The sequence below is a fragment of the Pseudohongiella sp. O18 genome (assembly GCF_021729085.1).
GTDB lineage: Bacteria > Pseudomonadota > Gammaproteobacteria > Pseudomonadales > Pseudohongiellaceae > Pseudohongiella.
The window spans coordinates 744,387-859,729 of record NZ_JAJSAR010000002.1 but is presented as its reverse complement, the minus strand read 5'-3'; the positions used below and the strand labels follow the sequence as shown (position 1 = coordinate 859,729).

Genomic DNA, 115,343 nt, shown 5'->3' with positions numbered 1-115,343 from the left:
GTCGACAAGTTCCTGGTGGAGCTGCAGGTACAGCTGGACAGCAAGAAGGTCACGCTGAGTGTTGATGACAGCGCCCGCGACTGGTTTGCAGTCCATGGCTACAGCCCGCAGATGGGGGCACGTCCAATGGCTCGCTTGATCCAGGAGAAGCTGAAGAAAGCGCTGGCCGAAGAGATCCTGTTTGGCAAGCTGGCCGAGGGCGGCGAAGTCACCGTGTCCATCGTTAATGATGAGGTGGAGCTGGATATCAATCGGCGCGGCAAGAAGTCGGAAAGCCGGGCATTAAGCTCGGCAGACAGTTAGCCGCATGCAGGCCTGAGCGCTCGTTAATTAACGAGCGCGGTAGGTGATGCGACCCTTGGTCAGGTCGTAGGGTGTCAACTCTACCTTGACCATGTCGCCGGTCAGGATGCGAATGTAATTTTTGCGCATTTTGCCCGAAATATGGGCGGTCACGATGTGGCCGTTTTCGAGTTTGACGCGGAACATGGTGTTCGGAAGGGTGTCTACCACTTCGCCTTCCATTTCAATCTGGTCTTCTTTAGCCATCTAAAAGAAATTCTCACTGCTTGAAGTAAGCGCGCATTTTGCCTGAATTTTTTGTCGTTGGCAAAGCCTCGTCCGGGTTCGACTCAAAGTTAAGTCAAGCGACAAGGCAATTGTCATCAAATAGCCAGTGCTTATACTGATTGTCTTCAACGCGATTTTCGGCCAACAGCGCAAGAAACCTCTGCCTGCTCATGGGGGCGGCCCCGAGGCTGGCCAGGTGATCGGTGGGCAGCTGGCAGTCAATCAGTGTGAATGACCATTGTTGCAGCTGCCGACACAGCGCCACAAACGCCAGCTTGGATGTATTGGGCTGCCGGCTGAACATGGATTCTCCAAAAAACATCCGTCCCAGGCTGATGCCATAAAGCCCGCCAACCAGGGTTTGTTCTTGCCAGACCTCAACCGAATGGGCATAGCCCAGGTGGTACAGCTTGATATACGCCTGTTGCATGTCTTCGGTGATCCAGGTGCCGGGCTGACCATCCCGGTGCGCCGCGCACTGTTGTATGACCTGATCAAACGCACTGTCCATGGTGACACGGTAAAGTCCGCGTCGTATCAGTTTACCGAGGCTGCGAGAGCAGTGGACATCGGCTGGGTTGAGCACCATTCGGGGGTCGGGCGACCACCACAGGATAGGGCTGCTGTCATCAAACCACGGGAATATGCCCTGTCGATAGGCCGCCAGCAGCCGCTCGGGCCGCAGATCTCCACCCACTGCCAGCAGGCCTGGCGGATCCTCCAGCGCGTTGTCGGCTGGAGGAAAGTGGAGGTTGTCGGCGTGCAGCCGTGTCAGCTGCCCCATGAATCACTGATCCAGGAACTTTTCGGCGTCCAGCGCCGCCATGCAGCCAAAACCGGCAGATGTGATCGCCTGACGGTAAACGTGGTCAGCGATGTCGCCGGCAGCAAAAACACCCGGAATACTGGTTTGGGTGGCATTGCCCTCGGTGCCGCTGTGAATGGTGAGATAACCGTCTTTCATGTCCAGTTGATCAACAAAAATGTCCGAGTTTGGCTTGTGGCCAATCGCGATGAAAACGCCATCAACCGTCAGCTCCTGGCTAGCTTCGCCCTTGGTGCTGTTTACCCGGATTCCGGTCACACCCATCTCATCCCCGAGAACTTCATCAAGCACATGATCCCAGAGCAGGGTGACTTTGCCTTCTTTGGCCTTGGCAAACAGTTTGTCCTGCAGGATCTTTTCTGCTCTCAGGCTGTCACGGCGGTGGACCAGTGTCACGTGAGAGGCGATATTGGACAGGTAAAGCGCCTCCTCAACGGCCGTGTTACCGCCGCCAATAACCGCGACAGGCTTGTTGCGATAAAAGAAGCCATCACAGGTGGCGCAGGCGCTGACACCCTTGCCCATAAACGCGGTCTCTGATTCAAGGCCCAGATACTGGGCAGATGCACCCGTTGCGATGATCAGTGCGTCACAGGTGTAGATGCCATTGTCACCATGCAGGGTAAACGGGCGCTGCTTCAGGTCAGCCTTGTTGATGTGATCAAACACGATCTGTGTGTTGAAGCGCTCAGCATGGCGCTGCATACGTTCCATCAGAGCAGGTCCCTGCAGGCCTTCCACATCCCCAGGCCAGTTGTCGACATCCGTGGTAGTGGTCAATTGACCACCCTGAACCATGCCAGTGATCACCAGGGGAGAGAGGTTGGCGCGTGCGGCGTAAACGGCTGCGGTATATCCAGCGGGTCCGGAGCCCAGGATGATCAGGCGATGATGCTGCTTGTCGGTCATAATGTGGAGTTCCTGCATGGTTTTTGGAAAAGCTTGCGATTATACATCTATGGAGACTGGCATAGCGATTATCAAGGGTTTGAGTGTGCTATGCTGCGCCCAATATGGCAGTGGGTTTTTCTCGAACTGGAATAATGCTTGTCTTGCTCCGTATAATTCTGGAAAATGAATTAAATTGATTCTGCAGGTTTCTGAAAAGTTTTAAAAATATGTCCAAACAAAAGACCGCCAAGGACGACGGGATGGCCAGCCTGTCACAACGTATAGCCCGCGAGGGGACCCTCATTGCGGCTTTTCTGCTGGGCCTGTTTTTGTTGATTGCGCTGCTCAGTTACTCTCCGGATGATCCCGGATTTACCACCACGGGCACCGGTGAGCCGGTACAGAATGCGGTCGGCAATATGGGCGCCTGGCTGGCCGACATTTTGCTGCACATGCTGGGTTACTTCGCATATGTCCTGCCATTTGCCCTGGGCTTCAAGGTTTACAGGCTGTTCCGAAAGTCCGATGCGGACCAGGCGTTCTCATGGGGCGTTGTATCCATAAAGGTAGCCGGTATTGTGCTGCTGATCATTGGCGCCTGCACTCTGGCTACGCTGCACTTCAGTATTCCTACTGGCAGCACCTGGCCTGCAGGCGGTCTGATTGGCGCAGCAATGGCGGATGCCAGCATTCCAGTGCTGGCCATGCTTGGCAGTACTCTGGTGTACCTGGCAATCTTCCTGTTTGGTCTGACGGTGACCTTTGAGATTTCCTGGCTTTCAGTTGTGGATGCTATTGGTTACTGGACGATTCATGGGGTTGCCCGGGCACGAGAGCAGTTTGCTGACTGGCAGGAAAAGCGCGCAGAAGCTGGTAAAGTAAAACAGGCAGTAGAACGGCGCCGCAAGGCTCTGGATGTGCGTATCGAGAAAGAGAAAGTGCGCACGCCGCCCAAGATTGAACCGGTGATCAGTGCACAGCCGCCACGCAGCAAGCGGGTCGAGAAGGAACGCCAGGGCACGCTGTTTACCGGCAGCAACCCGGGTGAGCTGCCGGCAATCGGTCTGCTTGACGAAAACCGCAATGCCGGCAAAAAGGGTTATTCCACCGAATCGCTCGAAGCGATGTCAAAACTGCTGGAGTTGAAATTGCAGGACTTTGGCATTGATATCGAAGTTACGTCGGTGCATCCGGGACCGGTGATTACCCGTTTCGAAGTGCAGCCAGCCCCTGGTGTTAAGGCCAGTCGCATCACCAGCCTGGGCAAGGATCTGGCGCGGTCCCTGGCCGTCATTAGCGTGCGTGTGGTCGAGGTTATTCCAGGCAAGACTGTCATCGGGATAGAGATCCCCAATGAACAGCGCGAAATGATCCTGCTGAGCCAGGTGCTGGCGTCGCCGGAGTTCGACAAGGCGCAGTCCGCGCTGAGTATGGCGCTGGGGCACGATATTGTTGGCAAACCGGTCATCGTAGACCTTGCCAAGATGCCGCACCTGCTGGTGGCAGGTACCACAGGCTCAGGCAAGTCGGTGGGCATCAACGCCATGATCCTCAGCCTGCTTTACAAGTCGACACCGGAACATGTCCGGATGATCATGATCGACCCCAAGATGCTTGAACTGTCCGTGTATGACGGGATTCCTCACCTGCTGACACCAGTTGTAACCGACATGAAGGATGCCGCGAATGCGCTGCGCTGGTCGGTAGCCGAAATGGAGCGACGCTACAAATTGATGTCTGCACTGGGCGTGCGGAATCTGGCGGGCTACAACAAAAAAGTCCAGGATGCGATTAAAGCGGGTGAGCCTATCATAGACCCTATCTGGAAACCCGATCCAATGGCGCTGCAGGATGACCAGGAAGCACCACCCCTTGAACCGTTGCCTAATATAGTGGTGATTGTCGACGAACTTGCTGACATGATGATGGTAGTTGGCAAGAAAGTTGAAGAGTTGATCGCACGCATCGCGCAGAAGGCAAGGGCAGCCGGTATTCACCTCATCCTTGCCACACAGCGGCCCTCCGTGGACGTGTTAACTGGTCTGATCAAGGCCAATATCCCGACCCGACTGTCATTTATGGTGCAGTCCAAAGTGGACTCCCGCACGATTCTGGGTGAAGGCGGCGCTGAACAGTTGCTGGGCAACGGCGACATGCTGTTTCTGCCTCCCGGTGGTGGCCTGGCCAAACGCGTGCACGGCGCCTTTGTCAGTGATGAAGAAGTACACCGTGTAGTGGCTGACTGGAAACAGCGTGGCGAGCCGGTCTATATCGAAGAGATCACCCAGGGTGTCGAAGACCGTGAAATGAATATGGGTATGGGTGGCGGCAGCGGCGAAGGCGGCGAAGAAGATGATGCGCTGTATGATGAAGCCGTAGCGTTTGTGACCGAGTCCCGCAAAGCGTCTATATCGGCAGTGCAGCGTAAGTTGCGAATTGGTTACAACCGCGCCGCCCGGATGATCGAGGCGATGGAAGCAGCCGGTGTAGTGTCGGAAATGGGCGCCAATGGTAGTCGTGAAGTACTTGCTCCGCCGCCACCCCGATAAACAGGATTACCGGCCAGGCTGATAGCCCTGGCCCTGTGAGCGATTCAATGATGAAGTTCTCTAAATTTGTTCCTGTCCTGCTGGTCAGCTGCCTGATCGCACTGCCTGCCGCGAGCTCGCAGTCTGCAGATGAGTCTAGCTCATCAATGGCCGCGGCTGACGATACCGCCTTGCTGCAGACCATGCTGTCTGATCTGAGCACGTTTCGTGCTGACGTCCGGCAACTGGTGATGGAGTCCAGTGGCAGTGTGCTGGAAGAAAGTCAGATTCTGTTTATGCTCAAGCGGCCAGACGGATTTTACTGGGAGACGCTGGAGCCGTTTCCGGAGTTGATTGTCACCGACGGTGAATCTCTCTGGAATTACCAGCCCGATCTGCTGCAGTTGACCATTGATGACTGGCAGACCGATCAGTCAGAGCTCGCTGCCCAGCTGCTGGGCGGTCAGATAAATGCCGTTGCTGAATCCTACGCAATCGAAGCTGTGGCTATCGAGGGACAGCCCGGGAGCGCAGAGTTTTATCTGACACCGCTTGATCCGTCCAGCCTCTACGAACGCGTCACCCTGTATTTCGAAAACCGCGAACCCGCCTCGATTCTCCTTGTCAGTACCAATGGACAGCGCACCTTGTGGGAGTTCTACAATCGCCAGGTCAACCTGTCTCTGGCGTCCGATCAGTTTGTTTTTCCGGTGCCAGACGATGAATTTCTTGACGTCATCGACAATCGCAGTCAAACCGCCCCGGCCCCCTGAAGTGAACTCAGATGCAAGCTGATCTTGACGAGCTTGAAGACACATCACTTGCCTCGCAGCCCCTGGCAGCTCGCATGCGGCCGCGCACACTGGAAGAATACATAGGCCAGAGTCACATCATGGGGGCAGGCAAGCCGCTGCGGCAGGCGCTAGAACGCGGTGCTCTGCACTCCATGATTTTCTGGGGCCCTCCCGGAACCGGCAAGACCACGCTGGCCCGTCTGATTGCACAGCGTGCGGATGCTGCTTTCGAAAGTCTGTCGGCCGTGCTGTCTGGAGTAAAGGACATCCGCGCCGCCGTCGACAGGGCACGTGTCAGACGGCAGCAACATGGCCGCGCAACCCTGCTGTTCGTTGATGAGGTGCACAGATTCAACAAGAGCCAGCAGGATGCGTTTTTGCCGCACATCGAAGATGGCACACTGATATTTGTTGGTGCTACCACTGAAAACCCGTCGTTTGAGCTGAACAACGCCCTGTTGTCCAGAGCCCGCACCTATGTGCTGAAAAGCCTGAGTGATGAAGAGTTGCTGCAGGTGCTGGCTGCGGCACTCGCCGACGCTGACAGGGGGCTGGGCCGGCGCGCGCTGCAACTGGATGAAGCAGCGATGTCCCGACTGGCCGCAACAGCCGACGGCGATGCGCGGCGAGCCCTGAATCTGCTGGAGATTGCTTCTGATCTGGTTGAGGATGGTGGCACTGTAGATGATTCCATTCTGGACCAGGTGCTGCAGGGATTCAGCCGCCGCTTTGACAAGGGTGGTGATGTGTTCTACGAGCAGATTTCAGCCCTTCACAAAGCCGTGCGAGGTTCATCACCGGATGCGGCACTCTACTGGATGGTGCGGATGCTCGACGGCGGCTGTGATCCGGTCTATGTGGCCCGCCGGCTGGTTCGCATGGCCAGTGAGGACATAGGCAATGCCGACCCCAGGGCGCTGCAACTGGCCATGAATGCCTGGGATGCGCAAACCCGGCTGGGCAGCCCGGAGGGAGAACTGGTGCTGGCTCAGGCAGTTATCTACCTGGCAGCGGCACCCAAGAGTAACGCGGTTTACATGGCGTTTAATGACGTTCAGGCCGATATAGCCGCACAACCGTCCTATGAGGTGCCTGAGCACCTGCGTAACGCACCAACTCGTCTGATGAAGGATATGCAGTATGGTGCTGAGTATCGCTATGCTCACGATGAGCCTGGCAGTTATGCCGCGGGCGAGAACTATTTTCCAGAGCCACTGAAGGACAGACAGTACTACCAGCCGGGCAGCAACGGCCTGGAGCTTAAAATTGCGGAGAAACTGGCACATCTGCGCACCCTTGATGCAGCCAGCCCAACGCAGCGTTATGCAAAGCAGGGACGTGCTTCCTCAGGAGGGCGTAAATGAACCTGTGGCTGGTAATCGCTCTTGGCGGTGCTTTTGGTGCCGTTGGTCGCTACGCACTTATGCAGTGGGTCACGCGGGCCACGGCTTCTCTGGGACCGATTGGCCACAGCCTGCCGTGGGGCACACTGGCCGTGAATGTACTAGGGTCGGCATTGATTGGCGTGCTGTACGTATTGTTCGCTGAGAAGCTCGCCGTATCCGAGACAGTCAGGGGGCTCTGGGTAGTTGGTTTGCTGGGAGCCTTCACGACCTTTTCAACATTTTCGCTGGATACAGTATTGTTGATAGAGCAGGGCCAACTGGCCCAGGCAGTGGCCTACACGTTCATGAGCGTGGTGCTGTGTGTATTGATGGCATGGCTCGGCATAGCCTTGATGCGCCTGCTGACGTAAAATCACGCCCCTGACGCGGTACGCCTGTACTCGAACGCTAATTTATCAAGGACAATTGTTTCATGTTAGACCCTAGATTACTGCGCAATAACCCGGAACAACTGAAGGCCGGTCTGGCCAAGCGCGGCGTGACGGTTGACCTGCCAGCATTGCTGGAGATGGACAACCAGCGCAAGGCGCTGCAACTGGAAACCGAGCAGCTGCAGAACGAGCGCAACCAGAGTGCCAAGCTGATTGGCAAGGCCAAGGCGGCAGGCGAGGATGTTGCGCCGCTGCTGGCTCAGGTCAGTGATCTTGGGGATAAGCTGGATCAGGCCAAAAAAGCGCTGGCAGAGGTACAGGAGGCGTTCAATGCAGCCTGGATTGCGCTGCCAAACCTGCCGCAGGACGACGTGCCGGCCGGTCGTGATGAACAGGATAACGTCGAGATTCGACGCTGGGGCACGCCACGCGCATTCGACTTCAAACCCAGGGATCATGTTGACCTGGGCGAACATGACGCCAGGCACGGCCTGGCCATGGATTTTGCTGCAGCGACCAAGCTGACCGGCTCTCGTTTTGTTGTAATGCGCGGCAACATGGCGCGCCTGCATCGGGCGCTGATCCAGTTCATGCTCGACCAGCACACACTGCAGCACGGTTACGAGGAAGTGTACGTTCCCTACATCGTCAACACGGACTCGTTGACCGGCACTGGCCAGCTGCCCAAATTTGCCGAAGATCTGTTCCATCTGGATGGCGAGCAGAACTATTACCTGATCCCGACTGCTGAAGTGCCTGTTACCAATCTGGTGCGCGGCGAGATTGTAGCTGCCGAACAGCTGCCGGTTCGTTATGTCTGTCACACGCCCTGTTTCCGCAGTGAAGCCGGCAGTTATGGTCGGGATACACGGGGCATGATCCGCCAGCACCAGTTCGAAAAAGTGGAGCTGGTACAGATGGTGCGGCCGGATCAGTCTGATCGCGCGCTTGAAGAACTTACAGGGCATGCAGAGCGCATTCTGCAGCTGCTCGAACTGCCTTACCGGGCCATGCAGCTGTGTGGTGGTGACATGGGCGCCAGCGCTGCACGTACCATAGACCTTGAAGTATGGCTGCCTTCGCAGGATTGTTATCGGGAGATATCTTCCTGCAGTAACTTCGAGGACTATCAGGCACGTCGCATGCAGGCGCGCTGGCGCAATCCGGAAACCGGCAAGCCAGAGCTGCTGCACACACTGAATGGATCCGGCCTGGCGATCGGACGGACTCTGGTAGCCATCCTGGAGAATTATCAGCAGGCGGACGGCAGCATCAAACTGCCATCGGTGCTGGTGCCCTATATGGGAGGCGTTGAGACGCTTTAAGTAATGGATTACCTGCCGCTGTTCATGAACGTCACTCACCGTCGCTGCCTGCTGGTTGGCGCCGGTGAGGTGGCCAGCCGCAAAGCGGCATTATTGAGTCGCTGTGGCGCGCATCTTGTCGTCGTCGCCCCCTGGATAAGTGATGACGTGCGCGCACTCGCTGCGCAAACGGAGCTTGAGCTGCATGAGCGGCCATTTCAGGATGGGGATCTTGAAGAGGTCGATCTGGTCATAGCCGCCACCGATGATCCGGCGGTCAACATCAGAGTTTCGGAACTTGCCAGGCAGCGTCGTCTTCCTGTGAATGTTGTCGATCAGCCGGAGCTTTGCAGTTTTATTGTGCCCGCCATCGTGGACCGCTCACCGGTGGTCATTGCGATTTCTACAGGTGGCAGTTCACCCGTGCTAACCCGACGCATCAAGGAACAGATAGAGATTCTGTTGCCTGCCGCCTACGGTAGACTGGCTGCCATGCTTGGTGGCTGGCGTTCTAGCGTAAAAGAGCGATTCGAAAGCTTCTCTGACCGCACGCGCTTCTGGGAATCACTGCTGAGTGGTATTTTGCCCGACAAAGTACTGCAGGGCCGGGACGACGAGGCTATTGAGCTGTTTGAGTACGCTCTGAAGCAGGGATTCGACGAGGCTCAGACCGGCGAAGTGTATCTGGTTGGTGCAGGTCCGGGTGATCCGGATCTGCTTACACTGAAGGCTCTGCGCTTGATGTATGCGGCAGATGTGGTGCTGTTTGACCGGCTGGTGTCACCCGAGATCATGAAGCGCGTCCGACCCGATGCCGAACGCGTATTTGTTGGCAAGGAGGCCAAGCATCACCCCGTTCCGCAGGAAGAGATCAATGATCTGCTGGTGCGTCTGGCGAGTGAGGGCAAGAAGGTACTGCGCCTGAAAGGCGGTGATCCCTTCATTTTCGGGCGAGGTGGTGAGGAAATTGACAGACTGACTGAAGCGGGCATTCCATTCCAGGTGGTGCCGGGTATCACCGCTGCTTCAGGTTGCTCCGCCTACGCGGGTATTCCGCTGACACATCGTGATTTTTCCCAGTCGGTGCGGTTTGTCACAGGGCACCTGAAAAACGATAAACCGGATCTCGACTGGCAGGCGCTGGCGGCAGAGCAGCAGACGCTTGTGATCTACATGGGCCTGCTGACACTGCCGCTAATCTGTGAACAGTTGCTGAGTCATGGCATGAGCACTGATATGCCAGTAGCTGTGGTAGAGCAGGGCACGTTGCCTCAGCAGCGTGTGGTCAAGGGGACACTGACCAGTATCGCAGACAAGGTGGCGGCAGCCGAGGTCAGGGCGCCTGCCATCATCATCATTGGCCAGGTGGTTCGCCTGCAGAATCAACTGGCGTGGTTTGGCTCTGACTGAGCTTGAGCCGCAGCGCCGGCAGGTATGCAGCCAGTGTCACAGCGCGGGCAAAGACGTATATCACAAACGCTGCCCACAGGCCGGTCACCTGGTAGGCCTGCGTCAACACCAGACTGGCGCCTAGAAACACCGCTACGGACATGATCGAGGCATTGCGCATCTGACGCGTCTGGGTTGTGCCGATGAATATGCCGTCCAGCTGGAACGCCGCAAACGCCAGCGCGACATAAAGCGCGGCCAGCGGTAGCCCCTCACTGGCTGCCAGCCTTACAGCGTCATGCTGGTTCAACAGCGCCACAAAAAAATCTCCGGCAAACCAGATGATGGCGGCAAGAAGCACGCTGCTGCCAGCTGCCAGTTCGGTACTGCGCCACATTGCCTGATCAAAGTTCTGCAGATCGCCAGCTCCCATTGCTTCACCGACCAGGGCTTCTGCAATATAGGCATAGGCATCGAGGAAAAACGCTGAAAAAGAGATTAGTTGCAACAGAATATGGTTTGCCGCCAATACATCATCACCAAACTGTGCACTTTGTCTGACGAACCAGGCAAAGCTGGCCACCATCAGAATCGTCCTGATCATGATGTCACGATTGACACTTAAAGTTTGTCGAAGGGATTTTAAATCCTTCAGTTTTTCCCAGGGCAGCAGGGGAAATTTATTGCGATCCGGCAGTGCTCTGATCACTACGATCAGCGCAACACTCAGGGTAATCCACTCGGCGATCAATGTGCCCAGTGCAATGCCAACAACGCCCATTTGCAAAACCCCGGCGAACAGGATGTCCAGTATCACATTTAATCCGTTCATCAAGATCTGCACAAACAGCAGCGTTTTGCTTTTTCCGAGTCCAATCAGGCACCCCATCAGGGCAAACAGTGCCAGTGCGGCCGGAGCGCCCCAGATTCGCATGTGGATGTAGTCATGTGTCAGTGTCTCTACAGCGACACTTCCCTGGAGAAGAGAGATCGAAATGCTACTTAGAGGGTATTGCAGGATAATTAACAGACAGCCAATTATTGTTCCGAGAAAGACGGCTCGCCACAGAGCTGCACGTATTTCCAATGCGTTTCTGGCACCAAGGGCCTGCGCCACGAAGCCGGTTGTGCCCATCCGCAGAAAACCGAAGCTCCAATAGGCAAAACTGAAAACGATTGCGCCAAATGCAATGGCGCCAAGTGCCTCAAGTGAACCAAAGTTTCCGATGACTGCGGTGTCAGATAGTCCCAGTAGCGGAACTGACGCGTTGGCCAGCATGACTGGCCAGGCGCGCCGAAGAATTGTGCGACGTGTAACCGGAACGCTCATTCAGTCTATGAGGTGGTAGTGATCGCGAAGAATGTTGATGATTTCCGCTTTTGGATTGTCCGGGACGTAAACGTGTTGGCCGGTGATTTTTTCTGCCATTTTGATGTACGTGCGTGACACGTCCAGCAGAGCCTGTTGTGGCAGGGCGTTGTCGCGTGCCAGAGCAAGGCGCTCATCCATGCGGTTCTTGTTAAGCAGGATATCGGGGTCTGGAAAGTGATTCAGCAGGAACTGACGGAATGCTTCCTTGGATTGCTCGACAATCTGTCCCTGCCGAAAGTCCTCACCATTCCATATCCGTGAGGAGTCGGGTGTGCCTACTTCGTCCATGTAAATAAGCCGCTGCTGGCCATGGCGATCCGTGACGTAACCGAATTCAAATTTGGTATCGACAAATATCTGGTCGATAGAGGAGAGTTCTTCGCTTATTGCAGCAAAGCCCTCGGCCAACAGCTTTTCGTAAAGCGCAATGTCGTCTTGCGTCTTAAAGCCGAAGGCAGCGTAGTTGTCCTGAATATCCTGACGTGAAATGTTTACATCGTCGGCTTCCGGGACCCCAGGAATGCCCTTCAATATGCCTTTGGTGGAAGGCGTAATCAGCAGCTCTGGCAGACGCTGGTTCTTTTGCAGTCCTTCTGGCAGCTGATTGCCACAGAAATCGCGCTCACCGTTGGCGTAGGCCCGCCACATTGAGCCGGTGATGTATTGTCGGCAGATGGCTTCGATCCTGACCGGTTGTGCCTGCTGTACGATCCATACAAAGGGGTGGGGAATATCCACAATATGCGAGTCTGCCAGCCCTTCATTACGAAACAGGCTGAACCAGTGACTGGCGATGGCATTTAACGCTGCACCCTTGCCCGGTACGCCATTCAGTCCATCTTCCGCGTGCCAGATGCAATCGAATGCAGACAGCCGATCACTGATCACCATCACGGCCAGCGGCGCATCAGCCCGAACCGGGTAGTCGCGCTCGCGGATCAGTCTTGCGCTGTCCTCGGCGGTAAGCCAGTACACAGAGCGTACCTTGCCACTGTGGACCGGGCGGTTTGTTCGGATGGGGAGGTCGTCATTGACGGCCAGAACGCTGTTGGCATAGGTCATGGTTGTTATTCAACTCGCAGTTTGGAGGTCGGTCAGGCGCCGAGATTTTTCATTCAGTCTCGCCTGAAGCCAAATCATAGCAGAAAGCCAAAGTCGAATGCTGTCTAGAAACAATTTGCAGGGCGGGGCAGTCCAGCCAGTTTGCTGACAGTCAATGCCGGCTTGCCTCCAAACAGCTTCATCAAATAGATACTGCGCCCTTTGTCAGGGCCAGCGCGTTGTGCCACCAGGCGGACCAGCGCGCGAGTGGCAGGGGCCAGGCCGGTTTCTTCGTAGAACTGCTGGACCAGGTGGATGATTTCCCAGTGTGCGTCTGTCAGCGAGATGTTTTCGTTGTTTGCCAGCGTGCCGGCTACCTCGATGCTCCAGTCATCCAGAGAGCGCAGGTAGCCGTCCTTGTCCAGCGGTATACGGCGGCCATCAGGCAGGGATAGTGCCTTCATGTCAGGACCAGGTGACCGAATTCTGGTGGCTGCAGACCAGTGTCACGAAGTCGTCGTAGCCTGCGGCCTTTGCGCCAGACGTTGACAGGGCCTGCTCCAGGCCACGAGCCTTCGCGTCTTCTGCCAGCACGTAATACGCCACTTTCAGCACGGCCAGAGCCTGCTGATTCTGAAGCACTAAAACGCCGTCCTGAGTAAAAAGGATGCTGTCGCCATCGCGACAGACAGACAGGCATTGTTCCAGTGATTTACCGGAGAAAGGCGACTGGTTGATGATATGCAGGGTGCTCATAATGCGACCAGGACATCCGATTCGTGAATCAGCGTGGCCAGCTGCTCAGTCGAAACAGATTCGGCATCTATAGCCAGGCCTTCGAGAGACAGATTACGATGTTGCAGGGATGCCGCATCAACATAGACTGATTCGATGCCATAAAGCGGCAGCGCAGTTAGTGCGGCAGAGGTGTTTTTGGCCAGAATGTCAGCGGGTTGCTGGTCCGGAAGCAGCTGAAATATGCCATCTGACATGAAAATCAGTTGCACATTTTGCTCGAAAACTGCGGCGGACAAGGCCATGTCCAGAGCAGCTTTGGGTTTGCTGCTACCGTATGGTGCTTGCTGGATCAGCAGGGTTATAGTGCGTGTTTTGCTCATGGCTGGTTTGATCCCTGACCTTTAAAAGCTGACCAGCCGATCGGAGTTTATACAGGCATCCACCCATTGCCCCAGGCCGGAAATGTTGAAACCTTTTGCCAGATTGGCGGCAGGCCTTTCGTAGCGTTCAGCTTCCTCTTCGTTGAGTAGCCCGCGTTTCAGCGCTGATGCCACACAGACCACAGCGTCCAGATCGTGCTGCTGGATCAGTTCCTGCCATGCTGCTCTGAGATCGTATTCATCCTGCGGGACAACGGCGAGATTTGTGCCAGTACCGACACCCTGTTCGTAGAAAAACAGCCGGTAAATTTCGTGTCCTGCATCAAGAGCTGCACGTGCGAAGCTCAAGGCGGACTGGTTGGATTGATTCTCGCCCGGTGCGGACATGATAAGCAGACTGATTTTCACAGCGGTTTCTCAGTTGTGTGCTGGCTGGCTGTAATTGATAGCTGCGTATTATGCACGATTACCACCCAGTAACAAAAAGCCCCGGGGAAACCGGGGCTATTGAGTTAGCAAAAGACTATTGAGGTTGAGCTTGCAGGCTGCCGATGGGTGTAAGCACTGGCAGCCGTATGTCAAGAGTGCCTTACTCTTCGCCGCCGAATGCTGTCAGCAGATTCAGCAGACTGATGAAGATGTTGTACAGCGAAACGTAAAGGGTAACGGTAGCCAGAATGTAATTGCGCTCACCGCCATTTATGATCGCGCCAGTCTGCATCAGGATAGCGGCGCTGGAGAACAGCATGAAGGCGCCTGACAGGACCAGTTGCAGGGCCGGAATCTGCAGGAACAGATTGGCTACGAACATGGCCAGAATTACAAAGAAACCTGCCATCATGAAACCGTTCAGGAAGCTGAAGTCCTTACGAGAGATTAACGCGTAGGCTGACAGACCCAGGAAGATGAACGCGGTGCCACCCATGGCCGTCATGACCAGCTGGCTGCCATTGGCGGTTGCAGTGTAGTAACCGAGGATAGGGCCCAGTGTATACCCCATAAAACCGGTCAGTGCGAAAACGGACAACAGGCCCCAGGCGCTGTCAGAAAGCTTGTGCGTGAGGAACAGCAATCCGTAGAAGCCGATCAGCATGACCCAGATGTTGACGGGCGCAGCGTTGCTCGCCATTGCGAATCCGGCAGTCAGCGCGCTGAATGCCAGCGTCAGGGCAAGCAGCATGTAGGTGTTTTTAAGAACCTTGTTGACAACAACCGCTGACTCGCGGCTCTGTGTGGTACCAATCTGGTACTGGCTCATACAGGTAAACCTCCAAAAAATACTATGGTTAACGTCCTTCAGTCGCTAATCATACCGACTGCCTACCCGAAATCAATGCATTTCGGTTTGACTTCGACCTGTTAAAAGACCGGGCAACAGGTGATTTTTATTCTGGCTGTTGACTGACGGCAAAATTGTAGTAACATGCCGCTTCTCGCGCTGCGGAGGGGTGGCAGAGCGGTTGAATGCACCGGTCTTGAAAACCGGCGAGGGTGAAAGCCCTCCGAGAGTTCGAATCTCTCCCCCTCCGCCATTTATAGTATCCTCGCAGTCCATTGCCATCCTCAAACGTTGAAAATTTCTCCATGGCCAAGGAGCAGGGAGAGATTTGAACGTTAGAGTTCGACACCTTGCACAGCAAGGTGCGACGAGCGCGCCAGCGCGAAGCCCCGGCTTCTGCGAAGCAGGGGTTGTAAACAGCCTACAGGCTGTTTGCAATCAATCCTCCCCCTCCGCCATTTAAAGTTTCCTCGCGCCACAATGCTATCCTCCGACGTCATTAGTTTCGCCACTGCCCAGCAGCGGGGAGAGATTTGAACGTAAGAGTTCGACACCTTGCGTCATGCACGGTCAGAGTTCGGTCATCACCGTACCCGCACGGACCTGCTCGAGCCAATCCATATCCTCAAGCTGGTTGCCAGGTGTGCTGATCGCTGCCGCTGCTGCGGCCACACCATAAGCAAACGCCTCACGCACGGGCTGGCCCTGATAGAGCTTGCAGGTCATGACCGACACGAAAGCATCACCAGCTCCTGCATGGCTGACTACCTCGACACTGGGTGGCCTTGCATGCAGGTGCAGCCCGTCACGGCTGCCCAGCATCGCGCCATTGGGGCCAAGTGTCAGCACCATGTGGTCTGCCATTCCTTCAGCCAGCATTGTCTTGAGCGCTGGCAGTCTCTCGGCGGGTGACTCGCCTCCATCGTATCCAAGCGCGGAGAAATCTTCGCGGTTCAGTTTTACCAGATGGACACCTTTGGCGAGAGCCAGGCGCAAGGGATTACCTGAGGTGTCGAGCACGACCCGAAGGTTGCGCTCATGGCATTGCTCAACAAGCTCGGCAAAAAATGAATCAGGTACAGAAGGAGGCAGGGACCCACTGATGACCAGCAGTTGTGGCTGGGGGCTGAAGTCACGAATGGCTTTCTGGCAGGCCAGCCATTCATCCTTTTCCAGACGGGCACCCGGAAACACCAGATGCAATGCAAGGCCGGTGGCTTTTTCATCGAGCACGATGTTCTGAGTCGTCTCATGCGTTACTGAGACGCGCAGACAGCTTTGGCCATCCTCCTCCAGCAGTTTTGAAAGCAACTCACCGTGGAAGCCTCCGGCCGGGAAAACAGCCGTTGTGCTGATGCCCATGCGCCGAAGATTGCGAGCGACGTTGATGCCGCCACCTCCAGGTAGGTGCCGGGTGATCTGGCAACGTGTTTTACTGTCATGAAAAAACTGCTCAGTGACGGCAAACATGTCCACGGCAGGGCTCATGGTGAGAGTCAGTATCACTTGCGACTCCATTGTTCAGTGAACTGATAGCTCAATGCCTCATGCTTCACCAGATCCTGAAGAAGGGCCAGAGTGATGGCCATGCCTCCCTCAACAACGCTGTTGTGTTGTCCTGGCTGCGTAGCTGTCGTTTCAGTGCCTCTGCTGCCCAAAAGCGGGGGGCGATGAACCGGCTGGCTGGCAAGGAACAGGTTGTCACGAATCTCCTGCAGCTCCCGAACACAGTCTGCGCCTTCCGGAATGGATCCCAGTATCGTGCGCAGGCGCGCACCGAGCCGACTCTGAAGACCTGATGGCCGGCAGGCCAGCAAGGTTTCCAGCAAATAGGCGACCAGCATGACCGTGCGGGCGCTGTATTCCTGGCGCTGCTGTGCCACCTTCAGGAAGGTGAACAGGGCTTTGTTGATATCCTTTAGGGCGGTGTGTGTGCTGCTCGACTCGGTTTTTTCGAGCCAGCCCCACACGTGACTGAAGGGCAGCGTTTCCAGTTTCGGCCATTCATTCAGAGCCGCCGCCTGATGCGCGCCATGCAGCAGGTGCGAATCGTATGTCTGCGCTTCGTAGTGTGCGGCGCCATCACCGTTGAACCACGTTCCAAGCAGTTGGATGGCACCAGGCACACAGATGTTGGCGGCCAGTACCAGTTGCTGCAGAAAGACAGTGGCTACGCCGTATCCGTCCCTTTCTGTAATGGTGTCCCGGGCGCTTAATGTGACACTGACATCGACACCAAAAGGCGGAGTAACTTCGTGGCCCATGGCCTCGCGATAACGATCAAAGCTGCCGCTGTGGCGCAGTGCCTGATCCATCAGATCAACCACTGCGCCAGCGTCAAATGTCACCTGATAGTCCTGTTCGTTATCTGCGGTGTCACCACTGGCGCGAAAGGGGCGCTCGCGAAAGAAGGCCGCGACGTCCTGCCACAGGGACAGGATATCCTGGCTATGTGCCTGATTGCCGTGAGGTAATGCATTGGAGATATGGAGATTTATGGTTACAGATGTCATGATCGGAATCACCTTGAATACACGAAACAAATGAAACGCAGAGTTGTTCTCTGGACTCTCTCACTCTATCACGCTGACAAGCGGAGGCCATGATGAAGATCAAGTGGGTTAAACATAGCCTGGCACTGGCAGGTGCATTATTGTTAAGTGGCACGGTCAGCGCGCAAAATGCGCTTGAATCGCAGGCTGTGCAATGGTTGCAGGAATTTGTAAGGATCGACACGATAAACCCGCCAGGCAATGAATACCGTGCGGTAGATTTTTACGCGCAGATATTTGAAGCCGAGGGCATTGAGTATGAGACCGCCGAAAGCGCCCCCGGCCGAGGCAATATCTGGGCCCGTATACCCGGTGGAGACGAACCCGGCCTGATTCTCCTGCAGCATACCGATGTTGTGCCGGCAGACCGTGAATTCTGGTCATTTGATCCGCTATCTGGCGATATCAGCGATGGCTACATTTACGGCCGCGGGACGCGCGACATGAAAGGTCTGGGCATTGCACACCTGGTCGCATTCCTGGAGCTTCACCGGTCCGGCCTGCCGCTGAATCGGGATGTCATTTTCCTGGCGACTGCCGATGAAGAGGCCGGTGGAGAATTTGGTGTCGGCTGGCTGATAGACAATCACCCTGAGATTTTTGAAGGAGTTGGCATCCTGCTCAATGAGGGAGGCGGTGGATCACGCATCGAAGACGATGTCACCTTCGGCGTGGAAGTTACGCAAAAGGTACCCGTGTGGTTACGCCTTAAGGCTATCGATGAGCCCGGGCACGGCTCGTCACCCAGAGTTACCAGTTCGGTCACCCGAATTGTTCAGGCGCTGAATACGCTGATGGAAAATCCCTTCCCACCGCGGGTGATTCCGCCAGTACAGGAATATTTTGCCGGCCTGTCAGTGAACATGACATCCGAGTGGCGCGCGGCCTACGCGAATCTCGCATCGGCAATTAATGATCCCGACTTCATGCAGCGCCTGCATGCTGAGCGTCCCGGCCATCATGCGCTGACACGGGACACGTGCTCCATGACCCGTTTCGAAGGTTCGAACAAGATCAATGTGGTACCGCCAACGGCCTGGGCTGAGCTGGATTGCCGTATCCTGCCAGACAAACCTGCGGCACAGTTTGTCAGCGAACTGGAGACACTGGTGTCAGAAAGTGGCGTGGAAGTTGAGGTCATCATGGCGTTCACGCCCGCCATCTCCACAACAAATTCGCGGCTGTATCGTGCTATTGAAAGTGTCACAGGAGAGTTGCACCCTGGCTCGCGTGTGCTGCCTTCTGTCAGCACCGGATTTACCGACAGTCACTTCACTCGCGACCTGGGAATCATCAGTTACGGATTTAATCCCATGATTACTGACCAGGGCGAACATACCGGCGTGCATGGCAATGATGAACGCGTACCGGAAGCGGTCTTCCGGCGCGGTGTGAGTGATTTTTACGCGGTGATCCGCAACGTGGTGTACGACTGATTAGATAAGGCGGCTGTGTAACTGACTGGCTGAAGACTGGTCAGTCAGTTACTCAGAACGCGCCAGCGGGACCCGGGAATACAACGGGACTCTGCACGCCAGTCTCCGACACACTGGAGACGCCGAAGAAGTAGTTATCGATGACAATATTCTCCAGCGTAAACTCTGAGACATCTCCAACCAGACGCGAATAGGTCCATTGCGGTTCGGTGGTCAGTCGCCAGTGTACGCGATATTGAGCGGCTCCTGGCACTTTGCTCCAGCTGAGTGTGGTATCCGGACTCACCTGACCACTGATGCTTACATCTGCAGGAGGTGCCGGTGCCCAGGCCATGGCAGCCAGGGTCACAGCATTAAGCGCGGTCAGTTTGGCTGCGTAGTCGAAGTCCACATGCTCCAGAACATCGCCATAGGCAATGCCATTTTCAACACGAATATCCTGATGCTGCCAATGGTAATGTTCATTGGTTTCCATGATGCGGACGGCCGGGAAGCCGACTTCATTAAACGGGCGGTGATGGCCGCCACGACCGAATCTGTCCAGTCGGTAAATCATCATGACATCGAGATTGGGTATGTACAGGTCAGCCATCAGGTCGATGTAGCGGGCCAGATTGCGCGACGCAGAGTCGACCTCACCTCCCTGGAAGCGACGTTGACGGGCTTCATCTTCGGTCTCAACGTAGCGGGTGCCTTCTGAAAACACGCGCGCTGTCGTGTTATTGACAACACCATTGATGCCCTGGCTGTTGCCTATCATGTCGTTGTTGATGACAGCCTGGATGTCCCAGCCTTGCTCAAGGGCATATTCAGCAAGAATGGCGCCGCCATTAAGTCCCTGTTCTTCACCCGATAGTCCGGTGTAGATGATCGATCCGGGGAACTCATACTGCGTCAGCACCCGAGCTGCTTCGAGCGTTCCAGCCAGCCCCGATGCGTTGTCGTTTGCCCCGGGGGCATCGTCCGTGTAATTCATGATGTCGGAGACCCGACTGTCGATATCACCACTCATCATGACAAAACGGTTGGTATCACGAGTACCGCGCTGAATCGCCACAACATTGACGACCTCTACGGGATCCGGTACCCGTGCAGTGCCAGATACCACATCACTCACATAAAACACCTCAAGGCAACCGCCACAGGCTTCTGAAATACTGTCGAACTCTGCTTTCAGCCAACGGCGGGCGGCGCCAATTCCGCGCGTGTCTGAGTCAGTTTCCGATAATGTATGACGTGTACCGAAGCCGGCCAGTGTGGTGATGTCACGTTCAATTCTCTCTGCTGAGGGACTGACTGCGATTTGATGCAGGGCCGCATCATCGGCAGATGCCAGGGAAGGCAATACTGCGAGTGGTGCTGCCAGCATTAGATATGCAGAGCCATGCAGGGTGGGGCGTGATGCTGAAAAACGAGAGATCGCCAGACGGATACAGTTTGTTTTCATTGAATCACCTTAGGGTCATTTACTCTTGCCGGTTTCAGGCGGCGGCCATCTGCTCGGATTCGGGTTCGGTTTTTACGATACGAATCCTGAACCAGGCAAACGCCAGCGTCATTAATGGGCTGATCAGACAGAACAGAGCCCAGGGAGCATAGGACAGGGTTGCAACGCCGAGTACGCCAGCATGATAGGCGCCACATGTATTCCAGGGAACCAGAACCGATGTCACGGTACCGGTATCTTCAAGTGTTCTGCTGAGGTTCTGCGGCGCCAGATTGGCTTGCTGGTAGGCCTGCGTGAACATTCGGCCTGGCACGACGATGGAAAGGTACTGATCCGATGCCGACACGTTGGTGACCATACAGGTTGCGCCTGTCGCCGTGACAAGTCCTGCTGCCGACTTTACGCGACTGATAAGCGCGTTCGTGATTCTGGCCAGGAAACCGGAGGCTTCCATAGCGCCACCAAAAATCATCGCGGAGAGAATCAGCCAGATGGTGTAAAGCATGCCCGCCATACCACCGGTACTGAGTAGATCATCCAGAATGGCATTGCCAGTGGGTATCGCTGTATCGCCGTAAATAGCCTGCATCAGCGTCTGGTAAGTGCCGCCTGTGGCGGCAGACAGTTCAGCAAGTAAGGGCTGTTGAAACACGAAGGCACAGATCAGACCTGCCAGGACACCCATAAACAGTGCGGGCAGGGCAGCAACTTTTTTGATGATCAGAAATATGACACCTGCCGGAACCAGCAGTAGAAGTGGGTTCAGTGTAAATTTCTCGCTGATTAATTGCTGGTAAATGGCTGTGTTGCTGGTATCGGCTGCTTCGCCGCCGGCAAACCAGCCCACCACAAGGTATATCAGCAAGGTAAGCAGTATCGAAGGAAATGCCGTCAGCGCCAGGTAGCGTATGTGAGTAAACAAGTCGACGCCGGCAACCCCGGACGCCAGGTTGGTCGTGTCTGACAGTGGCGACATTTTGTCGCCGAAATACGCACCAGAAATCAGTGCACCGGCTACCAGGCCCGGATTGATACCCATGGCGTGCCCGATGCTCATCAACGCCACACCCAGCGTGGCTGATGTAGACCAGGAACTGCCAATCACAACCGCGGCCAGTGCAGTCAACAGGCAGGCACTGGCGATAAAAAATGAGGGATTGAATATCTCCAGGCCATAATAAATCATCGCTGGTACGATGCCACTGACAAGCCAGCTGCCGGTCAGCGCACCCACCATCAACAGAATCAGGATGGCCAGCGTGGCGGCCTTGATATTGTCAATAATGAAGTCCTGGATTCGCTGCCAGGACGTGCCCTGTAAAAGGCCGAGGGCGGCGGCCAGGGCGGCAGCGGCAATCAGCGCCGCCTGGTTGGCTCCGCTCAGTGAATCGTCGCCATAAACAGCCACGTTATATCCGAGCAGGGCGAACAGTAACAGTAATGGGAGTACGCAAACCATCAGGGAGGGGGGCGTTTGCTGGGAAGTCATCCGGAAAGTTACCGCCTGTTATTCGTTTTGTCGTAAACAAACACTCTAACACCAGTTTCGCCTTGTGACGAGATGAACGAATCATCTATGCTGACTCCGGTTTGCCAATCTGGAAAACACAATTGGGGGAAACAAAATGATTTTGAGAAAACACGTCGCCGGGCACCTGTGGCTGGCAGGCGCGGCGCTGGGCGGTGTACTGGGAGTCTCTGCTGCGCACGCTCAGTCAGGCGCCGAGGCCATTGATTATTCAAATTCGTCCAACTGGCTCTGCCGACCGGACAACCCACGCGCCTGTGCGGTCGACATGAGTACAACTATCGTGGAAGCAGATGGCAATATTCATCTGGAGCCGTGGACATCTGATCCACTGGCACCGATTGACTGTTTTTATGTCTACCCGACTGTATCCCAGGATGCCGGTGCCAACAGTGATATGGTCGCCGGGCCGGAGGAATACAACGTGGTGCGGAGTCAGTTCGCACGCCTTGGCTCGCAGTGCCGCACCTTCGCGCCGCTGTACCGTCAGGTGACTCTGACAGCCTTACGAGCTGGCATGTCTGGCAATACCGACATGCGCCCGGACCGCAATCTCGGTTACAACGATGTGCTCAATGCATGGAATTACTACCTTGAAAATCACAATGAAGGCCGAGGCGTTGTATTGATAGGTCATTCTCAGGGGGCTGGTGTGCTCAGTCGTCTGATCGCGAATGAAATTGAAGGAACGTCAGTTCAGGATCAGATCGTATCGGCGATGATTCTGGGCAGCAATGTGCAGGTGCCCGAGGGTGAACTGGTAGGTGGAACTTTCAAGCAACTGCCGCTGTGTGAAGCCGGAGATCAGATCGGTTGTGTGATTACCTATGCGTCGTTCCGTGAAGAAGTTCCGCCACCGGCAACAGCTCTGTTTGGCCGGGGTGGTCAGGGCACAGAGGCTGCCTGCACCAACCCGGCGCAATTGGCCAAGGGCAGCAACGAGTTGCATGCTTACCTGAGCAACAATGCTGCCGAGGGATTCTCGTCAACGGGTCCGTCCCCATGGACAGATAATGGCGTTGTAATTCATACGCCATTTGTCAGTGTTCCCGGGTTGCTGACTGGAAAATGCGTCAGTAACAACGGCTTTAACTACCTGCAGGTGACCGTTAATGCCGATCCAGATGATGCCAGAACCGACGAAATATCCGGTGACGTAATGAATCCCGATGGCAGTGTGAACGCTGGTTGGGGACTTCACCTGATTGATGCCAACGTGGCCATGGGTGATCTTGAAACGATTGTGCACAAGCAGTCCCAGGCCTACCGACGGCCCTGATGCGTCCCTGATCGAGACATAATAACTTCCCTGAAATGCAATCGGCCCGGGTCAGAATCTGACCCGGGCCGATTGCATTATACAAATTGAATTTCTTTACAGAGTGCCGGGAAGTGAATCCATCTGCTCTGAATCGACACGTGCCGCCGAGCGGGTAGCGTCGGCTGGGAATGCAGCAGCCATCGGGTTGCCCAGCAGCTCTGCCATGTCGACCAGGATGCGGCCGCTTTCCATCAGCAGTGGATCATCTTCTTCGCGCTCTTCTTCAGACTCTTCCTCTTCAACAGCAGCGATTTCGTCTTCAGCTTCTGAATCTGACTCGAGGTCGCGCCATTCTTCCAGAGGCAGTCCTTTGGCCTGCAGGCGCTGATTGTTCGCTTCAAATTCTGCTCGGCGATCAGCCTCGCGCTGAGACTTCAGTTCTTCACGCTGCAGCGGGATGGTTTTGCGCTGACGCACCTCGATCATGCGCTGAACGGCGTCCTCCAGATAAACGAAGTCAGGATCTTCGGCTGCACGGGCTTCGTGTCTGGCTTGCAGTTCTGGCATGATGGCGCGCAGGTCATTGTAAGATCGATACTCTACAGGGCGAACGGTGTCCCAGGGCAGAGCGCCGTCCAGATTGCTTTCACCCATGGTTTCGATGGCCTGATAACGGTCCGGGAACTCGATATCCGGCAGTACACCCCGGTGCTGCGTGCTGGCACCGGAAATACGATAGAACTTGGATCTGGTGAGTTTCACCTGACCATAGTTCATCGGAATGATTTCCTGCACGGTGCCTTTACCGAAGGTCTGGCCGCCAAGTACAACGCCACGCTGGTAGTCCTGAATGGCGCCCGCAAAAATTTCTGATGCAGATGCGCTGGCACGGTTCACGAGCACAGCCAGCGGACCGTCGTATACGATCTCCTGGTCCGCATCGCCATAAGAGCGAACAAAACCGTTGCGCTGACCGGAGTATCGAATCTGCACAGTCGGACCCGAATCAATGAACAGGCCCACCAGTTCATTGGCTTCATTCAACGAACCACCGCCATTGTAGCGCAGGTCAACAACCACGGCTTCGACGTCGTCCTCTTTCAGCTCTTCGAGCAGAGCGCGTACATCGCGGGCAGAACTTCTGTAGTTTGGCAGACCGGCTGCAGCCGCTTCGAAGTCAAAGTAGAACGAGGGCAGGGTAATCACGCCAACGCGGTAAATGTCGTCCTGAACCTCGACCTCAATGACCTCGCTTTTCGCGAATTGCTCTGAAAGCTCTACGGTATCGCGTACGATCACGATCTCGCGGGCTGCCGCTTCACTGGTTGCCGCTGCCGGAATGACATTCAGACGGATGGTTGTACCTTCTTCACCGCGAATCTGGTCAACTACATCATCCAGGCGCAGACCAATGACGTCCTGCATTTCACCTTCTTCACCCTGCGCGATACCGATGATGCGATCGCCAGCCTTCAGCTCTCCGCCACGCTCAGCCGGGCCACCCTTGATCAGCTCGGCGACTTTGGTGTACTCATCTTCTGACGTTAGCTGCGCGCCGATACCCTGCAGTGATCCACGCAGGCCCATGTTGAAAGTTTCTGAGTCTCGCGGAGAGAAGTAGCTGGTATGAGGGTCCACGGTGCGTGCCACAGTTGCCAGATAGGCCTGAAACACATCACGATCGTTGGTTTTGGCGACCTGATTCAGCTGGTTTCTATAACGTTTGCTGAGACGTTCCTCAATCAGATCGGGTTCCATGCCGGTCAGTGACAGGCTGAGTGCGCTGCTCTTGATACGCTGTCGCCACAGATCATCGAGCGATGCTGTGTCTGAGGCCCAGGCAGCGTCCTCACGATCTATTTCAAGATACTCCTCAACGCTGTAATCCAGTGAACTCAGCTCGTTCTCTACAAAATTGACGGTCCACACCAGACGTTCGAGGACGCGTCGATGGTAAAGGTTATAGATTTCGTAGGCTGGCTGCAGATCACCGTTCTTGAGGGAATCATCAAGCGTGTCACGGTACGCGCTGAGCTGCTGGATGTCGCTGGCATTAAAGTACAGCTTCTGGCCGTCCAGGGCTTCAATGTAGTGATCATAAAGTTCAACGCTGAAGCCGTCGTCAAATACGACCGGCGAGTAATGCTTGGTTTCCAGTTCGCGCAGCAGTTCAATGGCGGTGCGGCCATAAATGACAGCAGGCGCCATTTCCTGGTACAGCACGTCTACATCAAGCGGAATGTTGTCCAGCGCTGACGGTTCGGGCGTCGCTACTTCCAACGGCGCCTCAACAGCAGCAGGCTGGGGCTCTGCCGTTGGCTGTGCCTCTTCCTGCGCCCAGGCGCCAGTGGCCATCAGGCCAATCAAAGCGCTGCTGAACACAAGGCGGACAGCCCGTGCGAGGTTAATGCGCTCAGAGCCGAACCAGCCGACACCTCCGGTGTCAGCACTGCGAACGGGTGTGTAGTCTCGATTCACTTGGCTCACTATGGTGTTAGTAGTACTCAACGTCATACCTCGCAATACTGGAGCGGTTTGTTCATCCTTGATATTACGTTTAGCCGGGCGCTGTCAAGGTCGCCGCTGTGACTAAAAGTCACGGCTTCACCCGTTTGTGACGGGCTGATGCATGGCGCTCTGCGCGTTCGACATCAATGTAGCGATCAGTAATCGCACTGGAACCGTGGCCGGCGTCATCCCGGACGTGTTCCCGGGGGCGGTATTTAACATCCTCTGAAATGCCGGTATGACGTAACCAGTGCACGGTTGCCTCGGCCAGTCGTTCTGCTTCTTCTACAGACCCTTCTTCGCGGAGCTTTGCTTCAGCGCGGTCAAAACATTTTTGCACAATGCCGCGTATCTGGCGCGTACTGGTGATGCCACCCTTGCCACGGGTCTTGTGAATAAGTGGCGTAGACTCGCCGGGCAGCGGCAGGGAGGACAGCCCGCGTGATTCGCGATATCGACGCAGTGCGCGCAACATATCATCACTGACAGAAACTTCTCTTTCCTTGTTGCCCTTGCCAACCGTCAGGAACCACCAGTTGCCCTCCAGATCGCGTTGAAAGTGTCCCATCTGTGGTATCCAGCGTTCGGTCTCGACCAGTTCCGAGACCCTGAGATACATGGCAAACAGGGCGCTCATCACGAATAAGGTGCGTTCATGAACTTCCGGCTCCTGCTGTGCCATCTCTTCGGCACATTCGATGACTACATCCCACTGTATCTGGGATAAGCGACGAATCTTGTCCTGTCCCTGACGTTTGCGCAGAAATTTGCCTTTCTGGCGTATACGGGCGACCGGATTGGCCTTGAGGCGGCTTTCCTGCACCAGATAATTAAAAAAGCTGCTCAGTACCGAGAACTTGGCCTGCAGCGCTGATTGAGAAAGGGAGTAAGGCTGGTCTGCTGCAGTCTGATAGGGGCGCCAGTCAGGATTGGCCACTCTTTGTCCCTGCCTGTCTAAAAAGCGCGGCACCTGCTTCTGGCCTATCCAGTTATCCGGGGGCTGACGAGAGAACTCGACATAAGACTCCAGGTGTTCGCGCTGGATCTCAGGCAGAGACAGGCCGGCAACCAGCCACATCCATTGCAGAAAATGCTCCAGCTCGCGGCGATAAGCGGTGAAGGTGTCGGGACTGCCACGATAGCTGTATAGAAACTCGCTGGCGAAACGGAAGTCATCGGCGGCACTTTCGGGTAATGGTTTTTTGCAGGATGCCAGGAGTTCCGGGCTGAGCACTGGCGGTTCACGCCAGGGGTTGGGCATGCTCTCCAGCGTGTCAAACAAGGGATGTGGTGATTTCATGGTCCGCTATTTTCGTTGTATTTGCCGGGCGATGATAGTTATGCTTGTGAACGATACCTATTAATTACCTAAAAACAGGCCACTGTCCATGCTGCAGCTGCTACAGGATCGTTTCCAGCAGATTATCGTGATTCTGCAGAATCCAGAATACTGGTGGCAGTTTTTGATCCTGGCTATCGCGGCCTGCCTTTCCGCTCTGATAAATGTCCGGCTTCAACAGCGGCTGGAACAGAACAACACTCAAAGCAGTGGTCTGCGGCATATTGCAGTCCGTGCCGCACAGCGCATTGTCTGGCCATTGACCGCACTTGGCCTGATTCTGGTGGGCACCGGCATCCTTAGAAACTATCAGCTGCCAACCACAATCCTGGATGTTGTTGTACCCATCCTGGCTGCCCTGGCTCTGATCCGCCTGTGTGTCTACATTCTGCGCAAGTCCTTCTCGCAAAATCCACTGCTGCATTCATCGGAGAATCTGCTGGTATTGCTGGTCTGGTCAGTTGTGATCATGCACCTGATGGGCTGGTTGCCAACGGTATTGTCAATGCTCGACAGCATGGCATTCACGATGGGAGAAACCCGCATTACGCTGCTGTCAACGCTACAGCTTCTGCTCATTGTGGTTTTGGCCTTCATTCTCGCCATATGGCTTTCGGAGCTTATCAACCACCAGGTGGCGCGGATGCCGGGGATGTCTCTCAGCATGCAGGTGGGCATCAATAAGTTCAGCCGTTTCCTGTTGCTGACCCTTGCCTTTCTGCTGGCCTTGAACGCGGTTGGTATCAACCTGAGTTCCCTGGCCATTTTTGGCGGAGCACTCGGTGTGGGTCTGGGCTTTGGCCTGCAGCAGATTGCCTCAAACTTTATCAGTGGATTCATACTGGTCCTGGATCGCTCAATCAAGCCCGGCGACGTCATCACGGTGGGTGAAAAGTTTGGCTGGGTGCAGGAATTAAAAGCCCGCTATATCGTGGTTCGCAACCGTGAAGGCGTGGATACCCTGATTCCCAATGAGAATCTGATTACCTCGGAAGTGATCAACTGGAGTTATGCGGATCCCAATGTGCGGGTGTCTGTGCCGGTACAGATCAGTTACGAGGACGATCCGGAGGAGGCCATGCAGCTGATGCTGGAATGTGCAACAGCCTCTGAACGTGTACTTGAAAACCCGCCGCCCACGGTCAGGCTGACAGAGTTTGGAGACAACGGAATCTGTCTGGAAGTCAGAGTCTGGATCGCTGATCCGGTCAATGGCTTCATGCCGGTAAGATCGGATATCAATGTGGCCATCTGGCGCGCATTCAAGAAAGCCGGTATCACCATCCCCTATCCACAGCGGGACCTGCACATCAAATCCATGCCGTCAGAAAGGAATTTGACCATCGCGACGCGGGCGGACGCTGCGCCCGGGAACCAGCCTGCGCAAGATGGTTCGTCTGAATAATACCTTCCTTCGATCCTGGTTACCTATCAGGTAGCGTGTTGCTTTAGGTAACACATTTCTGTTAAGCTCGTCTCATCTACTGTACCATCCAGACGGTAAAGAAATGAGTGAGTCAAAAGCAAATCCACGTGACAATATATTGGACGCCGCGCAGCGTGTTGCCGGCAAAGAAGGGGCGGGCAATCTGACCCTGGACAAGGTGGCCTGCGAGTGTGGCATGAGCAAGGGCGGCCTGCTTTATAACTTTCCCAATAAGGATGCCTTGCTGGCTGGCATGCTTGATCGTCTGTTGGAACAGCACAAGGCCATGATGGATTCTGAGGAAAAAAGTCTGGCCGGTGAACCCAATGCCTGTCTGAAAGCCATGCTTGGCGCAAACGCCTGTCACGAGGTGGCAGACCCGGGAGTCTATCTTTCGCTGTTGGCAGCCTCTGCGCACAAGCCAGAGTTGATGACACCCGTTAAGGAAACGCTCGCTGAATACTATCAGCGGCTGCAAAACGAGAGCAGTGATCCCGATATGGCGACGATTCTCTGGCTGGCCGCCGAGGGTTTGATCTTTCACGCCATTCTCGGTCTTGCGCCCTACAGTCAGAGCGAAAAAAACAGATTATTTCAGAAACTTATGCAGATATCCGAGGAAGCATTATGAGAAGTCCGGCTGCACGTGGATTGATGACAATCGTGGGCGCAGTAGCGCTTATGGCGACCTTACAGGCATGTCAGGAATCGACAGCCGAGCAGGCGCCCGGTGATACCCTGCGCACTGCCCGGGTAGAAACAATCACAGCAGGGCCGGCATACGCGGAGCGCCGCTTTGTTGGTCGTGTGGCGGCGTCGAGCACCGTCGATCTGTCGTTCCAGGTGGGAGGCCGCATCGTCAACATGCCTGTGCAGGAAGGCAGCATCGTGCCCGCTGGTAATCTGATTGCCGAACTGGACAAGACGGACTACGAGCGGGCCGTACGCGAAGCGCAGGTAGCACTTGAGCTGTCCGAGCTGGACCATCAGCGAAATCAGCAGATGCTGAATAATGGCGCTATCCCGCAGGCAACTTACGACCGGGCCCTGGCGGATCTGGAGATGCGACGGCTGGCTCTCGCAGCCGCAGAGCGAAACCTGGGCTATGCCAGCATCGAGGTGCCATTTGACGCGCTGGTAACGCGCCGCCTGGTCGACTCGTTCACTCAAGTTCAGGCGGGCACCGAGGTTGTCAGAGTGCAGGATGTCACCGAGCTCCGTGTCAACATCTCGGTTCCGGAGAGTCTCATGAGTGTGCTGCAGACGCCTGAGCGTTTCAGCGTTGTAGCCCAGCTTTCTGCCTATCCGGGGCAGTCATTTGAGCTGGAATACCGTGAACACGCTACAGAAGCGGATCCTGTGACTCAGACTTATCCCATCAGTTTTGCACTGGATCGCAGTGAGGCGCCCGGGGCATTGCCCGGCATGACCGCCACTGTGATTGTCACATCCCGTCAGGGTGCTATGCCGGACCTGATCACTGTGCCCGTCGCAGCACTGGATACTGCGGCAGATGGATCATTCCGTCTGTGGGTTTACGATCAGCAGACAGCACAGGTCTCACCGCGAACTGTGACGGTAGGCACACTGGGTTCAGAGCGCGTAGAGATTGAGTCGGGCGTACAGATCGGTGAACAGATTGTGACCGCGGGTGCGCATCTGTTACGTGATGGCATGCGAGTGACTCCTTACGTTTCTGTGCGCTAGGAAGGACGTACTACATGGACTTTGCGCGCTATGCTATTGAAAAGCCAGTTAATACCTGGCTGCTGATTATTGTTCTGCTGCTGGGCGGCTGGTGGGGTATCGAAACTGTCGGGCGACTCGAGGATCCTGCCTTCACCCTGAAGCAGGCAGTTGTGGTCACACCTTATCCGGGCGCGACTGCCAGGGAAGTTGAACAGGAAGTCACCGAACACCTGGAGTCCGCCATCCAGCAGCTCGGCCAATTGAAACGTATTCGCTCCAAATCGACGCCCGGCCGTTCTGAGATAACTGTCGAGATCCAGGATACTTATACCGGCGAGCAGATACCTCAGATATGGGATGAGCTGCGCCGCAAGGTGAATGATTTTCAGCGCAGCCTGCCAGAAGGTGCCGGACCGAGCATTGTCAACGATGACTTCAGTGATGTTTTTGGTATTTTCTACGCCGTAACTGCTGATGGTTACACAATCAGAGAAGTACGTGACATATCGAGATTTTTACGACGGGAATTACTGACCGTCAATGGTGTTGCCAAGGTTGAAATTCGTGGCCTGCCCAACGAAGCCATTTACGTGGAAGTACCCAACGACAAGCTGATCAGCTCCGGTATTCCGTTGTCGCAGGTCATCAACAGCATCGAGTCCGAGAATGCGGTTCAGCCGGCTGGGGCCGCGAGAATAGGGGACTTGAACGTTCGGATCGCCAACTCGCCTGGGTTCGACAGCGTGGCCAATATCGAATCTTTGCGGATCGGGCGACCTGGCAGCACCGATCAGATCAGTCTGGTGGACATGGCGTCGGTTAGTCGCGAGGCTCAGGAAATCCCTGATCAGCCCATCCGTTTTAATGGCCAGGATGCCTTTACACTGGCAGTTGCCGGCATTGCTGATGCCAATATTGTTGAAGTAGGGCAGGCGGTGTCAGCCAAACTGTCCGAATTGCAGACCCAGATTCCGCTGGGTGTTGAACTCCACCCAATTTATGAACAGCACATTGTCGTTGATGAGGCTATCAACGCCTTCATCGTTAATCTCGCAATGTCCGTTGCCATTGTTGTCGGCGTGCTGTGTCTGTTCATGGGTTGGCGGGTAGGGCTGGTGGTTGGCCTGACGCTGTTACTGACCGTCCTTGGTACCGTGTTTTTCATGCGCATCTTTAACATCGAGATGGAGCGTATCTCGCTGGGCGCATTGATTATTGCTATGGGGATGCTGGTTGATAACGCTATCGTTATTGCCGAAGGCATGCTGATCAATATGCAACGTGGCATGAAAGCCCACAAGGCCGCCAGCGAAGCCGCGGTGCGTACTCAGTGGCCGCTTCTGGGTGCGACCCTGATCGGTATCATGGCGTTTTCCGGTATCGGCCTGTCCCAGGACACCACGGGAGAGTTCCTGTTCTCATTGTTCGCCGTGATCGGTATTTCACTGTTGCTGAGCTGGCTGCTGGCTGTCACCGTCACACCTCTGTTCGGAGACTATTTGCTGAAGGTCAAAGGCGGTGGTGATTCAGGGGCCGATCCGTATCGTGGCCTGTTCTACGCCCTGTACCGTCGCATTCTGCATACGACACTGGCCATGCGGGCTGTCACTGTGCTTGCTTTGCTGCTGATCACAGTAGTCAGTTATTGGGGTTTCGGGTCGGTCAAACAGGCGTTTTTCCCCGATTCCAACACGCCGATCTTTTTTGTTGATTACAGACTGCCGCAGGGCAGCGATATCCGGGCCACGGCTCGTGATACTGCACGGCTGGACGAACAGGTACTGGCACTGCAAGGGGTAGAGAGTGTCGCCAGCTTTGTGGGGCAGGGTGCCTCACGCTTCATGCTGACCTATGAGCCCGAGCAGCCTGATGATTCCTACGGCCACTTGATTGTCCGCACCGAAAGCCGTGATGTGATAGATGATCTGACAGCCCAGATTCGCACTGACCTTGCTCAACAATACCCAGCGGCAGATATCCGTACGCGACGCCTGGTATTCGGACCTGGCGCCGGTGCCAAACTGGAAGCGCGTTTCAGCGGTCCAGACCCACGCGAATTGCGGCGGCTGGCAGATGAGGCAATCACAGTGCTTTCGCAGGATCCCGATGTTATCGATCTGCGGCACAACTGGTACCAGCGCGAACTGGTCATCGCACCGCAATTCAACGATGAGAGAGCGCGTCTTGCCGGTGTGGCCCGCAGCGATCTGGCGCAGACGCTGGAGTTTGCCAGCACAGGTGTGCGTGCAGGATCATACCGCGAGGGTGATGAAAGGGTGCCTATCATCATCCGGCCGCCGGATCAGGAGCGGCTGGCCGTAGAGCGATTTCAGGAGCGGCTGGTATGGAGCAGTGGCGAGCAGCGTTACGTGCCTATCACGCAGGTAGTCGACCAGTTCACCACAGATGCCGAAGAAACCATGATTATCCGGCGGGACAGGGCAAGGACGATTTCAGTCCTGGCAGACCCGGTCATGGGTAAAACGGCTGATGAGGTACTGCGACAGGTGAGGCCACATATTGAGGCTATCCCTCTGCCGCCGGGTTACACATTAACCTGGGGTGGTGAGTTTGAGGCTTCAAGCGAAGCACAGGCTTCGCTGGGTGCTCAGCTGCCATTAAGCTTCCTGTCGATGCTTATCATATCCGTGCTCATCTTTGGCAAGGTACGCCAGCCGCTGATCATCTGGCTGGTTGTGCCAATGTCGGTCTGCGGTGTGGTGGCAGGACTGTTGCTCAGCAATCTGCCTTTCAGCTTCACTGCCTTGTTGGGCCTGTTGAGTCTTTCGGGCATGCTGATGAAAAACGCAATTGTCCTGGTAGACGAAATCGATGCACAGCGGGAAGAGGGCAAGGATGACTTTAAGGCGGTTGTTGATGCCTCGGTAAGTCGTCTGCGTCCCGTGTTCCTGGCGGCGGCGACAACCATTCTGGGTATGATTCCACTGTTGTCAGATGCATTTTTTGCCAGCATGGCAGTCACAATTATGGGCGGTTTGGCGTTTGCGACCGTATTGACACTGGTGGCAGTGCCCGTATTTTATGCGATATTGTTCCGCATCAAAGCTGCTGGCACTGCCACAGTTTAACGCCTGTCTTGCAGATATCGAGGTAAGTAAATGAAAAGAAACATGATATTGAAAGTTTCCGGTGCACTACTGGGAGTGCTCATGGCCGCAAGTGTCAATGCTCAGTCTACTTTGTCGGATGTATTGAACCTGCGTGAGTACAGCGACACCTTTGCCAGCGCTGGTCAGCCGACAGCCGAGCAGTTTGAGGCCATCCGCGATGCCGGCTACGAGCGTGTCATCTACATTGCGTTTACCACGAATGACAACGCACTGGCCAATGCTGATCAGGTCGTCAAAGGGCTTGGCATGGATTACCTGCATATCCCGGTGGACTGGAACAACCCGACCAAGCGTGATTTCTATGCGTTTGCCGATGCCATGCAACGCAACCCTGAACAGAAAACGCTGCTGCATTGCCAGGTTAATGCGCGCGCTACGGCATTCAGTTTTATGTATCGCGTCGTCTATGAGGATGTGCCGGTCGCAGAAGCCAAAGCTGACATGAACACAGTCTGGCAGCCGAATGAAACCTGGCGCGACCTGATATTTGAGGTACTGGCAGATCACGGCATTTCACCAGAGTGCGAAGGCTGCGACTGGACGCCGTCTCAGGTTGGTGGCTGACAGTTATTGTTAGCGGTTTATTTAAAGCTGCAGGGTAAATGCATTTGATACTTACTGCCCCACTATTTCCGGTAATCTTTATTACCGGAAATAGTGGGTATCAGCTGGAGCAAGCTACTTTTCGTGGAAATGATGAAACTGAGCTAATTAACCAGCACTCCCGGCGTCGTGCAGTACAACTTTGTTACGCCCCATCGACTTGGCCGCGTACATGGCTTTGTCCGCCGCCACAAGCAACATATCAGCATCAATCTCATGTGAGGATTTAATCGGTGCGATTCCTATTGATATGGTCGCGCTGAATACCTTCTCTTCGTCTGAAAACTTCAGCTCCTGGAAGCGTTGCCTGAAATCGTCGAGAACCTTAAATGCCTTATCACCACTGCAGTTACCCATAATCACGACGAATTCTTCGCCGCCGTAGCGTCCAAGTACATCCGTTCTTCGCAGTCGCATCCGAAGTAATGTCGCTACCGAGGCAATAACCTCATCTCCCATGGCATGGCCGAATTGGTCATTAATCTGCTTGAAATGGTCTATATCCATCATGGCAACACATAATTCTTCCCGTTTACGGCGCGCGAGATCCAGTTCTCTGCGCAAGGCGTCTTTGATGGCTGCATGCTTAAGCAAACTTGTCAGGCTGTCTTTAGTCATCAGATCAATCAGCTGCCGTGACCGGGCTACTTTTGATTTGACCACAGTAACGAGGTGCTCATTAGAAATGGGTTTTACCAGAAAGTCGTCTGCTCCTTGCTTGAGAGCGAGTAATTGTAAATGGGGATCGTGCTCTGCAGACAAATAGACAATTGGCAGACCAACCCACCGCCCGTATTGTCTGATCACGGCGGCAAGATTCTGTCCACTGATTCCAGGCATTTGCAGGTCCATCAAAATCACATCAGGGGTGTTCGATTCTAAAGCTGAGATGACTTTCTCTGGCCTGGCGAGGATTTCTGCTTGCATCCCCGCCCCGATCAGCACCTGTCGATAGTACTGTGCCAACATCTCATCATCATCGATAATCAGAACTTTCTCTGCAGGCGAATGCAGATTGGCGACAATTTGTTCGATCCGATTTATCAAATTTGGTATGTCGAGGGGTTTGACAAAATAGGCTTGTGCCCCGAGGCTGGCAGCCTCGAGCCGTGCAGCAAAATCGTCTTTACTACTGATAAAAACAACGCGTGAAGATGTGTTCTGAAAAAATTGGCATTGAGAATGAAAATCAGTAGAAGGACCCTCATTCTCCAATGGAATATCCAGCAACAAAATTTGCGGCTGGTCTGATTCAAACGCTGACGCCAGTTCGCTAAGGTTGGTAAACAGTCGCGCTGAAAAATTAAAAGATTCCAGATGGGCCATCAGCGTTGCGCCCAGTTGAGGTTCAGCCTCAAGAAGCCATATTTGATCGAGCAATGGCTTGTTATTGGTTGTACGTGTTACGTCTGCGTCCGGAGTGATGAGGCTCGGGTTGGGATTTGGGCCAGGCTTTGCGAACAGGCTAAGAGAGTCCAGCGCTTCTTTAAGCTGCAGACCTTTATTTCTGAGGTCACTTTCAGCCGAATTCGAAGACAAAATGCTATCAAGGTTCTTATTTAGTTCAGCGGCACGCGAACTGAGTCGTGTCAGACCGAACGTGCCCGCAGATCCGGCCAGTTTGTGCAATTCCTGTCCCAGTATTACTAATTGATCTCGCCTCGGTGCAGTCAGCTGTAACTCCTGTGCCAGCAAGGATATCTGGTCCAACACGACTGGCAGTTTCTTTAGATACTCATCCTGAATTGCCTGTAACTGCTCATTAAAATTCAAGACTGCTCCTCCGTGAGACGCCACAAATCTTTGACCTGTTGAGCCAGTGTCATTGGATCAAAAGGCTTGGGAATGACACCGATGGCCCCCAGGCTTATAAAACGGTCTACTTCATGCGCCTGTACTTTGGCTGTCATGAATGCAACCGGCACGGCATGCAATTGGGGGTGTTCGCGCAAGGCTTTTAAGGTGCTCGGCCCGTCCATCCCGGGCATCATTACATCCAACAAAATCATCTGCGGCGAAAAATGCTCTGCCTGGGAAACGGCCAGGTCTCCACGCTCGCACAGACTGACGGTCAAACCACCCACTACTTCTAGCGCCAGTTTGGCGACGGCTCGGATATCTGGCTCATCTTCTACATACATGACACGAATCAAATCACTCATCCGTAACCTCTTTGCTCCTGCTACTGCTGAATTAAATGACTCTCTGCGTCAGGTATTTTCATTACCGGACCTGGCGTCATTATAAAGCGGGAACTCAACCCAAAAGCAACAACCTTCAGATCGCTCGGCGTCAAACCCGATGCAGCCGCCCATCTGCTCGGTTAGCTCCTTGCTGATTGCCAAACCCAGGCCAGTACCCGCTTTTTGTCGACTGTCTCCGGCTTCAGCTTGAGCAAACCGCTGAAAAATATGATCCTGAAAACTTTCAGGAATACCTGACCCCTGATCCAGCACCATTATCCTGATCCGACCTGATTCCAAGGCTGTTGTAATACTAACCTGCCCACCCGGTGGTGAGAACTTAATAGCGTTACTGAGGAGATTGGTCAAAACCTGCTGAAAACGGGCCGAATCCACCCAAATACAGGCAGATACGTTCGCGTGCTCTTTTAGTTCCACGTTCTGTATTTTCGCCAACGGTAGTAGATCAGAGACTGCAGAATGCACCAGATCGGCAATCTCCTGTTTGTCAGGATACAACACCATCCGGCCCGCCATTAATTTTTCTACATCCAGTAAATCGTTAACCAGGGATGCAAGACGCTGGCTATTGTTATGGGCAATTTCCACCATGGATTGCACAGTTTCAGGTAAGGCGCCGATAGACCCTGACCGCATCAGGCCTAATGCGCCGGTGATGGCTGTCAATGGTGTACGCAGCTCATGGCTGACCGTCGAAATGAATTGGTCCTTAAGTGTCTGGTTGCGCAGTCTTTCCGATACATCTTCGGCAATACCAAGGTAACCGCGGACTTTGCCCTGAAGATCAGTTAGTGCACTGATGACGACCTGTACGGGAATCAAGTGACCATCGCGATGTTTATAGTGGATCATCAACTCTTCGGTGCCACCCTGACTAATTCTGTATGTCAGTAACTCGTTGCCAATCAGTCGTCGACCCAACTCACCGGATATTTTGGCTGCCCTTTCGCGCAGTTCATCATTTAGCAAAAAAATGTCAGGTTGGTGTTTGCCGACCATTTCATCGGCAGAGTAACCCAGCATACGCTCTGCCCCGTTGTTAAATACAATAATGGTGCCTGATAAATCAGTCGCGATAATTGCGAATGATCTTGCCGCCGATAACACTGAATCCAATAAGTCATTCGTCTCGCTCAGTTCAGCGGTCCGCGTCAGTACTTCCGAATCCAGTTGCTGGAGAAGGTTACGTTGCCAGATCATGCGCAGTATCGAGCCCAGAAAAACAGCTACCAAGATCGAAATAAATACACCTGAGATGCGCAGTGACATCACCTGGCTACCGACGTTTTCCGGCAGCTGGATAGCCATCTGCCACTCACCACCTGGCACGCGTACTGGCGTAAGCTCCAGCGGTGAGTTGAAATTTTCACTATCCCCAAAAAAAGTTCTGCCTGGCTGTCCTTCGTCATCGACATTGCGCAACGAGATTCGTGATGCGAGGTCGCCAGCAGCTGATCTAATCAAACTCAGGAGACTGTCAGCATCAATGACGGTACTTAGCAGGCCCCAATAATTCTCGTTAATGTAAACGGGGGATCGATAAATCAATCCATTGCCGCCTTGAACCAGTTCCAGCGGACCACTCAGTATGCCCTGCCCTGTTTCGATAACTCTTTGGATTGCTGGCCATTGTTCAGGCAGGTCGGCGTAATTTAAGCCCAGCACGGACTCATTGCCTGCCTCCGGATACACCCAGGTTAATTGGTTTCCAGGTGCGAGGCCAATATTACGAAAATGTTGGTTGCGCTCAAAAATCAAAGCCAGAATACGTTGTATTTCTTCATCTTCAATACTACCTTCTCGAGCAACGACATAGGATTCAACACCAGTTGCCAGAAATGCGGCCTGATTAATCTCCGACTCAAGAAATGCGCGAAGCTGGGCTCCACGATCCAGAGTTTCTAACCGCGACTGTTGGAGTGACGCTTCACGGTAAGCTCTTACAGCGAATTCAGTTAATAACAACATCGCAATAAACAATGCGACTTCTATGAACAAGAAATGGGTTTTGTTCCTGAAGTAGAAAGAGGCCAAGAGAGTCAAATCTCCTGTCGGCCGGATGTGCGCGTTGGTAAATCAACGTAAAAGCAGGAACCCTGATTGACGGACGAGCTGAAACCGATCTGCCCTCCCATTTTATCCACGAGCTCTCGTGTGATGGCCAGGCCCAGGCCAGTCCCCCCCTTTTGCCGAGAATCAGTTGAATCAGCTTGAGAAAATTTTTGAAAAATTCGCTCCTTGAATTCTTCGGGTATTCCTGGCCCCTCATCTATAACCTTGATACGTATACCATGCTCCTGGTTTTCCACGCGAACAAGCACCTCACCTTGGGCCGGAGAAAATTTGATGGCGTTCGATAAAAGGTTAGCCATAACCTGCATTAATCGCGTCGAATCAACCATAACTTCGAGGTCCCCGATGTCATCTATACAGCGCAACTGAACCTGATACTGCCTGGCGTATGGCATATTTTCCCGGATAGACGCTTCTATCAACGGTTTGAGTTCTTGCCATTGCAAGTTGATGCTCAATTTGCCGAGTAACATCTGCTCCATGTCAAGCAAATCATTTATCAACAAAAGGAGACGCTGGCTGTTTTTCTCCGCAATCGTCACCATGTCGTTAAACGGCCCATCAGATGAGCCTAGCGAACCAGACGCCATTAGCTTAAGGGCACCGTGAATCGCTGTAAGGGGCGTTCGAAGCTCATGGCTGACCGTCGATATAAACTCGTTTTTCATGCGATCCAGCCGCTTGCGGTCGGAAATGTCCTCAATGATGGACCAGATCAGTTTCTGGCCGTTGGCATCTTTAACGACCATACCGTTCAACAAAACCGGGTAACGACTACCGTCTTTACGGATGTACTCCTTTTCATAAGGTCCGTAGCGCCCAGTTTCCTCCATTTTTTGTAACTGTATTTGCTCCTGTTCAGCATACTCCTCAGGTGTCACTTCCCAGTAGCTCAGCTGCCGAAACTCCTCTTCGGAGTAGCCGGTGGGTGCAATCAGTGCCGGATTGACATCAATAAATGTCCCAGTTTCAAAGTCATTAAGTGCAATTCCCAGTGGAGAGAGCTCGAAAAGACCGCGCAAACGTGCTTCGCTGATACTGAGCGCCTGTTGTGCTTCAATCTGTTTGGTGATGTCGGCGTGTGTGCCTGTCATCATCAGCGGCTCTCCATTTGCATTGCGGCTGATCAACTTGCCCCTGTCATGCACCCAGACCCAATGTCCGAGTTTGTGTTTCATTCGACAAACAAAATCGTAGAAATCGGATTTGCCAGCAAAGTGCGCTTCCAATGCCTGTCCGGAGTGTTGCAAATCATCTGGGTGAGCCAGATTCATCCAAGTCTCAATGCTGACAGGTGCCAGTTCCTCAAGTGTATACCCGACAATGTTGGCCCAACGCTCATTAAAAACAGTTTCTCCGGTTTGAACGTTCCACTCCCATGTGCCGATATTGGTGCCCTGAATAAATGATGCGAGTCGTTGTTCAGCACGCTCGGCGCGCAGGAGCTGGTCGCGAAGATGGTTCTGCTGAAATTCCTGTTCAACGAGATCTGCCAGGTCGCGCAGCAAAAGCTTGTCCTGGCTTGTAAATGTTCGAGGTTGAGGATGAATTAAACACAAGGTGCCAATATTCTGATCATCAAAGGATTTCAATGGCGCGCCGGCATAAAACCGTATATTGGGTGCGTCCGTCACCAGCGGGTTGTCCCGAAATCTTGGGTCCTCGTGGGTATCGGAAACAACCAGAAATTCGTCCTGCAAGATTGTGTGACCACAGAAGGAAATACTGCGTTCAGTTTGAGTGACATCAAGTCCCTGACGAGATTTGAACCACTGAATGTCTTCTGCAACCAGAGAAATCAAGGCGATTTCAACACCAAACACGCGCTGTGCCAATCGCGTGATGCGGTCAAATCGAGCCTCAGCGGCGGTAAACAATAATCGCAGACTGTGTAATGCCTTCAAGCGCTCAGGCTCGTTACAGGGTATTGCAGGTTTCTGCATGAGCGCCTCCAGGGCGGGTCTCTTTCTAGCTCTCTGAAAGACTTCCAGGAAATTCTGTGATCAGCTTACACCACTCTTCCTGTCTTAAACCATTCGGTTGCGCTGATATCATCGCTGGACATGGGTTTGGATAACAGGTATCCCTGATAATTGTCGCAACCGATTTCTTTCAGATAATTAAGTTGCTCTATTGTTTCCACACCCTCTGCCACTACTTTCATGCCAGTTCCGTGTCCAAGCTGGACCATCGTGGACAGGAGGTTGTCGTCGCTTGATTCTGACCAGGAGTTGATAAAACTGCGATCTACTTTCAGTGTTGATGCCTGTATTTTGCTCAGGTAACTCAACGAACTATAGCCAGTGCCAAAATCATCCAGGGCCAGTTTCACGCCCAATGCTTTTAAATCGTTGATTGACTTGGATGCATTATGCCAGTCCGCCAGCAAAACAGTTTCAGTAATTTCAAGTAATACGCGGTTTGATGGCACCTGATAGTGGTGCAGTAAGTGTTCCAGGACACGAATAAAGTCCGGCTCCTGAATGTCTCGGGCCGAGAGGTTAACAGACACATAAAGGTCTGGATGCTTCACACGCCAGGTCGCCAACTGTGCTAGCGCCAGTTCCAGCATGGATTTGGTCAGCTGAGTTATCAAACCGTGCTCTTCCAGGACAGGTATGAACTCCAGTGGTGAAACAAGACCTCGTACTGGGTGTTGCCATCGGGCTAGTGCTTCAAAACCAGTCAACTTCCCATCTGCGACGGAAAAAATGGGCTGATACACCGCAATGAATTGCCCATCCTTCAACCCACGCTTGACTTCCTGCGCCAGGCCAAAGGTCAGTACCTCTCGATGTCTCATGGAGGTATCAAAGTAACAGATGCTGGTTTCTGTCGAGCGTCGGGCGGCGAACAAAGCTGTATCCAGGTACTGCAGAAGTTCATCAGCGTTGTTGGTATCTTTTGGTGCTACGACAACGCCGATGTCTGCCGATAGCAAAACGGTTCGCTGGTCATCGAACTGCATGGGCTTACTCGTTTCGACGGCTAGTTTTTTCGCGAGCGTGTCAATGGTTGATGGGTCAGTCGTCACAGCCGTCATGACTAAAAATTCATCGCCGCTTTCACGACACAGCAGATCATCCAATGTCAGACTCTGCGACAACTCCCATGCGAGACGTTGCAATACCTGATTGCCAGTGAAATACCCATAAAGATTATTCACGGTATGAAAATGCCTGATATCGATTTTCAGTACTGCAAAATGTTCACTGGGATTTAAAGTCTCCAGCCGGAGTTGAAGTGCTTTGCGAAACGTCTTAAGTGATGGGAGTGCCGTCAACTGGTCATACTGCTGCCAGTGTTGATCGTAATTGATATAAGAACGAGTCAGGTGATTGTGTTTGCGCGTCGAGCGGGCCTTGATCACCATGTTCAGGCGCCAGGGTTCGATGGGTTTGTTAATAAATTCATCGCTGGTCAATCTGGCACAGGCCAGTCTGACGTCCGTGTCAGCAGAGGCAGACATGAATAGAAGCGAAATGTGAGCAAAGCGCTCGTGTTGACGAATCAGTTGTCCTAGCTCAATGCCGTTAAACTCCGGCATATAAACGTCAATCAGTACAAGGTCCACGGATTCCTGCTCAAGCAGGTTTAAGGCTTCTGTCGCACAGCTTGCGGTATGAACTGCGTAGCCGGACCGAGTCAAGATTGATTCGTAAAGGATGAGAAGATCTGCATCATCATCAACCAGTAATACACGAAATGCATCTGCTGGTTGAAGATCGAGTTCCGAGCCCAGTATGAACAGCAGACGATGCTGGTCTAGAGGTTTACTCAAGAAAAAATTTCCACCGGCCCGCACTGCCGCCAACCTGAGATCCATTGAATCAAAGGCAGATACGAAAATCACTGGCACGGGCTTGCCACTCCGTTCATGCCAGCTCAACACAGTTTGCGCACCGGCCTTGCGTTGGCCATAGAAATCCATATCGACAATGACGGCCTTCGGTGAGAAGCGTGCGACCGCGTCTTCAAATCCGGCTATGTCGTTCAGACTGAATACGGTGTAGCCGTGATTTCTTAAAAAGTGGCACAGCTTAAGGCAAAAATCCGTGTCGTCATCAACAACCAGTATTCTGACCTCGTCTGGATTGTAATCCGGGCTGGTGAGGTCCGAAGTCGAAGTATGTGGCTCCGTGGCAGAATCCTGGTCTGACTCGTCAAGGCGGAGGCGGGCAAGCAGCTGATTGACCGGCTCGGTCAGTTGGGTCAACAGGTCATCCGACGCCGGTTTTTCCTGGTGATCAATCGTGTGTTCAAGCGAGCGGGCTAACTGGGACAACTTTTCAAAACCATACGCTCGACCTGAACCAGCAAGCCGGTGGGCAAGCATGGCAAGCTGTTCCAGGTGAACGGAACGTCGATCCTGTTGGAGAGATGACCAGTGTTGTTCGATCTCTGATCGATAGTTTAAAAGGTTGCGCCGATAGCGTTCACGTAAAATGGCGAGTTCATCATCGAACTGAGAGTTCATTCACGCACTCCTTGCGGTATCTTTGGGCAAGTTTAAACAAATATAACTGTTGTTCATAGACATACAGGATTCTTCTAGCTTTTGTCTTGAATGTTGTCAGGATCCCCGTCAGTCTTCTCTAAGGACATGAACGAACATTGAGTATGCCTTAATCGCGGTTCAAATTGGAAACTCGGAAAATCAGCGCGCAGGGATAACAAAGCGTCAGTCAGGCATCGCAGGGGGCGTGCCCGACTGGAACAGGATGTCGTTTACCGGTAACATTGAGCGGATCCAATCACAAGGTCTGTCATTTCGACCGTGGACATCCAATTGATAACCCGATCACTGATCAAGACAATAAGCCTTATCTTGATGCTTGTATTGCCATCCCAGGCGCTTGCCAGTGGGCTGCTGGCCTGCGAGCAGCATCGGGACGTTGCAGTGCTCCAGTCACACGCCGCGGCACAGCATGATTCGCATCTGTCATCAGCTGCCAGTCCCGACTGTCACGGGCAACCCCCGATCATTAAATCAGCTGGCGATGAAAGCAGTGATCGTGCCGGCTTAGAGCTGGAGTGCCGCCATTGCATCAATTCATGCCAGAGCAAACCTGGCTTTGATGAACATGGCGCTGGTCGACTGACAGCTGACCAGGCGGATGTAACACTCAATGCCGGCGTGTCTGTCACGCTGCCTGGATACACAAACCTGCCACACCGCCCTCCTTGCCTTTAATCCTTTAAAGCTTTTTTGATACGTCACCCGCCAATCACGCTGTGATTATGCGCTGCGGGCCTGTTTCTGGAATCTGTGACGTGCTGGTGCTTCCTTGCGAGCGCCGGACGTATAAAGGGTTAGATGATGATCAATTCACAGTCTCGCGGCTACGCGCTATTACTAATTTTGTTTCTCGCAGGCTGCAGCAGTCTGGAGCCTCCCAGTGATGCTGCTCTGATGCCGCCATTGGCCGCTATTGTTGCCGGTATCAACGCAGATCCTGAATTCATTGTTTCGTCAGAGCAGGCTACAGAGCCCGCGTCGAATGATGGAGCCAATGTCGGGTTGGAATGGCCGGACCCGCGTCAGGCGCAGCGCTGGGCAATCGCTAACGCGCCTCGAGTTAGTCACATGATTGCCGAACTTCAAAGCAGTCAGGCTGAAATCTGGAATGCATCAATGCTGGAAAATCCCGGATTTGAGCTAAGCTTCCTCGAACCTGAGGCCGGCTCAGGCAGATGGCAGCTGGAAGCAGGACTGGAGCTGGGATTGGCCGATTGGTTGACGCGTTCGGTCCGTCTGGACCGGGCACGTGCCGTCCATCTGGTTAATCAGTTGGATGTACTGGATGACCTGACCGAGTACCTTCATCAGATCAGGCAGGCCTGGCTGAACGCGGTTGCGAGCAGACAACAGATGGCGGTTCACGACGGTCTTTATCAGACGGCGTTTGCCATGCTGGAGTTTGCGCAGCAGGTTCAGGCAGCGGGGAACCTGAATGAGCTTGATTTTCTCGTTTATGAGACTGAGCACGCGCGACAGCAGCGAGCTCTGCAGGCAGCGAGACTTGAAGCGGATATCGCGATCAGCGAACTGCAATCCCTGCTGGGTCTGATGCCGGATGAGTTGCCCGTATTACCAGATTCGCTGCCCAAAGTGCCTGAGTCTGACAAGCAATCACTGATGGACGTGGGACAGGCTATGAACCTGGCCGAGCAATTTCAACCCCGTATGCGCCTGCTGGATGAAGCCCTGAATCAGCAACTAGCTGCCGAGCGCTTGATAAAGCGTCAGGTCGGTTTGCTTGATGGTGCCGTGAAGGTTGGTGTTGAGCGTGAGACCAATAGTGAGCGCAGGCTGGCACTGGGTGGATCCATCGAACTCCCCTTGTTTGATCGCGGGCATGCGCACCTGGCAGACATTAAGGCGCAGAGATCCTCTCTACAGGCACAGATTGAGCAGGCTAGAACTGAGACACGGCACACTATTTCGCAGGCACTGATGTCAAAGCGGTCTGCGACTGAGCTGGCCCGGCAGGTGGATGCTGAAGACCTGCCCCGCCATCAGCGCATGTTGGAGCTGGCTCTGCAGGAGTACAACTTTATGTTGCGCGATACTTTTTCACTGCTGACGTTGCGGGAGCAGGTGTTTGACGCACAGCTCGAATACGTCGCGCACACGCTGGCCTACTGGAAAGCAGAAAGCCTGCTACTGAAACTGACAGGCATAGACACAGACGACGTAGCTGAGACAGGAGACTTCCAATGAACAGACGACAAATGATTGCCGGCGCAGCGTCTTTGCTTGGTGCAGGTCTGGTTTCCCGCGCAGGTGCGCAGACTCCAACGGCACTGGATGAGCTGGCACAAGCCAATCTGACCCCGACCGACGCTCTCCCCTACACGCCCGTTGTCACGCCCAACGGCCGTACCCTGCCCTGGCGGATGCGTGATGGCGTCAAGGAGTTTCATCTTATTGCCGAGCAGGTGGACCACGAGTTTGCACCGGGAACAAAAATAAAGGCCTGGGGCTATAACGGCTCTACACCTGGTCCCACCATTGAAGCTGTCGAAGGTGATTTTGTTCGCATCTATGTGACGAACAGGCTGCAGGAACCCACCACTATTCACTGGCACGGCCTTATTTTGCCATTTGGGATGGATGGCGTGGCAGGTCTGACCCAGCGCGCGATTGACCCTGGAGAAACCTGGGTCTATGAATTTGAACTGAAACAGCATGGCACGCACATGTACCATCCGCACTCTGATGAGATGGTGCAGATGGCCATGGGAATGATGGGCATGTTCATTATTCACCCTCGCGTGGGTAGCAATCCGCCCGTGGATCGGGACTATGCCCTGCTGCTGCATAACTGGGCTGTGCACCCCGGTACCTATCGTCCGGACCCCAGTGTCATGGTCGACTTCGATTTGTGGACCATGAACAGCAAGGTGTTTCCAGCCATTGCTCCGTTAATGGCGCGCACAGGCGAAAGGGTGCGGGTGAGAATCGGCAATCTGTCCATGTGGAACCATCCCATGCACATGCATGGCGTGCAGTTCGACGTAACCGGCTCTGACGGCGGTCGCTGGCCACGTGAGCTATGGCGTAAAGAGGTCACCGAACTGGTCGGTGTAGGTCAGACCCGTGATCTGGAGTTCAACGCTGTCGCCGGCGACTGGCCACTGCATTGTCATATGGCGCACCACACCATGAATGCCATGGGTCATGACATCACCAATACCATCGGCGTTAACCAGAGAGAGGTGGCGAGGCGTATCAGACAACTGATCCCCGGCTATATGCCGATGGGCGAGCACGGGATGTCAGAACATCAGATGCATATCGACATGGGGCATATGCAAGGTCCTGAGAATACCTTGCCGATGATGGGCGGCATGGGTCCATTCGGCTCCATGGAAATGGGTGGCATGTTTACCCTGATCAAGGTTCGTGATGAGGGTGATGAGCTGGATCCTGACGGCTGGTTTAGCATTCCAGAGGGGACCCAGGCTTACCGGGTCGATGGCCCTCCTGAGGATTTGCCAAGCTAAACCGGGTCGAAGCAAACCCAGTTGCGGCCCATCTGCTTGGCTTTGTATAAAGCCTGATCGGCGCGCGATACGACATCCTCGGTCGATTCACCTGATTTCAGTTCGGCCAGGCCAATGGATACCGTTAATTCATTGGCCTTTTCGACGCGGCGCCGAATGTCTTCTGCCAGATAGGCGGCCTGGTCCAATGTGGTGTTGTCAGCGATGATGACAAATTCCTCGCCCCCGTATCTGAACAGTGAATCTGTTGCACGTAGCCTTGCCCGCAGCTGATCAGCCAGACGTTTCAGGACTTTGTCACCCTCTGTATGACCTTCGGTGTCATTGATTTTTTTAAAGTGATCCAGATCAAGCATCAACACGGTGGCTGGCGTGTTGTGGCGCAAATGCTGGTTTTTTACCCGGATAAGCGCGTTCTCCAGAGCTGTGCGATTGCCGGCGCGGGTCAACGGATCCTTGGTGAGCAATTCTTCAAGTTCACGATTTTTGGTTTCGAGCTGTCTGGCATAGGCATACAGGAATACATTGATCATGGCGTTGGCCATAGCAAACCTGAACATGATATCGCCACTTTCAAACGCCAATGGCAGCACTGTGATACAGGCTATGAGGTTGATGCCCAGAGCCATGTTGCGACTGACGATGTAGTAGTTGGCGACGGCGCTCGCAATAACCCAGTAGCTCCCAAGAACGCCCATCTGGATGTTAATAATCACGGTCACACCCATCTGAACGGATGCCAGAAACAGGGCTATCCACTGATTAAAACCGTGACGAATCAGCAACAACAATGACACTAGCTGCAGCCCAATGACAGGAAGCAGCAGGTAGGTAATCACCGGGTTTCCCCAGATGAAGTGCCATCCCGCAAATGGCATGGCCACAGTGACGCCACAGAGCGCAACGGCTATAAGCACCTGGCGGTAAAAAACGACGTCGCGGTAATAAATCTGGTGATCAGTGTCTTGAGGATTCGGCATTATTGTTTACTGGCCACAGGCTCCCGCATGGTTACAAATTCCTCTGCCGCAGTGGGATGAATGCCAACTGTGGCATCAAAATCTGCCTTGGTGGCGCCGCACTTGATGGCTACAGCCATCCCCTGCACGATTTCTGCTGCGTCGTCTCCGACCATGTGTAGTCCGAGGACGCGATCGCTCTTTCTGTCTACGATGAGCTTCATCATACTGTATTTTTCTTTGCGGCTCAGCGTGTATTTTAATGGTCTGAACTGACTGCGATAGATGTCGATTTCTGAATAATCAGCGCGGGCCTGCGCTTCGGTTAAACCGACTGTCGCTATTTGTGGGTCGCTAAAAACTGCTGACGGAATATTGTCCCAGGCGTAGTCAGTGACTGAATTGCCAAAAAGGCGGCGCGCCAGAACCTGGCCCTGCCCCAGTGCTACAGGTGTCAGGTTGACACGATTGATGACGTCGCCAACGGCATAAATGCCTTTGACACTGCTCTCAAAAACGCTATCAACGATGATGGAGCCATTTTTTTCAGTAGACACCCCTACTCGATCCAGACCCAGTCCAGAGGTTGCCGGCCGTCGCCCGGTGGCAAACAGTACTTTTTCAACCTCAATTTCGCTGCCGTCAGAAAGGCCAACAAGGCAGGCGCCATCACTGGTTTTGCTTATCTTGCTGACTTCTGAATTTAAATGCAGATCAAAATCACGCTTCGCGCAGTTGGTGTAAAAACTGCGTATATCCTGGTCAAACCCGCTCAGCAATTGTTCGCCGCGATGGATCAGGTGGACATGGCTGCCCAGTCCCTTGAAAATCCCGGCCAGCTCGGTGGCAATGAATCCCCCGCCGACAATCGCTACGCTGCGTGGTTGTTCGGTGAGTTCAAAAAAGTCGTCGGAATTGATTGCGTGTTCGATGCCTGGGATGTCTGGCATCCAGGGTTGACCACCAGTTGCAATCAGAATGTGCTCCGCGGTCACGGTCTGCTTGGCTATGCGAATGGTGTTTGCCGCTTCGAAAGTGGCATAACCCCGCAATAGAGTGACACCTGCATTTTTCAGAAGATCCTCGTAAATGCCATTCAGTCGTTTGATTTCATTGTCTTTATTAGACTTCAGAGATGACCAATCGAAATCCGGTTTTCTAAATTCCTGCCAGCCGAAGGCAGCACTTTCCTGAAAGTCAGCGGCAAAATGTGCAGCGTAGGCATAAAGCTTTTTGGGGATGCAGCCAACATTGACGCAGGTGCCTCCCATAAAGCGTGCTTCGGCAATTGCCGTCCGGGCGCCAAGCCCTGCAGCAATTCTGGCAGCTCGTACGCCACCGGAACCGGCGCCAATCACAAAAAAGTCGTAGTCGAATCCAGGCATAACGTTATAGTCTATTCCGCGGTAATCAGACGGCATTGTACATGCTCTGAGGTTTTTTTTTCATATTATTCAGATACAAAACGTATCATCTGGCAGGAATTTTTGAACTTCGAAGTTGATATCTGCATTGTCGGCGCTGGCGTCTGCGGGCTGGCAATTGCGCGGCAGCTGAGTCAGTTATTGCCCGGTACCAGTATTGCCCTGATTGAACAGGCTGACAGCGTTGGTCAGGGCACCAGTAGTCGCAACAGTGAAGTAATACACGCAGGGCTTTATTATGCGCCCGACAGCCTGAAAGCGCGCTTTTGTATCGCCGGTCGGGACCTGCTGTACGAATACTGCAGACAGTACCAGGTGCCGGTCCGTCAGATTGGCAAACTGATTGTGGCGCAGTCAGGAGAGGAAGAAGCTCTAAACAGAATCGCAGAGAATGCTCGTGCCAGCGGGGTTGTGAATCTGCAGAGCCTGAATGCTTCCCAGATAGCAAGTCGCGAGCCCCTCGTAAGGGCTGACGCAGGCTTATGGTCACCCAGTACAGGCATCATCGATAGCCATGAATTCATGGGGTCGCTACTGGGGCAGGCACAGGCAAATGGGCTCATGTTGGCGCTGGCTACCCGTCTCGGCGATGTCAGGCCCCGCGACAGTGGCAAAGGGCTGGAGCTTGAATTGATAAGTAACTGGCATCGCGTCAGTGCGGAAACGTCACAGGTTTCCTGCCGCTTGATGGTCAATTGCGCCGGACTGGGTGCCCTTGCTATCGCAGAGCGCCTGCACCAGTCAGGTTTCGCATCGAATCAGGCACTACCATCTATCAAATGGGTAAAAGGCAATTATTTTACCTATCAGGGGCGCTCGCCGTTCAGTCATCTGATCTATCCGGTGCCTGACCCAACGGGCAATGGACTGGGGATCCACGCCACACTGGATATGGCTGGAAGCTGTCGATTTGGGCCCGATGTGGAGCAACTGGCGCCCTACATTAATAGTGAAGAGAGGCTGGATTTGAGCGTGAATGCATCGCGGCGCGAATTGTTCGCGGAACAGATCCGACGTTATTTCCCCGCGCTGGATGAATCACGTCTGGTGCCAGACTATGCCGGTATTCGCACTCGCATCACAGGTAGTGGTTTTCAGGATTTCCAGCTTGTTGAACAGAAAACTGAGGACTGCGCGGCGATCCATTTGCTGGGGATTGAATCGCCGGGGCTGACGGCCAGCCTCGCGCTCGCGAAACACCTCGCGGAGCGCGTTTCGCAACTTGAGTTATTCAACTGACGCCGTCTGATACTGGGACTCGAAGTCTCCAACATGAGTATAGACCTCAGCGGTGCCATCGGCATTGAGCAGATAGACGTCGTAAGGCTGAAAACGGTCGCCTACTTCCATTCCCGGGCTACCGATTGGCATGCCAGGTACTGCCAGGCCAATTGCGTTTTCCGGTTTGTCTGCCAGGAACTGATGGATCAGGTAGGCGGGGACATGACCTTCAAAAACAGACCCGTCTTCTGCCACGGCGGTGTGGCATGAGTGATAGCGCAGGCCGATGCCGCGGCGCAGTTTCTCAAGCGTCAACTCGTCATTATCGAGATGTTGGACGGTGAATGCGAAACCCCGGGCTGAGGCGTGGTCTACCCACATGCCACAACACCCACAGGTCGGGCTTTTGTATACCTCAAGTGCAATGGGCTGCTCGGCTGCGCTGGCAACGCCAGGATTATTGTCTGGTGAACAGCTGACAAGCCACATCAGCATACACAGACCCGCAAATTTTATCATTGACTTCAATGGCATGGCGTATTCTCCTGAGAGCAGAGGTCAGGTTCAGGTCTTTGGCCTGGGCCGCCGGAACCGAATACCACTTCGTGAATTCGAGAAAGGTAAGTCCTGAAGACAGTTTACCACGATCCCAGGAAAGCGCTGCCCTGGGCTGCGCTGAATGGCGAAATTATCTCCCGAACTCGAGCGGCCGCCCCGGCGGTCTCGGCGTTGAAGCCCAGCCCTATTCCGGCTGGCTGTTTGCCCGGCACACCCAGCGGTGTGCTGCAGACAACGTCAAGACGCAGCATTTCGGCCTGGGATTCGCCCGGCAGTCGCAACAGCAGCATCACCGCGTCGCTGCTGAGTTCGTCATAGTCTCCTGGTATAAACAGGCCACCCTGTTTGAGAAACGGCAAGTAGCAGGCGGCGAGTATGGCCGGATCGTCAAAGTAGATCTTCAAAAGGCGCGGTGGCTTATAAGCCGGCGTGGCGAGTAGTGTTTGCAAGAGTCCATTCTCCATGCGTCATTATTGTCTTCCATGCTGGCTGTATGCCTTGATCGGTCACCTGAAACGGTTGCAGTCAGCGACCGGGTGACAGTTCCTGCCATTGACTCAACAGATACTCCAGACTCATCAACAAATTAGGATTGCTGGTGGATTCCTGCTGAGCTGAAACTCTGTAAATTTCACGCTGCAGTTTGAGCAGTTGTCTGATACGTGCAGATGTTCGGCTTTGCGGCTCAACAGCAAGCGAGCGCACTTGCTCAGTACACAAATCGGTCATCAGGTTTATAGCATGAGCTACTGGCTGTTTCTCACAGAATCGCGCGACTTCGGTCACGGATTCCTCTCCGTTTCTGAGCGATATCAGTTTATCAGTAAGAATCTCGCGCCAGGCCGGGACACCCTCTTCCAGCATGCGCAAGGCAGCAAATGGCTGCCGCGGAGCCAGTGCCGCCGCTGATGCGAGGGTGTCGCTGTCAGCAGCAGACATCGTGGCAAGCCAGGCTTGTGTGTCCGAGAATGTAGGGGAAGGCAGAGCGACGTTCTGACAACGACTTCGGATGGTCGCAAGCAGGCTATCACCACTATCTGCTATCAATAAAAACAAAGCCTTACCGGGCGGTTCTTCAAGGCTCTTGAGCAGAGAGTTGGCCGCAGCCGTGCCGAGTGCCTCGGCTGGCTGGATTATAATGACCTTGGTGGCACTCGCCTGATTACTGGTTTGCTGCACGTGATCGGCAATCTGGCGAACCTGGTCAATTTTGATGGCGCGACTGCCCTCTTCCGGCTTTACCTGCAGGACATCTGGATGATAACCCTTGGCGAACAGCAGACATTGCCGGCACCGACCGCAGGCTTTACTGTGGGTGATTTTATCAGCCTCACACAATACGTAATGAGCCACACCAAGAACGAATTGGTGACGACCGGTGTCAGGCAGACCTGTGAACAGATAGGCATGAGCCAGACGGTCGCGACGCTGCTGGCTGACTATCTGCTGCCAGGCAGAGTGATGCCACGGATAATAGCTGCCGACAGCAGCTACCGGGTTGCCAGTTTGTTGGTGTGTCAGATCGCTCATGGGTTCTGCGTTACCGGTGGTCTGGCCTTGAGGATGAATTTCGAGAGCTCCTGTTTGAGACATGCCTGAACATCAGACAGCTCCTGCCCGGCATCAATGATCAGGTATCGTGAGGGGTCAGCCGCAGCTCGCCGCAGGTACTCGTCACGGACAGCCGCAAAGAAACTGATGGCCTCCTGTTCAAACCGGTCAGGTTCACCGCGTTTGCGGGCGCGGGCCAGGCCGACTGCCGGTTCAATATCCAGCAACAGAACAAGGTCTGGGCGCAGAGAGCCCTGGACCAGCGTCTCCAGCGTGGCGATCGCCTGCTTGTCGAGATTGCGACCGCCCCCCTGATAGGCATAGGTAGCGTCCGTGAAGCGATCACAGACCACCCACTGGCCTCGCTGCAGGGCCGGTTTGATGCGCTGCTCAAGATGTTGCGCGCGAGCCGCAAAGACCAGCAATAATTCGGTCAGCGCGTGCATGTTTTCTTCACGGGGCGTCAGTAACAGTTCGCGAATCTGCTCGGCCAGCGCCGTTCCACCGGGCTCACGGGTCTGGATGTAGTCGATCCCGGCTGCCTCCAGGCACTCCACCAGCCAGGCGAGGTTGGTTGTTTTGCCGACGCCTTCAATGCCTTCTACGGTGATGAATTTACCCATCCCCTTCCCTGACCCATCCATCATTGTCTAGTCACTCGTGCGGTTGAGAATGTATTGACGCACAGCAGCGTTGTGTTCTTCCAGTGTGTCGGAAAACTGATGACTGCCATCGCCTCTGGAAACGAAATACAGTGCCGTTCCCTCTGCCGGGTGCAGACTTGCCTCTATCGACGCCCGACCGCTGAGGGCAATCGGTGTAGGCGGAAGCCCGTTAATCCGGTATGTGTTCCAGGGCGTGGTCGTCTCAAGATCGCGGCGCCTGATATTTCCCTGATACTCGGCACCCATCCCGTAAATTACCGTTGGGTCCGATTGCAGGCGCATGCCTCGCTGCAGGCGGCGCACAAAGACGCCTGCGATTGCATTCTTTTCGGCATTGTACCCTGACTCGCGCTCGATGATTGAGGCCATGATCAGCGCTTCCCACGGGGTCTCGTATGGTAGCGCCGCATCCCGCGCTGGCCAGAGCTCATTCATTGTCTGCTGCAGTCGCTGATTAGCGCGTCGCAGAATATCAATATCGGTTGTGCCACGTGTGTGGAAATAGGTATCAGGAAATAGGCTGCCTTCCAGAGCGGGATAGGGAGATTGCAGTTGTGCCAGAATCTCCTCGTGCGTCAGGCCCTGAAGCGTGCTGGAAATCGTGTCAATGGCCCATAACTGACTCAGGGCCTGATCGATGGTCCAACCCTCAACCAGCGTGACCGGATATTGCACATTCCGCCCGGAGACCAGCAAGGCAAGAATCTCTGGCGGTGTCATCGAGGGCTCTATTGCAAACTCACCACTGCGGATGGAACGATCCTGGCCCTGCGCACGAGTCCAGGCCGCGAATATACGAGGCCACTTGAGGCCCGCCTCGCGTTGTAACAATGAGGCCACCTGATTGACCCCAAATCCCGCCGGGATGTCGATCACAATGCTTTCAGCGGAGGAACCGCCCTCTCCTATCGGTGATTCAAGATAGCGGTTTAGGCTCAACCAGCCAAGCAGTGCCGCACTGATGCACAGTGCCACCATGACGCAGAAGTACTTGATAAGCCGGGAAAGAGAAAGCATGGCGGCATTATGCCAGAACTTGCTGAATTTCTCTGGCAAAACGGTGTTGAGGAAACAGGATCTCCTGTCCGCCAACTGAGACACAGTTCACCGGCCATATGCCGATGATGGAGTTACAGACAAACATTTCCTGAAAACCCTGTATTTGCGTAACAGGCAGCTGCCCCACGACCAATGACCAGCCACGCTGCTCTGCCAGCGTCAGCACCAACTGGCGCATGATTCCTGCGATGCCCGCCTCAGCAATTGAGGGCGTAAACAGGCTGTCCTCATTGGCCAGAAAGACATTGCTTCGGGTACCTTCCAGCAACCTGCCGGCGGTATCCACCATCAATGCTTCCTGCGTGTCCTCATGCCTTTGTGATGCCTGCTGCAGCTCAATACTGGCAAGAACCTGCTCCAGACGATTGAGGTGCTTTACACCGGGCAGAACGGCGGGACTGGCAACCGTCTGCCTGGCCGTGATGCAGGTGATTCCGTGTTGCTGGTAATGGGACAGCCTGGCGGGCAATGGATGCGATTGCAGAATGATTCGGGGCTTCGCGTCGACTGGCGGCTGGTATCCACGGCCACCACTGCCGCGAGTAATGATCAATTTGATTACGGCGTTATCCAGGGCCTGATGCTGCAGCTCAGACAGGAAACGCTGCAGCTGGCTCTCGATAGTTTCAGGCGATACCGTAATGGAGAGTTGCCTGCAGCCAGCAAGCAGTCGTTGCAGGTGCTGCTCGAGGTGAGAATACTGTCCTGCCTGCAGGCGCATGGTTTCGAACAGACCATCGCCGTACATCAGACCACGGTCTGATGTCGGCAACTGGTCAGTCATCATGCCGTCTACCTGAGTAAGCTGTTTCGGCATCTGCATGACATCCGCCTCGGTGACGGACTCAGGGTGCTTTGGTGAAAATCAGTGAACCATTAGTGCCACCAAATCCAAAGGAGTTGGTCAGTACGGCCCTTAACGCGGCATCACGTGCTGTATTTGGCACGTAGTCCAGATCGCAGCCGTCATCCGGTTCATCAAGATTGATTGTCGGTGTAACGACCTGATCGTGCAGCGACAGCACACTGATGATGGCTTCGACCGCACCGGCCGCACCCAGCAGGTGACCAATCATGGATTTGCTGGAGCTGACTGCCAGTTTGCTGGCATGCTCACCGAACACCGTCTTGATGGCCTGGGTTTCTGCAATGTCGCCAGCCAGCGTGGACGTGCCGTGTGCATTGATGTAATCAATGTCGCTGGCGTCAAGTCCGGCACTGTTCAATGCATTTTGCATGCAGGTCGCCGCGCCGCGTCCGTTCTCTGAAGGTGAGGTCATGTGGAAGGCGTCGGCGCTCATGCCAAACCCGGTCAGCTCTGCGTATATTTTTGCACCGCGTTTCACTGCATGTTCGTATTCTTCAAGAACCATAATGCCGGCGCCATCGCTGAGCACAAAGCCGTCGCGTGATCTGTCCCAGGGGCGGCTTGCGGACTGCGGGTCGTCATTGCGGGTCGAAAGCGCGCGAGCGGCACAGAAACCGCCCAGACCCACTGGTGATGTTGCCATCTCTGCACCGCCAGCCAACATGAGATCAGCCTGACCAAGAGCAATCATCTGGGCGGCGAGGCCAATATTGTGTGTGCCGGTTGTACAGGCGGTGGTTATTGCAATATTGGGTCCCTGCAGGTTGTAACGTATGGACAGCGAGCCGCCGATCATGTTGATGATCGAGCCCGGTACAAAAAATGGGGAAACCTTGCGGGGACCAGAGTTGCGAATCAGTTCAGCGGTATCTTCGATAGCACTGATGCCGCCAATGCCCGAGCCAATCGCCGCACCAAATCTGGCAGGATCGAATGCTGCTTCGTCGCCTTCCAGACCGGCATCCCGCATCGCCTGGACGCCGGCGCTGACGCCGTAGACCAGAAAGACATCCATGCGTTTGGCGTCTTTGGGAGCAATATAGGGTTCGCTGTCAAATGCTTTGATCGAACCACCGAAACGTGTGCTGAATGCAGACACGTCAAAATGCTCGATCAGGTTGATGCCGCTGTTCCCTGCTTTAAGTCCATCCCAGGTGCTTGTCACATCGTTGCCAAGTGGCGTGACCATCCCCAGGCCGGTAACTACTACTCGTCTGCCGTTCAAAGCGTAGTTCTCCACGTAATAAACAAAAGCTACTCCAAGCCTGTCCCCGGAGTAGCTTCTATTAGAGTCAATCCGATATGCGGAATGCTATTACAGGTGCTGGTTGATGTAGTCGATTGCCAGCTGGACAGTTGTGATCTTCTCGGCTTCTTCGTCCGGAATTTCAGTCTCAAACTCTTCTTCGAGAGCCATAACCAATTCCACGGTGTCCAAAGAATCGGCGCCCAGATCTTCAACAAAAGAAGAGGAGGCTTTGACATCTTCTTCTTTCACGCCAAGCTGCTCGCAGACAATTTTTTTCACGCGTTCTTCAATGCTGCTCATAACTCTTATTAGCTCCTAGTACCTTAAGGTTTGTCATGCATTCCGATTAAATTGGTTATTATTTGACCAACTGACATAATCCGAATCGCAAGTTTACATCTATTTTAATGCGCTTGTAATCTCAAACTCGAAAATAATTGAATGCTTCGAATTATTTTTCATAAATTTCAGCATCTTATTATTTCTTTTTCACTAATTGCTTATCCTATAATCGAACCCTCGTCAGTGTTGGTTCAGGCCATGTACATACCACCATTGACCTGAATGGTTTCACCTGTGATGTAGGCGCCGGCATCGGAAGCCAGGAAACTGGCAACCGAAGCGATTTCCTCTGGTTTGCCGAAACGGGCCAACGGAATCTGGGCCAGCAGCGTTTCAATCTGTTTTTCGTTAAGCGCCCGGGTCATATCGGTATCGATAAATCCGGGGGCGATGGCATTCACGGTAATGCCGCGTGAACCAATTTCACGGGCCAGAGAGCGCGTGAATCCCTCTGCTGCTGCCTTGCTGGCAGCATAATTGCTCTGTCCGGGATTGCCGCTTGAAGCGACCACCGAGCTGATATTGATGATTCTTCCCCAACGGGCCTTGGTCATTGCCTTAAGTGCGGACCGACACACGCGATAGAGTGAGTTGAGGTTGGTGTTGATGACACTGTCCCACTCATCCTCTTTCATGCGCATCAACAGATTGTCACGCGTGATCCCCGCGTTGTTGACAAGAATCAGAGGCGGCTCACCCAGCTCATTACTGATGGCCTGCATGACATTGTCTACTGCTTCCATTGACGATACGTCGAGGCAAAATCCTTTGCCTTTGATGCCATTTTCGGCAAAAAATTCCGTAATTGCCTGAGCGCCGTTCTCGGTGGTTGCAGTACCAGCCACGATGACTCCCTGGGCGCCCAGCTCTGCCGCAATGGCACGACCAATTCCGCGGCTCGCGCCAGTGACCAGTGCAACTTTTCCTGAAATGCTCATCAGCATTGACTCCTTGTTCGCAACGTTGTGCTATTTGACGTTCTTCAGCGCTGATGCCAGCGCTTCTGATGAATCAGCCGCAAAACACTCGAGTTCCGGGTGAATGCGTTTCACCAGACCACTGAGCACCTTGCCGGGGCCGCATTCTACAACCTTGGCGATGCCAAAGTCGCGCATACAGTAAATTGTGTCCACCCACTGCACGGGCATATAAAGCTGTTTAAGCAGATTATCCTTGATCTCGCCGGGCTCACGCGTCGCGCGTCCATTGATATTCTGTACCACGGGGATTTCCGGGCGGCGGAAGTCTACCTTCGCCAGGTCGTCGGCCAGCCGGTCAGCAGCCGGCTTCATCAGGGCGCAGTGAGACGGAACACTGACATTAAGGGGCAGAGCCCGCTTGGCGCCGGCGGCTTTACATGCCTCCATCGCGCGCTCGACAGCGGCCTTGCTGCCTGCAATCACGGTCTGGCCGGGAGAGTTGAAATTTGCCGCTGAAACAGTGTCACCATCGGCGACGCCGGCACAGATATCATCAATGCGATTGTCGTCCATGCCAATGATCGCGGCCATGCCGCCGGTACCCGCCGGAACGGCGTCCTGCATATACTGGCCGCGTTTATGGACCAGTGATACGGCGTCGGTAAAGCTCAATACACCGGCGCAGACCAGAGCAGAGTATTCACCGAGGCTGTGACCTGCCAGCATTTCCGGCAAAGGGCCCTTTTCCTGCATCCAGGCACGCCATAACGCCACCGAGGCCGTCAACAGCGCCGGTTGAGTGATGTAGGTTTGATCCAGCAGACCGTCAGGGTTGTCGACGACTATCTGCCACAGGTCCTGACCAATCACAGCCGAGGCTTCGGCGAATGTGGTGCTGATGACTGGGTGCTGTTCAATCATGTCCGCAAGCATCCCGCTGCGCTGGGAGCCCTGGCCAGGAAATACGAATCCAATCTTAGGCATATCTGTTTCTCGCTGTTTACACCATTTTACCGGCAATCAGTGCCGGAACGTTATCGTTGATCTGTCTCAGGGCATGCTCTATTGCTTTGAGAAAGCCCTTCTCGTTGGCATTGCCATGGCTTTTTACGATGATACCCTGCAGTCCCACCAGCGTGGCGCCGTTATAACGGGCAGGATCTATTTCTCGGCGCAGATCCCGCAGCAGTGGTTTGAGTATCCAGCTGAACGTCTTGTAGTACCAGCGTCTGGCGATACTGCGTCGCATCAGGGCCTGAAGTGCCTTGACTGCTCCCGCGCTGGTCTTGATGGTTATATTGCCGGTGAAACCGTCACAGACGATGACATCGGCATGCCCTGAAAACAGCTGATTGCCTTCGATGTATCCCAGGTATTCAAAATCCGGGTTATCGGCCAGCAGTTGCGCGGCATCCTGGATGACGGGCGTGCCCTTGATGGACTCCTCGCCAATATTCAGCAGAGCGACTCGAGCAGATTTGCGCCCGGATAATGAGCTGGCCAGAACGGCACCCATGCAGGCAAATTGATAGAGTTCTCGCGCAGAATTGCGCACATTCGCGCCAACATCCAGAAGATAGCTGTATCCACCGGCACGCGTCACTGGGATCATGGCCATAATGGCGGGTTTGTCGATACCGGGGATGGTCTTTAACAGGTGGCGACCCGCCATCAGCAGGGCTCCGGTGTTTCCGGCGCTGACACAGGCATCAGCAAGGCCCTGTTTCACCTGGTCGATGGCGATGAACATGGAGCTGTTGCGGCTGGAACGAAGAATTCGGTCGGGTCTGTCATGGTTACTGATCACATCATCAGTATGCAGGACACTGGTACGGGCACGCAGAGCGGGAGACAGTGAGTCCAATGAGGGATTTATCTCCTGCTCAGGGCCCACCAGTATCAGATGCAGGTCATGATGTCGGCGCAGCGCTTTGAGCGAGGCCGACACCGTGACATGGGGGCCATGATCGCCCCCCATTACATCCACTGCAATACGTCTGACTTTCGTCAAACTTACTCGTCGCCCAGATTCAGTACTTTTTTGCCTTTGTAAAAGCCATCTGCAGTCACGTGGTGACGGCGATGTACTTCACCTGTGGTTTTGTCCACAGACAGAGTTGCGCCAGTCAGAGCATCGTGGCTACGACGCTGGTCGCGACGAGCGCGGGATTTTTTGTTCTGTTGAACGGCCATTTCAGGTACTCCTGTTTATAAAAACGATAACTAAATCAGTGTGTGTCGCTGTTTTTTTCGCTGTTGTTCTTAAGTGCTGCCAGCACCGCAAATGGGTTGCTGACTGATGACGCGGACTGTTTCTCCGAAGCCTTTGCTGGCGGCGTCACCGAAGCCGTGTGTGGTTCGCAATGTTTATGCGTTGCCACAATCGGCAAACCCAGTATCATCTGTTCTTCTATCAGCTCTGGCGGTCTGATTTCCTCATCGACATCCAGCAAGGGGTCGATGTCCGCCGGTAACTGGCGAGCGCTGTCTTCGCTGCTTACCACCGCAAGGTTAATCGGCTCACTCACCGCGACCCTGACTGTGTCGAGGCAGCGCTGGCACTGCAACGATAATTCACCGTATACGCGACCTTCGATTTTGCGTCTGCGAGCGTCGTCAAACCCAAATTCCAGTCTGGCACTGACTCGCCCTTCGGCACTGCTGAGCATGCTGCAAAGCTGCTTCAGCTCAGCAACCGCAATACTTCCCTCTATCAACAGCCCCTGTCTGAAGACCTTTCGGGAGTCCAGAATTGCAGGTACTGGGGAGGCAAAATCGAGGGTGTCAGCCATAGGCGCGCAATAATAGGGGCAACGGCGTTCGCTGTCAAAAAAATATGCGCTTTTTTGCATATTTTACGGGTTGTTACTGCCAGTTTCGGCTTTACGCCCGGCTTTCGTCAAGTTGTGTCAGTAATTCCTGCATGGCTGATCGCAGTGGCGCTGAGACTGCCAGTGTCTGGCCTGATACAGGATGGTCCAGAGACAGAGCGCTGGCATGCAGGCATAAAAAGCGCAGTTTGCCGAATGAGTGCGGGCGATGGTAGGTATACTTGTCGTCCCCCAGAATAGGATGACCTGCCTGTTGGCAATGCACGCGGATCTGATGAGTACGCCCGGTCAGCGGCCTGGCCTCGATCAGACTGGCCGTGCCGTAGTCCTTTAACAGACGAAACTCAGTCTGCGCAGATTTTCCGCTATTGTCAGTCTTGACGATCCGTTCTCCCTGCTGGGGCTGAACCCTCAGCAGGGGCGCATCCACTTGCGTCAGGTCTGCTGACCAGCTGCCATGCACGATGGCCTGGTAGATCTTGCTGACCTGCCGCTTTTTGAAGGCCACTTGCAGGGTTTTGAGCGCAATCGCCGATTTCGCCACCAGCAGACAACCAGAGGTCTCTTTATCAAGTCGGTGTGCCAGTTCCCGATAGCCACCCTCGCCTGCCATATGACGCAAGGCCTCAATCACGCCGGCTGCCGTGCCGGTTCCCGCATGCACGGGCATTCCGGCGGGTTTGTTGAGCAGTAGCAGATGATCGTCTTCGTACAGGATCGACTGCTGCAGGGCGCGCTGCAGCTCAGCACCTGGTGGCACTGGCGCGTCCCGCACACTGAGTCGCAATGGCGCAACACGAACGACATCGCCTTCCGTGACTCGACTGTCGGGCTTACAGCGTTTTTTATTGATGCGAATCTCGCCTTTGCGAATAAGTCGGTAAAGGTGCGACTTGGGTAATCCACGTAGCCGCGACATGAGAAAGTTGTCCAGTCGCTGACCGGTAGCGTGTTCACCCACTGAGATATACTGGACCCCAGTTGTGGCTGCCCCCTGGTAATTTCTGTCAGCTTGCGGTGAGTGTTTTTGATCATTCATGGCTGCGGTCTGATCGCTGTGCGGCAAAGCCGGCATTATATCAGTGTTGCAGTTCAGCTGAGGGACAGATTGATCCGGCAGCCCAGCCCTGAATAGTGTAAAATCCGCGCTGCTTGAAATTTAGCCGCTATTTGATTCCACCTCTCGAGTTATATACAGGAAGTCCCGCATGCAGACCCTCAAAGAGACGCTTGATGCTGCCGTAACCAAAGCACTGGTCAAGGTGACCGGCATCACTGATGCCAGAGCGCAGGTCATCTACGCCTCCCGCCCCGAGTTTGGTGATTACCAAGCCAATGGCGTGATGTCAGTCGCGAAACAGCTGCGTCGCAATCCCCGAGAGGTTGCCCAGGAAGTACTGGCTGCTCTGGATGTGGCGGGACTGGTCAGTCGAGCCGAGGTCGCCGGACCGGGATTTATCAATCTGTTTCTGGATGACTCAGCGCTAAATACGCGTGCTACCGCGATTCTGCAATCGAAGGCACCGTTGATACTGCCTGATAACACTACACAGACCATTGTGGTGGATTACTCCAGCCCGAACCTTGCCAAGGAAATGCATGTCGGGCATTTGCGAGGCACCATCATCGGCGACACGATCGTCCGCGTTCTCGAAGCCCTGGGACACTGCGTCATACGACAGAACCATGTGGGCGACTGGGGAACTCAGTTCGGCATGCTGATCGCACACATGACATCACTGATTGAACAGGGTGAATCAGTGTCTGGCAGCCTTGCGGATCTTGAGAGTTTTTACCGGGCTGCCAAGCAGCGTTTCGACGATGAACCCGGATTTGCTGATCTGGCGCGCAGTTATGTTGTGCGGCTGCAGCAGGGTGACGCCGAGTGTCTGGCGGCATGGCAGCGTTTTATCGAAGAGTCCCTGCGTCATTGTCAGGAAGTTTACGATCAGCTTCAGGTCAAACTTAAGCCCAGCGATCTCTGTGCGGAAAGTTTCTATAACAATGACTTGCCGAAGATAGTTAATGAGCTTTCTGCCAGAAAGCTGCTGACCGAGTCAGATGGTGCGCAGTGTGTCTTCCTGGAAGAGTTCACAGGTAAAGACGGCACTCCCCTGCCCGTGATCATTCAAAAGCGGGATGGCGGTTATCTTTATGCCACGACCGATCTGGCCGCCGTTCGCTATCGCTCTGGTCAGCTCGGCGCTGACCGGGTGCTGTATGTCGTTGATGCCAGACAGAGCCTGCATTTTCAGCAGGTATTTGCAGTAGCACGGGCCGCAGGTCTGGTTCGTAGTGATTGCAGCCTGGAACATGTTGCCTACGGCACGATGATGGGTGAAGACGGCAAACCTTTCAAAACGCGCAGTGGTGATACTGTCAAACTCAAGGCGCTGCTGGATGAGGCTGTCCAGCGGGCATTTGCGCTGGTGTCCGACAAGAACCCGGATCTGCCAGAAGCACAGCGCCGGGAAATCTCGGATACGGTGGGTGTCGCGGCGGTAAAGTATGCTGAGTTGTCCAAGAATCGCACCAGCGATTACATATTTGACTGGTCTACCATGCTGTCTTTTGATGGCAATACGGCACCCTACATGCTGTACGCCTACGCGCGAATTCAGAGCGTGGTCCGCCGCCTGGAAGCAGAAGGTGTTAAACCGGGCTCACAGATTCAGGCGATTGCCGCAGAAGAACGAGCCTTGTTGCTGAAGATTCTGCAACTGTCCGAGGCTGTCCGTCAGGTTGGTCAGGATTGTTATGCGAACCAGCTGTGTCAGTATCTGTTTGAGCTGGCCGGCTTGTTCATGAAGTTTTACGAGAGCTGCCCGATTCTTAAATCCGAGCCGGAGATACAGGCCAGTCGTCTTGCGCTGGCCAGCCTGACTGCGCAGACATTGCGTGAAGGTATGAATCTGCTTGGTATAGAACCGCTGCAGCAGATGTGAGAAAGTTTCTGACTTCTTTTGTTTGCGGGGCCTCCCTGCCCCGCAAACACAGACCTCAAATCAGTTGCACAACTCAAGCAGCAACTTGTTGAGCTGCTGGCTGAACCGGGCTGGATCTTCCAGTTCATTGCCATCAGCCAGACTCGCCTGATCGAACAATATTGAAATCAGATCGCCGAAGCGCTCTTCGTTTTGCTCATGTTCCAGCTTGTCGACCAATGGGTGTGTCGGATTCAGCTCGAAGATCGGCTTGGTGTCAGGCACTGCCTGTCCGGATGCCTGCATGATGCGTCGCATCTGCGCGCCCATATCGTCCTCATCGATCGCCAGGCAAGCCGCTGAGTCAGTTAGACGGTGACTGATTCTGACTTCCTTAACGCGCTCTCCCAGTGCATTCTGGACGCGCTCGAGCAGAGGTTTCAGCTCTTCTTCGAGCTTTTCCTGCGCCTTTTTCTCTTCCTCGTCATCCAGCTTGCCCAGATCAAGTTCGCCGCGGGCAACATCCTGCAGCGGTTTGCCATCGAATTCATGCAGATGGCTCATCAGCCATTCATCAATCCGGTCGGACAACAGCAGGACTTCTATGCCTTTCTTGCGGAAAATTTCCAGGTGCGGGCTGCCTTTGGCGGCTTTGGCGGAATCAGCAATCAGGTAGTAGATCTTCTCCTGATCAGACTTCATGCGTGAAATATAATCTTCCAGGCTCTGATCCTGCCCAGTGCTCTGCTCGTGGGTGCTGGCAAACATCAACAGCTTGGCGATAGCCTCGCGGTTGCTGTAATCCTCACCTGGACCTTCCTTGAGCACCTGACCAAACTCTTTCCAGAAAGTGGCGTATTTCTCAGGCTCGTCTTTTTTGAGCTTTGCCAACATATCCAGCGCACGTTTGGTCAGTGCACTGCGCATTGAATCTACAGCTGGGTCTTTCTGCAGAATCTCGCGTGATACGTTCAGGGAGATATCGTTGGAATCCACGACACCTTTGATGAAGCGCAGGTACAGAGGTAGAAACTGCTCAGCCTGATCCATGATAAAGACGCGTTGCACGTAGAGTTTCAGACCACGGGCGCCATCACGATTCCACAAATCGAACGGGGCTCGAGCAGGAAGATACAGCAGGCTGGTGTATTCCAGCTTGCCTTCTACCTTGTTGTGGCTCCAGCTAAGTGGTTTCTCGTAGTCGTGAGAGACATGCTTATAGAACTCGACGTATTCGTCGTCGCTTACCTGCGTCCTTGGGCGTGTCCACAGAGCCTTGGCGTCGTTGACTGCCTCGTATTCAGGTGCTTCAGCAGACTTACCTTCATCTTTATCGTCGAAGTTCTGCTTTGGCAGCAATACCGGTATGGCAATGTGATCCGCGTATTTCTTGACGACCTGACGGATTCGATAGGCGTCCGCAAAGTCTTTGGAGTCATCACGCAGCTTCAGAATAACTGTGGTGCCGCGACCCGCCTTCTCGGTTGCCTCTATGGAGTAGTCAGACTCCCCTGCTGAGACCCAGCGCACCGCGTCGCTGGCGGCTGTGCCGGCCTTGCGGGTTATGACCTCAACTTCGTTGGCAACAATGAATGCTGAATAGAAACCGACACCAAACTGGCCTATCAACTGGGAATCTTTTTTCTGGTCACCACTGAGAGACTGTAGAAACTGGGCGGTGCCAGACCGGGCAATTGTACCCAGGTTGCTGATCACGTCTTCGCGATCCATGCCTATGCCGTTGTCGCTGATGGTGATGGTACCGGCATCCTTGTCAAAGTCGATCAAAACCCTGAGGTCGGTATCACCCTCGTAAATATCGGGGTTGGACAAAGCCTGGAAGCGGAGCTTGTCTGCAGCATCCGATGCATTTGAAATCAACTCGCGCAGGAATACTTCCTTATTGCTGTACAGCGAGTGGATCATCAGCTTCAGTAGCTGCTTGGCTTCGGTTTCAAATCCACGCGTTTCCTTTTTCATATCTGTTGTCATGCAACAAACCTCTGCTGTCTTGAATTCTATTAATCAGTGTCTGGTCTCTGGTCGCCTCGCGCCTGGCCATCTTGGCAAATGCCCGCGTGTAGCAAGTAGAGCCCAGAAACAAAAAAGCCCGGAGACCTTTCGGTGTCCGGGCTTTTTATGGGGGCCAGTGGCCCCGATTTCAAGACTGGTAGTATTCGATTGCGCGTTCTTTCTGCTCCTGCAGCGCTTCGTAACGCGCCTTGGAGCTTTCAACGAACGATACAAACTGACCAGCGTTGTTGGCACCCATTTGCTGCGCACGTTGCGCGGCGGTCAGGGCTTCGTCATAACGATCCAGTTCTACCAGGGCTCGCGCCAGAGACAGCTGGACATCGCCAGTGTTCTCCAGGCCGCCGCGGTCCAGCGCAGTCTGCATTGCTTCAACAGCGCTGGCGTAGTCACGGTTCATCAGATGAATGTAGCCGAGGTAGTCCCAGGCTTCGCCATCATCAACGATTTCAACCAGACGCTCTGCAGGTTCAACTGCAGCCTGAAACTCGGATGCAATGATATACATCTGAGTCAGTCGACGCAGGTTGTCGCCATTCTCTTCGACAATACCCTGTTCGATACCATCTTCGAGGATCTCGATGCCCCGAATCGGAGCATCCAGACCAGCAAGCGACTGAGCCAGGTTCATGTACTCGCCTTCGCTTTGCAGGTAACCTTTGACGTAGGCCAGTTCCATGGTCTGAATACGCTGCTGCTCGCGATCCAGGAAGCCATAAATGGCTGCCAGGTTACGCCAGTCAGCGCCTTCATCAAACAGGGCTACGAGAGTCTTGGTGACGTCCAGCGCTGACTCATAGTCTTCCAGTTCAATGTACATGACATTGAGCAGCGTGTAGACGTTTCGCGCAATCTCACGACCCTCTGCACGCAGCAGATCCATATAGCTGAGCAGATAGTCAATTGCAGGCGTGAACTGCTGCAGGTTGTAGTGAGCCAGTGCCAGCACGTTATAAACAGTTGCGTTTTCATCGGCTGACAGATTGCGCCACTCTTCCAGCGTGCGAATCGCGTCTTCATAGCGCTCTTCACTGGCGTAAAGCTGACCCAGCGACTGCAGTGAACGCAGACGCTGTTCGGGACGCAGGTCCTCAATCGTCAGGATACGTTCAAAAGTCGCCAACGCATTCGGAATGTCGTCCACACCTAGATAGTAGTTGGTGTAGAAGTTCAGCATCGTGGCCTTTTCGAAGTCGTTCAGCGTATCGTAGCGCTCGTTCAAGGAGTCCAGTTCACGCTTGGCAGCGGCCAGATCCGGCTCCTGCCCTTCTTCGGACGGGTTCATCAGCTCCTGAACTTCCGCGATGACACGATAGACACGGTCGCTCAGTGTGTCTGAACGTCGTGTGGGTGGTGGTTCACGCGGACCATCATCCTCTTCCTGAGCGTAGGCAGGCGTGGCCAGCATCATGGTGCCAACTGACGCGCTGGTCGCCAGGAAGGCAGCCATCATGGCGGATCGGAGAATTGTATTTACAGCACTCATTCTCTTACTCCTCCAGTTCAAAGCGGAACACGTACTGAACGTTCGGTACTTCTACCGCTTCACCGTTCACAACACGTGGCTGAAAGCGGAAACGTTCAGCAGCTCGGATGGAAGCTGAGTCGAACATGCCACGTGGCTCTGCATCGACCACAACAACATCACGTACGCCACCGGTTTCAGTTACCGTAAACGAAACCTGACACCAGCCTTCGATACCACGCTGAGCGGCACGTGTTGGATACTGGGGCTGAATGTTTACCAGCGGCAGCATTTCACCGTCTGTAGCGCTGAGGCCGGCCGCACCAATATCAAGGCCGATATCAACATTCACGTTTTCGCGGGCAATGTTCAGATCGCCGCCGCCATCCATATCGATATTACGATCCGGTGGTGGTGGTGTGTCTTCCGGCGGTTGTTCAATCTCTTCCGGTGGCTCTACATCCCGGATCACTTCCATTTCAATTTCTGGCATGGTCGCATCAACGATACGGATGATATTGGTGTTCTGCTCCAGCTCACCGCCAGTAGCAATCAGCGCCTGCATGAAATAGAACAGCCCCAGTGTCACAAGACCCGCCAGTCCAAGAGAGACTACCCATCGAAGTATACTCATCTTCTAGTTCTCCGTAGATATGGCAACGGATGCAATCTGCGCATCGCGTGCCGCTCGCATAATGGTCATGACATGCTCGTTTTGAGCAGTTCGGTCGCCCTGTATCACGACCGAAGCGTTTGGCGTCTCCGCCAGACGTCTCTCAAAACGAGACCGGATAAACCGCGGATCTATTTGCTCGCCATCAATCCAGATCTGACCATCATTGCTGATTGCAATCAGGATCAGGTCCTTGGATCGGGGCTCGGCGGTAGACCCCTCCGGCTTCACCACCTCAATGCCAGCCTCAGTGATAAACACCGAGGTGACAATAAAGAAGATGAGCAGGATGAATACCACGTCGAGCATCGGGGTAAGGTCAATCTCCCCGGTGTTCTCATCATCCCTTTTCTTCATCAAACCTGTTTTCATTATTGTGCCTTTATTCAGTATCTAGTGATAATTAGGCCATATGGTCTTCGAGAAGTTCCAGGTCACGATCGATTCGGGACTTCAGCCAGTTGCTGGCAAAGATCCCTGAAAGTGCTCCCACCATGCCTGCCATGGTCGGAATGGTTGCCTTGGAGACACCACCCGCCATTGATTTGGCGTCGCCACCGCCGGTCAGAGCCATTACGTAGAATACTTCGATCATACCTGTAACCGTGCCGAGCAGCCCGAGCAGCGGACACACCACTACCAGGGTTTCGATGATTGGCATGGTGGAGCGCAGATCCAGAGAAATCTGCGACACCATCATGTTCCGAATCTGCTGGGCTTTCCAGGATTTGGTATCAGAGCGACCCGCCCAGGCCGCGAGGGTGTGTTTCACCCTCTTGGCGTGAGTGGAATGCAGGTACCATAGCCGCTCGAAGATCAGGCTCCACATGACCAGCAGAAGTACGCCGATGATCCAGAGAACACCGCCTCCTCTGGCCATGAAGTCCGAGATCGCATCAGATAAGTCGAGCAGTGCAAAATACATGCTGTCTCCCCTTAAGCCTGAGCTTTGTTGCCAGAAGCTTCGGCCTTACGAGCGATGATACCAGTGGCCTGTTCTTCCAGAATGTGGATGATACGGTCACTCTTACTCTTAACCCAGGTGTGCATCAGGATGGTCGGGATGGCGACCGTGATACCCAGTACAGTTGTCATCAGGGCCATGGAGATACCACCAGCCATGATGGTCGGGTCACCAGCACCGTAAACGGTGATCTGCTGGAACACCTGAATCATACCGGTAACTGTACCCAACAGACCCATCAGAGGCGCGATAGCCGAGATGATCTTGATGAATGTCAGGAAGCGTTCCAGTGCCGGAGTTTCCTGCAGGATTGCTTCACCCAGTTTCAGTTCCAGAGTTTCGGTGTCAACGTTCGGGTTGGACTCGGCAACCATCAGAACACGACCCAGCGGGTTGTTCTTGTTGGCCTTGTCAGACTTGACCTGAGAATTCACCTTGGCAGCGACCAGAGTCAGCTGGAAGGAGCGGATCAGACCAACCAGAATGGCGATAATACCAATACCGATGATCGCAAAACCGATAGTACCGGAGTTCTGACGAACCTGTTCGGTGACTGTCGGGAAGTTGATCAGGTTGGCCATCAGACTGCCGCCCTGCGCACCAGTCGGGTCGATACCGACTTTGTGGATGCCGCTATCAGCATTTTCCAGAGCCTGGGCGTTGGCGACGATGTCTCCACCTGGCTGACGTGGAAGCACCTGCAGGTGGTCTACGTCGGCGTTGTAAGACAGGTAGTCACCGTTGGCGATGGAGTTGAAGGTACCGATACGAGTTACAACACGGCTTTCCTGGTCGCCAGAAGGCAGACCTACCTGGCCTTCGTACTGTACAACACGGCCGGATTCAACCAGCTCCTGCTGCATGTAGAACCAGAAACGCTCGATCTCATCAACACGAACCTGTTCAGTGTCACTCGCTACGCGCTCGATGAATGAATCAAGGAACTCGGTACGGCCAGGATACTGGGCGCTTACCAGAGAGGTTTCGAATACACTGCGGAAGTCACCTGCAACGCCCTGGATGGTACCCAGCAGTTCGTTCAGGTTGGCGCGCACTTCGTTCAGCTGTGAACGACGCTCGGCCAGCAGTGTACGGTTTTCGTCGAAAACACCTTCCAGACGCGTGTTTTCAGCTTCTTCTTCAGAAATACGCTGACGTGTTTCTTCAAGAATCTGCTGCTGCTGGTTAACTTCCTGCTGGAATCGCTGCTCGCGCTGACGGGCTTCCTGGGATTCCAGTACTCGATTTTCTTCTACATTACGGAGAAGTTCTGTCAAGCTGCCTGCCGTTTCCTGTGCGAACGCCTGAGTAGATACGGCAAGGAACATGCCCGTAAGAGAAATGCCTGCTAATTTAATTATATTCTTCTTCACTGTGCTTACTCCGGCGCAACGATTGGTAATTCAAAAATTTCTGGCGCAATCAGGCCGCTAGAGACGTTGATTGCGTCACGGATGGCATTGCGGTACGCGCCATCTTCCAGCGTTACCCACTGACGTGACTCTGAGTCCCACGCCCCGGTGCGGGTGCGGTCCTTGGTCTGATAGGTCAGTGCAATTCGACCAACACGCAACATGTCGACGTCGGTCGGGACGCCATCCAGGTTGAGTGTGGCTGAATAGGTTTCGTGGGTACGTCCATAGGCGTTTTCTGTCTGATACAGCACCAGGATCTGACGGAAGCGCTCGGCGGTGGAAACGTTTGGATCATCGATTGCATCGCGGACGAACTGGATCCGGGCGCGGCGCTGTTCCAGGTGGAAGGGGATGTCCAACTCGATGAACTGCTCGATACTGGCGATCATACGGCTCATCAGCAGAGGCAGTTCCTGGGTCACGTTTCGCACTTCGGCGATGGACTCGGAGATTGTCTCCAGTTGGTCTTCCTGGATCGCTATCTGTCGACGCCAGTTGGCATTCAAGACCAGCAGAGCTTCCAGGTTATCACTTTCCGTTTTGAATTCTTCGAACAGAGAACTGGACGAGTTCGACAGACGGTTGATTCGCTCCTGAGACTCAGCAGCTTCCCTGTTAGTCTCACCTACAACACTCTGAGCCTGCTCAATGGCGCTGGTGTCAACGTCCTGAGCGAGGGCTGTTCCGATCACCAGTAGCGAGGCCAGTGGTGCCAGAACCTTTGAATATAATCGACGGTTTTTCATGTGCCATCCTGTTATTGTATTAAACACTCCGGGTGTAACACCGGATGTGACTTCTTATCTATCGTGCTTTTCCGGGTAAGTGTTTACCATCCAAACAACGATCTTCTAAAACAGCATTCCTTTTAGCCGGTAAAAACGAGCAATTATCGGGCCAGACAGTTACGAAACTACACACTCATCAAATGATTGTAGAAATGCGTAACAGAAGTGATCCAGATCCTGCAACTTACCGTAAATTCAAGGCTCCCTGCCGAATTATGTCGTCAAGACTAACACAACCCGTTTGAATTTTTGAACCTCTCAAATGAGAATTTTTTAGGTTCAGGGCCCGCTTGTGCGCCGTGATGGTTCATGCGCGTGAAATACGCACATGAACCGTGCACAAGGCGCTTACCAGCCTGTTACTTCTTTCAGTGCATCACCAATATCGGCCAGACTGCGTACAGTCTTGACACCTGCGTCCTGCAGGGCAGCAAACTTTTCATCAGCCGTTCCCTTGCCGCCAGAGATGATGGCGCCGGCATGGCCCATACGCTTTCCGGGCGGTGCAGTCACACCCGCAATATAGGAAACCACTGGCTTGGTGACGTTGGCCTTGATGTAAGCTGCGGCTTCTTCTTCCGCACTACCACCAATTTCGCCGATCATCACAATAGCTTCGGTCGCTGGATCTTTTTCGAACATAGCCAGGATGTCGATAAAGTTGGAGCCCGGGATCGGGTCACCACCGATGCCCACACAGGAAGACTGACCAAAGCCATGGTCGGTAGTCTGCTTGACGGCTTCATAGGTCAACGTACCGGAACGCGACACGATACCGACCTTGCCTGGCTTGTGGATGTGACCAGGCATGATGCCAATCTTGCATTCGCCGGGGGTAATCACGCCGGGGCAGTTCGGCCCGATCAGACGCACACCCAGTTCATCGCAGCGTACTTTAACGTCAAGCATGTCCAGAGTGGGAATGCCTTCAGTGATACATACGATCAGCTTGATACCCGCGTTAGCGGCTTCAAGGATGGAATCCTTACAGAACGGAGCCGGAACGTAGATCACGCTGGCATCGGCGCCAGTTGCATCAATTGCTTCCTGCACAGTATTGAATACGGGCAGGCCCAGGTGAGTGCTGCCACCCTTGCCCGGTGTTACACCACCTACCATTTTGGTGCCGTAGGCAATCGCCTGCTCGGAATGGAAAGTACCCTGTGAACCAGTAAAGCCCTGGCAGATTACTTTGGTATCTTTATTGATCAGAATGCTCATTATTTACCCTCCGCGGCCTTAACTACCTGTTGGGCAGCATCAGTCAGACTTTTCGCCGCGATAATATTCAGTCCGCTATCCTTCAGCACCTTGGCGCCGACGTCTGCATTATTACCCTCCAGTCGAACTACAACCGGTACCTTGACGCCTACTTCCTTGACTGCACCGATGATGCCTTCTGCGATCATGTCGCAACGCACAATGCCGCCAAAAATGTTCACCAGAACAGCTTTGACGTTGTCGTCGGACAGGATGATCTTGAATGCTTCGGAAACACGCTCTTTAGTTGCGCCACCGCCTACATCCAGGAAGTTGGCAGGCTTGCCGCCGTGCAGATTCACGATGTCCATGGTGCCCATCGCCAGGCCAGCACCGTTGACCATGCAGCCGATGTTGCCGTCCAGTGCAACATAGTTCAGTTCGTGACTGGCAGCATGCGCTTCGCGTGGATCGTCCTGCGACGGGTCATGCATTTCGCGCAGTTTTGGCTGACGATACATGGCATTGCCATCGATGTTGATCTTGGCGTCCAGGCAGTGCAGATTGCCGTCAGTTTTGATGACCAGCGGGTTGATCTCAAGCAGTGCCAGGTCGTAGTCCTTGAACAGTTTGCCGAGGCCCATGAAGATCTTGGTGAACTGTTTGATCTGGTCGCCTGTCAGACCCAGTTTGAACGCAAGTTCGCGACCCTGGAAAGGCATGGGTCCAACCAGCGGGTCGATTGTCGCCTTGATGATCTTCTCTGGAGTTTCGTGCGCAACCTTCTCGATTTCAACACCACCTTCGGTGGATGCCATAAATACAATGCGACGTGACGCTCTGTCGACGACAGCCCCGAGATACAGTTCTTTGTCGATGTCGGTGCAGGATTCAACCAGAATCTTGCTGACAGGCTGACCATTTGCATCTGTCTGGTATGTCACCAGGCGTTTGCCCAGCCACTGCTCGGCAAATGCTTTGGCGTCATCACGGCTCTTGACCAGTTTTACGCCACCGGCCTTACCACGGCCGCCCGCGTGCACCTGAGCCTTGACCACCCACATGTCACCGCCGATTTTGTCGCAGGCTTCTGCGGCAGCGTCTGCTGTGTCAACGGCGAAACCCTTGGAAACAGGCAGACCGTATTCCGCAAAAAGCTGCTTTCCCTGATATTCGTGTAGATTCATTCTATTGGTCCTCTATAGTCAAACGCGCATGAATCAACTGCGCTTGCGTTTGTTGGCAGCATGAATGGCGTGTCCGGCGACAGCCAGCGCTGCTTCGTGTACTGCTTCCGACAGGGTCGGGTGTGAAAACATGGTCAGGCCAAGGTCTTCCGCACTGGCACTGAACTCCATTGCGATGGCAACCTGCTGTACCAGATCAGCGGCGCTTGGGCCGATGATATGGGCACCGAGAACGCGATCCGTTTTGGCGTGGGCAATCAGCTTGACCAGACCCGCAGACTCATTGGCAGCCATGGCACGGCCGTTGATGCTGAACGGGAATGTACCGACATTGTATTCGACGCCCTCTTCCTTCAGCTGCTGTTCGGTTTTACCTACCCACGCAATTTCAGGGTGGGTATAAATGACAAATGGCACCAGGTCGTAGTTCACCTGGGTTTTCTTGCCGGCGATACGCTCTGCAACCATCACGCCTTCTTCAGAACCTTTGTGTGCCAGCATTGGGCCACGCACCAGGTCACCAGTGGCATAAACACCGGGTACAGATGTCGCACAGGTCTCGTCAACTTTGACAAATCCGCGGTCGTCAATTTCAACGCCACAATCGTCAGCCAGCAGGCCTTTGCTGTAAGGTTTGCGGCCGACTGCAACAATCAGTTTGTCGAACTCGGCTTCCTGTTCGCCATCAGCATTGTTGTAGGTAACCTTGACCGTCTTGTTCTTGCCTTTGCCAGATACTTTGGTGCTGGCCACTTTGGCACCGAGCTTGATATCCAGGCCCTGCTTCTCGAAAACCTTTTTGGCTTCCTTGGCAACCTGTTCGTCAACGGCTGGCAAAAAGGTTTCGAGTGCTTCGAAAACAACCACCTCGGAACCCAGTCGAGACCAGACACTACCCAGTTCCAGGCCGATCACACCAGCGCCAATGACACCAAGGCGTTTTGGTACGGACTGAAACTCCAGGGCACCCGTAGAGTTCACAATGACTTCGTCATCAACCGGCGCTGGCGGGATGTCAATTGGCTGTGAACCGGCCGCCAGAATTACGTTGTCAGCCTCCAGTGTCTGAGTGCTGCCGTCAGCAGCGGTCACTTCTACCTTTTTGCCTTTCAGCAGTTTGCCCGTGCCCTGTATACCATCGACCTTGTTGGCCATGAACAGGCCACGAACGCCCTGAGTCAGCTGTTTCACGATTTTGGCTTTGCGCTCGATCATGGCGGGCACGTCAATGTCCACTTTGCTGACCTTGATGCCATGTACTTCAAAGTCTTTTTTGGCTTCGGCATATTTGTGTGATGAGTCAAGCAATGCCTTGGATGGGATACAGCCTACGTTCAGGCAGGTACCGCCATAAACGGCATCGTTTTTGTCATCGTGCCATTTTTCCACGCACGCGGTTTTTAAACCAAGCTGCGCGCTTCGGATGGCCGCAACGTACCCTGCAGGTCCCGCTCCGATAACCACTACATCATATTTTTTACTCATAATATTCCCTGCCCAGAGTCACTCTCGATTACAGTCTCGTTAAAAGCATGAGCCACAGCGTAGTTGTGGCTGTGGCTCATCTTGGTACGGTCTGGAGTCATTGCTCCGTTTAAACCTGGCTATCAGATCTCCAGCAAAATGCGTGCTGGATCTTCGAGCAATTCCTTGATGGTCACCAGGAACTGCACTGCTTCTTTACCATCTATCATTCGGTGGTCGTAAGAAAGTGCCAGGTACATCATCGGCAGAATCTCGACCTTGCCGTTCACAGCCATCGGGCGCTCCTGGATCTTGTGCATGCCCAGAATCGCAGTTTGTGGTGGGTTCAGGATCGGAGTCGACAGCAGCGAACCAAAAACACCACCGTTGGAGATGGTGAATGTACCGCCAGTCATTTCGTCGATGGACAGCTTGCCGTCCTGCGCCTTGTTACCAAACTCACGGATTTTTGCCTCGACTTGTGCCAGACCCATGTGGTCTGCGTTGCGCAGCACCGGAACTACCAGTCCGCGCGGAGACGAAACTGCAACGCCGATGTCCTGGTAACCGTGATATACGATGTCGTTGCCATCGATGGAGGCATTGACGGCGGGGTAACGCTTCAGCGCTTCCACACTGGCACGCACGAAGAAGGACATGAAGCCGAGACGCACACCATCATGCGCTTTCTCAAACTGGTCTTTGTAGCGCGAGCGCAGGTCCATAACCGGCTTCATATTGACCTCATTGAAGGTGGTCAACATGGCAGTGGACTGCGATGCCTGTAGCAGACGCTCCGCCACTTTGGCGCGCAGGCGGCTCATGGGTACACGCTCTTCAACGCGGCCAGATGAGCCATCGGTAGTCGGTGCAGCAGCCTTGCTGCTTGACTCGGAACTGGAGCTCGACTGTTTGTCGCCCTTCTCGATCGCGTTCAGCACATCTTCTTTGGTAATTCGACCATCTTTGCCAGTACCGCTGATCTGACCAGCTTTCAGGCCGTGCTCTTCGGCAAGTTTCTTGGCAGCCGGGCTCAGGGCAGGCGTTTCGCCATCCTGTTTATCGTCAGATTTGGCCTCAGATGCCGATTCTGATTTTTTGTCAGACGACTTGTCTGATGACTTGCTGTCTGCACTTGAGGACTTGTCATCAGCAGCCGCGCCTTCCTTGATCGTGGCGATGATTTCATTGCTGACGATAGTATCGCCAGAGTCCTTGATGATTTTTTCCAGGACGCCATCAGCTGGTGCCACGACTTCGATTACGACTTTGTCAGTCTCGATGTCGACCAGCAGCTCGTCACGTTTGACAGCATCACCGACTTTCTTGTGCCAGCTTGCAATGGTGCCGTCTGGCACGGATTCGGGCAGTTGCGGTGCTTTGATCTCAATAGACATGTTGATTCCTTACACTGTTCGGTGTCATCACTATTTGTTTAAAAGTTATTCCTTTGGTCCCAGTGCTTGCTCCAGAAATGCATTGAGCTGTTGCATGTGCAATTCTGGATAACCGGCTGCAGCCGCTGCCGATGCCTCACGGCCTGCATAGCGCAATGACACAGACGAGCCAAGAGACTGTATGACATTACGCATGTGGTGCTGGCTGGAGTACCAGGCTCCCTGGTTCATGGGCTCCTCCTGACACCAGACAACATCGCTAACGTTCTCGTACTTTTTCATTTCGGCGCGCAGATCATCTTCCGGGAACGGGTAAAGCTGTTCGAGACGGATGATTGCGATATTGGTCAATTCACGCTTGCGACGCTCTGCTCGCAGGTCGTAGTAAACTTTGCCAGAGCAGAGTATTACGCGCTCAACGTTGTCAGGCTTGATATCTTCGTCGGTTTCACCGATGACTACCTGGAAGCTGCCGTTTGCCAGCTCTTCAAGCGTTGCTGTGGTTTCTTTGTGACGCAACAGACTCTTGGGTGACATCACAATCAATGGCTTGCGCAGCGGACACAGGACCTGACGTCTCAGCATGTGGAAGACCTGGGCTGAGGTGGTCGGCAGGCAGACCTGGATATTGTGTTCCGCACAAAGTTGCAGGAAGCGTTCCAGACGAGCTGATGAATGCTCAGGGCCCTGTCCTTCGTAGCCGTGCGGCAACAGCATGGTCAGGCCGCACAGGCGCTGCCACTTGTGCTCGCCACTGGTAATGAACTGGTCGATAACAACCTGCGCCGAGTTCGCAAAGTCGCCAAACTGGGCTTCCCAGACAACCAGCGCATTAGGGGTGGTCGTCGCGTAACCGTACTCAAAAGCCAGCACAGCTTCTTCGGACAGCAGTGAGTCGTAGATACAGAACATCTTGGGGTCTGCAACCAGGCTGCGAAGCGGAATGTACTCTTCTTCGGTGTTCTGATCACGCAGTACCGCATGGCGATGCGAGAAGGTGCCACGTCCAACATCCTGCCCGGTAATTCGGACCCGATTGCCGGTCGTGAGAATGCTGGCGTATGCCAGTGTCTCGGCAAAACCCCAGTCAACCGGGATCTCGCCGGAAGCCATCTTGCTGCGGTCGTCGACGATTTTCTGTACCTGACGGTGCAGATTCAGATTTTCAGGCAGACTGGTAATCTTGCGTGCCAGTGCTTCCAGCGACTCAAGCTTGATGCTGGTATTAAAATGCGGCGTCCAAGTGTGACCCAGGTAAGGGTTCCAGTCGACGAACATTTCGACGTTGGGCTCTTTTACAAGGCTCTTCACTACGTGTTCGCCGGTGTCCAGTGCATTACGGTACGATGCATTGAGCTCGTCGACTTCTTTCTCGGTCACCAGCTTGTCACTGATAAGACGTTCTGCATACAGAGCGCGCGTAGTCTGGTGCTTGCGAATCTTGTGATACATCAGTGGCTGAGTTGACGAGGGCTCGTCTGTTTCGTTATGGCCGCGACGGCGATAACAGACCAGATCGATGACCACATCTTTTTTGAACTCATAACGGAAATCAAGTGCCAGCTGAGTGACGAACAGCACCGCCTCAGGATCATCCGCATTCACGTGGAAGATTGGCGCCTGAACCATTTTGGCTACATCGGTACAATACTCTGTTGAGCGGGCATCGTCCTGGCGACTTGTGGTGAAGCCCACCTGGTTGTTGATGATGATATGTACCGTGCCACCTGTACCATATGCCCGGGTCTTGGACATCTGGAAAGTTTCCATGACCACACCCTGGCCTGCAAAAGCTGCATCACCGTGGATGCTGAGCGGAATTACAGCGTGGCCCAGATTGTCTTTGCGTCGGTCCTGACGGGCACGAACGGAGCCTTCGATAACCGGAGAAACAATTTCCAGGTGCGAAGGGTTAAATGCCATTGCCAGATGCACTTCGCCGCCAGGCGTCATGATGTTGGACGAAAAGCCCTGATGGTATTTTACATCGCCTGAGCTCTTGTACTTGGCGCGGCCTTCGAACTCGCTGAACAGGTCAGCCGGGTTCTTGCCGAGAATGTTCACCAGCATATTCAGGCGGCCACGGTGAGCCATGCCGATGACAACTTCCTTGACGCCGTAGCTGCCGGCACGCTGAATCAGTTCATCGACCAGCGGAATCAGGCTTTCGCCGCCTTCAAGGCCAAAGCGTTTCGTGCCCGGGTACTTGGAGTCCAGATGCTTTTCAAGGCCCTCAGCTGCGCTGAGTCGCTCCAACAGGTGTCGCTTTACTTCATTGGGGAAACCCGGATTGCCGAGTTTGGGTTCAATGCGCTTTTGAATCCACTGCTTCTGCGCAAGATCGACAATATGCATGAACTCATAGCCGATAGACCCGCAGTAAATATTCTCCAGCGCTTCAACAATTTCGCGCAGTGAGGCGGTGTCGCGATTGATATGCAGAGAGCCGGTCTGAAAGACTGTGGAGTAATCAGCGGGTGAAAGATTGTGAAAGTCGAGCTCCAGGTCTGGCACGCGTTCGCGATGCATCAGTGACAGGGGGTCAAGCGCCGCTTTCTGGTGACCACGGACGCGGTAGGAGCTGATCAGGTGCAGTACCTGAACCTGTTTGTTTTCATGTTCGGAATTTACAACAACATCGTTGCTCAGTACCGGCATGAAGCGACTGGTTTTGCCCAGCCGTTTGAAGTAGGCCTGAATCTCACGATGTGATACATCGGCAGGCGACTGCTCTGCTATCCGGGGCAGCGAGTCGAAATAACTGCGCCACTCGGCAGGGACCTGTTCAGGATCTTTCAGGTATTGATCATAAAGCTGTTCGACATACTCAGCATTGCCACCGGATAAATGGCCAGTGCTCCACATCAACTCCATTATGCTGTCATGCATATTATTCTTCCCGGGGTTACAGGGCCACCGCAATCAATCACCGCCTCGTGAGCGGCGTTGCCAGTCGCCTCACAAAAATTTCCTTGGTCTTAGCTTGCCCGCTGCAACAGCATGTGACGAATGTGACCGATCGCCTTGGTCGGGTTAAGACCCTTGGGGCAGACAGCCACACAATTCATGATGCCTCGACAGCGGAACACGCTGAATGGGTCTTCCAGTCCAGCCAGACGTTCTTCGGTGGCAGTGTCACGGCTATCGGCCAGGAATCGGTACGCTTGCAGCAGTCCGGCAGGCCCGATGAATTTGTCGGGGTTCCACCAGAAAGAAGGACAGCTGGTGCTGCAGCAGGCGCACAGGATACATTCGTACAGGCCGTCGAGTTTGGCACGGTCTTCCGGGCTTTGCAGACGTTCAATGGCAGGCGCCGGCGTATCGTTGATCAGGAAGGGCTGAACCTTCTCAAACTGCTTGTAGAAGATGGTCATGTCAACAACCAGATCGCGAACTACGGGCAGACCAGGCAGAGGACGCAGCACCAGCTTGCCGCCTTTAGCCACTGCCGATACCGGTGTGATACATGCCAGGCCATTGGTGCCGTTGATGTTCATACCGTCAGAACCGCAGACGCCTTCGCGACAGGAACGTCGGTAAGCAATTGAAGGATCCTGCTCTTTGATCATCGACAGTACGTCGAGCACCATCAGGTCACGACCTTCCGGCAGCTCGATCTGATACTCGCGCATGGATGGCTTATCATCAGTTTCCGGGTTGTAGCGATAAACACTGACTAACACGTTAAATCACCTTCTCTAGATTAACGGATTTAATAAGTACGGACCTTGGGCTCGAATTTTTCCACCGTCTTGGGCGCAAAATTCACAGCGCGTTTTGTCACACTGCGTTGTGTCGGGTGGTACATCGAGTGACACAGCCAGTTATCGTCATCTCGCTCCTGGAAATCTTCGCGAGCATGTGCGCCGCGACTTTCTGTTCGAGCTTCGGCTGCCAGCGCGGTCGCTTCAGCAACTTCGAACAGGTTTTCCAGCTCAAGCGCTTCAATTCGTGCTGTATTGAAGGCGTTGCTTTTGTCTTCGAGTTTTACATTGGCAATTCGTCCGCGCAGTCCTTCCAGCTTCTGCACGCCTTCCTTCATGAAGTCGCCCGTGCGGAACACGCCAAAGTGGTTCTGCATGATGCTCTGCAGTTCGCCTCGGAGCTTGGACACGCTTTCGCCATCGGTGCTGTTATTAAGACGATTCAGACGCGCCATGGACTGTTCAATATCTGATTCTGACGCGCGTCGGTACTCAATACCCTGCCCCAGCATGGATTCAATGTGCTTGCCTGCTGCACGACCGAATACCACCAGGTCCAGCAATGAGTTGCCGCCCAGACGGTTGGCGCCGTGTACGGAAACGCAGGCTACTTCGCCCACCGCGAACAGACCTGGGATCTGGACATCTTCGCCAGCTTCGTTCTGTGCGATCGCCTGACCATGAATATTGGTAGCGATACCACCCATCATGTAATGGCAGGTCGGGATAACCGGAATCGGTTCCTTGACCGGATCGACGTGCGCAAAGGTTCTGGACAGTTCCAGGATGCCTGGCAGCTTCTCGTTCAACACCTTTTCGCCCAGGTGATCCAGCTTCAGCAGTACGTGGTCACCATTGGGGCCACAACCTTTGCCAGCAATGATTTCCTGTATCATGGAGCGCGCCACTACGTCGCGTCCCGCCAGGTCTTTGGCGTTCGGTGCGTAACGCTCCATAAAGCGTTCGCCGTCCTTGTTGATCAGGTATCCACCCTCACCACGACAGCCTTCGGTTACCAGCGTGCCGGCACCATGAATACCCGTCGGGTGGAATTGCCACATTTCCATATCCTGTACCGGATAACCGGCACGCAGCGCCATACCGATACCATCACCGGTATTGATCAGGGCGTTAGTGGTCGACGCGTAAATACGGCCTGCACCACCTGTTGCCAGCACGGTTGCTTTGGAAGCGACGTAGACTGTCTCACCTGTTTCGATACAGATCGCGATAACGCCAACAATGACGCCATCCTGATTGCGCACCAGATCTACCGCGTACCACTCATTGAAGAACACCGTTTTGTTCTTCAGGTTGCCCTGATACAGAGCGTGCAGCAGCGCGTGACCGGTACGGTCAGCAGCTGCACAGGTACGGGCAGCCTGTCCGCCCTTGCCAAAATCCTTGGACTGACCACCGAACGGCCGCTGATAGATACGGCCATTTTCTGTTCGGGAAAAGGGCAGCCCCATATGCTCAAGTTCGAACACGGTCTGGGGGCCTTCACTGCACATGTACTCAATGGCTTCCTGGTCGCCGATATAGTCGGAACCCTTGACCGTGTCATACATGTGCCAGCGCCAATCGTCGTTCGGGTCTGCACTGGCAATTGCACAGGTGATACCGCCCTGCGCCGAAACAGTGTGAGAGCGCGTCGGGAAGACTTTGCTGATCACGGCAGTTTTGTAGCCGGACTGGGACAGCTGCAGTGCAGCACGCATACCGGCACCACCACCGCCCACAATGACAGCATCAAATGAAATTGTACGCATACCGCTCATTTATAGTCCCCACAGAATCTGGATACCCCAAACGAGGTAAATGAATATCAGGATCACGCAGCCGGCCTGAAACAACAGGCGTACTGCGGTTGCCGCGCCACCAAAAGTCATTGACGTCAGGTAGTCTGTCGCAATGGTCCACATACCAACCCACGCGTGAGCGCAGAGTGAAATCAGGGCCAGCAGACTGAAAATGCGCATCCAGGTCGTCTGAAACAGCGCTGACCACGCGGCGTAATCGATGTCAGGCGTCATGATCATCCAGCCCAGCAACACTATTGTATATGCCGCCAGAATGATTGCGCTGAAACGTTGAATGACCCAGTCATGAAGGCCGTTGCGACCCACATTGGTCGCACTGTTGACTCGCTTTACCATACCCAGACTCCTGCCAACACAATACTGATTACCGAGAACACAACGATCATCACGGCACCCTGGCGTCCACCCTGCAGTGTTTCACCGATGCCGACATCCATCAGCAGGTGGCGGATACCGGCGATCAGGTGGTACAGCAGCCCCGAGAGGATCACCCATACAATGAATTTGGCGTGAGGGGCCGTCAGCAATTCAGCGATACGCCCGAATCCCTGCGCCGAGGCAAGTGATTCAGAGAGCATCCAAAGCAGCACAGCTGTACCAACAAAAATCAGTACGCCCGAGATACGATGCAGGATCGACGTAATAGCCGGAAGAGGAAAACGGAATTTGGTCAGGTCGAGATTTACAGGTCTGTTGTCTTTCACTGGTAGCCAATTCTAGTTGGGCCCATACAAAGGGCACGTTAGTTAGAACAATCAGTGCCTGATGTTACGATGCTGCACTGATCAACCTCCGGAGAGTCTGGACAAGACACACTAAAAGTTGAGCTTGTTCAGGCGCTTCGTTCGATCTCGATACGATGGGTCGGTATCGGAGATTCGGCCGCTGAGTATAGTCCTATAGTGTTGCGAATACAATAAATTGGCAGCCAATCACCTCAGTAGCACGCATGAATGTGACAGCATTTTGTCAACTTGATATTTTTACATTTCCGGTGAGGCAAACAGCAGATATTTTGTGGTACAGTAGCGGCTTTATCGCTGGCCCCCTGCTCGACTCAATATACGAATTCAGGATTCCATGATCGGATCGGACCGTAGAGCGGCCCGGGCCGCCCTATGATGCCGGCAACTGGAAGTTTATCAGTCAGGAGTACAATATGAGTGAAAAAAAAGCCCGCTTGACACTGGCAAACAGCCAGGATGCGATTGAGCTGCCCGTATTGGAAGGCAATATCGGTCCCGATGTGATCGACGTCCGCAGTCTGGTCTCCAAAGGTGTGTTCACCTACGACCCCGGGTTCATGTCGACCGCCTCAACCGAGTCTTCGATTACTTACATTGATGGTGATGCGGGAGTTCTTCTCCATCGAGGCTACCCGATCGATCAGCTGGCCGAACACTCTGACTATCTGGAAACCTGTTATCTGCTGTTGAAAGGTGAGCTTCCCAATGACGAGCAGAAGAAAGCCTTCGTCGCTGAAGTGACTCAGCACACCATGGTAGACGCGCAGATCGCCAAGATTCTGGATGGCTTCCAGCGCGATGCGCATCCTATGGCTGTGATGGTGTCCCTGACCGGTGCGCTGGCAGCCCTGTATCACGACGGACTGGATGTAGATAATGCAGAACACCGTCACCTGGCAGCGATACGCCTGATTGCCAAGATGCCGACGCTGGCGGCCATGGTTTACAAGCATTCGATTGGCCAGCCTTACATGTCTCCGCTTAACTCCCTGTCCTACGCAGAAAATTTCCTCCATATGATGTACGGCGTCCCCGCCGACAAGCCCAATGTCAGCCCGGTACTGGCCAAGGCGATGGATGTCATTTTCCTGCTGCACGCCGATCACGAACAGAACGCCTCCACTTCAACAGTACGTCTGGCTGGTTCTACCGGTGCCAACCCCTATGCCTGTATTTCCTCAGGCATCGCGGCGCTGTGGGGCCCTGCCCATGGTGGTGCCAACGAGGCCGTTCTGAATATGCTGAACGAAATTGGTGACGAGTCGCGTATCGAAGAGTTCATCGCTCGCGCCAAAGACAAGGATGACCCCTTCCGCCTGATGGGCTTTGGTCACCGTGTTTACAAGAATTTCGATCCGCGCTCGCGTGTCATGCGCAAGATCTGCGACGAAGTGCTGGCGGATCTCGGTGTCGAGAACGACCCGCTGTTCAAGATTGCGCGTCGTCTGGAGAAGATTGCTCTGGAAGATCAGTATTTCATCGATCGCAAGCTGTATCCCAACGTCGACTTCTACTCCGGCATCATTCTCAAGGCGATTGGTATACCCACCAGCATGTTCACAGTCATTTTTGCCCTAGGCCGCACCCCTGGCTGGATTTCACACTGGAACGAGATGCTGAGCAGCGCCTACAAGATCGGACGTCCACGGCAGCTGTACAAGGGCTCGCCACAGCGCGACTATCCGCAGTAAATCAAACGGGGCTTCGGCCCCGTTTTTTTAGATCGCAATCCCATAAAAAAAGGCCGCCGTGAAATCACGGCGGCCTTTTCAATTTGGTGGAGCTAAGCGGGATCGAACCGCTGACCTCAACACTGCCAGTGTTGCGCTCTCCCAGCTGAGCTATAGCCCCAAATCTACTGGTATCTCTGAACGGAATCAGCTGTGTCTGGACTTCCAAGTGACACCTGCTTCCTGCAGAGACCGCGCATTTTAGGCATCGGACTCTGTTGTGTCAATGCCCGATTTAGCTTATTTGCCGGATAAACTATTCAGACTCAGGCAGCTCAAAATCCTGCAGGTCCCTGAAGGTTTTTTCCAGTGCCTTGGCCTGTTTCTTGGAGACGCCGCCCAGCACTTCCACTGCGTACCGCAAGCGGGCCCGGGTGACATCCAACCCAAGTATGACCATCGAGTCGATTACCGAAACCGATACCGCACGGCCGGTGACGGCCACGAACAATGGAAACAGGGTCTCGCGAATCTTCAGCCCCTTGAATGCCGACAGCCTGCGACAGGCCTGTTCGATGGCCGGTTTATCCCATTGCGGTAACTGCTCCAGCTGCCACGCCATCAACTGCAGAAGCTCCCTGCTCTGCTCCGTATCCAGCTGCTTGTGCGCGAAATCACCCTCGGTCACTGGCAGCAGACCGCTCAGGAAAAAGCCAGCCAGTGGTATGACATCGCTGAACCGTTCAACACGCTCTTTGACCAGCGGAATTACCTGTTTCAGGCGCTCTGCGTCAAATGCCCATTCGGCGTAAAGCTCCGCGAAGGTCTCGGTGTCGAGATCTTCACGAATGTATTTGCCGTTCAACCAGTTGAGTTTGTCGATATCAAATACCGGCCCACCCAGGGAGACGCGGTCAATATCAAACGACTGCTCCATTTCTGGCAGGGAAAATTTCTCGCGACCATCTGGCATGGTCCAGCCCATCATGCCCAGATAATTCACCATGGCCTCGGGCAGATAACCCATGTCACGGTAGTAATTGATACTGGTGGGGTTCTTGCGTTTACTCAGCTTGCTTTTGTCCGGATTGCGCAGCAGTGGCATATGACAGAACTGCGGTGGCTCCCAACCGAAGTGCTGATACAGCAAGAGGTGCTTGGGCGTTGAGTTGATCCACTCCTCACCACGAATGACGTGAGTAATGCCCATCAAGTGATCATCCACCACATTGGCAAAGTGATAGGTTGGCAGATTGTCTGATTTCATCAGCACCTGCATGTCGATCTGCTGCCAGTTGATGCGGATTTCACCTCTCAGGCGATCGGTAAATACGCACTCGCCTTCCTGCGGAACTTTCATACGAACCACATAGGGCTCACCGGCGGCCATCTTGCTGCTGACTTCAGCATTGCTCAAATGCATGCAGTGTCCATCATAGCCCGGCGTCTGCTTGTTGGCGGTCTGTTCAGCGCGTAGCGCATCAAGGCGTTCACTTGTGCAGAAGCAGCGGAATGCGTGTCCGCTATCCAGCAACTGGTTAATGTGTTTGCGATAGATATCGCTGCGCTGGCTTTGACGATAAGGGCCGTGTGGTCCACCGATGTCCGGACCTTCCGCCCAGTCGAGTCCAAGCCAGCGAAGCGCACGCAGGATATCCTGCTCTGATCGTGCCGTGCTGCGCGTCTGGTCAGTATCCTCGATGCGCAGGATGAACTCACCTTTATGCTGGTTCGCAAAACAGCGGTTAAACAGCGCGATATACGCGGTGCCAACGTGAGGGTCGCCTGTCGGCGATGGTGCGATCCTGGTTCTGACAGGGGTGGCGGAGTTACTGGACGCCGTAGTGTTGGACATGTTTCTCCCTAGAGTCATAGATTGCCAAATATGGCTGCAAATTATACGCGATGGGGTCTGCAAGCTCTACGCCCGCAGGCACCTGGCTGTCAGCATGTTATACTGACTACCATGCAGCAAACACCTTCCAATGTGACTTCTTTGATGAACTCTACTGAACCTTTCGTTTCCTCTGCCGGTCCGTCAGATCCGGTTGCGACACGCCGTTTTTGTGTCGCGCCTATGCTGGATTGGACAGATCGTCACGAGCGTTACTTTCTGCGCCTGATCAGCCAGCATGCCTGGCTGTACACTGAGATGGTGACCACTGGAGCACTGATACATGGTGACGCCGATCGTCATCTTCGCTTTGATGCCGCCGAACACCCAGTTGCACTGCAGCTGGGAGGCAGCGACCCACAGGCCATGGCGCAATGCGCTGCGCTGGCAGCAGATTATGGCTACGATGAAGTAAATATTAATGTTGGCTGCCCCAGTGATCGCGTTCAGTCGGGACGTTTTGGCGCCTGTCTGATGGCAGAACCTGAGCTGGTGGCCAGTTGCGTGCGGGAGATGCGTAAATCATGCCCTCTTCCCGTCACAGTAAAAACCCGAATCGGCATTGATGAGCACGACAGTGACGAATTTGTGCAGGATTTTATCGAGAAAGTCGCCGGCGCAGGCTGCCAGACTTTTATACTGCACGCCAGAACCGCGTGGTTGCAGGGGCTGAGCCCCAAGCAGAACCGGGAAATACCGCCACTGCAATACGATCGCGTATTCCGTATGAAGCAGCGCTATCCAGAGCTCGAGATTGTCATTAATGGTGGCATAAACAGTCTTGAGGCTTCCAGATCGCTGCTGAAAACGGTTGATGGCGTGATGCTGGGGCGTGAGGCTTATCAGAACCCCTACCTGCTGGCCGGTGTCGACCGGAATCTGTTTGGCAGCGCGGCGCCGGTTGCGGAGCGATCCGTGATTATCGAGCGTTATCTACCTTATGTGCGTGAGGAACTGAAGGCCGGCACACCGCTCCAGCACATGACCCGCCATATTCTCGGTCTTTACAAGGGCGAGCCGGGTGGCAAACTGTTCAGACGTCATCTGAGCCAGCACGCTTTTCGTAAAGATGCAGGAATTGAAGTGCTTGAGGATGCTACTGCGCTGGCTGAACAGGCCAGGTCACGATCATTGCAAAGGGAGTCAGCCTGAATGCTAGCTGCTGTAAAACGTTTTTTTGAGGCTCAACTTTCCACTGCTGCCACAGAGACTGATTCAGAGCGAGTCTGTCGACTGCAACTGGCCAGTGCAGCACTCATGTTTGAGTTGCTAAAAACAGACCGGCACATCGACGCGCGAGAAACCGCCAAACTAAGGGACATTGTGGCAACTCAGTTCAAGCTGGACAGCGCCCGCCTGGATGAGATCATCGAGTTGGCTGAGCAGGAAGCCGAGCAGGCTGTTTCACTCTACGAATTCACCAGTCTTGTGAATGAGCACTACCAGTACGAGGAGAAGGTTGAACTGATCAGAACCTTGTGGGAACTGGCGATGGCAGATGAGGTTCTGGACAAGTACGAGGAGCAGATGATCAGAAAAACCGCTGACTTGATTTATGTTTCACACAGCGATTTTATAAAGACCAAACTGCAGGTCAGGGATCAGTAGCCTAGTCCCAGTCCCACTCCTGATCCCAGTCCTGATTGGCCTGACCATCATTCACCAGATACTCTCGCTGCTGCAGGTAGGCCTCGCGCATGAAGATGTAGGGATCACCAGTAATCAGCGATTCCACCGACATCGCATCAACACGCTTGTCCAGTTGTTCCAGGGCAAATGCACTGTTTCTGATCCTGACATTGTCCTGATGACTGATGGGATTGGTAGCCGTATCAACCGAAAACCCGATGGCATCACGCAAGGTGCTTGGTCCAAACAGCGGCAGCACGATATAAGGTCCTGTGCCTATTCCCCAGTAGCCCAATGTCTGACCAAAGTCTTCGTCGTTGGGCGTGAAACCTATGGCAGTTGCCACATCCAGCAGGCCACCGATACCGATGGTGGTGTTGATCATGATGCGCCCGGTGTCATTGGCAGCCGCTTCGAGTTTCATTTGCAGCAGGTTATTGGCCAGGACGCTGATGTCGCCGATATTCGAGAAGAAGTTACTGACGCCCTGGCGCGCAGGCCCCGGGATGTATTTACGGTAGCCGCGAGCAACTGGCAACAAAAAGTGTTTGTCCATGAACTGGTTGAATGCATGGACCTTGGTGTTGACAGGTTCCAGTGGGTCGGAGACAAACTGCTGTGCCAGCACTTGACCGGAAAAAGTGGGCGAGCCCACCAGTACAACAGTCAACACAACACTCGCAGGCGTGAACTTCTTCATCAGGGACACCTAAAAAATCAGGGGCATAATTATCGCAAATTCGTGGATGACTTGATATCCCCCAAACGGGCAGCATCAATTTGTTTCTGCAGTCGCTTAATCGATACCGGCTGGCGTGTACCCAGGTTTTGCGCAAACATAGACACGCGCAGCTCCTGCAGTTGCCAGGGAAACTGGGGCAGCACCGAGCTGTTTCTTTCCCGCAGGCTCTGCCATTGCTGGTACAGGTTCTGGATCTGCGTCGCATCACTCAGATCCCGCTCCGGATTGCCAGGAAGCTTCTCAATTCGTGCCCTCAAGGCTTTGATATACCGAGGGTATTCCCACAACCAGTCGCCCGGCACTGAGTCTGGAAAATTGTCAGCAAACAACTGTTCAAGCTGCGCTCTGATATCGGCAGCATTGCGTTTGAACCGGCTTTCCAGTGCTTTCAATGGCTGCTGCAGTGCAAACACGTCCTCATAAATGCCTGTCATCAAGCGACTTAATTTTTCCCCCAAAGCCACAACCTCAGCTTTACCGCGCGTCAGCTGTTTTTCGAACGCAGGCTGACTGGTCGGTCTGACACTGCCCGTCTCAAATGCCAGTCTGTACGCTGCAAGCAGGGTTGCCTCCTGCCAGTCGGCAGGCAGCATGGCCTGCTTCAGGCCCAGGGATTTCTTGAGATGCGCAAAACGATCCTGCAACATCTGCCGTTGTTGCGGGGTTCTAAGCATATACAACCGAGCCAGCCCGCGTTCAGTCAACTGTTGTGCCCTGTCCGGGTCCTCAGTCAGTACGCTGCTGACACTGTTGCCATCATCACGCAGCGCGGGATATCGCTGCAGCCTGACACCACCCTGCATGATTTCGATCTGCACTGGAAACTCGTCCAGGGTCCAGCTGGTCAGTCCAGCTTGTTCCAGTGGATGCTGAGCGGGAGCTGGCATCTGAGCAGTAAACCGCCGTTTCAGATCCTCAAGATCCTGACCTGAGCCCAGCAGCTTACCGCGTTCGTCGACTACTTTGACGGTGGCACGCAGATGCGCAGCAAGGCTGGATTCATCCCAGGCATCCACCGGGATCTGCAGCTGCTTTTCGCGCCAGGCCTGTTCGGCAAGCATACTATCGAGAGCAGGTCTGGCCTGCGTACCTACACGTTCAAGTGCTCTGTTTACGAATTCAGGTACGGGTACCAGATGTTTACGGATCATTTTGGGCAGGCTTTTGACGAGACCTACACAGCGCTCGTGCAGCAATCCAGGCACTGCCCAGTCCAGGTCCTGTTGTGACATCTGCGCAAGTAGTGTGCGAGGGACGGTAATGCTTGCGCCATCGTCGGCTTTGCCCGGTGTGAATCGGTAGTCAATCGCGAGTCGGTTCTGTTGGACAACTGTGCGATCCGGAAACGCACGCGCGCTGGTTTCGTCAATCTGACGTGCCAGCACGTCCTCGGCTGACATTTGCAATGTAGCGCCAGCATTGTCCTGCTTTCTTAGCCAGCGTTGCAGTGCCGCCAGGGTGTTCACGTGTTCTGGCAACCTGTTGGCATAAAACGCTGCAAGATCCTCATCGGGTACAACAATATCCGGACGACGTTCCTTCTCTTCCTGCTTGCGGTATTTTTCAATCAGTTTTTGGTTGTGGCGCAGAAATGCCGCGCGAGAATTGATCTCGCCGGTGACCAGGGCTTCCCGGATAAAAATTTCGCGAGCCAACGCGGGATCGATCCTGCCAAACGAGACTCGACGCTTTTCAATCAACACCAGACCAAAAAGAGACACACGTTCAAAAGCGACCACTTCTCCACGCTTCTTCTCCCAGTGTGCCTCGAAATACTCCCGTCTAACCAGGTGTTCTGCAGCATTAATCAGCCAGTCGGGCTCGATACGTGCTGCCTGGGTCGCGAATAGACGACTGGTTTCCATCAATTCGGATGTCAGGATCCAGCGTGGCTGCTTTCTACTCAGAGTCGAAGAGGGAAATATCGAGAATTTGCGACCGCGCGGCGCGACATACAAACCATCCTGCCCTTTCTGTCCGAATTGGCTGAGTGATCCTGGCAGCATGGCCCTATGCACACTTTCATAATCGATCTCGGTATCATCCTGCACCTTGCCTTTTGCCTTGCGCGCAAAGGCGGCCTGCTGACAGGCAAGCAGCAACTGACGGTGTGTTTCACGCCATTCGCGAAGGCGCAGCCAGGATAGAAAATTCTCCTTGCAGTACTTTTTGAACTGCGACTGCGACATGTCCTGGCGCTGTTGCTCTACCGCGTTCCACAACAGAACCCAGGACAGGAAATCCGACTCCGGGTGTGCGAATGCAGCGTGACGCTCGCGTGCCGCCTGGCGCTTTTCAGCGGGGGTGTCGCGAGGATCCTGAATGCTTAATGCGCTGACGATGATAAGCAGTTCTGCCAGACAGTGACGATTTGCTGCTTCAATAAGCATGCGACTGAGTCGTGGATCCGCTGGAACCCTTGCCATGGCCCGACCGACAGGCGTCAGTTGACGATCACGATCAATAGCATCCAGTTCGTCGAGCAGCCTGAATCCATCATTTATGGCCCGCTGGTCGGGTGGCTCAACAAACGGGAAAGATTCAATGTCTCCCAGCCTCAGAGCCAGCATCTGGAGAATTACCGCACTCAGATTGGTCCGCTGAATCTCAGGATCGGTAAATTCAGGGCGCCCCAGAAAATCACTCTCGCTATAAAGCCTGACGCAGATACCACTGGCCACTCGACCACACCGACCTGCCCGCTGATTGGCACTGGCCTGAGACACGGGCTCTATTGGCAGGCGTTGTACCTTGCTCTGCACACTGTATCGACTGATACGGGCAAGACCCGTATCTATCACATAGCGTATACCTGGCACGGTAAGCGAGGTTTCAGCGACGTTTGTGGACAGAATAATGCGCCTGCCACGATGCGGGCTGAATATGCGTTGTTGCTCCGATTGAGACAGCCGGGCATAGAGGGGTACGATTTCTGTATCGGCTAGTGACTGTTTACGCAGTTCAATCGCGAGCTCGCGAATGTCGCGCTCGCCGCTAAGAAATACCAGTACGTCCCCAGGCCCCTGCCCCAGTTTGCTTTCGTGCTGCCTGAACAGTTTCAGGGATCTGAGAACGCCATTAAGAACCCAGTCATCAGCAAGCTCAGCTGCTTGTGTATTCTCGCCATCGGCTGGATCCTGGTAAACAATTTCTACCGGATAGGTGCGGCCCGATACGCTGACTATTGGCGCCCCAGAGAAGTGTTGTGCGAATCGCTCAACATCAATGGTTGCTGAGGTGATGATGATTTTGAGATCAGGACGCTTTTTAGTCAGCTGCTTGAGGTAACCCAACAGGAAATCGATGTTCAGGCTGCGCTCGTGAGCTTCGTCCACGATGATGACATCGTAGCGAGACAACAGACGGTCCTGCTGAATCTCAGCTAGCAGGATGCCATCGGTCATCAGCTTGATGTGTGTCTCGGGGCTGGTGACGTCATTGAAGCGCACCTGATACCCGACGCCAGAACCCAGCGCCATACCAAGCTCTTCTGCTATACGGGCCGCGACCGAGCGAGCCGCCAGTCGGCGTGGCTGGGTGTGTCCAATCATGCGATCCTGGCCGAAGCCAAGCTCAAGACAGATCTTGGGAATCTGGGTGGTTTTGCCGGAGCCGGTTTCACCGGCAATAACCACAACCTGATTCTCTGTAATGGCCTGCGCTATTTCTCCGCGCTTTTCCGATACCGGTAATTCCGGTGGATACGATATCTGCACAAGCCTGCCTGCTGAATTCAACCAGATTTATTCAGTTCCTGCTCGCGAAGCTCGCGACGCAGAATTTTACCAACATTAGATTTGGGCAGATCGTCGACAAATTCAATCTGTTTGGGCACCTTGTACGCGGTCAGATTTTCGCGGCAATAACTCTCCACATCCTTAATGTTGAGCACAGAGTCGCGGCGTACAACAAACAGTTTGATGGTTTCGCCACTTTTGTCACTGGGCACACCAATGGCTGCACTTTCTGCGACGCCTGGATGTGCGTTGACAACTTCCTCGACCTCGCTCGGGAACACATTAAATCCAGAGACGATAATGAGGTCCTTTTTGCGGTCAACAATCCGGATGTATCCCTCCTCATCAATCTGGGCAAAATCGCCGGTTTTAAACCAGCCTTCGGCAGTGATCGACTCGGTAGTTGCCTTCTCGTTCTGCCAGTACCCTTTCATGACCTGCGGGCCGCGTATCCAGAGTTCGCCTTTTTCATTAAATCCGGTATCGTTACCCTCCTCATCTACTGTCATGACGTCGGTGCCTGGGACGGGTGGCCCTACGGTGCCAATTTTGACCTTGTCGTGGGGGTTTACGCTGACCACTGGAGAACACTCTGTCAGGCCATATCCCTCATAGATCTGACATCCGGTTACTTTAGCCCACTCTTCTGCGACGCTTATGGTCAATGCCATACCGCCCGATCCGGTGAAGCGCATCTTACTGAAATCAACTTGCGCAATATCTTTGTGCCGGCACATGGCCAGGAACAGTGTGTTCAGACCAACAAAACCGTTAATCTCGGGCAGCGCCTGCAGCGTCTTTATTAACTCATTGATGTCACGGGGATTGGGAATCAAGACATTAAGATTTCCGGCGTAGACGGCAGCCATGCAGTGAAACATGAAAGCGTAGGTATGATACAGCGGCAGCGGTGCAACAATAGTATCTCTGCCATCCTTGATCAGCGCCTTGCTCACCTGACGCAGCTGCATCATATTCACGATCAGATTCTGGTGCGTCAACATGGCGCCCTTTGCCAGACCAGTTGTGCCGCCTGTGTAGAGCACGATAGCGACATCGGTTCCACTTGATACGCTTGAGAAGCTGCCTGAACTCTCTTTCATGACCTGGTCCCAACTTCTGGCTGATGCAATGTTCCAGGCTGGCACCATGCGCTTTACACGCTTGACCACAAAATTAACGATGGTCTTTTTAGGTTGCGGCAGCATATCTGCCAGGCGGGTAGTGATGACACAGCTGATGTCGGTTTCCGGGAGAATCTTTTCCAGGTTATGACAGAAATTTTCAAGGATGATGATCCCCTTGACACCGGAGTCAGTGAACTGGTGTTTCATCTCACGTGCTGTGTAAAGTGGGTTGGTGTTCACGATAACCAGACCCGCTCGAGCAGCAGCCATCACGGCAACGGGAAACTGCAGCAGGTTTGGCAACTGTATGGCAATACGATCACCTGGCTTGAGGCCGCTATGCTGTTGAAGCCAGCCCGCCAGCCTGGCGCTGTATCTGTCGAGGTCCGCGTAGGTCAGTGTATGACCCAGACACTGAAACGCCTGCTTGTCCGCATGACTAGAAAATGCATATTCAAAAACATCGGTAATCGTTGAAAAACGTGAGGCATTCATGTCGCCGCTTGTTTCAAGCGCTGGTGCCGTGAACATTATGATTTCCCCTTTTACGTGTGACGTCGTCCGAGTTTCCGATAACCAGTCAGATAAAATCACTGCTGGCTCAGGTTTTTCTGCTGTTATTTACTCATCTTTTATTTGCTTAGCCTCTGCATTGCCTGCTCCAGACCTTTGACAGACATCGGATACATACGATCCCCTATCAACTGCCTGACTATGGCAATAGAGTAACCATGCTCCCAGTGCTGCTCTGGCACCGGGTTGATCCATGCCAGATGCTCGTAATGGTCTGTCATCCGCTCCATCCAGACTGCACCGGGCTCTTCATTGTAGTGCTCAATGCTTCCACCCGTATGGGTTATTTCATAGGGTGCCATTGTCGCATCGCCGACAAAGATCACTTTGTAGTCTTTGCCGTATTTGTTCATCAGATCATGCAGCGATGTTGTTTCGCCATGGCGGCGCCGGTTCTTGCGCCACACGGATTCATAGATGAAGTTGTGAAAATAGTAATACTCCAGATGTTTGAATTCAGATCTCGCGGCAGAGAATAACTCTTCACACATCTGGACATAGGGATCCATCGAGCCGCCGACGTCAAAAAAGATCAGTACTTTGACGGCGTTGTGTCGCTCTGGAACCATCTTGATATCCAACAGCCCTGCATTACGGGCCGTCGATGAAATTGTATCGTCGATATCCAGTTCTTCCTGTGCACCAGTGCGGGCGAATTTACGCAAGCGCCTTAATGCCAGTTTCATATTTCGGGCGCCTATCTCAGCTGTGTCGTCCAGGTCGCGATATTCGCGTTTGTCCCAGACTTTGGCTGCACGGCCTTCTTTGCCTTCATCCTGCCCGATCCGGATTCCTTCCGGATTGTAGCCGAACGCACCAAACGGTGAAGTCCCGCCCGTGCCGATCCATTTGTTGCCGCCCTGGTGTCGTTCCTTCTGTTCCGTGAGTCGTTCCCGGAACGCCTTCATTAATTCTTCCAGGCCGCCCAGAGCCTGTATCTGACGCCGCTCTTCAGGTGTCAGAACACTATCCAGCTGTCTGCGCAGCCAATCGTCTGGAATCATCTCGCGCAGCAGATCATCCAGGACAGTCAGTTCCTTGAAGTACCTGGAGAAGGCGCGATCAAAACGGTCATAGTATTTTTCATCCTTGACCATGCACATCCGGGCCAGCAGATAGAACTGATCCATATCTGCAAACGCATAGTCGCGCTCAAGACAATCAAAGAGTGTGAACAGTTCACCAACAGTGACTGGTACTTTTTCGCGGCGCAATGTGTAGAAAAAGCGGATCAACATAGGCGATCAGCGTTTTGCTCTGTGCATAAAGGCCAGTTTCTCCAGCAAATGGACGTCCTGTTCATTCTTGAGCAGCGCACCATAAAGCGGCGGTATGGCACTGGTGTTGTCCTGGTTGCGGAGAATCTCCTCCGGGATATCGTCGGCCATCAGCAGCTTCAGCCAGTCTATAAGCTCGGATGTAGAAGGTTTCTTTTTCAGACCAGGTACCTTGCGCACATCAAAAAATACGTCCATGGCCTGGGAGACCAGTTCTTTCTTGATGTCCGGATAATGTACTGCAACGATCTTTTCCATCGTGACCGGGTCAGGAAACTTGATGAAATGGAAGAAGCAGCGGCGCAGGAACGCGTCAGGTAATTCCTTTTCATTGTTGCTGGTAATGATAACAATCGGGCGATGTTTGGCCTTGATACGCTGACGAGTTTCATAAACATAAAACTCCATTTTGTCGATTTCAAGCAGCAGATCATTGGGGAATTCGATGTCTGCCTTGTCAATCTCGTCGATCAGCAGGACAACCTGCTTGTCAGCATCAAAGGCTTCCCAAAGCTTGCCTTTAACGATGTAGTTGGCAATGTCATGTACTTTGGGATCACCCAGCTGAGAATCGCGAAGACGAGAAACCGCATCATATTCATACAGGCCCTGTTGCGCCCGTGTGGTCGACTTGATATGCCACTGAATAAGTTCAAGCCCCAGTGACTGTGCGATCTGCTCAGCCAGCATGGTCTTACCTGTGCCAGGCTCACCTTTGATCAATAGTGGCTTCTGCAGGCTGATGGCGGCATTGACTGCCATCTGCAGTTCGTCAGTCGCCACGTATTCTTTTGTGCCAGTAAAGCGCATAGTGTCCTCGTCAGTTTCTTTTTCTGCGAATCAGATTCCAAAATAACCCTACAACTATAGCCAGCATCAAGGCCAGAGTCAGGGGCACCAGTGCCCTGATGAATGACTCGCCGCCGACTGTGATAAGGTCAAGCAGGATGACAATTACCGCAGGCGCCATCAGATCTTCATCTGGGGCAATTGTCCACGGTGTGTAAATCAGTGCAATCATGATGCCGCGCAAGACATTGGCCAGTGCCTTGGGGCGGATGAAACCAGTGGCCTTGTAGAACAGAATATAACAAAGCGTGCCGGCGCTAAGGTAAATGGCCCAGGCGGTCAGATAGCCATAAATATTCAACATCGGCAGCAGACTCCTTTCTTGTTGTCTTGCGCATTTGTGCTTTTGGCACCAGCGCCAATGGCGGTTATGGCCGTTGTATGCATCAGGGTGTCACCCAGCGAATGACATGTTCTTCCAGACCGTCCTCATGCACGTATTCTTCGGACAGCACGCGGCCCGTCACTTTGATTCCCTGCTCCTGCATGGCTTCACTAGAGCCCGTCAACAAAGGGTGCCAGGACGGTAGCGGTTTACCCTGATATCTGAGTTTATAGGCACAAGTACCCGGAATCCAGTCGAGAGACTTTGCCAGAACGTCCATATCCAGTACCAGGCAGTCTGGCACCAGAACCTGGCGGTTGCCATATGCCGTGCAGCTGCAGGCCTGCTGGTCCAGCAATCGGCACACGACGCGTGTGTACCACAACTCACCATCTTCGTCCTGCAGCTTCTTCTGGCAACAGCGCGCGCAACCGTCGCACAATGCCTCCCACTCTGCCCTGTTCAGAGTCTCGAGGGGACGCTCCCAAAAAGGTACATCCTTGTTGTCAGTCATGGCGCCGACCCTCCTGGTCATCACCAGACCCGACAGGACCTACTGCTTTGCCAAGCGCCCTTTGCAAAGGCGCCTGCAGCAGACTCTGCCGCCACGGCTGGAAGTCTTCAGGCCAAACCAGCTGCTCCTTGGCACCCTGACTGCCAGCATCCTGCTGGTTCAGACGCAGAATCTGAATGAGGACTTTTTTCCTGGCCAGAATTTCCTCTGCAATCTCTGTCTGGCTGGCGACATCCCGAACTGCGCGCTGCATGCTCTTTAACAATCCTCGCTGAAGGTTATCGAGGGGTGCGCCCTCCAGTGAAGCGGGGATATCCGGATCAACAGCAGTGCTTTGCAGGATCAAGTCAATAACAGCCTCAGCATCCCGGTTGTAGAGACTACGGGTCAGGTCCGGAATCTTTTTAAGAGCCTCGACAGAAGAAGGCATCCGCTGGGCCAGGGTTATCAGATCCGGGTCTCTGGCGATCCAGGTCCTAGGCTTGTTGCGCAGCCGCGCCTGTTGCTCGCGCCACAGACATAGCGATTTGAGAGCGCCCAACTGTCTGGCATCGAGGCGCCAGGCGGCTCCCATCTGCCGATACAGATCTTCCCAGTTATCCTGTTGTTCGGTTGCGAGCGCTAGTTGGCGCATCAACTCGCACTCCTCCTCTACCATTGTCAGTCGGCTTTTGCTGACCAGCTCAGCGACGAGTTGCTGATAAAGTGAAGGGAGGTATTTTACGTCCAGGGCCGCATAGTGAAGCTGTTGACTGGTCAACGGGCGCTGTAACCAGTCGGAACGGGTCTCTCCCTTGTCAAGTTCAACGCCAATTAGTGTTTTGACCAGGTTCAGGTAGCTGATACTTGGACCATGTCCAAGGAACGCGGCTGCTTTCTGGGTGTCAAAAAATGGCTGTGGCAGGCAACCGAAAAAGTCCAGGAAAAGAATCAGGTCCTCAGAGCCAGCGTGCAGTACTTTGACGATATCGGGCGCAGTCAGCAGGTTCAGTAACGGCTGCCACTGGTCTATGCTCAAAGGATCGAGCAGGAACGCAGAAACGCCGTCAGAAAGTTGTATCAACCCAGGCTTGGGATAAAACGTATTAACCCGGATGAACTCTGTGTCCAGAGCCAGTACAGTCTGCGTCTGCAGTTTCTCACACAGCTCTGCCAGTCGTTCATTACTGCTGATTATCTCGTAGTCAATGCTCATCGAAGTCGCAACCGGCCATTAAAAGCATGGCTTAATGTTCCGCCATCAACGTATTCGAGTTCACCGCCAACCGGCACGCCATGAGCAATGCGAGATACCGCGACTTGCCTGTTTTCCAGCAAACCCGAGATGTAGCAGGCAGTCGCTTCACCCTCAACGGTCGGGTTGTTGGCCAGTATGATCTCCTGTACAGGACGACTGTCGAGCAAAGCCATAAGCTCATCGACACCAATTTCCTGAGGGCCTATGCCATCAATGGGTGACAGGTGACCCGATAAAAGAAAATACAACCCGCGGTAGCTGCCAGCCTGCTCAATGGCAAACATATCAGCAGGCGAACCCACGACACATAGCAGCGACTGATCTCGGGCGGGATTACTGCAAAGCCTGCATACCGGCTCCTCGGTCAGAGCTCTGCACTGACTGCATCTTCCCAGTCGATCCAGCGCTTCTTTGAGGACCTCACTTAACTGCGCAGCGCCATTGCGATTACGTTCCATCAGGTGAAGCGCCATACGCTGTGCGGATTTTGGCCCGACACCGGGCAGGCATCGCAATGACTGAATGAGTTGTTCCAGCAGTTTACTGTGCATGCTCAGGGCTCAGAATGGGAATTTGAAACCATCCGGCAGCTTCATGCCGGCGGCCATTTGACTCATTGAGTCCTTGTTACCGTCATCGAGTTTTTTAACTGCGTCGTTTATCGCCGCGACGATCAGATCTTCAATGATTTCTTTGTCCTCAGTCATCAATTCATCACTGAGTTCAACGCGTCTGGCATCGTAACGTCCGCCCAGCTGAACTTTGACCATGCCGGCACCCGATTCGCCAGTAACAGTGCGTTTAGCGGCTTCTTCCTGAGCCTTCTGCATCTGCTCCTGCATTTTTTTAGCCTGTTGCATCAACTCGTTAATATTAAAATCGCTCATATTCTGTCCTCAATTGCTCAATACTTGCATCGAAGGTTTGAACCAGTGCTTTGACACCGGGGTCATTGTGAAATCGTTGGTGGAGCGCAGCGATCGCTTCCTGTTTTTCCCGTGCGCGGCGCTGGGCAGGCGACTCCTGATTCAGCTCTCCAATACTGATGTTTACAGTGACCGGATACCCCAGTGAATCTGACAGCGCATGTGCGATATGTTCTGCATGATCTGTCGAATACAGGGCGCTTTGCTGTTGATCCAGAGTCAGGCTTAGCTGATCATTTTGCCTGTCGCTAAGCACACAGTTCCAGAGAATATTGCCACTGATGCCCGCAAGCCCGCTGCGTTGCACCAGGTCATACCAGTCCCAATCACTGGACTCGATTTTGCCGGGCTGGGAACCCCCTTCAGGGTTTACTGGAGCAGGCCCCTCACCGACACTCACATCTGCCTCAGCCGCCATGTCCAGCGCAGGCTCAGGCGTCTCCGCAGGGAAGTCTGGCGCAGGGGCGACTGACTGAACAGGAATCTGATTCATTGCGTCATCGTCAGCCGGAGCCTGCTCAATCTGCGGGGGAACATCGTGTCTGGTGGCAGGTTCGCTGACGGCGTCATTGTCTGACGGCGACGTCTCTGAAATGGTCAGTTCAGGCTTTTTTTTTTCACCCTCGGGCACGAGGTCGGCCTGAGCACGGGAAAAGACATCGGGGCTGAATGCCAGCATGCGCAACATCGCCATCTCAAAACTGATACGGCGATCTGGAGAGAAGTGCATTTCCTGCATTGCCTGCATGGCAAACTGGTAATAGAGCTGCACGTCTTCACCCGACAGCTTGCCTGCCAGTGACGTTATCTGCTCCTTGTCGCCTTCGCTGTTGTCCACAGCGTCCGGAAGAGTCTGTGCAACCGCCAGGCGATGGAGCACGGATGTAAAATGAGAAAGCAGACGCTCAAAATCCGGATTATTCTCTGCGGCGTTAGCCACCAGCGTCGTTATGGCTGCGCCATCGCGGCCGGCCAATGCCTCCAGCAAAGCAAAAATCAGACCGTGGTCCGGTGTTCCCAGCAGATCGGTGACAGCGCCAGTATGAACACGGCCCTCGCCAAAGGAGATGCTCTGATCCAGCAAGGTCAGGGCGTCCCGCATGCTGCCTGCCGCGGCTCGCGCGAGTTGCCAGAGCGCATCTTCCTCATACTCAATCTGCTCTGCGGTCAGGACAGACTCCAGGTAGCTGACTATCTGTCGCGGCGCCAGATTCTTTAGATGGAACTGCAAACAGCGCGACAGCACAGTCACTGGCAGTTTCTGTGGATCTGTTGTTGCCAGCAGGAACTTGACGTGGGGTGGTGGCTCTTCAAGGGTTTTCAGCAGGGCATTGAAGCTGTGCGTCGACAGCATGTGTACTTCGTCGATCAGGTAGACCTTGTAACGGCCACGCGATGGCGCGTACTGAACGTTTTCAAGGAGCTCGCGGGTATCTTCAACGCGCGTTCGGGAGGCGGCATCCACTTCGATCAGATCTATGAAGCGCCCTTCAGATATTTCACGACAGGCATCGCATGTACCACAGGGCGTGGCAGTGATGCCGGTCTCACAGTTCAGACAGCGGGCCAGAATACGCGCAACCGTTGTTTTGCCGACTCCGCGAGTACCAGTAAACAGATACGCATGGTGAAGGCGCTGCTGTTCGAGAGCATGAGTGAGGGTCTGCAGCACATGTGTCTGCCCGGCCATTTCACTGAAATTTTTCGGTCGCCATTTCCTGGCAAGTACCTGATAACTCATGCGTCAGCTGCAAGCTCTGTGGTTAAACAGCTATTGTATTGCAATCGTCCGGTCAGGGACAGGGCTGAAGCAGCTCCAGTGTGTGTCAAAAAACAAAAATGTGAGCAGAGCGAGGATGCCTGGATGCAGACGGTCTGAATGGGGAGTTTGCAAGAATTTGGGGGCACCTCCCGCCAGCCACACCACGGCACATGAGTTCGCTGCTACCGTTGCTCCCTTCCGGGCCTGGCGGGGTTTACAGCGTATCATTGCGCGGGGACCGACAGGAGGTACCATAACGCCTGATGCGGCACACGTGATGTCACATCAGGGGCGGCATTATGGTCAAATTCAACGGGCTAATCAAGCGCTGCGATCAGAGTTCGTTGCCCTGAGCTTCGGCTGGCAGGCTCAAGGCAAGCAGTCGCGTATCGGGACCGGCACCAACAGCCATGACAATAAATTGCCTGCTGTCGACCATGTAGCTCATTGGTGTGCCCATCGGTGGCAACGGAAGATCCAGCTCACTGACCACCTTGCCCGTCTGCTTGTTGTAACTCCTGAACACGGGTCTTGCGCCATCCAGCTGCGCCACAAAGAGCAGCGACTCAGTCAGCAAGGGCCCATTGCGTCCGAAGCTGCCAACCGGGCCGGGATCATCGATTCCCATGTCGATCAGCCGTTGGCGTATACCTTCACCATGCGGCACCATCCACAAGTGCTCGCCGGTATTCAGGTCGATGGCGGTAATTCTGGCGTAGGGAGGTTTGATCAGTGGCAGACCCTGAGGACCCTGAATATCAAAGCCTCTGTCCCGGATAAACCCAAAATCTGACTCGCCAGGATCAGGTCTGCGCAGGCGCACAAAACGTGGCGCCGAGAATGATGGCACATACATGACCCCCTCTTCCGGATCTACGGCTGCCCCGGTCCATGTTGCGCCGCCGCTATAACCGGGAAATAGGATCACACCGCGTTCGGAGGGCGGCGTGTACAATGGTCCGTAGTCGACTTCGCTGATCAGATCCAGTGCCTCGGCACGTAGCTCGGGTGTAAAATCGATCAGCGTCGCATCCGATATCCCCTGTGGTTCAAACGGTGCTGGCCTGGTCGGAAATGGCTGCGTTGGCGACGTGCGCTCACCCGGTACAGTTGACTGGGGTACTGGCCGCTCTTCGATTGGCCAGACAGGATCACCGGTCATTCGATCCAGAACATAGACAAAACCCTGCTTGCTGACCTGGGCCACTGCTTTGATGGCTTCACCATCAACCGAGATATCCACCAGGTTAGGGGCAGCCGGCAAATCGTAGTCCCAAAGGCCATGCCGGACGGCCTGAAAATGCCAGATCAGCTCACCAGTCTCGGCATCGAGACAGACCAGACTTTCGGCATACAAGTTGTCACCCAGGCGGTGCCCGCCATACCAGTCGTTGTTGGGAGTACTCACGGGCAGATACACATAGCCGGTTTCAGGGTCGGCACTCATCAGGGTCCAGACGTTGGTTGCACCTGCCGATTGCCAGGCATCGTTTTCCCACGTTTCGGTCCCGGGCTCATCACCCTGCGGGACAGTGTGGAATATCCAGCGCTGCTCGCCTGTTTGAGCATCAAAACCACGCACATGCCCGGGCGGAACCTGGTCAGTGAAATACGGCACGTCGTTGATTGAGGATCCAACGACGATGACATCGTTGATAACAAGCGGCGGAGATATGGCACCATACTGGCCAATGGTCGCGCTGGAACCCAGACCCTGTTTGAGATCCAGTTGACCATTATTGGCAAAATTCGGGTCGGGCTGTCCGGTGCGCGCATTCAGGGACCATAAGACGCCATCATTGGCCGCCATCAGAACGCGACCATCAACCCCATCATCCCACCAGGCTACGCCACGATGATTGTTATTGAAGTTAGGATGCCGACCGCGCTGCCAGGACCCGGTATCGAAGGTCCATAGCTCCTCCCCCGTCAGCGCATCAACGGCGCCCACTTGCCCCAGCGACGTGCTGACGTACAGCGTGCCGTTTACCATTAATGGTGTAGATTTATACTCGGCGGCACTGACATCGGAGCGGCTCTGGAACAGTTCGTTGTCCGGAGTCTCCCACATCCAGGCAATTTGCAACTCCCCGACATTCTCCGCATTGATCTGCTGCAATGGCACGTATTTGCTGGATGTCAGATCTGAACCGTAACTTGTCCATTCCTGTTGCTGCGCCCCTGCCTGATCTGCTGACGTGAGGATCAGACCCAGCGCAATCAGGGCAACGCCCGCGCGCGTCAAATCAAGGTAATGCATAACTGACAACTCTTGCGTCCGTACCACCGCCCAGGGCGATGGCGATATATTGTTTATCCCCCACCATGTAACTCATGGGCGTCGCGGCCGGCGACGATGGCAGGTCCAACTCGTGAACAACCTCACCGGTTGATTTGTCGAACGCCCGCATCACAGCACGTCCACCGTCCTGCTGGGCCACAAACAACAGGGTTTTGGTCAATACCGGTCCGGTTCTGGAGGTTGAACCGACCGGTCCCGGGTCTGCCAGACCAAGATCAATGATACGTTGACGAATGCCTTCGCCATGTGGGACGACCCAGGCGTGTTCGCCACTGTTCATATCAATGGCGGTAATTCGTCCGTAAGGCGGTTTGGTCAACGGCAGACCCTGTGGACCTGACACGGATGTGATGCCACCCCGGACATAACGGAAGTCAGAGCTGCCAGCCTCAGGTTCTACCAGTTGCGCGACAATTGGAGCACTGCCCGAAGGGATATACAGCATGCCGGTTTCTGGGTCAGCTGCAGCTCCCTGCCAGCCACCACCTCCGGTCCAGCCTGGCAACAACACCGTGCCCCGCAATGATGGGGGTGTAAACAGCGGGCCATAATCAAATGGCGCGAGCGCCTCTTCTGCCTGAGCGCGCAGCTCGGGAGTGAAGTCAATCAATGTGGCATCTGATATACCCTGAGGCTCGAACGGGGCGGGACGTGTGGGATGCGGCTGCGTTGGTGAAGCACGCTCACCGGGGACGGTTGAGGCCGGTACCGAACGTTCTTCTATTGGCCAGATGGGCTCACCGGTCTCACGGTTCAGGACATAAACAAACCCCTGTTTGGAAATCTGCGCAAGCGCCTTTACGGGCTCTCCGTCGACCGTAATATCCATAAGGTTCGGGGCGGCGGGCAAGTCATAGTCCCAGAGTCCGTGATGCACTGTCTGAAAATGCCATCGTCTTGCCCCCGTCTGAGCATCGACAGCAATTATTGTTTCGGCAAACAGATTACTGCCCAGTCTGTGACCGCCATACCAGTCGTTGGTCGGCGTGCCAGTTGGCAGATAGATCAGGTCAAGCTCGGGATCCGAGCTCATCTGTGTCCAGACATTAGTGTTACCCACTGTCTGCCAGGCACCGTTTTCCCAGGTTTCATTGCCGAACTCGCCGGGCTGTGGGATGGTTCTGAATATCCAGCGCTGCTCGCCAGTGCGGACGTCAAAAGCCCGTACATGGCCGGGTGGCGCGAGTTGATAAGTCGGCACGTCGTTTATCACTGAGCCAACAACTGCCAGATCGCCATGAATTAACGCGGTGCTGACCATAGAGTAGGCGCGACGATTAATCTCACGCCCCAGTCCCTGTGCCAGGTCGACTTTGCCATCAACCCCAAAAGCGGGATCGGGCAAGCCCGTTTCAGCATCGATGGACCACATCCAGGAATCATTGGTCAGCACAATGATGCGTTGCGCATCACCATCAGTCCAGTAGCTGACACCACGTGTGTTGTAGCCAAGATTAGCCGGGCGACCGGCTTCCCAGGCACGGGTATCAAAGGTCCATAGCGTTTCCCCACTCTCCCCGTCAATGGCCGCCACCCGGCCGAAGGAAGAATTGATGTAGAGCACGCCGTCTATGGCAATAGGCGTCGATTTATAGGCGCTCGGAGTGGCCGCAAAATTGCCGGCCTCATGGTTGGCAGCGACCGTAGCATTGTCGGGTGAATCCCAACTCCACGCCAGTTGCAGTTGGTTCACATTATCTTCATTGATCTGATCAAAAGGCACATATTTGCTGGATGCCTGATCGGAGCCGTAGTGAGCCCAGTCATTGGCCAGGCTGCCGCTAGACAGTGTGACAAATGCTGCCGTGATGATGTGGGCCAGTAATAGGCTACGTTTTCTTGGTGAGTCAGCTGGAGGTACACTTTGCCCGCGGTAACAGGATGGCTGCATGGTGATCTCTCTTTGTTTTTTTATTTTGTTGGTCGAGAGGGATAGTACACCAATGCTGTTGGGGCGCAACAGGCGGTGGCGAGGCTGGATCTAACCACCTGATCGGTTTGTTGTCGGACCGTGGCACTAGCGCTTTTGTTCGGGGTCTGCTATGAAAGTTTTACTGCGGGGATTCTTAAAATGGCGGTGAGGGAGGGATTTCATTCGCCGCTGCGCGGCTCACCCCGTCGGGGCGTCACCTGGCGGTGACGTGCTGCGCATCGCAAAGCGATGCTTGTCGAACCCTCTGGTCGGGTTCTCATCCCTCCTCGAGGGCAGCGCTTTGTTCGGGGTCAGCTATGGACGTTTTACTGCGGGGACTTTAAAACTGGCGGTGAGGGAGGGATTGATCAAACAGCCTTAGGGCTGTTTGACCCGTTGGGCTTCGCGCTGACGCGCTCGTCTCCGATTGCGATGCAATCGGTCGAACCCTCTTTTCGGGTTCTCATCCCTCCTCGAGGGCAGCGCTTTGTTCGGGGTCAGCTATGATAGGTTTACTGCGGGGATTCTTAAAATGGCGGTGAGGGAGGGATTCGAACCCTCGATACGTTTCCGTATACACACTTTCCAGGCGTGCTCCTTCAACCACTCGGACACCTCACCGTTTTAAGGCGCGTAACTCTATAACATGGCAGTGGCAAATACAAGCGAATCCGCAGGAATTACTGGCGTAGTTCCCGCGGCAGGCTTTGTGGGGTAAGCCCGGCGCGTGTGGTGCGCAGCGGATTGATTTCCAGGCCGCCACGCCTGAGGAAATTGATGCTTACGGTCAAAGACTGGGGTCGGCAGATCTTCATCAGGTCACAGAAAATCATTTCCACACAGTGTTCGTGAAAGCCTTCATGTTGCCTATAGGAAATAATGTAGCGCAAAAGGCTCTCGTGGTTTATTGGCTGACCGGTGTACTCTATCGTAACACTGCCCCAGTCAGGTTGACTGGTAATCGGGCAGTTGGATCGAAACAGCTCCGAACGCAGCCTTTCGGAAACCGGGCCAGAGCTGTCTTCCCGAACGCCCAATAGAGCAGCATCAGGTGAGAAGGCTTCGGTCGCTATCTGCAGCTCATCCAACAGAACAGCGCTTGTATCAATCGACGTGTGATGCTCGCCCGCCGTCAGGGGATGCAGTCGCACCTGAACTGGCTTACCGGCAGCCAGGCTGAGGTCACGAGCTATCAGCTCGCTCGCTTCCTGCATGCCATCCAGTTTGTGCTGGTTCAATGAGTTGAAGTACAACTTCATTGACTTGGACTCAATCAGGTTTGGCGAGTCACAGGGAACGATGATGTCTGCGGTTGCCACAACGGGCTTACCTGAAGGCTGCAGCCAGGAAAGTTCATAGGCTCTCCAATGGTCAAAGCCGAAGAACGGCAGGTCCTTGTCTGCAAAATCGGCAGAACCGGTCCCGGCGGCAGCAAACGGCAGAAGCGCGCGATTGTCGCTTCGTGCAACACGATACAGTTGTGCAGGATCATATTGCTGCGGGTAACTGGTCTGTTTCCCCAGCGGAATGTCCGAGTGTCCCATCAATGTCGCAACCCCGTGCCACGTCGCAGCAGATAGAGCGCCACACCAAAAAGCAGAGCACTGAAGAAGACCAGCATGGACAGCGCCCAGTAAACGTTCACGTCACTGGTGCCCAGAATGCCGTATCTGAATGTATTGACCATATACAGCACAGGATTCAGAGCAGACACCCACTGCCCGGCCGCGGGTAGCAATTCGATTGAGTAGAACACACCACCCAGATAAATCAGCGGCGTCAGAACAAAAGTGGGAATGATGGAAATGTCGTCAAAGGTGTTGGCAAACAGTGCATTGATAAACCCTGCCAGGGAAAAAACCATGGCCGTCAAAAGCACCACCAGAACGGTCAGCCCGAGATGCGCAATGTTCAATGATGTGAAGACAAATGACATGATGGTTACGATGATGCCCACCAGCAATCCGCGGGCCATCCCGCCGGCTACAAACCCCAGCAGGATGATGTAGTTTGGAACCGGTGACACCAGTATCTCTTCGATACAGCGTTGGAACTTGTTGCTGAAGAACGAAGATGACACATTTGAGTAGGCGTTCTGGATAACCGCCATCATGATTAGGCCAGGCACTATAAAATCAATGTAATCGTAGCCCCCCATGTCCCCAATACGGCGACCAATCAGGTTGCCAAAAATGAGGTAATAAAGGCCGATTGTTATCGCAGGTGGCAACAGCGTCTGCATCCATATACGGGTAAAGCGCCGCACCTCTTTGATAAGAATCGTCTCGAAGGCTATGTATTTGTGTCCGTTGAACATAATGTGCCCCCTGCCCCGTTACTTCTGGGTGCTCAGGCTGGACAGGAACAGTTCCTCCAACCGATTGGTCTTGTTGCGCATGCTTTTGATCAATACATTCTGCTGCGACAGAACGTTGAAAAGCGCGTTGATATCACGACTGGTGCTCATACTGACCTCAAAACTGTGCGAATCAATCAGGTGGCTATGGATATCCGGGTCTTCGAATACTGGCGCAGCAGTGAGCTCACTGAACGTGTCGAATACCAGTGTCTGACGCGCCAGTTTGCCCAACAGACTTCGCATACTGGTGTTTTCAACAATTTCGCCATGATTAATAATGGCAATGTTGCGACACAGATGTTCTGCCTCTTCCAGATAATGGGTGGTCAGAATGATGGTTGTGCCACTTCTATTGATTTCCTGCAGGAAATCCCACATTGAGCGACGCAGTTCGATATCAACACCTGCCGTTGGTTCGTCCAGTATCAGCAGTCTGGGTTCGTGAACCAAAGCCCTGGCGATCATCAAGCGACGTTTCATCCCGCCAGAAAGCATTCTTGAGCGGTTGTCGCGCTTGTCCCACAGGTCAAGCTTCTTGAGGTATTTTTCTGTGCGTTCCTTTGCCAGCTGTCCCTTGAGGCCATAGTACCCGGCCTGGGTCATGACAATATCACCAACTTTCTCGAACTGACTGAAGTTTACTTCCTGCGGAACCACGCCCAGTGACAGTTTTGTCTGATAAACGTCGGTCGCCACATCCCGCCCGAAAATCTGGATCTGGCCAGACGTTGCACGAACCAGCGTGGAGATAATGCCGATGATTGTCGACTTTCCTGCCCCGTTGGGTCCCAGCAGCGCAAAGAAGTCGTTCTCGCGAACATCGAGATCGATTCCCTTAAGCGCCTGGTGGCCATTGTCGTAGGTTTTCTTCAGGTTTCGAATCGAGATTGCGTGGTGATTTTCTGTTTGCATGGCGGAACCTGATGACGTCGATTTCCGAATTATGGCCAAAAAAAAAGCCTGGCAAAAGCCAGGCTTAAAATATGGCGTCCCCTAGGGGTTTCGAACCCCTGTTGCCGGGATGAAAACCCGGTGTCCTAGGCCTCTAGACGAAGGGGACAGAAAACTTTGTTTCCTGCCTTGTTGCAGAAAGCGGCGCGAATTCTAAGAAGCTAACACGTCGCCGTCAAGTAAATTCTGTCAAACTGGACAACTTTTTTTCACTCTGATTTTGTACATTAGCTTACTCAGAGTTGTATCGCAGTTTCTTGCTGCTACCACCAGTCGAAACCGGTGACTCGAGAACACTGAATGCCCTACCGATGCAGCGCGCGCATAATAGCAAATAGATTCGGCAGCTGATAGAACTATTTTCAAAATATTTGTTTTTTTCGCATCAGCACCATATTTGCCCTGATGAGGGAGTCATCACTCGTCTTTACGGCATTTCCTTCACACCGGATCAACAGTGTTATAGTTAAGTATCCACACTCTGCAAACAGGGCCTGATTCGCACAATGTTAGTATTCTTCAGTCTAGTCTTATCGCTGGCGCTGGTCTGCGCAATCGCTTATGTACTCCACCGTCACCAGCAAAGAGCCCGCGTTGATGCAGTTGAGCGTGAACGCGGTTTACCTCCTCTGGACGTCGAAGTTCCTGAACTGGAACCGGAAGCAGAGCAGGCGCCATCAGAAGAGTCTGAGACATCAATCGCGGAACCGGAACAGCGTGTGACGGAAACAGCAACCACAGAACCAGGCCCTGCCCCTGAGGTGGAAGAAGAGTCCCGGGAACAAAACCACACCAACAAGTCTGAGCAGGAAGACAGTCCCTCTCCAGTCGCATCGCCCGGCGACTGGAAGCAGGTGGCGCAATCATTAAAGAACCAGGGGGACTACGATGCAGCGCTCTCTGCCTGTAATGTCGCCTGGCCACAGCTACAGGGATACCAGCAGGCTGCGATCATTGCCCGCGCTGCGGCCCGTGCAGCCACAGAGGAGTCAAGAGCCGACTGGCTGCAGACGCTTTACCGCCTGGCTGCAGAGGCCAGCCTGTTGCACGATAAAGTTCCTGGAGTCCCCGATCTTAAGTGGCAATCGCTGTCACAGCGTTTCACCGCCGAACAAATCGCACAAATTGAGTTGCCCTGGCGAGACCTGGGCCACGAGCACATGCGACTACTCAACAAGACCGACAGTCGCCAGATGGTAGATCTATGGGGCGAGCCCGAACGACAACAGAGTGCCAAAGCCTATCATCGAAGTCTGTTTGAACCGTCCCAAACGGCTTGAAACGCAAGCAAACTATTGAGTTCTAAGCGCAAATGTGCCAATCTCCAGAAAATTTATAAATTCAATTCGAGCGATGACTAATGCTATGGGCTTAGTGGCCGATAACCGTTGTCATGGTAAGATAACGGCGGTTGCAGTTTGTCAGAGAATTCCGGCATGAGCTTGACAGAAAAGCGAAAGCGCGCCCCATCGCTCCCCCAGGTTGAGCCAGATCTGCTCGACCAGGGGATTACTCAATTGAGCCTGGAAATCAAGACACTGCAGGACTGGATAGCTGATATCGATTCTTCCGACGCAGAACCCCGCCGCTTCTACGAAGATATGCTGCGAAGTCGTCGGGAGATGCTTGCGGCACTGCAGCAACAAAAGGCCAATCTGAGCAACACTGCAAATCACTGATCAGAAATCGACCGGACCTCACCATGCACGACTCGCTCTCCCCCCGGCAGGCTCGCACCATGCTGGAACTTCAGACTGCCATGAACTCTAAAGTCGACCCTGACTGGCTAAACGCTGGATACCCGTATCTGCGCGCAGTGCTTGTCGAAGCTGCCGAAGCGATTGAGCACCATGGCTGGAAATGGTGGAAAAAACAGACGCTGGACTTGCCGCAGCTACAAATGGAAGTGATCGATATATGGCACTTTCTTGTGTCTGAAGTGCTCTTGCGAGCCAGAGGCGATCTGGAAACATCCCTGAATCAGATTATACAGCCCACCAAAAGTGATTCTCTGCTCTTTGATGGCAGGGAATGGCAGCTGGGCGGTTTATCTATGCTTGAAAAGCTGGAGCTATTGACGGCGACAGCGGCTGCAAGGCGAATCGAACTGCCTCTGTTTGAACACATCATGCGTGATTGCGAGATGTCATGGAATGAGCTGTTTCGCCAGTACGTGGGTAAAAATGTTCTTAATTTCTTCCGACAGGACCATGGCTACAAGGAAGGAAGCTATCAAAAGCTGTGGCATGGGCGGGAAGACAACGAGCACCTGGTAGAGGCCATGTCGGGCTTGTCTGCCGAAACGGACGACTACCCTGCCCGACTATATCAGGCGCTGCTTGAGAGATATCCTGCAAGCCCCTGATAAGATTAAACTTGCAATGCTCGATTGATTTAACTGGCAGGATGAAAAACAGCGAGTGCCGCGACCAAAACCCGCGGCACAGCCAGACGGTTTACGGCCTACTTGAAGTAAGCGTTTTCCCGGTTGGTATGGTCGGTAACGTCGCGCACGCCGGTCAGGCCGGGAATCTGGTCCATCAGCGTCTTTTCCACACCTTCCTTCAGCGTCACATCTACCATGCCACAACCCTGACAGCCACCACCAAAGCGAAGTATCGCAATCGAGTCATCAACGATGTCTTCCAGGCTGACAACACCGCCATGCGAGGCCAGTGAGGGATTGATCTCATTATAAAGCACGTAGTTAATACGATCTTCCAGCGGGCTGTCGTCGCGGATTTTAGGCAGGCGTGAGTTAGGCGCCTTGATTGTAAGCTGACCACCCATGCTGTCTTTGGCATAGTCGACAACAGCTTCCTCCAGAAAAGGAATGCTGCGCTTTTCAAGCCAGGCATTAAATTCAGCGAACTCTTTCAGCTCATCTTCGTCTTTCTGCTCGCCAGGGCGACAGAAGGATATGCAGGTTTCGGCTTTCGGAGTCCCCGGATCCAGGATGAACACCCGTATGCCGACCCCTTCGGCATCCTGTTTCTTCAGTAACTGCGCCAGGTATTCCTGGGCTGGTTCGGTAATCGTGATCATAGCAATCCTCTATCTCCAATAGCCGAGTATTTTACTAGGTTATTAGCCGATTTACATCCCCCCGTCCCACTGCGATATGACAAAACCCTCGGTACACCGCCCTGCTTCTGCTAGAATTGCGGCTTTTCCAATGCGATGACCCAACGGACAGACTGATGAAACAACACCCGGCCTTTGAACTTCTGAAGCAAGCCCTCAGCCAGCGCATCCTGATTCTGGATGGGGCAATGGGAACCATGATTCAGGCCGAAAAGCTGACTGAAGCAGACTATCGTGGTGAACAGTTCAGGGATCATGAATCGGACCTGACAGGGAACAACGACCTGCTGACACTGACACGCCCGGATATCATACGCAAAATCCACCTGGCTTATCTGGAAGCTGGCGCGGATATCGTCGAGACCAATACCTTTAACGCTACGGCAGTCTCCCAGTCAGATTACAACCTGCAACCTATTGTCAGAGAGCTGAACTACCAGGGTGCAAAACTGGCGCGCGAATGCTGTGAAGAGATCAATCTGAAGACACCGGACAGGCCCCGGTTTGTGGCGGGTGTCATCGGCCCAACCAGCCGCACTGCTTCTCTATCGCCCGATGTGAACGACCCGGGTTACCGCAACACTGACTTTGACAGCCTGGTGGTGGACTATAAAGTCGCCGTCGAGGGTTTGATCAGTGGCGGCGCTGATCTGCTGCTGGTGGAAACAATCTTTGACACACTGAATGCCAAAGCCGCGCTCTTCGCCATTCAGGAAGTGTTTGACGACATGGCCATCGAGCTGCCGATCATGATCTCTGGCACCATTACGGATGCCAGTGGCCGTACGCTTTCCGGTCAGACCGTAGAAGCCTTCTGGAACTCTGTCCGGCACAGTAAGCCGCTTTCGATAGGTTTTAACTGCGCTCTGGGTGCCGATCAGTTGCGGCCACACATCGAAGAGATATCGGGCCTGGCCTCGTCGTTTGTATCGGCACACCCCAATGCCGGCCTGCCCAATGCGTTCGGCGAATATGATCAGAGCGCTGCCGAAATGGCTGCGATTGTTGAAGAGTTTGCTGCCAGCGGCTTCGTAAACATTATTGGCGGCTGCTGTGGCACGACGCCTGTGCATATCAGTGCCATCGCCAAAGCAGTCGCTGCTCACAAGCCGCGCAAGATTCCCCAGGTCCCGGTCAAATGCCGACTCAGTGGACTGGAAGCGTTCAACATCGGCCCTGACAGCCTGTTCGTGAATGTCGGCGAACGCACTAACATAACCGGGTCTCGCAAGTTCGCGCGCTTGATTCGCGAGAACAATTACAACGAGGCACTGGATGTTGCGCTGCAGCAGGTGGAAAACGGTGCGCAGATCATCGACATCAATATGGACGAAGGCATGCTGGACTCACTGGCGGCGATGCAGAAATTTCTGCGTCTGATCGCGTCGGAGCCTGACATCAGCCGCGTCCCTATCATGATCGACTCTTCCAAATGGGAGGTGCTTGAATGTGGCCTGAAGAATATTCAGGGCAAGGGCATCGTCAACTCGATCAGCCTGAAGGAAGGCGAAGCAGACTTTCTGGAGAAAGCCCGACTCTGTCGTCGCTATGGTGCTGCTGTCGTGGTGATGGCCTTTGACGAAACCGGACAGGCGGACACGCTGGAGAAGAAGCAGTCGATTTGTAAGCGCAGCTACGATCTGCTTATCTCCGAGGCTGGTTTTGCTCCGGAGGACATCATTTTTGATCCCAACATCTTCGCGATTGCCACCGGTATCGATGAGCATAACAACTACGCCGTGGATTTTATCGAAAGCTGTCGTTACATCCGCAAGAATCTGCCACACGCATTGATTTCAGGCGGTGTCAGTAACGTGTCGTTTTCCTTCCGCGGCAACGACCCTGTGCGCGAAGCGATTCACTCGGTTTTCCTTTATCACGCCATCAAGGCCGGACTGAATATGGGTATCGTCAATGCCGGCCAGTTGACGGTTTACGATGACATACCCGCGGATCTCAAAGAGCGCGTCAGCGACATCGTGTTGAACCGGCGCAGCGACGGCACTGACCGCCTGATGGAAATCGCCGGCAAGTACAGCGGCACTGGCAGCACCGAGTCCAATGAGGATGTCGCCTGGCGTGACGCGCCTGTCCAACAGCGCATCACCCACGCGCTTGTCAAAGGCATTACTCGCTATATTGACGCCGACACCGAAGAGGCGCGTCAGCAATACGACAAACCGATCGAAGTGATCGAAGGCCCATTGATGGACGGCATGAATGTTGTCGGCGATCTGTTTGGCAGTGGCAAAATGTTCCTGCCACAGGTCGTAAAAAGTGCCCGGGTCATGAAACAGGCGGTTGCCTACCTGCTGCCGTATATCGAGGCCGAGAAGCTCAAGTCGGGCGATGCCAGCAAATCCAAAGGCAAAGTCCTGCTCGCCACAGTCAAAGGCGATGTCCACGACATTGGCAAAAACATTGTCGGCGTCGTGCTGGGCTGCAATAACTACGACATCATCGATCTCGGCGTCATGGTTCCCTGCGAGAAAATACTGCAACAGGCACGTGAACACGATGTGGATATTATTGGCCTGAGCGGCCTGATCACACCATCGCTTGATGAAATGGTCCATGTCGCCAAGGAAATGCAGCGCCTGGACTTTAAGGTACCTCTGCTGATCGGCGGAGCGACGACGTCAAAGGCTCATACCGCGGTCAAGATCGAGCAGCATTACAAGAATAATGCGACGGTCTACGTGCCAGATGCATCTCGCAGCGTAACCGTCGTCAGCAACCTGCTCGGCAAAGAGACCCACCCCGAATTTGTCGCCAAGGTCAAAGCTGAGTACGACACAATACGCACGCGCACCGCAGGTCGTGACCAGCGCAGCAGCCTGCTGAGTTTCGACGAGGCCAACAGTAACGCAGGTCAGTTTGAATGGCGCACGGACACCATTACCAGGCCCTCCTTCCTGGGGACAAAAGTGTTTGAGGACTACCCTCTGGAAAAGCTGGTGCCATACATCGACTGGACACCTTTTTTCATCACCTGGAGCCTGTCAGGCAAGTATCCCGCGATTCTTGAGGACGATGTGGTTGGGCAGGCAGCCCGTGACCTTTTCGCGGATGCCCAACAGATGCTGGATGATCTTGTCAGCAACAAAAAACTGCGTGCACAGGGCGTGATCGGCTTCTGGCCAGCTCAGCGCAGTGGGCGCAACGATGTCAAGGTATTTGCTGATGACGCACACATTAAACCACTGCACGAATTCAACTTTCTTCGGCAGCAGGCGTCCAAGGCTGAGGGCATCCCCAACCTCTCACTCGCTGATTTTGTTGCCGACAGCTCAGAGGCAGACACAGACTATATCGGTGCGTTTGCCGTGACGGCAGGACTTGGCGCTCAGGAACTGGCTGACAAATACCAGGCCGAAAATAACGACTACAACGCCCTTATGGTCAAGGCCCTGGCGGATCGCCTCGCCGAGGCCTTCGCTGAACACCTGCATGAACGAGTGCGGCGTGAATTCTGGGCCTACGCCCCTGACGAAACCCTTGATAACGAAGCCCTGATTCGCGAGAAGTATCGTGGTATCAGACCCGCGCCAGGTTATCCGGCCTGCCCTGAACACTCAGACAAAGTTGCCATCTTTGATCTGCTCGATATAAACAATTCAATTGAGATGTCTCTGACCGAGAGTTTCGCTATGCTACCAGCAGCAGCGGTCAGTGGATTTTATTTTGCCCATCCGGATTCGCGCTATTTCTCCGTGGGCAAGATCAATGAAGACCAGGTAGAGGATTTTGCTGAACGCCGCGGAATTACCGTTGAAGCAGCCCGTAAGTTACTGACACCCAATCTGCTGGATTAAGCGGGGTGTTATCGGAGGCAACCATGATTGATAAAACTGCAGATGATTACAGCTCTGATGAGCATTCAGGCCCAGGAACCACTGAACAGAACCAGGCGCCTCAGCCAGCCAGGAAGAAGCTTGGCTTCTGGCAAACCATGAGCAGTGTGATCGCCGCCAGCTTTGGCGTGCAAAGCCGCAAAAACAAAGAGCGCGACTTCGAACAAGGCTCCATTTCGGGCTTTGTCGCTGCCGCGCTCATTTTTACCGTAGTGTTTGTGCTGACTCTGGTGGTCGTTGTACGGGTGGTGCTGGCGTGAATTACGCCTGAATCAGCTGGCTACAAAGAAAATCACCAGGCTGACCATAACGATAACAGCGGCAAAAATGGCGACTGCGTCGACCTGGCTGTTGGCTTGCAACTCTTCTTCAGTGTAATGGCTGTTGTTGGCTTGATCAGTCATGGGGCCTCACCTGCTTGTATAGGGGCTGTCTGTGAATTACGCAGTAAAAATCGCGAGCGCATTTTAATTCATCTACCCGGATAATCAAGTAATCTGCACGAAAATCACTTCTGGTTATACGGTTATGACAAACCGCCATATTCCGTCTGGTGGTAATCAATACCTGTTTTTATTACAATGCCCTCCCAAATTTTCCGTAGCAGTTTCGAATTATGTATCGATACGACCAATATGATCACCAGATGCTGGCTGATCGTGTAGCACAATTCAGGGACCAGACGCAGAGATACCTGGCTGGCCAGTTGTCGGATGCCGAATTCCTGCCATTACGCCTTCAAAACGGGCTATACATTCAGCGCCTGGCACCGATGCTGCGGATCGCAATCCCTTACGGCATGCTGTCATCGCGACAAATGCGCAAGCTGGCCTATATCGCCGATCACTACGATAAAGGTTACGGCCACCTGACAACCCGTCAGAATATTCAGTTTAACTGGCCTCATCTTGAGGAAGTACCGGACATACTCGAACATCTGGCTGAAGTGGAAATGCACGCGATCCAGACCAGTGGTAACTGCATCCGCAATACCACCACCGACCAGTTCGCAGGTGTATCGGCAGACGAAATAACTGATGCCCGCCCGTACTGCGAGATAATCAGACAATGGTCGACCTTCCACCCCGAGTTTGC

99 protein-coding genes, 4 tRNA genes, 1 other RNA gene and 1 pseudogene (2 of these 105 cut by a window edge) are annotated in these 115,343 nt (G+C 54.0%); 29 read left to right on the top strand and 76 right to left on the bottom strand.

Annotated elements, in window-relative coordinates; genetic code table 11:
• Positions 1-303, top strand: partial view of an ATP-dependent Clp protease ATP-binding subunit ClpA gene (gene clpA / locus LVD14_RS11200; protein WP_237134161.1) — the end only. The gene continues 1,989 nt to the left of window position 1, outside the view; 303 of the gene's 2,292 nt are visible here — the last part of the coding sequence; its start codon lies beyond the left edge, outside the window; it ends in the stop codon at positions 301-303.
• 27 nt (positions 304-330) lie between these two features.
• Here clpA and infA read toward each other — a convergent pair whose 3' ends face one another.
• From infA to trxB, 3 genes are all read right to left on the bottom strand, one after another.
• A complete protein-coding gene (gene infA / locus LVD14_RS11195; RefSeq protein WP_058021674.1) occupies positions 331-549 on the bottom strand; it encodes a translation initiation factor IF-1 in 219 nt (72 codons plus the stop codon).
• A gap of 94 nt (positions 550-643) precedes the next feature.
• On the bottom strand, positions 644-1,354 hold the full coding sequence (gene aat, locus LVD14_RS11190) for a leucyl/phenylalanyl-tRNA--protein transferase (protein WP_237134160.1): 711 nt from the start codon (positions 1,352-1,354) through the stop codon (positions 644-646).
• 3 nt (positions 1,355-1,357) lie between these two features.
• On the bottom strand, positions 1,358-2,305 hold the full coding sequence (gene trxB / locus LVD14_RS11185) for a thioredoxin-disulfide reductase (RefSeq protein WP_237134159.1): 948 nt from the start codon (positions 2,303-2,305) through the stop codon (positions 1,358-1,360).
• A gap of 209 nt (positions 2,306-2,514) precedes the next feature.
• On the opposite strand from trxB, the gene LVD14_RS11180 reads away from it, so the two are divergent.
• The 6 genes from LVD14_RS11180 (at position 2,515) to cysG (ending at position 10,100) form a co-directional block, all read left to right on the top strand.
• Positions 2,515-4,836 (top strand): DNA translocase FtsK, encoded by a 2,322-nt coding sequence (locus tag LVD14_RS11180; RefSeq protein ID WP_237134158.1) that lies wholly within the window; start codon positions 2,515-2,517, stop codon positions 4,834-4,836.
• Between the two features lie 47 nt (positions 4,837-4,883).
• Positions 4,884-5,588: a LolA family protein gene (locus LVD14_RS11175; RefSeq protein ID WP_237134157.1), complete on the top strand. Its 705-nt coding sequence runs from the start codon at positions 4,884-4,886 to the stop codon at positions 5,586-5,588.
• A gap of 11 nt (positions 5,589-5,599) precedes the next feature.
• Positions 5,600-6,973, top strand: coding sequence for a replication-associated recombination protein A (locus tag LVD14_RS11170; protein WP_237134156.1), 1,374 nt, complete (start codon positions 5,600-5,602; stop codon positions 6,971-6,973).
• Positions 6,970-7,365, top strand: a complete 396-nt coding sequence (crcB, locus tag LVD14_RS11165) for a fluoride efflux transporter CrcB (RefSeq protein WP_237134155.1) — start codon at positions 6,970-6,972, stop codon at positions 7,363-7,365. The genes LVD14_RS11170 and crcB overlap by 4 nt, the downstream gene beginning before the upstream one ends.
• A 62-nt stretch (positions 7,366-7,427) precedes the next feature.
• Positions 7,428-8,711: a serine--tRNA ligase gene (serS, locus tag LVD14_RS11160; protein ID WP_237134154.1), complete on the top strand. Its 1,284-nt coding sequence runs from the start codon at positions 7,428-7,430 to the stop codon at positions 8,709-8,711.
• Between the two features lie 3 nt (positions 8,712-8,714).
• Positions 8,715-10,100: a siroheme synthase CysG gene (gene cysG, locus LVD14_RS11155; protein WP_237134153.1), complete on the top strand. Its 1,386-nt coding sequence runs from the start codon at positions 8,715-8,717 to the stop codon at positions 10,098-10,100.
• Here the strand turns inward: cysG and LVD14_RS11150 are convergent.
• The 7 genes from LVD14_RS11150 to LVD14_RS11120 all read right to left on the bottom strand — a co-directional run bounded on the left by LVD14_RS11150 (position 10,045) and on the right by LVD14_RS11120 (position 14,868).
• Positions 10,045-11,409, bottom strand: coding sequence for an MATE family efflux transporter (locus LVD14_RS11150; RefSeq protein ID WP_237134152.1), 1,365 nt, complete (start codon positions 11,407-11,409; stop codon positions 10,045-10,047). The two genes, cysG and LVD14_RS11150, sit on opposite strands and share 56 nt — an antisense overlap.
• The gene (locus tag LVD14_RS11145) at positions 11,410-12,513 is read right to left on the bottom strand and encodes a phosphoribosylaminoimidazolesuccinocarboxamide synthase (RefSeq protein ID WP_237134151.1); all 1,104 of its coding nucleotides are present in this window, start codon (positions 12,511-12,513) and stop codon (positions 11,410-11,412) included.
• A 104-nt stretch (positions 12,514-12,617) separates the two neighbouring features.
• Positions 12,618-12,956, bottom strand: a complete 339-nt coding sequence (locus LVD14_RS11140; RefSeq protein WP_237134150.1) for a TusE/DsrC/DsvC family sulfur relay protein — start codon at positions 12,954-12,956, stop codon at positions 12,618-12,620.
• 1 nt (position 12,957) lies between these two features.
• Positions 12,958-13,248 carry a sulfurtransferase complex subunit TusB gene (gene tusB, locus LVD14_RS11135; protein ID WP_237134149.1) on the bottom strand — a complete coding sequence of 97 codons (291 nt, stop codon included), beginning with the start codon at positions 13,246-13,248 and terminating at the stop codon, positions 12,958-12,960.
• Positions 13,245-13,610: a sulfurtransferase complex subunit TusC gene (gene tusC, locus LVD14_RS11130; protein WP_237134148.1), complete on the bottom strand. Its 366-nt coding sequence runs from the start codon at positions 13,608-13,610 to the stop codon at positions 13,245-13,247. The genes tusB and tusC overlap by 4 nt, the downstream gene beginning before the upstream one ends.
• 21 nt (positions 13,611-13,631) lie before the next feature.
• Positions 13,632-14,018, bottom strand: coding sequence for a sulfurtransferase complex subunit TusD (gene tusD, locus LVD14_RS11125; protein WP_237134147.1), 387 nt, complete (start codon positions 14,016-14,018; stop codon positions 13,632-13,634).
• 181 nt (positions 14,019-14,199) lie between these two features.
• Entirely contained in the window at positions 14,200-14,868 is a 669-nt protein-coding gene (locus tag LVD14_RS11120) for a Bax inhibitor-1/YccA family protein (protein WP_237134146.1), read from the bottom strand.
• Positions 14,869-15,052: 184 nt separating this feature from the next.
• On the opposite strand from LVD14_RS11120, the gene LVD14_RS11115 reads away from it, so the two are divergent.
• Positions 15,053-15,142: transfer RNA gene (locus tag LVD14_RS11115), tRNA-Ser, on the top strand.
• 317 nt (positions 15,143-15,459) lie between these two features.
• On the opposite strand, the gene LVD14_RS11110 is transcribed toward LVD14_RS11115, so the two are convergent.
• Together LVD14_RS11110 and LVD14_RS11105 are read right to left on the bottom strand one after the other, a co-directional pair.
• Positions 15,460-16,395 (bottom strand): 1-phosphofructokinase family hexose kinase, encoded by a 936-nt coding sequence (locus tag LVD14_RS11110; protein WP_237134145.1) that lies wholly within the window; start codon positions 16,393-16,395, stop codon positions 15,460-15,462.
• Positions 16,392-17,402 (bottom strand): hypothetical protein, encoded by a 1,011-nt coding sequence (locus LVD14_RS11105; protein WP_237134144.1) that lies wholly within the window; start codon positions 17,400-17,402, stop codon positions 16,392-16,394. Before LVD14_RS11105 ends, LVD14_RS11110 begins: the two co-directional genes overlap by 4 nt.
• 89 nt (positions 17,403-17,491) lie before the next feature.
• Between LVD14_RS11105 and LVD14_RS11100 the strand changes: the two genes are divergently transcribed.
• Complete coding sequence (locus LVD14_RS11100; RefSeq protein WP_237134143.1) at positions 17,492-18,877, top strand: M20/M25/M40 family metallo-hydrolase; 1,386 nt, start codon at positions 17,492-17,494, stop codon at positions 18,875-18,877.
• Between the two features lie 52 nt (positions 18,878-18,929).
• On the opposite strand, the gene LVD14_RS11095 is transcribed toward LVD14_RS11100, so the two are convergent.
• Positions 18,930-20,324 (bottom strand): M28 family metallopeptidase, encoded by a 1,395-nt coding sequence (locus LVD14_RS11095; protein WP_317622139.1) that lies wholly within the window; start codon positions 20,322-20,324, stop codon positions 18,930-18,932.
• A gap of 34 nt (positions 20,325-20,358) precedes the next feature.
• Complete coding sequence (nhaC, locus tag LVD14_RS11090; RefSeq protein ID WP_237134142.1) at positions 20,359-21,813, bottom strand: Na+/H+ antiporter NhaC; 1,455 nt, start codon at positions 21,811-21,813, stop codon at positions 20,359-20,361.
• Between the two features lie 136 nt (positions 21,814-21,949).
• Here nhaC and LVD14_RS11085 point away from each other — a divergent pair, with 136 nt between their 5' ends.
• Complete coding sequence (locus LVD14_RS11085) at positions 21,950-23,131, top strand: DUF3089 domain-containing protein (RefSeq protein WP_237134141.1); 1,182 nt, start codon at positions 21,950-21,952, stop codon at positions 23,129-23,131.
• Between the two features lie 96 nt (positions 23,132-23,227).
• On the opposite strand, the gene LVD14_RS11080 is transcribed toward LVD14_RS11085, so the two are convergent.
• Together LVD14_RS11080 and LVD14_RS11075 are read right to left on the bottom strand one after the other, a co-directional pair.
• Positions 23,228-25,591, bottom strand: coding sequence for a carboxy terminal-processing peptidase (locus tag LVD14_RS11080; RefSeq protein ID WP_237134140.1), 2,364 nt, complete (start codon positions 25,589-25,591; stop codon positions 23,228-23,230).
• 118 nt (positions 25,592-25,709) lie between these two features.
• Positions 25,710-26,921: a tyrosine-type recombinase/integrase gene (locus LVD14_RS11075; RefSeq protein WP_237134139.1), complete on the bottom strand. Its 1,212-nt coding sequence runs from the start codon at positions 26,919-26,921 to the stop codon at positions 25,710-25,712.
• A gap of 88 nt (positions 26,922-27,009) precedes the next feature.
• Here LVD14_RS11075 and LVD14_RS11070 point away from each other — a divergent pair, with 88 nt between their 5' ends.
• The 5 genes from LVD14_RS11070 to LVD14_RS11050 all read left to right on the top strand — a co-directional run bounded on the left by LVD14_RS11070 (position 27,010) and on the right by LVD14_RS11050 (position 33,770).
• Positions 27,010-28,365, top strand: a complete 1,356-nt coding sequence (locus tag LVD14_RS11070) for a mechanosensitive ion channel family protein (RefSeq protein WP_237134138.1) — start codon at positions 27,010-27,012, stop codon at positions 28,363-28,365.
• 103 nt (positions 28,366-28,468) lie between these two features.
• Positions 28,469-29,017: a TetR/AcrR family transcriptional regulator gene (locus LVD14_RS11065; RefSeq protein ID WP_237134137.1), complete on the top strand. Its 549-nt coding sequence runs from the start codon at positions 28,469-28,471 to the stop codon at positions 29,015-29,017.
• A complete protein-coding gene (locus tag LVD14_RS11060; protein WP_237134136.1) occupies positions 29,014-30,093 on the top strand; it encodes an efflux RND transporter periplasmic adaptor subunit in 1,080 nt (359 codons plus the stop codon). The genes LVD14_RS11065 and LVD14_RS11060 overlap by 4 nt, the downstream gene beginning before the upstream one ends.
• Before the next feature lie 14 nt (positions 30,094-30,107).
• Positions 30,108-33,164, top strand: coding sequence for an efflux RND transporter permease subunit (locus LVD14_RS11055; protein ID WP_237134135.1), 3,057 nt, complete (start codon positions 30,108-30,110; stop codon positions 33,162-33,164).
• Positions 33,165-33,206: 42 nt separating this feature from the next.
• A complete protein-coding gene (locus LVD14_RS11050) occupies positions 33,207-33,770 on the top strand; it encodes a protein tyrosine phosphatase family protein (RefSeq protein WP_237134134.1) in 564 nt (187 codons plus the stop codon).
• Positions 33,771-33,917: 147 nt separating this feature from the next.
• On the opposite strand, the gene LVD14_RS11045 is transcribed toward LVD14_RS11050, so the two are convergent.
• From LVD14_RS11045 to LVD14_RS11025, 5 genes are all read right to left on the bottom strand, one after another.
• On the bottom strand, positions 33,918-35,582 hold the full coding sequence (locus LVD14_RS11045) for a diguanylate cyclase (protein ID WP_237134133.1): 1,665 nt from the start codon (positions 35,580-35,582) through the stop codon (positions 33,918-33,920).
• The gene (locus LVD14_RS11040; RefSeq protein ID WP_237134132.1) at positions 35,579-35,971 is read right to left on the bottom strand and encodes a response regulator; all 393 of its coding nucleotides are present in this window, start codon (positions 35,969-35,971) and stop codon (positions 35,579-35,581) included. Before LVD14_RS11040 ends, LVD14_RS11045 begins: the two co-directional genes overlap by 4 nt.
• A 48-nt stretch (positions 35,972-36,019) precedes the next feature.
• Complete coding sequence (locus LVD14_RS11035) at positions 36,020-38,047, bottom strand: ATP-binding protein (protein ID WP_237134131.1); 2,028 nt, start codon at positions 38,045-38,047, stop codon at positions 36,020-36,022.
• A gap of 5 nt (positions 38,048-38,052) precedes the next feature.
• Positions 38,053-40,029: a PAS domain S-box protein gene (locus tag LVD14_RS11030; RefSeq protein WP_237134130.1), complete on the bottom strand. Its 1,977-nt coding sequence runs from the start codon at positions 40,027-40,029 to the stop codon at positions 38,053-38,055.
• 65 nt (positions 40,030-40,094) lie between these two features.
• Entirely contained in the window at positions 40,095-42,563 is a 2,469-nt protein-coding gene (locus tag LVD14_RS11025; RefSeq protein ID WP_237134129.1) for an EAL domain-containing protein, read from the bottom strand.
• Between the two features lie 354 nt (positions 42,564-42,917).
• Here LVD14_RS11025 and LVD14_RS11020 point away from each other — a divergent pair, with 354 nt between their 5' ends.
• The 3 genes from LVD14_RS11020 (at position 42,918) to LVD14_RS11010 (ending at position 46,096) form a co-directional block, all read left to right on the top strand.
• On the top strand, positions 42,918-43,280 hold the full coding sequence (locus LVD14_RS11020) for a hypothetical protein (RefSeq protein WP_237134128.1): 363 nt from the start codon (positions 42,918-42,920) through the stop codon (positions 43,278-43,280).
• Positions 43,281-43,403: 123 nt separating this feature from the next.
• Entirely contained in the window at positions 43,404-44,810 is a 1,407-nt protein-coding gene (locus LVD14_RS11015; protein ID WP_237134127.1) for a TolC family protein, read from the top strand.
• Positions 44,807-46,096 carry a multicopper oxidase family protein gene (locus LVD14_RS11010; RefSeq protein ID WP_237134126.1) on the top strand — a complete coding sequence of 430 codons (1,290 nt, stop codon included), beginning with the start codon at positions 44,807-44,809 and terminating at the stop codon, positions 46,094-46,096. The genes LVD14_RS11015 and LVD14_RS11010 overlap by 4 nt, the downstream gene beginning before the upstream one ends.
• Here LVD14_RS11010 and LVD14_RS11005 read toward each other — a convergent pair.
• A complete protein-coding gene (locus LVD14_RS11005) occupies positions 46,093-47,076 on the bottom strand; it encodes a GGDEF domain-containing protein (protein WP_237134125.1) in 984 nt (327 codons plus the stop codon). The genes LVD14_RS11010 and LVD14_RS11005 overlap by 4 nt on opposite strands.
• A complete protein-coding gene (gorA, locus tag LVD14_RS11000; protein ID WP_237134124.1) occupies positions 47,076-48,440 on the bottom strand; it encodes a glutathione-disulfide reductase in 1,365 nt (454 codons plus the stop codon). The genes LVD14_RS11005 and gorA overlap by 1 nt, the downstream gene beginning before the upstream one ends.
• 102 nt (positions 48,441-48,542) lie before the next feature.
• Here gorA and LVD14_RS10995 point away from each other — a divergent pair, with 102 nt between their 5' ends.
• Positions 48,543-49,718, top strand: coding sequence for an NAD(P)/FAD-dependent oxidoreductase (locus tag LVD14_RS10995; RefSeq protein ID WP_237134123.1), 1,176 nt, complete (start codon positions 48,543-48,545; stop codon positions 49,716-49,718).
• Here the strand turns inward: LVD14_RS10995 and LVD14_RS10990 are convergent.
• From LVD14_RS10990 to LVD14_RS10925, 14 genes are all read right to left on the bottom strand, one after another.
• On the bottom strand, positions 49,707-50,234 hold the full coding sequence (locus tag LVD14_RS10990) for a DUF411 domain-containing protein (RefSeq protein WP_237134122.1): 528 nt from the start codon (positions 50,232-50,234) through the stop codon (positions 49,707-49,709). The two genes, LVD14_RS10995 and LVD14_RS10990, sit on opposite strands and share 12 nt — an antisense overlap.
• Positions 50,235-50,338: 104 nt before the next feature.
• Entirely contained in the window at positions 50,339-50,707 is a 369-nt protein-coding gene (locus LVD14_RS10985) for a pilus assembly protein PilZ (protein ID WP_237134121.1), read from the bottom strand.
• Between the two features lie 76 nt (positions 50,708-50,783).
• A complete protein-coding gene (gene holB, locus LVD14_RS10980) occupies positions 50,784-51,788 on the bottom strand; it encodes a DNA polymerase III subunit delta' (protein WP_237134120.1) in 1,005 nt (334 codons plus the stop codon).
• A complete protein-coding gene (gene tmk, locus LVD14_RS10975; RefSeq protein WP_237134119.1) occupies positions 51,785-52,432 on the bottom strand; it encodes a dTMP kinase in 648 nt (215 codons plus the stop codon). The genes holB and tmk overlap by 4 nt, the downstream gene beginning before the upstream one ends.
• Positions 52,433-52,459: 27 nt before the next feature.
• Complete coding sequence (gene mltG / locus LVD14_RS10970) at positions 52,460-53,491, bottom strand: endolytic transglycosylase MltG (protein ID WP_237134118.1); 1,032 nt, start codon at positions 53,489-53,491, stop codon at positions 52,460-52,462.
• A 7-nt stretch (positions 53,492-53,498) separates the two neighbouring features.
• Complete coding sequence (gene pabC / locus LVD14_RS10965) at positions 53,499-54,356, bottom strand: aminodeoxychorismate lyase (protein WP_237134117.1); 858 nt, start codon at positions 54,354-54,356, stop codon at positions 53,499-53,501.
• 22 nt (positions 54,357-54,378) lie between these two features.
• Positions 54,379-55,626: a beta-ketoacyl-ACP synthase II gene (gene fabF / locus LVD14_RS10960; protein WP_237134116.1), complete on the bottom strand. Its 1,248-nt coding sequence runs from the start codon at positions 55,624-55,626 to the stop codon at positions 54,379-54,381.
• Between the two features lie 90 nt (positions 55,627-55,716).
• Positions 55,717-55,950: an acyl carrier protein gene (acpP, locus tag LVD14_RS10955; protein WP_058021632.1), complete on the bottom strand. Its 234-nt coding sequence runs from the start codon at positions 55,948-55,950 to the stop codon at positions 55,717-55,719.
• 233 nt (positions 55,951-56,183) lie between these two features.
• Positions 56,184-56,930, bottom strand: coding sequence for a 3-oxoacyl-ACP reductase FabG (gene fabG / locus LVD14_RS10950; RefSeq protein WP_237134115.1), 747 nt, complete (start codon positions 56,928-56,930; stop codon positions 56,184-56,186).
• Positions 56,931-56,960: 30 nt separating this feature from the next.
• The gene (gene fabD, locus LVD14_RS10945) at positions 56,961-57,896 is read right to left on the bottom strand and encodes an ACP S-malonyltransferase (RefSeq protein WP_237134114.1); all 936 of its coding nucleotides are present in this window, start codon (positions 57,894-57,896) and stop codon (positions 56,961-56,963) included.
• Between the two features lie 16 nt (positions 57,897-57,912).
• Positions 57,913-58,923 (bottom strand): phosphate acyltransferase PlsX, encoded by a 1,011-nt coding sequence (gene plsX / locus LVD14_RS10940; protein ID WP_237134113.1) that lies wholly within the window; start codon positions 58,921-58,923, stop codon positions 57,913-57,915.
• 2 nt (positions 58,924-58,925) lie between these two features.
• Complete coding sequence (gene rpmF / locus LVD14_RS10935; protein ID WP_237134112.1) at positions 58,926-59,105, bottom strand: 50S ribosomal protein L32; 180 nt, start codon at positions 59,103-59,105, stop codon at positions 58,926-58,928.
• Between the two features lie 35 nt (positions 59,106-59,140).
• Positions 59,141-59,704, bottom strand: a complete 564-nt coding sequence (locus LVD14_RS10930; protein WP_237134111.1) for a YceD family protein — start codon at positions 59,702-59,704, stop codon at positions 59,141-59,143.
• Between the two features lie 91 nt (positions 59,705-59,795).
• Positions 59,796-60,782 (bottom strand): RluA family pseudouridine synthase, encoded by a 987-nt coding sequence (locus tag LVD14_RS10925; RefSeq protein WP_237134110.1) that lies wholly within the window; start codon positions 60,780-60,782, stop codon positions 59,796-59,798.
• A 169-nt stretch (positions 60,783-60,951) separates the two neighbouring features.
• On the opposite strand from LVD14_RS10925, the gene argS reads away from it, so the two are divergent.
• The gene (gene argS / locus LVD14_RS10920; RefSeq protein ID WP_237134109.1) at positions 60,952-62,688 is read left to right on the top strand and encodes an arginine--tRNA ligase; all 1,737 of its coding nucleotides are present in this window, start codon (positions 60,952-60,954) and stop codon (positions 62,686-62,688) included.
• Positions 62,689-62,748: 60 nt separating this feature from the next.
• On the opposite strand, the gene htpG is transcribed toward argS, so the two are convergent.
• From htpG to sdhC, 16 genes are all read right to left on the bottom strand, one after another.
• A complete protein-coding gene (gene htpG, locus LVD14_RS10915; protein WP_237134108.1) occupies positions 62,749-64,659 on the bottom strand; it encodes a molecular chaperone HtpG in 1,911 nt (636 codons plus the stop codon).
• Positions 64,660-64,828: 169 nt separating this feature from the next.
• Positions 64,829-66,184, bottom strand: a complete 1,356-nt coding sequence (locus LVD14_RS10910) for a tetratricopeptide repeat protein (RefSeq protein WP_237134107.1) — start codon at positions 66,182-66,184, stop codon at positions 64,829-64,831.
• A gap of 4 nt (positions 66,185-66,188) precedes the next feature.
• Positions 66,189-66,797: an energy transducer TonB gene (locus LVD14_RS10905; protein WP_237134106.1), complete on the bottom strand. Its 609-nt coding sequence runs from the start codon at positions 66,795-66,797 to the stop codon at positions 66,189-66,191.
• Between the two features lie 3 nt (positions 66,798-66,800).
• The gene (locus LVD14_RS10900) at positions 66,801-67,208 is read right to left on the bottom strand and encodes an ExbD/TolR family protein (protein ID WP_237134105.1); all 408 of its coding nucleotides are present in this window, start codon (positions 67,206-67,208) and stop codon (positions 66,801-66,803) included.
• A gap of 31 nt (positions 67,209-67,239) precedes the next feature.
• Positions 67,240-67,761, bottom strand: coding sequence for a MotA/TolQ/ExbB proton channel family protein (locus tag LVD14_RS10895; protein WP_237134104.1), 522 nt, complete (start codon positions 67,759-67,761; stop codon positions 67,240-67,242).
• Positions 67,762-67,772: 11 nt separating this feature from the next.
• Positions 67,773-69,077, bottom strand: a complete 1,305-nt coding sequence (locus LVD14_RS10890; protein ID WP_237134103.1) for a MotA/TolQ/ExbB proton channel family protein — start codon at positions 69,075-69,077, stop codon at positions 67,773-67,775.
• Positions 69,078-69,178: 101 nt separating this feature from the next.
• The gene (locus tag LVD14_RS10885; RefSeq protein ID WP_237134102.1) at positions 69,179-69,961 is read right to left on the bottom strand and encodes a DUF3450 domain-containing protein; all 783 of its coding nucleotides are present in this window, start codon (positions 69,959-69,961) and stop codon (positions 69,179-69,181) included.
• A 390-nt stretch (positions 69,962-70,351) separates the two neighbouring features.
• A complete protein-coding gene (sucD, locus tag LVD14_RS10880; RefSeq protein WP_237134101.1) occupies positions 70,352-71,224 on the bottom strand; it encodes a succinate--CoA ligase subunit alpha in 873 nt (290 codons plus the stop codon).
• On the bottom strand, positions 71,224-72,390 hold the full coding sequence (sucC, locus tag LVD14_RS10875) for an ADP-forming succinate--CoA ligase subunit beta (RefSeq protein WP_237134100.1): 1,167 nt from the start codon (positions 72,388-72,390) through the stop codon (positions 71,224-71,226). The genes sucD and sucC overlap by 1 nt, the downstream gene beginning before the upstream one ends.
• 33 nt (positions 72,391-72,423) lie before the next feature.
• The gene (gene lpdA / locus LVD14_RS10870) at positions 72,424-73,875 is read right to left on the bottom strand and encodes a dihydrolipoyl dehydrogenase (RefSeq protein WP_237134099.1); all 1,452 of its coding nucleotides are present in this window, start codon (positions 73,873-73,875) and stop codon (positions 72,424-72,426) included.
• A gap of 122 nt (positions 73,876-73,997) precedes the next feature.
• Positions 73,998-75,251, bottom strand: a complete 1,254-nt coding sequence (odhB, locus tag LVD14_RS10865; protein WP_237134098.1) for a 2-oxoglutarate dehydrogenase complex dihydrolipoyllysine-residue succinyltransferase — start codon at positions 75,249-75,251, stop codon at positions 73,998-74,000.
• 45 nt (positions 75,252-75,296) lie between these two features.
• Entirely contained in the window at positions 75,297-78,140 is a 2,844-nt protein-coding gene (locus tag LVD14_RS10860; RefSeq protein ID WP_237134097.1) for a 2-oxoglutarate dehydrogenase E1 component, read from the bottom strand.
• Between the two features lie 89 nt (positions 78,141-78,229).
• The gene (locus LVD14_RS10855) at positions 78,230-78,934 is read right to left on the bottom strand and encodes a succinate dehydrogenase iron-sulfur subunit (protein WP_281132199.1); all 705 of its coding nucleotides are present in this window, start codon (positions 78,932-78,934) and stop codon (positions 78,230-78,232) included.
• 29 nt (positions 78,935-78,963) lie between these two features.
• Positions 78,964-80,736 carry a succinate dehydrogenase flavoprotein subunit gene (sdhA, locus tag LVD14_RS10850; protein WP_237134096.1) on the bottom strand — a complete coding sequence of 591 codons (1,773 nt, stop codon included), beginning with the start codon at positions 80,734-80,736 and terminating at the stop codon, positions 78,964-78,966.
• Positions 80,737-81,114: a succinate dehydrogenase, hydrophobic membrane anchor protein gene (gene sdhD / locus LVD14_RS10845; protein ID WP_237134095.1), complete on the bottom strand. Its 378-nt coding sequence runs from the start codon at positions 81,112-81,114 to the stop codon at positions 80,737-80,739.
• The gene (gene sdhC, locus LVD14_RS10840) at positions 81,108-81,482 is read right to left on the bottom strand and encodes a succinate dehydrogenase, cytochrome b556 subunit (RefSeq protein ID WP_237134094.1); all 375 of its coding nucleotides are present in this window, start codon (positions 81,480-81,482) and stop codon (positions 81,108-81,110) included. The genes sdhD and sdhC overlap by 7 nt, the downstream gene beginning before the upstream one ends.
• A 455-nt stretch (positions 81,483-81,937) precedes the next feature.
• Here sdhC and gltA point away from each other — a divergent pair, with 455 nt between their 5' ends.
• Positions 81,938-83,215 carry a citrate synthase gene (gene gltA, locus LVD14_RS10835; protein ID WP_237134093.1) on the top strand — a complete coding sequence of 426 codons (1,278 nt, stop codon included), beginning with the start codon at positions 81,938-81,940 and terminating at the stop codon, positions 83,213-83,215.
• Positions 83,216-83,299: 84 nt separating this feature from the next.
• Here the strand turns inward: gltA and LVD14_RS10830 are convergent.
• Together LVD14_RS10830 and gltX are read right to left on the bottom strand one after the other, a co-directional pair.
• A tRNA-Ala gene (locus tag LVD14_RS10830) sits at positions 83,300-83,375 on the bottom strand.
• Between the two features lie 135 nt (positions 83,376-83,510).
• A complete protein-coding gene (gene gltX, locus LVD14_RS10825; protein ID WP_237134092.1) occupies positions 83,511-85,049 on the bottom strand; it encodes a glutamate--tRNA ligase in 1,539 nt (512 codons plus the stop codon).
• A gap of 144 nt (positions 85,050-85,193) precedes the next feature.
• Here gltX and dusA point away from each other — a divergent pair, with 144 nt between their 5' ends.
• Positions 85,194-86,240, top strand: a complete 1,047-nt coding sequence (gene dusA, locus LVD14_RS10820; protein ID WP_237134091.1) for a tRNA dihydrouridine(20/20a) synthase DusA — start codon at positions 85,194-85,196, stop codon at positions 86,238-86,240.
• A complete protein-coding gene (locus tag LVD14_RS10815) occupies positions 86,241-86,696 on the top strand; it encodes a TerB family tellurite resistance protein (RefSeq protein WP_237134090.1) in 456 nt (151 codons plus the stop codon). It begins immediately after the preceding gene.
• A gap of 1 nt (position 86,697) precedes the next feature.
• On the opposite strand, the gene LVD14_RS10810 is transcribed toward LVD14_RS10815, so the two are convergent.
• From LVD14_RS10810 to LVD14_RS10720, 19 genes and pseudogenes are all read right to left on the bottom strand, one after another.
• Positions 86,698-87,417, bottom strand: coding sequence for a VacJ family lipoprotein (locus LVD14_RS10810; protein WP_237134089.1), 720 nt, complete (start codon positions 87,415-87,417; stop codon positions 86,698-86,700).
• 29 nt (positions 87,418-87,446) lie between these two features.
• Positions 87,447-91,151 (bottom strand): annotated as a pseudogene (gene hrpA / locus LVD14_RS10805) (ATP-dependent RNA helicase HrpA); the annotation flags it as partial.
• Positions 91,152-91,192: 41 nt separating this feature from the next.
• Complete coding sequence (locus LVD14_RS10800; RefSeq protein ID WP_237134087.1) at positions 91,193-92,854, bottom strand: AMP-binding protein; 1,662 nt, start codon at positions 92,852-92,854, stop codon at positions 91,193-91,195.
• Positions 92,855-92,955: 101 nt separating this feature from the next.
• A complete protein-coding gene (locus LVD14_RS10795; protein WP_237134086.1) occupies positions 92,956-94,134 on the bottom strand; it encodes a vWA domain-containing protein in 1,179 nt (392 codons plus the stop codon).
• A gap of 6 nt (positions 94,135-94,140) precedes the next feature.
• Positions 94,141-94,983 carry an AAA family ATPase gene (locus LVD14_RS10790; protein ID WP_237134085.1) on the bottom strand — a complete coding sequence of 281 codons (843 nt, stop codon included), beginning with the start codon at positions 94,981-94,983 and terminating at the stop codon, positions 94,141-94,143.
• A gap of 10 nt (positions 94,984-94,993) precedes the next feature.
• Positions 94,994-95,326 (bottom strand): hypothetical protein, encoded by a 333-nt coding sequence (locus LVD14_RS10785; protein WP_237134084.1) that lies wholly within the window; start codon positions 95,324-95,326, stop codon positions 94,994-94,996.
• A gap of 82 nt (positions 95,327-95,408) precedes the next feature.
• Positions 95,409-95,861, bottom strand: a complete 453-nt coding sequence (locus LVD14_RS10780; protein WP_237134083.1) for a YcgN family cysteine cluster protein — start codon at positions 95,859-95,861, stop codon at positions 95,409-95,411.
• A complete protein-coding gene (rnd, locus tag LVD14_RS10775; protein WP_237134082.1) occupies positions 95,854-97,056 on the bottom strand; it encodes a ribonuclease D in 1,203 nt (400 codons plus the stop codon). The genes LVD14_RS10780 and rnd overlap by 8 nt, the downstream gene beginning before the upstream one ends.
• Positions 97,053-97,649, bottom strand: a complete 597-nt coding sequence (gene recR / locus LVD14_RS10770) for a recombination mediator RecR (RefSeq protein WP_237134081.1) — start codon at positions 97,647-97,649, stop codon at positions 97,053-97,055. The genes rnd and recR overlap by 4 nt, the downstream gene beginning before the upstream one ends.
• Positions 97,650-97,658: 9 nt before the next feature.
• Positions 97,659-97,985 carry a YbaB/EbfC family nucleoid-associated protein gene (locus LVD14_RS10765; RefSeq protein WP_237134080.1) on the bottom strand — a complete coding sequence of 109 codons (327 nt, stop codon included), beginning with the start codon at positions 97,983-97,985 and terminating at the stop codon, positions 97,659-97,661.
• Positions 97,972-99,765 carry a DNA polymerase III subunit gamma/tau gene (gene dnaX / locus LVD14_RS10760; RefSeq protein ID WP_237134079.1) on the bottom strand — a complete coding sequence of 598 codons (1,794 nt, stop codon included), beginning with the start codon at positions 99,763-99,765 and terminating at the stop codon, positions 97,972-97,974. The genes LVD14_RS10765 and dnaX overlap by 14 nt, the downstream gene beginning before the upstream one ends.
• Positions 99,766-99,933: 168 nt before the next feature.
• Positions 99,934-100,030, bottom strand: an RNA gene (gene ffs, locus LVD14_RS10755) — signal recognition particle sRNA small type.
• A gap of 90 nt (positions 100,031-100,120) precedes the next feature.
• Positions 100,121-102,046, bottom strand: coding sequence for a pyrroloquinoline quinone-dependent dehydrogenase (locus LVD14_RS10750; protein ID WP_237134078.1), 1,926 nt, complete (start codon positions 102,044-102,046; stop codon positions 100,121-100,123).
• Positions 102,033-103,979: a pyrroloquinoline quinone-dependent dehydrogenase gene (locus tag LVD14_RS10745; protein WP_237134077.1), complete on the bottom strand. Its 1,947-nt coding sequence runs from the start codon at positions 103,977-103,979 to the stop codon at positions 102,033-102,035. The genes LVD14_RS10750 and LVD14_RS10745 overlap by 14 nt, the downstream gene beginning before the upstream one ends.
• Before the next feature lie 554 nt (positions 103,980-104,533).
• Positions 104,534-104,621: transfer RNA gene (locus LVD14_RS10740), tRNA-Ser, on the bottom strand.
• A gap of 59 nt (positions 104,622-104,680) precedes the next feature.
• Complete coding sequence (gene queF / locus LVD14_RS10735) at positions 104,681-105,544, bottom strand: NADPH-dependent 7-cyano-7-deazaguanine reductase QueF (protein WP_237134076.1); 864 nt, start codon at positions 105,542-105,544, stop codon at positions 104,681-104,683.
• Positions 105,544-106,317, bottom strand: a complete 774-nt coding sequence (locus tag LVD14_RS10730) for an ABC transporter permease (RefSeq protein ID WP_237134075.1) — start codon at positions 106,315-106,317, stop codon at positions 105,544-105,546. The genes queF and LVD14_RS10730 overlap by 1 nt, the downstream gene beginning before the upstream one ends.
• A gap of 18 nt (positions 106,318-106,335) precedes the next feature.
• On the bottom strand, positions 106,336-107,271 hold the full coding sequence (locus LVD14_RS10725) for an ABC transporter ATP-binding protein (RefSeq protein ID WP_237134074.1): 936 nt from the start codon (positions 107,269-107,271) through the stop codon (positions 106,336-106,338).
• Between the two features lie 72 nt (positions 107,272-107,343).
• A tRNA-Glu gene (locus LVD14_RS10720) sits at positions 107,344-107,419 on the bottom strand.
• Between the two features lie 397 nt (positions 107,420-107,816).
• Here LVD14_RS10720 and LVD14_RS10715 point away from each other — a divergent pair.
• The 3 genes from LVD14_RS10715 (at position 107,817) to LVD14_RS10705 (ending at position 109,675) form a co-directional block, all read left to right on the top strand.
• On the top strand, positions 107,817-108,590 hold the full coding sequence (locus LVD14_RS10715; RefSeq protein WP_237134073.1) for a hypothetical protein: 774 nt from the start codon (positions 107,817-107,819) through the stop codon (positions 108,588-108,590).
• Positions 108,591-108,746: 156 nt separating this feature from the next.
• Positions 108,747-108,989, top strand: coding sequence for a hypothetical protein (locus LVD14_RS10710; RefSeq protein WP_237134072.1), 243 nt, complete (start codon positions 108,747-108,749; stop codon positions 108,987-108,989).
• Between the two features lie 23 nt (positions 108,990-109,012).
• The gene (locus LVD14_RS10705) at positions 109,013-109,675 is read left to right on the top strand and encodes a dUTP diphosphatase (protein WP_237134071.1); all 663 of its coding nucleotides are present in this window, start codon (positions 109,013-109,015) and stop codon (positions 109,673-109,675) included.
• Between the two features lie 98 nt (positions 109,676-109,773).
• Here the strand turns inward: LVD14_RS10705 and nfuA are convergent, their stop codons facing one another.
• Entirely contained in the window at positions 109,774-110,361 is a 588-nt protein-coding gene (nfuA, locus tag LVD14_RS10700; RefSeq protein WP_237134658.1) for a Fe-S biogenesis protein NfuA, read from the bottom strand.
• A 146-nt stretch (positions 110,362-110,507) separates the two neighbouring features.
• Here nfuA and metH point away from each other — a divergent pair, with 146 nt between their 5' ends.
• Together metH and LVD14_RS15665 are read left to right on the top strand one after the other, a co-directional pair.
• A complete protein-coding gene (gene metH, locus LVD14_RS10695; RefSeq protein ID WP_411268289.1) occupies positions 110,508-114,209 on the top strand; it encodes a methionine synthase in 3,702 nt (1,233 codons plus the stop codon).
• A 23-nt stretch (positions 114,210-114,232) separates the two neighbouring features.
• Positions 114,233-114,508 (top strand): DUF2970 domain-containing protein, encoded by a 276-nt coding sequence (locus LVD14_RS15665; RefSeq protein WP_411268275.1) that lies wholly within the window; start codon positions 114,233-114,235, stop codon positions 114,506-114,508.
• A gap of 12 nt (positions 114,509-114,520) precedes the next feature.
• Here LVD14_RS15665 and LVD14_RS15475 read toward each other — a convergent pair whose 3' ends face one another.
• On the bottom strand, positions 114,521-114,652 hold the full coding sequence (locus tag LVD14_RS15475) for a hypothetical protein (protein WP_272907272.1): 132 nt from the start codon (positions 114,650-114,652) through the stop codon (positions 114,521-114,523).
• 212 nt (positions 114,653-114,864) lie between these two features.
• Here LVD14_RS15475 and LVD14_RS10685 point away from each other — a divergent pair, with 212 nt between their 5' ends.
• Positions 114,865-115,343, top strand: the 5' end (the start) of a protein-coding gene (locus LVD14_RS10685) for a nitrite/sulfite reductase (protein WP_237134069.1). Its footprint extends 1,201 nt past the window's final position; the window shows 479 of its 1,680 coding nt (coding positions 1-479); its start codon is at positions 114,865-114,867; the stop codon falls past the right edge of the window.

Bases quoted from the DNA above. Each gene is read 5' to 3' on its own strand.
- acpP (WP_058021632.1), bottom strand. From the start codon at position 55,950: ATGAGCAGCATTGAAGAACGCGTGAAAAAAATTGTCTGCGAGCAGCTT.
- LVD14_RS11005 (WP_237134125.1), bottom strand. From the start codon at position 47,076: ATGCCGAATCCTCAAGACACTGATCACCAGATTTATTACCGCGACGTC.
- trxB (WP_237134159.1), bottom strand. From the start codon at position 2,305: ATGACCGACAAGCAGCATCATCGCCTGATCATCCTGGGCTCCGGACCC.
- LVD14_RS11145 (WP_237134151.1), bottom strand. From the start codon at position 12,513: ATGACCTATGCCAACAGCGTTCTGGCCGTCAATGACGACCTCCCCATC.
- LVD14_RS10795 (WP_237134086.1), bottom strand. From the start codon at position 94,134: ATGTTGATCCGCTTTTTCTACACATTGCGCCGCGAAAAAGTACCAGTC.
- LVD14_RS10925 (WP_237134110.1), bottom strand. From the start codon at position 60,782: ATGAATGATCAAAAACACTCACCGCAAGCTGACAGAAATTACCAGGGG.
- LVD14_RS11150 (WP_237134152.1), bottom strand. From the start codon at position 11,409: ATGAGCGTTCCGGTTACACGTCGCACAATTCTTCGGCGCGCCTGGCCA.
- LVD14_RS15665 (WP_411268275.1), top strand. From the start codon at position 114,233: ATGATTGATAAAACTGCAGATGATTACAGCTCTGATGAGCATTCAGGC.
- LVD14_RS10705 (WP_237134071.1), top strand. From the start codon at position 109,013: ATGCACGACTCGCTCTCCCCCCGGCAGGCTCGCACCATGCTGGAACTT.
- LVD14_RS10800 (WP_237134087.1), bottom strand. From the start codon at position 92,854: ATGTTCACGGCACCAGCGCTTGAAACAAGCGGCGACATGAATGCCTCA.
- tusC (WP_237134148.1), bottom strand. From the start codon at position 13,610: ATGAGCAAAACACGCACTATAACCCTGCTGATCCAGCAAGCACCATAC.
- LVD14_RS11020 (WP_237134128.1), top strand. From the start codon at position 42,918: ATGCTTGTATTGCCATCCCAGGCGCTTGCCAGTGGGCTGCTGGCCTGC.
- LVD14_RS11175 (WP_237134157.1), top strand. From the start codon at position 4,884: ATGATGAAGTTCTCTAAATTTGTTCCTGTCCTGCTGGTCAGCTGCCTG.
- LVD14_RS11170 (WP_237134156.1), top strand. From the start codon at position 5,600: ATGCAAGCTGATCTTGACGAGCTTGAAGACACATCACTTGCCTCGCAG.
- LVD14_RS10750 (WP_237134078.1), bottom strand. From the start codon at position 102,046: ATGCATTACCTTGATTTGACGCGCGCGGGCGTTGCCCTGATTGCGCTG.
- rpmF (WP_237134112.1), bottom strand. From the start codon at position 59,105: ATGGCCGTTCAACAGAACAAAAAATCCCGCGCTCGTCGCGACCAGCGT.
- tmk (WP_237134119.1), bottom strand. From the start codon at position 52,432: ATGGGTAAATTCATCACCGTAGAAGGCATTGAAGGCGTCGGCAAAACA.
- LVD14_RS10730 (WP_237134075.1), bottom strand. From the start codon at position 106,317: ATGTTCAACGGACACAAATACATAGCCTTCGAGACGATTCTTATCAAA.
- fabG (WP_237134115.1), bottom strand. From the start codon at position 56,930: ATGAGCATTTCAGGAAAAGTTGCACTGGTCACTGGCGCGAGCCGCGGA.
- LVD14_RS11040 (WP_237134132.1), bottom strand. From the start codon at position 35,971: ATGAGTGATTTGATTCGTGTCATGTATGTAGAAGATGAGCCAGATATC.
- gltX (WP_237134092.1), bottom strand. From the start codon at position 85,049: ATGTCCAACACTACGGCGTCCAGTAACTCCGCCACCCCTGTCAGAACC.
- LVD14_RS10860 (WP_237134097.1), bottom strand. From the start codon at position 78,140: ATGCATGACAGCATAATGGAGTTGATGTGGAGCACTGGCCATTTATCC.
- fabD (WP_237134114.1), bottom strand. From the start codon at position 57,896: ATGCCTAAGATTGGATTCGTATTTCCTGGCCAGGGCTCCCAGCGCAGC.
- LVD14_RS11140 (WP_237134150.1), bottom strand. From the start codon at position 12,956: ATGAAGGCACTATCCCTGCCTGATGGCCGCCGTATACCGCTGGACAAG.
- LVD14_RS10785 (WP_237134084.1), bottom strand. From the start codon at position 95,326: ATGTTGAATATTTATGGCTATCTGACCGCCTGGGCCATTTACCTTAGC.
- gltA (WP_237134093.1), top strand. From the start codon at position 81,938: ATGAGTGAAAAAAAAGCCCGCTTGACACTGGCAAACAGCCAGGATGCG.
- LVD14_RS11120 (WP_237134146.1), bottom strand. From the start codon at position 14,868: ATGAGCCAGTACCAGATTGGTACCACACAGAGCCGCGAGTCAGCGGTT.
- LVD14_RS11060 (WP_237134136.1), top strand. From the start codon at position 29,014: ATGAGAAGTCCGGCTGCACGTGGATTGATGACAATCGTGGGCGCAGTA.
- holB (WP_237134120.1), bottom strand. From the start codon at position 51,788: ATGAGCGATCTGACACACCAACAAACTGGCAACCCGGTAGCTGCTGTC.
- sdhD (WP_237134095.1), bottom strand. From the start codon at position 81,114: ATGGTAAAGCGAGTCAACAGTGCGACCAATGTGGGTCGCAACGGCCTT.
- serS (WP_237134154.1), top strand. From the start codon at position 7,428: ATGTTAGACCCTAGATTACTGCGCAATAACCCGGAACAACTGAAGGCC.
- LVD14_RS11030 (WP_237134130.1), bottom strand. From the start codon at position 40,029: ATGCAGAAACCTGCAATACCCTGTAACGAGCCTGAGCGCTTGAAGGCA.
- LVD14_RS10725 (WP_237134074.1), bottom strand. From the start codon at position 107,271: ATGCAAACAGAAAATCACCACGCAATCTCGATTCGAAACCTGAAGAAA.
- LVD14_RS10990 (WP_237134122.1), bottom strand. From the start codon at position 50,234: ATGCCATTGAAGTCAATGATAAAATTTGCGGGTCTGTGTATGCTGATG.
- LVD14_RS10900 (WP_237134105.1), bottom strand. From the start codon at position 67,208: ATGAAAACAGGTTTGATGAAGAAAAGGGATGATGAGAACACCGGGGAG.
- LVD14_RS10745 (WP_237134077.1), bottom strand. From the start codon at position 103,979: ATGCAGCCATCCTGTTACCGCGGGCAAAGTGTACCTCCAGCTGACTCA.
- LVD14_RS11070 (WP_237134138.1), top strand. From the start codon at position 27,010: ATGCTGCAGCTGCTACAGGATCGTTTCCAGCAGATTATCGTGATTCTG.
- recR (WP_237134081.1), bottom strand. From the start codon at position 97,649: ATGCACAGTAAACTGCTGGAACAACTCATTCAGTCATTGCGATGCCTG.
- cysG (WP_237134153.1), top strand. From the start codon at position 8,715: ATGGATTACCTGCCGCTGTTCATGAACGTCACTCACCGTCGCTGCCTG.
- LVD14_RS11105 (WP_237134144.1), bottom strand. From the start codon at position 17,402: ATGACATCTGTAACCATAAATCTCCATATCTCCAATGCATTACCTCAC.
- LVD14_RS11010 (WP_237134126.1), top strand. From the start codon at position 44,807: ATGAACAGACGACAAATGATTGCCGGCGCAGCGTCTTTGCTTGGTGCA.
- dusA (WP_237134091.1), top strand. From the start codon at position 85,194: ATGAACTCTACTGAACCTTTCGTTTCCTCTGCCGGTCCGTCAGATCCG.
- aat (WP_237134160.1), bottom strand. From the start codon at position 1,354: ATGGGGCAGCTGACACGGCTGCACGCCGACAACCTCCACTTTCCTCCA.
- sucC (WP_237134100.1), bottom strand. From the start codon at position 72,390: ATGAATCTACACGAATATCAGGGAAAGCAGCTTTTTGCGGAATACGGT.
- LVD14_RS11095 (WP_317622139.1), bottom strand. From the start codon at position 20,324: ATGAAAACAAACTGTATCCGTCTGGCGATCTCTCGTTTTTCAGCATCA.
- LVD14_RS11015 (WP_237134127.1), top strand. From the start codon at position 43,404: ATGATGATCAATTCACAGTCTCGCGGCTACGCGCTATTACTAATTTTG.
- pabC (WP_237134117.1), bottom strand. From the start codon at position 54,356: ATGCAGATGCCGAAACAGCTTACTCAGGTAGACGGCATGATGACTGAC.
- LVD14_RS10895 (WP_237134104.1), bottom strand. From the start codon at position 67,761: ATGTATTTTGCACTGCTCGACTTATCTGATGCGATCTCGGACTTCATG.
- dnaX (WP_237134079.1), bottom strand. From the start codon at position 99,765: ATGAGTTATCAGGTACTTGCCAGGAAATGGCGACCGAAAAATTTCAGT.
- LVD14_RS10790 (WP_237134085.1), bottom strand. From the start codon at position 94,983: ATGCGCTTTACTGGCACAAAAGAATACGTGGCGACTGACGAACTGCAG.
- LVD14_RS10885 (WP_237134102.1), bottom strand. From the start codon at position 69,961: ATGAAAAACCGTCGATTATATTCAAAGGTTCTGGCACCACTGGCCTCG.
- LVD14_RS11065 (WP_237134137.1), top strand. From the start codon at position 28,469: ATGAGTGAGTCAAAAGCAAATCCACGTGACAATATATTGGACGCCGCG.
- odhB (WP_237134098.1), bottom strand. From the start codon at position 75,251: ATGTCTATTGAGATCAAAGCACCGCAACTGCCCGAATCCGTGCCAGAC.
- LVD14_RS11075 (WP_237134139.1), bottom strand. From the start codon at position 26,921: ATGAAATCACCACATCCCTTGTTTGACACGCTGGAGAGCATGCCCAAC.
- mltG (WP_237134118.1), bottom strand. From the start codon at position 53,491: ATGCTTTCTCTTTCCCGGCTTATCAAGTACTTCTGCGTCATGGTGGCA.
- LVD14_RS11180 (WP_237134158.1), top strand. From the start codon at position 2,515: ATGTCCAAACAAAAGACCGCCAAGGACGACGGGATGGCCAGCCTGTCA.
- LVD14_RS11025 (WP_237134129.1), bottom strand. From the start codon at position 42,563: ATGAACTCTCAGTTCGATGATGAACTCGCCATTTTACGTGAACGCTAT.
- sucD (WP_237134101.1), bottom strand. From the start codon at position 71,224: ATGAGCATTCTGATCAATAAAGATACCAAAGTAATCTGCCAGGGCTTT.
- LVD14_RS15475 (WP_272907272.1), bottom strand. From the start codon at position 114,652: ATGACTGATCAAGCCAACAACAGCCATTACACTGAAGAAGAGTTGCAA.
- crcB (WP_237134155.1), top strand. From the start codon at position 6,970: ATGAACCTGTGGCTGGTAATCGCTCTTGGCGGTGCTTTTGGTGCCGTT.
- LVD14_RS11085 (WP_237134141.1), top strand. From the start codon at position 21,950: ATGATTTTGAGAAAACACGTCGCCGGGCACCTGTGGCTGGCAGGCGCG.
- argS (WP_237134109.1), top strand. From the start codon at position 60,952: ATGCAGACCCTCAAAGAGACGCTTGATGCTGCCGTAACCAAAGCACTG.
- LVD14_RS10765 (WP_237134080.1), bottom strand. From the start codon at position 97,985: ATGAGCGATTTTAATATTAACGAGTTGATGCAACAGGCTAAAAAAATG.
- LVD14_RS11100 (WP_237134143.1), top strand. From the start codon at position 17,492: ATGATGAAGATCAAGTGGGTTAAACATAGCCTGGCACTGGCAGGTGCA.
- LVD14_RS10715 (WP_237134073.1), top strand. From the start codon at position 107,817: ATGTTAGTATTCTTCAGTCTAGTCTTATCGCTGGCGCTGGTCTGCGCA.
- queF (WP_237134076.1), bottom strand. From the start codon at position 105,544: ATGGGACACTCGGACATTCCGCTGGGGAAACAGACCAGTTACCCGCAG.
- gorA (WP_237134124.1), bottom strand. From the start codon at position 48,440: ATGCCTGGATTCGACTACGACTTTTTTGTGATTGGCGCCGGTTCCGGT.
- LVD14_RS10780 (WP_237134083.1), bottom strand. From the start codon at position 95,861: ATGACTGACAACAAGGATGTACCTTTTTGGGAGCGTCCCCTCGAGACT.
- lpdA (WP_237134099.1), bottom strand. From the start codon at position 73,875: ATGAGTAAAAAATATGATGTAGTGGTTATCGGAGCGGGACCTGCAGGG.
- LVD14_RS10910 (WP_237134107.1), bottom strand. From the start codon at position 66,184: ATGAGTGCTGTAAATACAATTCTCCGATCCGCCATGATGGCTGCCTTC.
- tusB (WP_237134149.1), bottom strand. From the start codon at position 13,248: ATGAGCACCCTGCATATCATCAACCAGTCGCCTTTCTCCGGTAAATCA.
- LVD14_RS10930 (WP_237134111.1), bottom strand. From the start codon at position 59,704: ATGGCTGACACCCTCGATTTTGCCTCCCCAGTACCTGCAATTCTGGAC.
- LVD14_RS10810 (WP_237134089.1), bottom strand. From the start codon at position 87,417: ATGAAGAAGTTCACGCCTGCGAGTGTTGTGTTGACTGTTGTACTGGTG.
- LVD14_RS11050 (WP_237134134.1), top strand. From the start codon at position 33,207: ATGATATTGAAAGTTTCCGGTGCACTACTGGGAGTGCTCATGGCCGCA.
- nhaC (WP_237134142.1), bottom strand. From the start codon at position 21,813: ATGACTTCCCAGCAAACGCCCCCCTCCCTGATGGTTTGCGTACTCCCA.
- rnd (WP_237134082.1), bottom strand. From the start codon at position 97,056: ATGAGCATTGACTACGAGATAATCAGCAGTAATGAACGACTGGCAGAG.
- LVD14_RS10905 (WP_237134106.1), bottom strand. From the start codon at position 66,797: ATGAGTATACTTCGATGGGTAGTCTCTCTTGGACTGGCGGGTCTTGTG.
- sdhA (WP_237134096.1), bottom strand. From the start codon at position 80,736: ATGAGCGGTATGCGTACAATTTCATTTGATGCTGTCATTGTGGGCGGT.
- infA (WP_058021674.1), bottom strand. From the start codon at position 549: ATGGCTAAAGAAGACCAGATTGAAATGGAAGGCGAAGTGGTAGACACC.
- LVD14_RS10815 (WP_237134090.1), top strand. From the start codon at position 86,241: ATGCTAGCTGCTGTAAAACGTTTTTTTGAGGCTCAACTTTCCACTGCT.
- htpG (WP_237134108.1), bottom strand. From the start codon at position 64,659: ATGACAACAGATATGAAAAAGGAAACGCGTGGATTTGAAACCGAAGCC.
- LVD14_RS10710 (WP_237134072.1), top strand. From the start codon at position 108,747: ATGAGCTTGACAGAAAAGCGAAAGCGCGCCCCATCGCTCCCCCAGGTT.
- LVD14_RS11055 (WP_237134135.1), top strand. From the start codon at position 30,108: ATGGACTTTGCGCGCTATGCTATTGAAAAGCCAGTTAATACCTGGCTG.